The following is a 92,883-nucleotide window of genomic DNA, read 5'->3' as shown; positions in this document are numbered from 1 at the left end:
TTGTTTGACGAATTAACGCTCAATTCAGTCAATATATGTACTGGCAGCTGTTAATTCATCGATACGATGTGCTGTTATTTGTTGATGATCATCATATTTACTGGCAAGTAAAATTCGATTGTGAATTCCCGCAGCTTGCGCAGCTTGCATGTCTGAGGTTTTATCTCCGATAAAAATGCTTTGTTTTAAATCTATCTTATGTTCATCGCTTGCTTTTAATAACAAACCCGGCTCTGGTTTCCGACATTGACATGCTTTTAGGTATTCACCCTTGCCTTTGGTCGGGTGATGAGGGCAGTAATACACATCAGTAATTAAGCACTGTTGTTTTTTAAATTCTTCTTTCATCCAACGGGTAAGCGCATCAAACTCTTGTATTGTATACTTGCCCCGACCAATGCCTGATTGATTAGTAATAATGATCAGTAAATAGCCTTTTGCCATGGCCTGCCGGCAAAGTTCGAAGATGCCAGCAACAAATTCGAAGTTTTCTTTTTGATAAACGTAACCATGATCAACATTGATAATACCATCACGATCTAAAAATAATGCTTTATTCATAATTTAACTTATTATTGTTTTTTGACAGCTTAAATGAAAAAAGCGAGTAGAACTCGCTTTTTCTATCATATCACTGACAAAATTACATACAAAGGCCACCGTCAATTTCAACCACGCGCCCAGTGTAAAATTCATTCTCAAAAATATACTTAACCGTATGGGCTATTTCATCTGCTTCACCTAATCGGCCAACTGGTTTCATTTTCTCTAGACGATCACGCATTTCCGGCTTCATTGCATCCGTCATCGCGGTACGGATAACTCCTGGCGCAATAGCACCAACACGAATGCCATGTCGACCAAGTTCTCGCGCCCATGTTACTGTCATGGCAACTACACCCGCTTTAGAGGCAGCATAATTTGTTTGTCCCATATTACCGCCACGGGCAATTGACGACATATTAATGATGACACCTTTTTTACCTGATTCAATCATATGTACTGCCGCTTCACGACCACATAAAAATACACCTGTTAAATTAACATCAATAACAGATTGAAATTGATCTAATGACATTTTATTGGTGACTTGACCTTCTTTGGCTTTCACGAACATACCATCTCGCAAAATACCAGCATTATTAATCAAACCATCGATACCGTTAAAATCATCATTAATTTGCTTAAATGTCTGTTCTACCTCTGCTTCATTGGTAACATTTGCTAAATAGTATTTAGCAGATGATCCTGCTTGCTCGATTAAGCTAACAGTTTCTTGCAATAATTGTTCATTAAGATCAATCAGTGCTAATTTTGCACCTTCTTTCGCTAAATTAATCGCTATTGCACGACCTAGGCCTTGGCCACCACCGGTTATAACAATTGCTTTATCTGTTAAATTCATGCGTTATCCTATTTTTCTATGGCTCTATGGCCTATTCATAATTTTCTTGTTCACTGAAAAACCACTCAACTTGTGACTCTTCAACCTCATAAATGTTGTTATACTGCCAATTGGGTTTATTGTCTTTATCTACTAACAATGCTCTAACCCCTTCAACAAATTCTCTATGTTGACAAAAACGTACCGATAAATTGAGCTCGTTAGCAAAGCATTGTTCTAATGATAAATCTCGACAACGGTTCAGTTGCTGATAAATAACATGTGCGCTAAGCGGGCTACCTGCTTGTAACTTTTTCTTTGCTTTAATAAACCATGCTTCATCACTTGGAAACGCCATGATAGCGTTAAAGCACTGTTCACAGTCACTACATTGGGCTAATTGTTCAAATAACGGGGTAAATTGCGCAATATTTCCAGTAATAACTTGCTGCTGTCGCTGTTCAATCTCGATTAAAAATTGTGTCAGTAACTGATGATTAGCTTGTTCACTTGCTTGCCAGTCTAGATTAGCTAATTGTTTCACTAACGCTTCAAGTTCGTTGGCATCAACAATATGATCTGCCAGATTAACATCAATTCCATCTTTCCCATTAATAAAAGCCCCCGTTAAACCAAGAAATACTCCAACACCCTGTGGCATTTGATTTAAAAACCAACTTGCTCCTACATCAGGGTATAAACCGATGGATATTTCAGGCATAGACAGGACCGTATTTTCAGTGGCTACCCGATGACTTGCGCCAGCCATCAAGCCAATACCGCCTCCCATGGTATAACCATCTAACAAGGCCACAATAGGCTTACTCGCTTTATGGATCAACAAATCTAATTGATATTCTAAACTAAAAAAGTACTTTGCTTGCGCCTTTTCTACCTGAGCTTCAGTTAATAACCCCTCTGTAGATAGTTCGCCTTGTCGCAATTTAACCAGTTCGTGATAAATACTTACCACATCACCACCAGCACAAAATGCCTTATCGCCTGCTCCAGTGAATATAATGGCAACAACATTAGGATCAGCTAACCAAATAGGCAACTGCTCTAACATTAGCTCAATCATCTCTTTGCTTAACGCGTTTAATGTGTTCGGTGAATTTAAACAGGCCGTGGCTAATTTTTTACCATTAGCTGTTGGCTGTTCAGTAAATATGACTGGAGTACAAGTTAATTCATTCTCATCAGTTAACATTAGTTATCAAGACTCGCATCAATTTCAACCACAGTTCTTCCCGTGACAGTTCCTTCAACATAGGCGTCAAAAGCATTGGGTAATTCAGCAAATGCAATAGTCGTCGGCGCAATTAAATCTAAACGCGTTGGTTTTAAGTCAGTTGCAAGTCGTTGCCAACCTTGAGCACGCACTGACAATGGCATTTCCACCGAATTAATCCCTAATAAGCTAACGCCACGTAATATAAATGGCATCACAGTAGTATCTAGTTTAAAGCCGCCAGCTAAGCCAATAGAAGCAATGTTTCCCCACACGTTGGTAGTACGAGTCAACCAAGCAAGGGTATCGCCGCCAACATTATCAACTGCACCGCCCCACTGCATACTTTCAAGTGGCTTAGTACCCATATCAATATCATGACGGTTCAATAACTTGCTGGCACCTAAAGCTTTTAAGTAATCTTCTTGCTCAGTTTTACCCGTGAATGCAATCACTTCATAACCAATGTTACTGAGCATATTAATTGCAAAACTGCCAACACCGCCGGTGGCACCAGTAACAACAATAGGGCCACGTTCAGGAATTTGTCCATTATCTTCCATACGCTGCACCGCTAATGCCGCAGTATAACCTGCAGTACCGATTGCCATCGCGTCACGTAACGTCATACCTGTTGGAAGCGCAACAACTGAATCCGCTTTAACTCTGGCATATTCAGCATAGCCACCGTCGTATAATTCAGACAATTGTGCTCCGCACACTAATACCTTACCACCGACCTTGAAACGACTATCAGTTGAGCTAACCACAACACCAGACAAATCAATGCCCCCCACTAGCGGATAAGTACGTAATATTCGTCCTTTGCCTGTAGCAGCTAATGCATCTTTATAATTAATGTCAGAATAAGCGACTTTAATCACGACTTCACCGTCAGTAAGATCATCAAGAGATATTTGCTCAAAGTCACTCACAATACGTTTTTTATCGCCATCTTGTACTTGATGAATGCGAAACGCGTTAAAAGTTTTCGGGATATCACTAACTGTACTCATAAGTATTCTCTTAGTTAATTAACGGTAAGTTTTGTCAGCTTATATTGCGACAGCCATAATCGCTAGACGACTTTAGTAGGACAAATACCGCAATACTACAACGCGCACTGCGGCATTATGCTATGCAATCTATGAGTTACATGTTTCGGCGATATTGACCACCAACTTCAAATAACGCACTAACAATTTGTCCTAAGGAACTGACTTTACATGCACTCATCATCTGCTCAAAAACATTCTGATTTTCGAGTGCCGCTTGTTGTAGCGTTTTAATTTCATTACTTGCCTGACTTTCATTCGCTTTATGAAGATTTGCTAGCATCTCAATTTGATAGTTTTTCTCTTCTTCTGTCGCACGAATAACCTCAGATGGGATCACTGTTGGCGAGCCTTTAGAGCTTAAGAAAGTATTTACTCCGATAATAGGGTACTCACCCGTATGTTTCAGGTTTTCATAATACAAACTTTCTTCCTGAATCTTGCTACGTTGATACATGGTTTCCATTGCACCAAGTACACCGCCGCGTTCTGTAATACGATCAAATTCAGTTAAAACAGCCTCTTCAACTAACTCTGTTAACTCTTCAATGATAAATGAGCCTTGAATAGGATTTTCATTTTTCGCTAAACCTAATTCACGGTTAATGATCAATTGGATCGCCATAGCACGACGAACACTATCTTCTGTTGGCGTGGTTATCGCTTCATCGTAAGCATTAGTATGTAGTGAATTACAGTTATCATAAATGGCATACAGAGCTTGTAATGTGGTGCGAATATCATTGAAGTCAATTTCTTGCGCATGCAGTGAGCGACCAGAGGTTTGAATATGATATTTCAACATTTGGGCACGTGCATTCGCCCCGTATTTATTCTTCATTGCTTTAGACCAAATACGACGAGCTACACGGCCAATAACGGCATATTCTGGGTCGATTCCATTTGAGAAGAAGAACGACAAATTAGGTCCAAACTCATTAATGTCCATGCCACGGCTTAAGTAATATTCAACAAAAGTAAAACCGTTAGCTAAGGTCAATGCTAATTGAGTAATTGGGTTCGCACCCGCTTCAGCAATATGATAACCAGAAATAGAAACGGAGTAGAAATTACGTACGCCTTTTTCAATAAAATATTCTTGCACATCGCCCATTAATCTCAGCGCAAACTCTGTTGAGAAAATACAGGTATTTTGCGCCTGATCTTCTTTTAAAATATCAGCCTGAACTGTACCACGGACCAAGGTTAAGGTTTTTGCTTTAATATCAGCATAAACATCAGCAGGTAAGACTTGATCACCTGTCACCCCTAACAACATTAAGCCTAAACCATCATTGCCTTCAGGAAGTTCACCTTGATAACTCGGACGTTCACAACCCTTTTCTTTATAAATTTTAGCTATTTTTGCTTGTACGTCTTTCTCTAAGCCATGTTCAGTAATGTAACGCTCACATTGTTGATCAATCGCAGCATTTAAGAAAAAGCCCAATAAGATAGGCGCCGGACCATTGATAGTCATAGAAACAGAAGTTGCTGGATGAGCTAAGTCAAATCCAGAATACAGCTTCTTAGCATCATCTAGACAACAAATAGACACACCCGCATTACCAATTTTACCGTAAATATCTGGGCGCAGGTGCGGATCATTACCATACAAAGTTACTGAGTCGAATGCTGTTGATAAACGTTTTGCTGGCATACCTTTAGAAACATAATGGAAACGACGGTTAGTACGCTCTGGACCACCTTCACCGGCAAACATCCGCGTAGGATCTTCACCTTCACGTTTGAATGGAAATAAGCCCGCCGTATAAGGAAATTCACCCGGTACGTTTTCTTGTAACGACCATTTTAAAATGTCACCCCAACCTTGATATTTAGGTAAACACACCTTAGGAATATCAAGCTGAGATAAAGACTTAGTGTGTGTCTCAATCGATAATTCTTTGTTACGTACCTGAAACTTAAACAATGGATTTTTATATTTTTCTACCTTTTCACTCCATTGCTCAATAATAAGTTTATTTTTCGGATCTAATTCCAGCTCCACTTGGCTATAAAGGGTTTGTAAATTTTCAGCTAACGCTTTGCCATTTGCTTCACCACTTTCGAGCGCCGTATCAATCGCTTGCTGGATACCATAAAGTTTTTGCGCTACTTTCGCTTGCGCATCAACCCACTCATCATAGCTACGGTTATTTTCTGATATTTCAGATAAATAACGAGTACGTTTGCCAGGAATAACACTCGCTTTATCGGCTTGCGTCCCTTCAATACTAAGTACTTCTGCCACCGTTTGTTTGGTTTTATCATTAAGCTCAGTGATAACAGCGTTATATAACTCGGTCATACCCTTGTCGTTAAACTGCGAAGCAATCGTGCCAAACACGGGGACTTGATCATCACCTGCTTCAAACATGCCACGGTTACGCTTGTATTGTTTTTTCACATCCCGTAATGCATCTTGAGCACCACGTTTGTCAAACTTATTCACCGCAATAATATCAGCAAAATCAAGCATATCGATTTTTTCTAGTTGAGTAGCTGCACCATATTCTGGTGTCATTACATATAAAGAAACATCTGAATGCTCTTCAATCTCAGTATCCGACTGACCAATACCTGAGGTTTCTAAAATGATCAAATCAAAATCAGTCGCTTTTAAGATATCTAAGGTATCATTTACATATACTGAAAGTGCTAAGTTTGACTGACGAGTGGCTAAAGAGCGCATATAAACGCGATCATTATTAACCGCATTCATTCGAATTCTATCACCTAGTAGCGCACCACCTGTTTTACGTTTAGAAGGGTCAACAGAAACAATGGCAATTTTGCTTTCATCTGTCGCCATTAAAAAGCGACGAATTAATTCATCCACTAATGATGATTTACCCGCACCACCTGTACCCGTGATCCCTAATACTGGTGTTTTACTGGTTGAAGCAATTTTACGAATTTTATCTAAATCAGCTTTGTTCTCTTCGGGCGCATTTTCAGCCGCAGAAATTAAACGAGCGATGGCCTGTTTATCATTTTTCTTTAAATTAGCAACATCGTCTTTTTTAACATTGGTGCCTGTTTTGAAATCACAACGCTTAAGCATGTCATCAATCATGCCCTGTAAGCCCATTTCACGACCATCATCCGGTGAATAAATGCGCGTAATGCCGTAATCATGCAACATTTTAATTTCTTCAGGCAAAATAACGCCACCGCCACCGCCAACAATACGGATATGTTCACAACCACGTTCTTTTAATAAGTCATACATGTATTTGAAGTATTCGTTATGACCACCTTGATATGATGTCATGGCAATTGCATTCGCATCTTCTTGAATAGCGGTATTAACCACTTCTTCTACACTGCGGTCATGGCCCAAATGAATCACTTCTGCACCGCTTGATTGTAAAATTCGGCGCATAATATTTATAGCGGCATCATGACCATCAAATAATGATGCGGCGGTAACAATACGGATTTTGTTTTTTAACTGATATCTTTGTGCACTCATTTGTGACTCTCTTCAATTATCTGTTATCAACCCTGCTCACAACTATCGTCCATCACGGCGAAGTTTTCGAATTTTTGTTTACTTTCAATGTAAGTAAATCGCCGTAAGCAAAGTTATTAGTAGTAAATTGTCATTCTTAGTTAAATTAGAACACATAGTACAACAAGATAAAATTGATTTTCTTGCCTCAATAATGGACTATATTGTCATTATCAAGCATTCTTATCTGAATTATTCCATGAATGAAAATAACCAATTAGCCGATGAGCAAGATATCCGCTTAGTTATTCCGTTATTTCTGTTACGTAAATTAAAAGAACATGCCCTTACATCTGGGCTTTACCCAATATCTCTGGGACAGTATTCCCGTAATAATAATTATCAGATTAGCCAACGTTCAAACGAACAATACTGCTTAATTTACTGTCAAGTTGGTCAAGGAAAATTACATTATAAAAACAAGAGCAGAATGGTTCATCGTGGCGATCTTGTGCTTATTCCTCCACATCAACAATTTAATTATCAAGGGCATAATAATAATGGTGTTTATTGGATAAACTTTACGGGCAAACTTGCTGATGATTTCGCCGAGCGTTTATTAATGAAAATGGACGATGGTTTAGCCCATGTCGGTATTCAAAGTAACATTATTGCTGACTTTGATTACCTGCTCGACCTAGGTAGCCGAGGCTATACCGCAACAAACGTTATCCACGCGGTGCATTTATTGCAACAGGCATTAAGCTTTTTAGCTTTACAGCTAAGGGCATCCGCGTTTAATAAAGCCAGTAATTTTGACTTAGAAGCAATAGAAAACTTAATGCGTAATAACCTTCACCAAGAATTGAACCTTGACGTATTAGCCCATTACAGCCAACTATCAAAATTTCATTTTGCCAAGAAGTTTAAAGATCTTACCGATACTTCGCCCATTCAACATTTTATCAATTTGAAGATCCAGCACGCTTGCTTTCAGCTAGATAACAGCGAAGACACCATAAAAAGTATCGCAGAATCAATTGGCTACAATGACCCCTACTACTTTTCACGATTATTTAAAAAAGTTGTTGGTATGTCACCGAAGCAATATCGTGACTCTCGTCATCATCAATAAGGGGATAAAAATATGCTTACTTATCAATCTTAGGCTAAACAAGTAAAGAGCTTACGGCTGATTACTTGTCTAGCCCCAATAAGTTTATTTAAATTTCACCGCCACATACCATGTTTAACTATCATGCTTAAGTAGCCGTTTTTAGCGAACTTTTGTTACTAGATACAACCCTTTGTTTTTTGCATCGGGAACCTCAGAAATCCACAGATAGTTACCGGGCTCAATATCAACACTGAAATATCCAACGCCACCTGCTGGCATTTCTTCAAGTCCACCGATAAACTCAACGGGCGACGGGGTTTCCAGGCCGGTTGGAGACGCCCAGTTCATCCATTCGATAACCGAAGCAGCATTGCTATTGACCTTTGCCAAATGAACGTCGTGCCCGACAAAATTTTCATGAATTTTCTGATCTTCAAAAGTAACTTCTATTATGTGTTTGCCAGCAGTAATTTCACCATCTAACTCAATCCCGCGTGCAGACGATATTGTTAATCTAATGTCGGCTTTGGGAGCAACAGTTGCTACCTCTTCGGTCACAGTAAATGCCCGTTGCATCGGGTGAAACACCCCGTTAGTTTTTACATAACATTCTAGGTAATAATGACCCGGTTCAAGGAAGACCGTTGCGGATGATTGTTTGCCCGATGATAACAAGCCAGGTCCACCAGCTGGCTTAACCTGTTGGAACCAAGCAGGAATCTTACCAAAAGCCTGCATTGCTTGCTCTGATTGTCCTGCAATAATTAAATTCATACCCTCCTGAAATGGCGGTACAACCTCATGCCTCACATCAGCTAATTGTCGTCCTTCGGGTAGCTTTTGAATAAGCGCAAAATGCACCAAGTCAGAATCATTACTAAAGTGAAATTTCGTCCATCCAGCAGGAACTGTTTCAGGAGCGTCAAACATCATCCCTTTAGCAATGATGTTAAATTGATTTTGAGTAGCTGCGGACTTTGTTTTAGGATAAATAGCACATCCGGCCACTATGCAGGCACTTAATAAGATTCCTAAAGATACAACTTTATTAAATTTCATTTTTATTGTCTCCATATTGATAAAAGCGCTTGCTTGAACCAAGTTGCACTACCTAAACCAAGTGCGCTTTTACTATCGATGCACAGCCCGACAACCACAGTGCGCTGGGAACTTATTACAACAGGATCTTTAGTTAAACAACCAGCACGAAGGCTCACGAAAAATCGTTCACCCCAACGCTTATTATTTAAACGTTTTGCTAATCGCCGTCTATCCTTTCTTATTTAGACTATTAGAAATAGTTATTACTCATCCATTATTAATCAACTCATACCAAGGAGATACTAGAAATTTTCACTATAATCCAAGATTAATCTTACTCATTAACCAAAAACGGTAATTGTTTGGTGACTTTTAGCGATAACTTCCCCAGTGTTACTCCATATATAAGCGTCTGAATACCCATAGCCACCTTTAGCATAGCTAGCGTCACATTGATAAGCCAACCAGTCTGTTGGGTTGCATTTAACACCAGGGTTGATGAACTCCAAGTACCAATTCATGGTGCTCAATGGTGCTGGGCTTTTTAATTGTTGTGCAAAAGTTGGAGGCCAAGTATCAATCAAGCACACAATGTGAGCATTGGTAATCACCTGTGGAGCTTCTTTGAATCGCATCCATCCGTGAGTATGAGACTCACTACTACCACTAAACGGGCCACCACCATCACTAAGATATAAATCAAAATTTTGAATAAAGTTAGGGGCACCTTCAAGGTTATCTTGCAAAAACCTTGCTCCTTCAGGTTTTATCATCGTATGGGAAGGAATGTGATCGATTACTATATCGCTTGCTCTTTTCGAACCAAAGCAAGATTGCTGTAAAACGGCTACTTGGCCATTTTGCATGGCTTTTGATAGGACTTGAACGACGTTTTTCCCTTCCCTCAATATACTCACTTCGATTTCAAATGGCTCGTTCGCAAGTAGTGGACCAATAAAGCTGGTGTAAAGAGAATGAAGGTCTTTATCTTTTGACACTTTTTCTTCAGCAGCAGCAAGCAGTAAACATGCAGAAAGCCCTCCAAATACTGTTCTTCCCTGAGTCCACTGTTCAGAAGACTGCATAAGGTCACTTTTTCCATGTAAAGCAACATTGTGTTTTGCTGCTGCAATTAACTCATCAATCGTCATTTTAAATTACCAACATATTTAATTAAAAGCTTAATACCCTTGCCCCTGAAAAGCTATATTTGGCTCTAAAGCCTCGTTTCACTCCCTAAATTATCGGGTTGATAGATATTAAAATACGAAACAATTCACAATAGTCAGGCGCAAGTTTTAGCTAACAACCGCTGATGCTAATCAATGGGAAACAACTGTTGTTGCTCAGCAATAACATTTAATACTTTTACCATTTTTTTATCTAATAACGGTTGTAATAATTTCGGTGTTGTTGCTATTAAGGCAAGCTCATTTTCTGTTATTGCAATAACACAAGTAATATATAACGCAGATGACTCGAATAAAGCAAAAGCATCATCAGAAATTTGATAAAACGTCATAGTTTGCATTTGTTCAGCCGAAGTTTTCCTTTCCGCTAAGCCATCCATACTCTCGACGGAAAGTTCTATGGTAAGAATGTTATCCTCATCCCCGAACCAACCCGCAGTCATGGTACGAAAATTAAATAAGGCTTCTAATTTATTAGCCACTGAAGATAACTTTGTTTCTCGTTGTTGCAACTGTTCAGCAATATCAATCGTTATCGGTAAGGTTGTCGCCATCATAATTATGTGTTTTGTCGGGTGTTATTGTATTACCCACAACATACGTGATTTATTCACTATCTCAAGAATTATTTTTCTCACTTAGCGCTATCACGATATAGTTATTGCCAAGTATCTCAAGCGTTTTGCTTTCACTTGTTAGCCACTGAAATAATTCCCCTTTTGCTAAGGTTAACGACTCATTATTCGCGTTAAGATTAATCGTGATATTTTCTGATACCGCGAAGACTTGCAATAGATCTGTTGTTGATATTTCATAGGTTTGCGAACGAGTGACAGCAGTTACCTTACTCTTAATACTTTGCTGGTTAGTAATAACATTTAAATCAACAATTTTACCATCAATTAATTCGCCATAAGTGATATTAGCCCCGTCAAACTCAGCAATATCTAACGGCTTTAGTAACTGATCACTCGGCAATTTTTCACCATTACTCGCTCGTTGATGATGTAGGTTAATTCCGTTGCCTGAAAGCAAGGTAAGCTGACGGTAATAGCCAGCAAAGTTAGAAAATTCACCATTTTCACTTACCGTTGCCATACTAATGCGCCAATCAAAATCTGTTATTGTGCCGCCAGTGTTAATCGCTAATTCGGTGGTTTCACCTAAGCCATTTTTCCATGGCGTGGTAATAAATTGACTAGCCGTTTTAATCAAATACATCTACTCACCTTCATATAATTTAGATAAAAGAAAACCGCTGAATTTCAGCGGTTTTTCTGATTAGCCAATGTTAAATAGCGTAAATTATAACATCTCTAAGGCGATAGCGGTTGCTTCACCACCACCAATACAAAGTGATGCAACACCTTTTGATAAACCTTTATTTTTCAATGCGTGGATCAGAGTAACCATGATTCGAGCACCACTTGCCCCTAACGGGTGACCTAAGGCACATGCGCCACCATTGATATTTACTTTATCGGCATCAAGCTCTAACGATTTCATACCAAGCATAGTCACCATGGCAAATGCTTCATTGATTTCAAATAAATCAACATCAGCAGTGCTCCAGTTAGCTTTATCTAATACTTTTTTCATTGCACCAACCGGTGCTACGGTAAATTCAGCAGGCTTTTGCGCATGCGTTGCGTGAGCAACCACTTTACAAAGTGGGGTTAAACCACGTTTTTCGGCTTCTGATTGCTTCATCATCACTAATGCCGCTGCACCGTCAGAAATTGAGCTTGAGTTAGCTGCCGTGATGGTTCCATCTTTTTTAAAGGCTGGGCGTAATGAAGGAATTTTATCAGGGCGAGCATTACCTGGTTGTTCATCGGTATCAAACACACTTTCACCACGACGGGTTTTCACGGTAACTGGCGCAATTTCATTATCAAACGCACCTGATTCAATTGCGGCATTAGCGCGAGATAATGAACGGATCGCATACTCATCCATTTCTTCACGAGTAAAACCAGATTCATCAGCAGTACCTTGAGCGAAACAGCCCATTGCTACACCGTCATAGGCGTTTTCTAAACCATCTGTCATCATATGATCTAACACTTGGCCAGCACCCATTTTAATACCAGAGCGACCACTTGGTAATAAATGAGGAGCATTGGTCATACTTTCCATACCACCAGCAATAGCAACATCAATTGAACCAGCAGCTAATGCATCGTGTGCTTGCATAGCGGCTTTCATACCTGAACCACACACTTTGTTAATCGTGGTACAAACCGTTGAAAGGTCAAGTTCGGCTGCAAGTGCGGCTTGACGAGCAGGCGCCTGTTTTAGACCAGCAGGTAAAACACAGCCCATGATCACTTCGTCAACCTGATCATTGGCTAGTTTGGCTTCTTCTAACGCAGCTTTAATTGCTGTTGCCCCAAGGTTTGGCGCACTTACAGCGGATAATCCACCCATAAAACCGCCCATTGGCGTTCTTTTAGCAGATACAATGACAATAGGATCAACAGTAGACATAGCTCTCTCCAACGAAATAACGTTTGTTTGATTTATAATATTTGTAGGTTAGCCATATATTAACGTTTACGCCAACGTAAAGCCAATAGTCATTTAGTACTAGCCAACCATAAAGTGTTCATAGCTGTATTAGAAAATTGCCACTGGTGCTTACCGCGATGCTGCAAGCTCAATCATTTGTTATTGGTGCCATTTTTTGCAATTTTCGTTGTAACGTACGCCGATGCATTGATAATTGCCGCGCCGTGGCTGAAATATTGCCATTATTGTATTTCAACACTTGCTGAATATGCTGCCATTCAACTTGCTCAGCTGACAAAGTAGGCTCATCGAGCTGATCGTGAACTTTCACTGGCTTTTTACCTAGCCCTAATGCCGCTAGCAATGTTTGGCTATCAACAGGTTTACTTAAATAATCATCGGCCCCCAGTTTAATTGCGTCAACCGCACTACTGATACTGGCATAACCCGTTAATAAAATAATTTTGCTGTTGGGTAATAATTGTCGCATTGGTTTGATTAAGTTTAAGCCACTGTCATGATGTAATTTCATATCCAGCAAAATGAAATCAGGTGTATGACGGTGACACGCCAATAAGGCTTCACTGGCATGCTCAACATGCCAGCAGCTTAAATCATGTTTAGCAAGTCTTCGCATCAAAACACTTGCAAAGGCACTATCATCTTCAATGATTAATAACTTCATTAATCTACCTGTTCATTGTTAATCATAGGCAATGTCACGGTCACTAATGCCCCACCATTTTGATGATTTGTTAATGACAGTTTGCCGCCCAATCGTTCTAAGCTCGCGTAGCTGAGAAATACCGCCATTCCTAGCCCCTGCTCGCTATCAACAGGCTTAACCCCTAATTCTGCTAGCTTAGATAAAGTAAAGCCTTTACCAAAATCATGAATAGCAAGTTGCCAGTGATGATTTTCTACTCGCCACATTAATTCAATTTTATTGCTTCGATTCGCCCTTGTAGCTCTGATAGCGTTGTTTAACAAATTTAAAATTGCTGGTAACAATGACGCACCCGCTTTAAGCAACAATGTGTTAGGCGATATTGTTTCTCCATCAGCAGCCTTTATTACCGGCTCAATATCGGGGTAATTCAAACTTAGATGATCAGCAATGTTAGTTAATAATTTATCACAACTGATACTTGATATCGTTTGCTCTTTTATATCAAATGTTTGCTGGCGAAATGTGGCAATACTGTCTCTACAACGGCTCAGTTGTTGCTCCATGTCTTGCAATAGAGCATTTTCGGGGAATTCATCCATTAACTCTTCAGCAAGCAATTGCACCGTAGCAATCGGCGTGGCTAATTGATGAGTTACTTGTGCAGAAGCGACCCCTAACGAAACCACTTGCTCTTGTTTTAATAACTCTTCTTTATATTTGGCTAATGCCCGTTCACGGGTACTGATACTACGCGCCATTTTACCAACCACAATTGCCACCACTAACGCGGAAAATAAAAAGTTAATCCACATACCAATAAAATGGCCTTGCATGTTGCCATGCATCACACTCATTGGCAGCTGCCACAACAATAGGCTATACGATGCGATAGCCCCACAAGCAACAATCAATAATTGCACATGGCTTAACGCCACCGCAGCGATTGCGATAGGAATTAATAACAGTGAAACAAAGGCATTGGTAGCGCCACCACTAAAGTAAAGTAACAGCGATAAAAAGAGAATGTCAGCTAACGCTTGGATAAAAATCGCCCGATTATTTGAATTCACCGCATTACGATAATAGTGATGACAAGCAATAGTAAAAATAATCTCAGCAATAATCACTGACACTAGCGGTGTCCATGGTAACTGATAGTTTAAGACTAAATTGACAAAAATAATCAACGAAACTTGAATGACAATTGCGGCAAAGCGCAGTGCAAAAATCAATTGTAATTGATTAAGTCCTTTCATTAGTAGCGACACGCTGAAAAGCTCCCCCTCTTACGTAAGCTAATGATGATAACGGTAAAGTTCACCTGCTATATTGCTAAATATCAAACTATCTGCAGAAATTCTCTACCTTTGTTAAAAATTATTCTCTGACATGCGGCTTGACACAAAAAAGTTTACGTTTACGTAAACTTCATGCTATCTTTATTAAATGAAAATTATAAGCGAGAACTCTATGAGCAAATCAAGCGCAATAACATACTCTATCGGTGAATTAGCCAAAGAATTTGACATCACCACCAGAAGCATTCGTTTTTACGAAGATCAACAGCTCATTCATCCGACTCGTAAAGGGCAAACACGAATTTATAACCAAAGAGATAAAGTTCGACTAAAGTTAATTCTACGCGGCAAACGTTTAGGCTTTTCTCTAGCTGAAACGGGTCGTTTATTTGAACTTTATGATGCTGATAAATCAAGTGCAACCCAATTAAACACCATTATGGAGTTAATTGCCCAGAAAAAATCAGATTTAAGTCAGCAACTAGAAGACATTAAAGCTGTGTTAATTGAATTAACAGGGCTTGAAGCAAATTGTAAAGAAGCGTTAGCACAAATAGAAAAATAATCACTAACGTTTTTATATAACTCAACTATTAAACACAAGGATCACTCATGATTTCTACATTTTCATCACTTAACTTTAACTTAGGCGAAACCGTTGACATGATCCGCGATCAAGTTAACGCCTTTGCTCGCGATGAAATTGCCCCTCGCGCCGAACAAATCGATTTAGATAATGAATTCCCGATGGACTTATGGCGTAAATTTGGCGATATGGGTTTATTAGGCATGACCGTTGACGAGCAATATGGAGGCTCAGGCTTAGGTTATCTAGAACACATGGTGGCAATGCAAGAAATCTCACGTGCTTCTGCCTCTGTTGGCTTAAGTTATGGTGCAATGTCAAATTTATGTTTAAACCAATTAAACAAAAATGCTAATCATGAGCAAAAATTAAAATATTTACCTAAGTTATGTACGGGTGAGCATATTGGTGCGTTAGCCATGAGTGAGCCAAATGCCGGTTCAGATGTGGTTAGCATGAAGTTACGCGCTGAGAAAAAAGGTGACAAATACATCCTCAACGGCAACAAAATGTGGATCACCAATGGCCCAGACGCTCATGTGTATGTGATTTATGCAAAAACAGACATCTCTGCAGGTTCTAAAGGTATCACAGCATTTATCGTTGAACGTGATTTCCCTGGTTTTTCTCGTCATCAAAAATTAGACAAGCTAGGCATGCGCGGTTCAAACACCTGTGAACTGGTGTTTGAAGATTGTGAAGTACCTGCTGAAAATGTCTTAGGCGAAGAAGGTAAAGGTGTTCGAGTCTTGATGTCAGGTTTAGATTATGAGCGTTTAGTACTCACTGGCGGCCCGTTAGGCATTATGGATGCTTGTATGGATCTTGTGGTGCCTTATATTCATGACCGTAAGCAATTTGGTCAATCAATTGGTGAATTCCAATTGGTACAAGGCAAAATTGCCGATATGTACACTCAAATGAACGCAGCCAAATCTTATGCTTATTTATGTGCTCAAGCAGCCGATCGTGGTGAGACTACGCGTAAAGATGCTGCAGGTGTTATTTTATATGCCGCTGAATTAGCAACAAAAATGGCATTAGATGCCATCCAATTACTTGGTGGTAATGGTTATATTAATGAATTCCCTGCCGGTCGTTTATTACGTGACGCTAAGTTGTATGAAATTGGCGCAGGAACTTCAGAAATCCGTCGTATGCTAATTGGTCGTGAGCTGTTTAACGAATCATAATCCTAGCAATTAATAAAACAGTCAGGTTAAGTGCTTATGCACTTAACCCTTGTGATTAACCGTTCAACTAACAAGGCGAATAAACGTGGCTAAGATAACTTCTAAGATCAACCCTCGTAGCCCAGAATTCACTGAAAACGCGCAAGCAATGCAGCTTCAGGTGGATGATTTAAAAGCAAAACTTGAGCAAATAAAACTTGGTGGTGGTGAAAAAAGCCGAGAACGTCACCTTTCTCGCGGTAAACTACTCCCCAGAGATCGAGTTAATACACTACTTGATTCTGGCGCACCATTTTTAGAGTTTTCACAACTTGCCGCAGATAGTGTATACCCAGATGACGTACCCGCAGCAGGTATTATTACCGGTATTGGGCGAGTGGGCGGCCAAGAATGTGTTATCGTCGCTAACGATGCTACGGTCAAAGGTGGTACTTATTATCCGCTTACCGTAAAAAAACACTTACGCGCTCAAACCATTGCTCAAGAAAACAACCTTCCTTGTATTTATTTAGTTGATTCTGGTGGCGCCAACTTACCTAATCAGGACGATGTATTTCCTGACAAAGAGCATTTTGGTCGTATTTTCTTTAACCAAGCCAATATGTCAGCACAGGCTATCCCTCAAATTGCGGTAGTAATGGGGTCATGTACCGCAGGTGGTGCTTACGTACCCGCGATGGCAGATGAGTCTATTATCGTCAAAGAACAAGGCACCATCTTCTTAGCGGGGCCACCGTTAGTGAAAGCTGCAACGGGAGAAGTGGTCAGTGCGGAAGATTTAGGTGGCGCAGATGTACATTGTCGCACTTCAGGTGTGGCCGATCATTATGCACAAAATGATAACCATGCACTTGAATTAGCTCGTACGATAGTTAGTAACTTAAACCGCGTTAAACCGGTTGAAATGAACATTAAACCAGTACAAGAGCCGGCGTATGATCCTCAAGAAATATACGGCATAATACCAAAAGACGCTCGTCAACCTTTTGATATCCGTGAAGTCATTGCTCGTATCGTTGATGGCAGTGAATTTGACGAATTTAAAGCACTTTACGGCACCACGTTAGTATGCGGCTTTGCCCGTATCTTTGGCTATCCTGTCGGTATTGTTGGCAATAACGGGATTTTATTTGGCGAATCCGCACAAAAAGGCGCTCATTTTATTGAGCTTTGTGCACAACGCAAAATACCACTAGTGTTTTTACAAAACATCACAGGTTTTATGGTTGGTCAGCAATACGAAGCAGGCGGTATCGCCAAACATGGTGCCAAAATGGTTACCGCTGTTGCCACCGCGCAAGTGCCTAAATTTACCATCTTAATTGGTGGTAGTTTTGGTGCGGGTAACTACGGTATGTGTGGCCGAGCTTATGATCCCCGTTTCCTCTTTATGTGGCCTAACGCACGTATCTCAGTAATGGGTGGTGAACAAGCAGCAGGTGTACTGGCCCAAGTAAAACGCGATCAAAAAGAAAAACGTGGCGAAAGCTGGACAGAGCAAGAAGAAGCCAAATTCAAACAACCTATTATTGATACCTACGAACACCAAGGACACCCTTATTATGCTTCAGCCCGTTTATGGGACGATGGTGTGATAGATCCAGCTGATACCCGTCAGGTGTTAGGTTTAGCTATTTCAGCCTCACTCAATAAGCCAATTGCCGACACTAAGTTTGGCTTATTTAGAATGTAGGAGTGACTATGACTGTCGAAAACTCAACAAATAAAGTGCTATGTGATGTCGATCGTTATGGTGTAGCGACCGTCACGCTAAATAATCCAGATAAACACAATGCCTTTGACGATGGTGTTATTGCAGAGTTAACAAAAACTTTTTTTGCATTAGCTGAACGTCAAGATGTGCACATTATGATCTTAGCCTCTACAGGCAAAAGCTTTTCTGCAGGCGCCGATCTTAATTGGATGAAACGCATGGCAAACTATAGCTATGAAGAAAACTTAAGTGACGCCAATGCCCTAGCTCATATGCTAAAAGCGCTCAACTTTATGCCTCAAACAACTATCGCGAAAATACAAGGCGCAGCGTTTGGCGGAGCCGTTGGCTTAGCCAGTTGTTGTGATATTGTTATCGCCAACAAAAAAGCGAGCTTTTGCTTGAGTGAAGTCAAGCTCGGGCTTATTCCAGCCACAATTAGTCCTTATGTGGTTAATGCCATTGGACAAAAAGCCAGTCGTCGCTACTTCCAAACAGCCGAGCGTTTTTTTGCCGATAAAGCACAATCTCTAGGCTTAGTTGATGAAGTTGTTGAGCCAGATGCGCTTGATGAAACCGTTGATGAAATGGTGCGTACCCTACTGGCGAATGGTCCAATTGCGGTTAAGCAAGCCAAACAACTCGCGCTTGATGTTGCCTATCAAGATATTGATGAAGAATTGATTAATATCACCAGTGAGCGTATTGCGTCCATACGTGTTTCTGATGAAGGGCAAGAAGGCTTAAACGCATTCTTTGAAAAACGCACACCCAGTTGGCAACAAAAATCGTAAAAAGGATCCAGCACATCATGACTCAAACACAACGAATGTTTAGTAAAATATTGATCGCTAACCGTGGTGAAATTGCCTGCCGTGTTATCAAAACAGCACGTAGAATGGGGATTTTAACCGTTGCGGTTTATTCCGATGCCGATGAAAACTCATTGCATGTTAATATGGCGGATGAAGCCATTTACCTTGGCCCTTCCCCTTCGAGAGAAAGTTATTTACAGGCAGAGAAAGTGATTGCTGCCGCCAAGAAAACCGGTGCGCAAGCCATTCATCCTGGCTATGGATTTTTATCTGAAAATGCCGAGTTCTGTCGACTTTGTGCAGAAGAAAATATTATTTTTATTGGCCCTCCTGTTGGCGCTATCGAAGCCATGGGATCAAAATCTGCTGCCAAATCAATCATGGAAAAAGCACAGGTCCCATTAGTACCCGGCTATCATGGAGATGACCAATCAGAAGCGGTGATCAAAAAAGCGGCCGATGAGATGGGCTACCCTGTACTACTTAAAGCTACTGCTGGCGGTGGTGGTAAAGGTATGCGTCAAGTGTGGAGTGAAGCAGAGTTTAGCGAAGGTTTTGCTGCAGCTAAACGTGAAGCTAAGTCTTCATTTGGCGACGATACCATGTTGGTTGAAAAATATTTAACCCAACCTCGCCACGTAGAAATTCAGGTATTTTGCGATAATCATGGCAATGCCGTGTACTTATTTGAACGTGATTGCTCTGTCCAACGCCGTCATCAAAAAGTGATTGAAGAAGCTCCTGCATTTAACATGAGCGAAACCTTACGTGCCCAAATGGGTGAATCGGCAATTAAGTCAGCTAAAGCCATTGGCTATCAAGGTGCTGGTACGGTTGAATTTTTACTCGATGTTGATGGTTCATTTTACTTTATGGAAATGAACACCCGCCTACAAGTTGAACATCCAGTGACTGAATTAATTTCAGGCCAAGATCTGGTTGAGTGGCAACTACGTGTTGCCGCTGGTGAAGTGCTGCCTAAATCACAAGAAGAATTGGCTATTAACGGTCATGCATTTGAAGCGCGCATCTATGCTGAGGATGCCAACAATGACTTTTTACCCGCCACAGGTACATTATCTTTTTTACAGCCTCCAGAAGAAAGCGAGCACGTGCGTGTGGATACCGGGGTTAGACAAGGGGATGAAGTTAGCGTGTTTTATGATCCGATGATCGCTAAGTTGATCGTCTGGGATGAAAACCGCGAGAAAGCCCTGCAACGTTTAAGTAAAGCATTAACCGAATATCGTATTAATGGCGTGACAACTAACATAGATTTTCTCTATAACTTAGCTACCTGCCCTGCGTTTATAAATCAAGACATAGACACTGGCTTTATCGAGAAGCATCACGACGAGATATTCCACAATTCAGAGCAAGCACTTGCTGATGAATTACCGATGGCGGCCTTGTATCTTGTTTTATCGCTAGCCAACAAAGCTAAAGCTCACGCAACCACCACCACAGATCCACATTCCCCCTGGAATGCGACTAATGCATGGCGGTTAAACGAAGCGCATATTCATCAGTTAGTGTTATCACATAATGACATTAAATATCCGGTGACAGTTGAACAAAAACGTCAAGGCGCTGGCAGCTATTATTTGATCAATGTTAATCATGAAAAATTTGCTGAACGCACCCTTGATTGCCAAGGCAGAATAGAAGACGGCAAACTGCACGTTAGTATTGATGGCCACCGCAGCCAAGCAACCATTGCTCGTGATGGTGATAACATCAGTTTATATCGTCAAAATGGCGTTTTTAACTTTACCTATATCACACCTGACTGCGGCAATCATGATGATCATGCTCAGCAAGGGGGCCTTAGCGCGCCAATGAATGGCACTATGGTGAGTGTACTAGTCAATGCTGGCGACAAAGTTATTAAAGATCAGCCATTGATGATCATGGAAGCAATGAAAATGGAACACACAATCAAAGCACCAAGTGATGGTGTGGTCACCGCTATTTTTTATCAGACTGGCGATATGGTTGATGGTGGCTGTGAACTTATTGCTTTTGATGCAGACGAATAATGACGAGGATATGTAATAATGCTGCCAAAAAACGTCAAAATTGTTGAAGTAGGACCTCGAGACGGTCTACAAAATGAGAAACAACTGATCAGTGCACAAGACAAAATCACTTTGATCGATAAACTAAGCGATGCAGGTTTGTCTTATATCGAAAGTGGTAGTTTTGTTTCCCCTAAATGGGTACCGCAAATGGCGACTTCTACGGATGTTTTTAATGGGATCAGTCGACACGCCGATGTCACTTATGCCGCATTAACCCCTAACATCAAAGGATATGAAGCAGCTATTGCGGCTAATGCTGATGAAGTTGCTATCTTTGCTGCTGCATCAGAGGGCTTTAGCCAAAAGAACATCAATTGTTCAATTGATGAAAGCATTGAACGCTTTGCGCCGATCATCACGGCTGCTAAACAAGCCAATATAAAAGTTAGAGGCTATGTTTCTTGTGTAGTTGGCTGCCCGTACGATGGTGATATTGCACCGGAAAAAGTAGCGGAAGTCGCTGAAAAGTTATTTGAGATGGGCTGCTATGAAATATCACTTGGTGACACCATAGGTGTGGGAACAGCAGCCAGTGTGCAAAATATGTTACAGGCAGTAATAGCCAGAGTGCCCAAGCAACACCTCGCTGTTCATTTTCATGATACCTATGGTCAGGCGTTAACCAATATTTACACTGCTTTGCAAAATGGCATAGCAATTATCGACAGCGCCGTTGCTGGTTTAGGTGGTTGCCCTTATGCTAAAGGCGCTTCAGGAAATGTCGCCACAGAAGACGTGGTATACCTACTTAACGGTTTATCCATCGAAACAGGCATTGACTTGAACAAGTTATTAGCCGCTGGTTGGTATATCAGTGACATTTTAGGCAAAGCACCAATATCGAAAGTTTCAAATGCGTATCGTGCGCAAAACAATTAATCAATGAATACCTCTAATCAAGGAGTAAATAATGGCCGGATTTGACAAAGTAGTGTCAAGCTACGAAGAAGCCATGGCAGGTCTTGAAGATAACATGACAGTCATCGCAGGTGGTTTTGGCTTGTGTGGCATTCCTGAAAACCTCATTGCTGAAATAAAACGCAAGGGCACAAAAGGATTAACCCTAGTCTCTAACAACTGTGGTGTAGACGATTTTGGCTTAGGGGTATTATTACCGGATCGTCAAATCAAAAAAATTATCGCTTCCTATGTCGGTGAAAATGCCGAATTTGAGCGTCAAATGATGAGCGGTGAATTAGAAGTAGAATTAACCCCTCAAGGCACATTGGCAGAAAAAATGCGCGCTGGCGGCGCGGGGATTCCTGCATTCTATACTGCGACAGGATACGGTACGCCAGTTGCGGAAGGAAAAGAAGAACGCGAATTTGATGGACGCCATTATATTTTAGAACCTGCCATTACCGGTGATTTTGCCATAGTTAAAGCATGGAAAGCCGATAGATATGGTAATTTAGTATTTAGAAAAACAGCTCGCAACTTCAACCCGATGGCAGCGACAGCGGGTAAAATAACAGTCGTGGAAGTAGAAGAAATTGTTGAACCGGGTGAATTAGATCCGGATCAAATCCACACCCCTGGCATTTACGTTAATCGCCTGATCCAAGGTAGCTTCGAAAAACGAATTGAACAACGCACCGTGCGTGAAAAATAAGGAGTGATCAATGGCTTTATCAAGAGAACAACTCGCACAACGTGTAGCACAAGAATTACAAGATGGTTATTACGTTAACTTAGGTATTGGTATCCCTACTTTAGTCGCTAATTATGTACCGAAAGGCATGGAAGTAATGCTGCAATCGGAAAACGGCTTATTGGGTATGGGAGAATTTCCAACCGAAGCAGAGTTAGATGCCGACTTAATTAATGCTGGTAAACAAACCGTTACTATGGCAACAGGTGCTTCTATTTTTGATTCAGCAGAATCATTTGCCATGATACGTGGTGGCCATGTTGATTTGACCGTTTTAGGTGCATTTGAAGTGGATGTTAATGGTAATATCGCTTCTTATATGATCCCAGGTAAACTGATCAAAGGTATGGGTGGAGCCATGGATTTAGTGGCCGGTGCCGATAACATCATCGTCACTATGACCCATGCGTCAAAACATGGCGTTTCCAAGCTTTTATCTAACTGTACCCTTCCCCTGACAGGTAAAGGTTGTATTAAAAAAGTACTTACAGATCTGGCTTTTATTGAAATCAAAGAAGGGAAGTTTCACCTACTTGAACGTGCACCGGGCGTTTCAGTAGAGGAGATAGCTAAGTTAACCGAAGGTGAATTAGTGATCCCCGATAACGTACCTGAGATGCAATTTTAGCATCAACTATGAGAATAAGAGGGAAGCTGTTGCTTCCCTTTTTTGTACATTCGTCAGGTATACAAAAGTCAATCAACAGCTTAAAAAATGTTCTTTCATGTCATAAATAATTGTTTTAATTAATATAAGAATTAATTCCCCGCCCCCCTTTATTGGCAGCTAAATTCCCCTAACTTGCAATTTAACTCAGATTTAGTAATACTAAAGGTGACAAAGAAAAGGCAAGACACGCGAAAACGTGTTACGCAAAACCACCGGTCTAAGGGTTTTACATTGTGTATTATCTATGACAGCGGAGTTACCATGTTATTAGGTACGTCCCGTGGTTTTTTCTTTTATTAACTCATTAATTACAAGGTTATTAAAATGAAAAAATTATTACTAGTTTCTACAATTACAGCTTTAACATTGACGTCTGTAGTATCTGTTCCAAAAGCACAGGCTGCTAACATAGCACAAAGCTTATGTGAGTACGTTGCCGCTGATGATAAGAGACGCATGCGCTCATTTTTAAAGGCAAATAGATTAAAAATTCGTCGAGTTTTTGATGGTATTGAATGTAATGGTAAAAACTTGTTGGTCTTTGCAGCAGCAAGAGGCTCTGTAGACACAGGTACTTTGATGATTTCTAAATTACCGAAGAAAGTTGTGTCAGATAACTTAGCCGATTTGCAAAGTGGATCGCAACCGTTGATAGACGCTGCTAACGAACGCATTAGCAGCTAAAATTATTTTTTAGTAGGCGTTATTTGTAATAGCAAAAACTGTTTTACTAGCTAATAATTCTATGTCATTTAAAAAAGCCAGCTTTGCTGGCTTTTTTCTTTTTTGTCAGTAAGTTAACTATTTAATTATTGGTTTATTAACATAAAGCTATTACAATTAATTTGTTAATTAACAATTACCTTATCGATGTCACACATAAAAAGAATCTATAAAGACAGTAAAAATGCCTTAGTACTTACAGGTGGCGGTGCCCGAGCAGCGTATCAAGTAGGAGTACTGTCAGCGATTGCCAAATTTTCGCCACGCAATCGTCCGATCCCTTTTCCTATTATTTGTGGTACCTCGGCAGGTGCAATCAATACAACCGCACTTGCCTGTTATGCTTCTTGTTTTCAGTTAGGCGTGAAAAAATTAGAATGGGTGTGGAAAAATCTCACCACCAGTAGAATATATCACAGTGATCCGTACCGCGTTTCCAGCCATATTTTAAAGGCAATGATGGCAAGTTTTCAGGCCGACTACGCAAATAAAACACCAAGAAGTTTGCTCAATAATGCCCCATTGCGTTCATTGTTAAACGAAGTAGTTGATTACAAACGTATCGATAATAATATCCGAAAAAACTTTCTTTCTGCTGTCTCTGTTACTACCTCAAGTTATACCAGCGGTGACTCAATTAGCTTCTTTCAATCAGAATCAACAATAAAACCTTGGTTTAGAGCGAAACGCCGGGGTATTCCAAGCTTGATCAATAGTCATCACCTGTTAGCTTCTGCCGCTATTCCGCTTGTTTTTCCTTCAGTAAAAATATTGAATGAGCATTATGGCGACGGCTCAGTACATCAGCTGTCACCACTAAGTCCTGCCATTCATTTAGGTGGGGAGAAACTTTTCGTGATAGGTGTAGAACAACCGAGAGAGCCATTACACCCAAGAGAAAACAACCCACATCCCCCAACAACCGCAACCATTGCTGGTCACTTACTCGACGGGATATTTTCCGATACCCTGCAAAGTGATTTAGAGCGTATGCATCGTGTCAATAATACTTTGTCATTGATCGAGCCTGAACAACAACAGGCACATGAAGGCTTAAAAAAAATTGACTCTTTTGTCATTAATCCGAGCCATGACTTTAATGCAATTGCCGTCGAATATTACCATCAACTGCCGCTAACTATTCGCACATTACTGCGCAGCATGGGTATCGCAAATGATCCTGAATCAAGTATTATCAGCTACCTTTTATTTGATAAACATTACTGTCGCCACCTTATCCAACTAGGATATGATGACGCGTTAGCTCAAGAACAACGTATTCGCGAATATTTAGCACTCAATTAGGCAGGTTAGCCCCCTTCTTGAATATATCGTTCCACTCGCTCAATACGACGTGGTTTACCTCTGATCACTAAGGTATCCTGAGCTTGCAACACAGTAGTAGGCTCTGGCTCTTCGGATTCAATCTCATGACGCTTTAAACTAACAACTTTGACTCGACGCGAAGTTAAATTAAGCGCTTCGATACTACGACCAACAGCATATGAATCATCGGTCAATAACACTGCGTGAGCAAACTCAATGCGATCCATTGCTTCAGGGCTCATATCGGTATGCTCCCCTTGAAAAAAACCATGCAAATGGCTGTAATGATTTTTTCGCTCTTTTTGTACCCGTTTAACAATACGAGAAAAAGGAACGCCTGTGAGTGACAATACCTGCGACACCAGCATTAAGCTCCCTTCTAAGCTCTCTGGTACCACTTGATTAGCACCAACTTCCTGCAGTTTATCCAAGTTATCATCATTTCTTGTTCTGACTAAAATAGGTACATCAGGTGCCAAAGAACGTACTTTTTGGATCACTTCTATGGATTGACTATCTTCGCCGAACGCAATAACAACCAGCTTAGCTTTATACAATTGTGCCGCTTCTAACAATTCTGTTTTACGCGATGAGCCAAATAACACATGTTCACCTGCTTCACGGGCTTTAGTTGTTCGCAATGGGTCTATATCGATGGCAACAAAAGGAATCGATTCTTGTTTTAAAAATCGACTGACTGTTTGGCCGATACGCCCAAAACCACAAATGATCACATGATCTTGCATCTCAGTCTGACTGGGCAAATCAGCTAGATCATGGGTGTCTTTTTCGGGTTCATTACTTAACCAGACGCCCCATTGACGCGCATGTTCCACCATAAATGGTGTGATCGCCATACTTAAGACACCAGCACCGAGTAATAAAGAGGCCTCTTCTAATGGCAACACATTCACCTGCGTTGCTAAAGCAATTAGTACAAAACCAAACTCTCCCATTTGGGCTAACATAATAGCCGATGCCCAGGCATCTTTGGGTTGCTCGCCTGCCCGCACCACTAAGTATTTAATGATCACTATTTTTATTAATAAAAAGCCAACTAATAATGTCAGTACGGTTAGCGGTGATGACACTAAAATGACAACGTCTAATTTCATCCCAACTGTGACAAAAAATAACCCTAATAAAATATCACGATATGGCCTAATATCGGCTTCGAGTTGGTGTTTGTACTGGCTTTCACCAAGCATCATTCCGGCTAAGAAAGCCCCTAATGCCATAGACAAACCAAACCATTGCGTCAGCGCAGCAGCCACTAAAGTCACTAATAAGGTAGTTAATACAAACAATTCATCGGTGCGCACTTGCGCCACAAGATTAAATAAACGAGGTAATAGCCACTTACCCGCAGATAACAATATGCCAACGACAAAGACCCCTTTTACTAACGCATAGATTAACGCTAATAGCATTGAGCTATCGGTTTGCTCAGCAAACATCGGGATAATAATTAATAAAGGAACAACAGCAACATCTTGAAAAAGCAGTACTGCGACGGCAATCTGCCCAGATTTTCGCTTCATTGCGCCACTTTCACTGAGCTGACGGATCACAATCGCGGTGGAAGACAAAGCAAGCACACCACCAATAACCAATGCACTGGCAAAACCTTGCCCTAAAAACATGGCTAACAGCATAAAAACAAGTAACGAAATACCCACTTGTAAGCTGCCAATCGCAACCACTAAATGACGCATTGCCATTAACTTCGGCAATGAAAATTCTAAGCCAAGAGTAAATAACAAAAATACAATACCGAGTTCGGCGAAATGTTCATAATCAACACTTTCATGTGTCAGTGCTAAACCATGCTCTCCCACTAACATACCTGCCACAAGATAAGCTAAAATTGCGGGTAAGTGAATGCGCCTAAATAACCAGACAATTAATACAGCACTGGTGAGTATTGCCAGTATTTCTAAATAGTGTGCCACTAAAAACCTTAATAAAATTAATGAGTAAAATTTACAAGTCTCAATTGAGTATATCGTAAAACACAGTTATTTTTTGACTATTTTTCAACGGCAATTTGTTGCCGACAATTTTATGACTTCATCAGCTAACTACTAACCGCTCACGCCAATAAAACCGCACACTTAAGCTATCTTATTGTTAAAAATACAATTTAAAATATAGGTATAAATATTGCTTAGTTAGGATGTACAATTTTACAGGTGGTGCTATGCAAACATTAAACTTAGTTGAAAATACGGCTATCGACTTTAATGCATTTAAAGTTATCGACACACAAGATCATCAAGAAACGTCTTGTCGATTAGCATTAATGGAACAACTTCAAACAAGTCTTGATGTCAATGTGCTACTTAATATCTTTGCGATGGAAGTAGCAAAGTATGTTGAATTTTCAGGATTATACTTCAAATCCGTTAATATTAGTGCAGCGGTTAGGGGCAGTAAATCTGCTAGAAAAGAACGTCGCTATGAATTAAAAATAAATCACCAATATATTGGCACCTTAACCTACGCGTTAAATTCTCCAATTAGTATCACTAACCATAAAATTATTAAAAAATTACACCAACTCTTGGTATATCCTTTAAATAATGCAATTAAATACCAACAAGCTATGCAACTGGCCATGCAAGATGCATTAACAGGGTTAAGTAACCGTCGCTATTTCGATCAACAAATAAAGCGGGCTATGCATCACGCCAATCGTCAACATACTAAAGTTGGCATAATCGTTTGTGATCTAAACAAGTTTAAAGAAGTGAATGACTGTTATGGGCACAGCGTGGGCGATCAAGTCTTGCTAAAATTTGCCAGAGCACTGGAGACAAGCGTACGAGATTCAGACAGTATTTTTCGATTTGGTGGTGATGAATTTGCCATTCTCGTTGAAGATGCCAGTGAAGACTCATTAAATATCATTGAAGCTCGAATTAACCATGCCGTTGGTCAATGTAGTTTATTAAGTAAATATGGTGTGGGGTTTTCTTTGGGGAAAACTTTTATGAATCGTGCAGATAACGAGCAAAGCTTTTTTGAGCGTGCCGATCAGCTACTGTATAAAAACAAACTACAACATCACAACACACTAAATATTGTCTAATTGCCCTAATGCGGCTTTGCGCTCATCTGGGGTAGCATCAACCAGTAAACGGCAAAACCTCACCGCTTGGGCAAACTTATCCTGCCCCAAGTGTTGCAACACTTTTTGGAAAAAATCTCGATGTAAACTAAAGGCCTTAACATAATGAGAAATAGCCTCATTAATCGTGGGGTAAGTGACACCATCAAAGCTAAACGATAGCGCAGTTTGCCATTGAAGCTCATCAATATTAGCCCCTGCAACCACCAGTGACCAACCTGAAAAGTTAACGCGCTGACGGGCTATTTCATACATCATCCAGCCACTTCGCATAAAGCCTTCAAAATTACCGCCAGCAAATTCACTGTTTTCAAGCTCTTGCTTTGTCCAATGAATGCCAATCGCTAAGTCTTTTTGATAAGTACGTAATAAAGATTGCTTAACCTCATTACGCACCAACCAAATCGATGTTCCTTTTGCTTTTCTGGCAAAGTTATAACACTCATGACAAGTCTTTAATGATAACGCGGGATGCAAACAATCAACAATGACATGATCAGCCCGCGGAAATTCAAAGACCTGTGAAGCAGGTTCACCACAAAACCAACAAAGATGCCGACAATCAAATGGCGTTTCAACTGGTTGATAATGGTAAGCCATTATTTACGTTTAGTTTTTTTACTTTTCGATTTCGCTTTCAATCCTTTTTTCGCTTTTCCTTTTATCGCCTTATTTTGTTGTTGTCTTTCAATGGCAATATTCTTATCACGATTAGCTTGATATCGGTTTTTCTTTTCAGTATCAACCTTAGCTTTCTGGCGCGTAAAAACTTCTTCCCTTTCATCAAACTCATAACCAGGCACTATAATACGTTCAAATTGGCGACCAATTAACTGTTCGATATTACCTAAAAATTTCTCATCTTTTGGGCTCACTAAGGAAATTGCTGTGCCTGATTTACCTGCCCGCCCTGTACGACCAATACGATGCACATAATCTTCGGCAAGAAAAGGTAAATGGAAATTCACCACATATGGCAACTCGTCAATGTCTAAGCCTCGAGCAGCAACATCAGTTGCAACCAATACCCTTACTTGACCATTTGCAAATTGCTCCAGCGCTTTATTTCTCGCGCCTTGCGACTTATCTCCATGACATAATGCAGCTTTAATACCATCAAGCTTCAGCTCTTTGGCAAGTATATTGGCACTCTCTTTAGTACCAGCAAACACCAACACTTGCTGCCAGTTATTAACACCTATGATCTCAGACAGTAATTCTCGCTTACGCGCTTCACTAACCCAATAGACAGCTTGTTTCACTTTGCCTGAAGTCGTATTCTGCTTAGCAACTTCTATCGTTTTTGGGGTGGTTAAAATCTGTTTGGCTAATGCTTTCACTTTATGGGAGAAGGTCGCTGAAAACATTAAAGTTTGATGTTGGTGCTTAATCGACGCAAGTACCCGCTCTACATCGGCTAGAAACCCCATATCCAGCATACGATCAGCTTCATCTAGCACTAAATATTTCACCTGAGATAAATCAACATGGCGCAACACCACATGCTCAAGTAGTCGTCCTGGCGTTGCCACTAAAATATCAACACCTTGTTTGAGCATTTTGGTTTGTCCAGGCATATTAACACCGCCGTAAATCACACCCGAAGTTAACGGTAAAAACTGACTATAAGCTTTCACGTTATCACTCACTTGCATTGCTAATTCACGCGTGGGCGTGAGAATTAACGCTTGCACGTGCTCTGCAGAACCTTTCTTCGCTAATTGATCGATAATAGGCAACGTAAAAGCAGCTGTTTTTCCTGTTCCCGTCTGCGCACTAGCCAACACATCGGCTCCACTGCGGATCAGGGGAATAGCCCGTTGCTGAATAGGCGTTAAATTTTTATAACCACAAGCTTTAACGGCTTTTAATAATTCTGCTGATAAACCAATTGAATCAACACTCACTGCAATACCTAATTTATACCAAGAGTTTAAAGCGCCGATTATACCAGTGTTCTAGCTAAGATGCATAAAGCTGTTATGGTTTAACCTGCGCTAACGAACTTATTGCCAAATTCCTTTAGTTAAATGAAGCTTACTATGTTCAGTTTTATCTGGCTGATAACAAGGTAATTTGTTAGCCGCACACTGCTGATGGTAGTCTTTGGTCACGCTCACCACTACTTTACTTAACAAAAATAACGCAACTACATTCACTATGGTCATCAGGCCTGTCGATAAATCTGCTAAGGCAATCACCTCAGGCAAACTAGCAGCAGAGCCAAAGACTAACATGGCTAAAAAACCAATACGCAAAAACCAATGACCAAGTAAATTATCCATATTGAGATATTTTAGGTTATTGTCTGCATAAGCAAAGTTGGCAACAATTGAAGTAAAAGCAAACAATAAAATAGCAAAAGTGATAAAATCTTGCCCCCAATCACCCACTTGATATGCCAGCGCTTGCTGCGTTAGCTGTATCCCTTGAAATTCGCCTGAAGCACCATCAAACAATAAGATCATAAATGCCGTACACGAACAGATAACAATAGTGTCAAAAAACACCGCTAACATTTGCATATAGCCCTGAGATGCAGGATGGGGTGGATAAGGTACTGCTGCCGCTGCCGCATTCGGAGCACTGCCCATACCGGCTTCATTTGAGTAAAGCCCACGTTTCACTCCTTGGACAATCGCAGCGCCAACTAAGCCACTTCCAGCTTCTTTTAAACCGAGTGCAGAGGCAAATATATCACTGATAATCGCGGGAATTTTATCAAGGTTGCCACCGATAACCCCAAGACAAATAATAAAGTAAGCCAAGCCCATAAATGGCACTGTCAGCTCAGCAAATCGCGCAATATTTTTCATACCGCCAAAAATCACCAATGCCGTCAGTATCGTTATCACTATGCCAGTAGTTAATGGTTCTATGCCATAAGAGCCATGAAAAGCATCGGTAATTGAATTTGCTTGCACCGAACTAAAAACAAAACCATAACCAAAAAATAAACATAATGAAAAAGTGATAGCCAATGCTTTGCTTTGCAAGCCTTTACTCATGTAATAAGCAGGGCCTCCACGGTAATTACCGTTTTGATCTTGTTCTTTGTAAACTTGCCCAAGAGTACTTTCAGCATAAGCAGTAGCCATACCTACTAGAGCAATTAGCCACATCCAGAAAACCGCACCAGCACCTCCTAATGAAATAGCCACCGCAACTCCCATAAGGTTTCCGGTTCCTACTCGTGCAGCTAAAGAAGTACATAATGCTTGAAAAGAAGAAATGCCGTGAGAATTCGCTTTCCTGCTCGACTTTAAAATGCGAAACATGTGAAAAAAATGGATAAATTGCAGTCCTTTCAGGCGAATGGTAAACCAAATACCACAGCCAGTAAGCAGATAAATTAAAATACTGCCCCACAAATAACCATTAATCGTACCAATCCAAAGTTCAATCACTGCATCATTTCCTCTTTTAATTTTAGCGACAGCATAGCAAACTCCCCCTAGAAAAGAAGCACTAATACAAACGCTTAAGGAAACGAAACTATCGTCAATGGTTCAAAATAACCAAGAACAAGGGTTGAAACTAATCGGTTTTACTTTTATTTATGCCATTATTAATGAAATGATTATCAGGTAAAAGTTCATCAACAGTTAACTGGCAAGCGTTGGGCGCAAATGTAATAAACAACCTTTGCCAATGAAGGTAAGTCCGTACGATGGCTCTTGATTATCCTGTTGGTTAAGCTGTTCAACAATGCCCTTTTCGATTAAAAAGTCTAATAATGCCGTAGAGATTTGCTGTTTTTTCATTTTCGCCGTCAGCTCTACTTTTGTCGCCATGCCTTTAAGTGAATAGATCGCTTCCATCAGTTTCGTTTCGCTATCTGAAAATGTTGGTAATGCGCCCATATACTCAGGAAACTGCTTATCCGTATATTTACCTGCAACGCGTTTATATGAAGCTTGCATGGCACTGATATCATCGTCTTTATTGTCGGTCAATTGATAAGAATGAAATACGCCCGCTTCTTTTAATAAGTAATCCACCTTAGCTAAAAAGATTGGTATACCGCACCCTTGTGCTACATGATAAAAGCCTGTTTTCCACTTTTGAGCCTTGCCACGTGTCCCTTCGGGGGTGAATAAAAAGAATACTTTTGCCGATTTATGGCGACTGACAAATTGTTTAATAACATCAACTTGCCCTTGTCCTTTAGAAGAGCGATCTATTGGCATCGCACCAAGCCACATCATTAAACGACCAATGACTGGCTTTTTACACCATGAGTCTTTGATGGAAAAGTAAATTTTAACGTCCTGAATAATGGCAGCCCCTAAGGCATAAACAAAATCCCAATTTGAAGTATGCGGCGCTGCTATAGCAACACCAGCCCCTTTCGGAGTCGTCTTAGTGACTTGCCACCCGGCAATTTTAAACCACAATATGAAAATAGATTTAAGAAAGTATTTCGCAATAATGCCATCAAAAATAGTGGTATCGCGAATAGTTAAAGGGTGCTTAGCCATAATTTTATACAGGTAGGATGAGTTAACAATATTTGGCTAATATAGCACATTTTGCCAAAAAGAAAGCGAGTAATTAACATTACTCGCTTTGGCTTGATCTCTATCAGAAAATGATAACGTTATAACGCTTTATAAATCTTCTCTACCGACTCTTTCGCGTCACCAAATAACATTTGAGTATTATCTTTAAAGAATAGTGGATTTTGCACACCCGCATAGCCTGTATTCATGGAGCGTTTAAATACCACCACTTGCTTAGCATTCCACACTTCGAGCACTGGCATACCCGCAATTGGACTAGTAGGATCTTCTGCCGCCGCGGGATTAACTGTGTCATTAGCCCCTATCACCAAGACGACATCTGTGTCAGCAAAATCCTCATTGATTTCATCCATACCCAGTACAATGTCATAAGGAACTTTAGCTTCAGCAAGTAATACATTCATATGACCCGGTAAGCGCCCTGCTACAGGATGAATAGCAAATCTGACCTTCACACCTTTATTAATTAACTCTTGCGTCATTTCATAGACTGGATACTGCGCTTGCGCCACCGCCATACCGTAACCTGGCGCGATAATAACTGATTTAGCTTCCGCTAAAATTTCCGCGACAACATCCGCTTGAGTTTCAACATGCTCACCATAATCAGTGTCATTGTCCACAACGACATCCGTACCAAAGCCTCCGGCAATGACACTAATAAAGGAGCGGTTCATCGCTTTACACATAATATATGACAAGATAGCACCTGAAGAACCAACTAAAGCGCCGGTGACTATCAATAAATCATTATTGAGCATAAACCCTGCAGCGGCGGCGGCCCAACCAGAATATGAATTAAGCATCGAAACCACCACCGGCATATCAGCGCCGCCAATAGAAGCCACTAGATGCCAACCAAAGACTAAAGCAATGGCTGTCATAATATATAACGCACTATCATAGCCGCCTTGTTGAACAAAGCTCACCATTAAAAGCAAACTAACCACACCCGCAGCAAGGTTCATTTTGTGTCGATGAGGAAGCATCAATGCCGAAGTATTGATAATGCCGCGTAGCTTAGCAAATGCCACCACAGACCCAGTAAAGGTAACCGCTCCAATAAATACCCCTAGAAACACTTCAACAAGATGAATATTAACAGCCATCTGCTGCTCTGCCGTTAATACGATACTAGTACCATGATCCATTTCAAAATAACTATTAAACCCCACCAATACCGCAGCTAAACCTACAAAACTATGCAGGATAGCCACTAGCTCAGGCATCTCTGTCATTTCTACTTTTTTCGCTAAACGCAAACCTATTAATGCCCCTATCACCATAGTAATAATGATCACTGCAATGTTAGATACTCGCGGATCAGCGATAGTTGCAATAAGCGCAATTGCCATACCGACAATACCATACCAGTTACCCGTTTCAGCCGTTTCTTGTTTGCTTAGCCCAGATAAACTAAAAATAAATAATAATGCTGAGATAATATAAGCAGCACTGATCAAACCGTGTGAAAATTCCATGACGTGCCCCTATTTTCTAAACATTTTTAACATACGTTTAGTGACGTAAAAGCCACCAACGATATTGATTGTCGCAATGAGCACCGCAATACCCGCAAGCACTTGAATAAGTAAACTATCTTGCCCAACTTGTAGTAATGCACCAACCACAATAATGCCTGAAATAGCATTGGTGACACTCATTAACGGCGTATGTAGAGAATGACTGACATTCCACACCACGTTATAACCAATGACACAAGCTAAAACGAATACGGTAAAGTGTGAAAGAAAATCTGCGGGCGCCACGCTAGCCACCCAAGCAAACAAGGCAGCCCCTGCCGCCATGAAAATATGCTTTTTACTTTCACTTTTTACGGCTGTGGCCTCTTCTGCTTTTTCAGTTTTCACTTGCGCTGGCTTTTGTGTAACCGGCGCTGCACTCACTTGAATAGGTGGTGGTGGGAAAGTAATTTCACCTTGATGAACAACCGTCATATTACGCTGAACTTGATCCTCAAAATCAATATAAACTTCACCGTCTTTTTCTTTGCATAACAATTTCATCAAATTGACTAAGTTATTGGCGTACAGGCTTGAAGATTGATTAGGTAAACGAGAAACAAGATCGGTATAACCAATCACTTTTACCCCGTTAACATCCACAACCTTACCCGCTTCGGTAAGCTCACAGTTTCCGCCACCGCCAGCGGCTAAATCAACAATGACACTACCGGTTTTCATGGCATTAACCATTTCTTCGGTGATTAATTTCGGTGCAGGTTTGCCCGGGATCATCGCTGTGGTAATAATGATATCAACGTCTTTGGCTTGCTCTAAAAACAGCGCCATCTCAGCATCGATAAAGGCTTGGCTCATTTCTTTTGCATAACCATCACCCGAGCCAGTATCCTCTTCTTCATAATCAAGTTCGAGAAATTCAGCTCCCATACTTTCAATTTGTTCTTTTACTTCAGGACGGGTATCAAAAGCACGAACAATAGCGCCTAAGCTACCTGCTGTACCAATCGCAGCTAAGCCTGCGACACCTGCTCCAATGATCATCACCTTAGCTGGTGGTAAATTACCCGCAGCCGTTATTTGCCCAGTTAAAAAACGGCCAAAAGCATTAGTTGCTTCAATCACGGCACGATAACCGGCAATATTTGCCATTGAACTTAAGGCATCTAATGATTGTGAGCGAGTCATACGTGGCACCATTTCCATCGCCAAGGTATTAATAGACTTACTCTTTAATAATTCAAGCAACTCAGGAGACTGTGCTGGCGCAATAAAACTAATCAGCGTGCTACCATCTTTTAGCTGTTCAGCTTCTGCAAGTGTAGGTGCGTTTACTTTAAAAACAATATCACTGGTTAAACATTTTTTCTTGGTAACAATTTCAGCACCCGCTTCCTGATATTCTTGATCAGTAAAGCTTGATTTAACCCCAGCACCTTTTTGGATTTGCACACTAAAGCCAAGCTTTAGCAATGCCTTGACTGCGTTAGGCGAAGTAGCAACACGGTTTTCTCCCCGTTGAGACTCCTTAGGTATTCCTATAATCATACATCACCTTGTCTTTTTTATTATGTGTACATTGTTTTACCACTTATAGCGCAATAATCAAACAGCAGTTAGCTAAAATAATATGATTTAAATCATAGCAATATGAATATTCATTATAAGTAAAGTAAATACTCAAAAGTCACAGTCATCTCTGCAATTGTGATTAGTTCATAGTTTTCCTATACTTTGATATCGTAAAATACGCTTAAAACACCTTAGCCAAAATAAAGGTGAGGACATGATACAAAAGAGAACCTTCACACCAATCAAACAAAACTTAGTTTACTTGATATGTGGTACTCTCTTGGTTTTGCTCATACCACTGACTGCGATGCAATTTTCCAGTGAAGTAAAATGGAGCCCATGGGATTTTCTTGTAATGGCATTATTATGTGTAACGATGGGCGGTTTATTTATAGTTGCTAGCCACAAGTTTCCAAACAATAAATTATTCTCAGCGTTACTAACCTTGTGTGTATTTATCTATATTTGGGCTGAACTATCTGTTGGTGTTTTTACGTCTATTGGTCATTAATCAATAATTTCATCATTGCAAACACATCATTTTACTCATACTTTTCAATATGATGAATATCAAGCGAGTTTAAACTATACTAGAAGTTAATTAACGAAATAAACATTTTACCACTAGGCTAACCAATGAGTATCCGTTTTCGATTAACTGCATTAATGCTCACCTTATTTATCTCAGCAACATTAAATGTGGCTTTTACCTTTTGGCTTGAACAGTTAGGTGAAGAAAAGCTTAAATGGGTACATCACACCCATAATGTGCTGATGAATGCTAAAAGCTTGCTCAGCCACTTAAAAGATGCGGAAACAGGCCAGCGCGGCTATTTACTTACCGAAGATACTGCGTACCTTCAACCATATCATCAGGGACATATCGCTTCACTTAATACCTTATCCTTACTTAAAAAATTAACTAAAGACAACCCTGAACAACAAGCCGTACTCAGTGAAGTTACCACAAAGATGGACGAAAAGTTTAACGAGTTAGCACACACAATTTCTGCTGTAGAATCAGGTGAAAAAGCGCAGGCTTATCAACTGGTAAACGAGGATCATGGCAAGCAATTAATGGATGATATTCGCGCGTATATGGCAACATTTTCCAGTAAAGAAAACCTGCTTTTAGAACAAAGAAAAGGCAGTTATCGAGAGAACAGAGCTAAAATTACCACACTCATTTATGTGGAGCTGGCTATCTTAATCTGCTTAGCATTTGTTACTTACCTGTTTTTGCAAAACAGCTTATTTACGCCCTTAAAATTACTGGTGAAAAGCGCTGAGAAAGTCGAACATGGACAAAAAGTTGAAGCCGGCGATATCGTTGGCAGAGACGAAATGGGCAATCTGTTATCAGCTTTTTATGAGATGAGTCAAAAAGTCACTGAAAGGGAGCAAATATTAGATCACAAAGCGAACCATGACGGTTTAACAGGGTTACGCAACCGTTTAACTGTTAATCAAGAGCTTAATTATGCCATTTCACAATCTCAACTAGATGGTGATAAAAGCGCAGTCTTATTTATAGATCTGAACTCATTTAAGCCAATTAACGATTCCTTAGGCCATGATTTTGGAGATCTAATTTTAAAAGAGACTGCAACAAAGTTACTCGCTTCTACCCGTTCTAGCGACATTGTTTTTCGTTTAGGAGGGGATGAGTTTTTAGTGATATTGAAAAACATTAACGACATCGCTAATGTCATCGCCATAATTCATAAAATCCAGAATGAATTTGCTCTACCGACGGAAATCAAAGGCAAACAAATGGAAATTTCAATTAGCATTGGCGTATCAATTACCCCTGACGACACCACCACATGTACAGAGTTGATCGAGTATGCTGATCTGGCCATGTATGAAGCGAAAAAGGATCCAACTGTCACTTATAAGCTTTTTAACAATAGTATGTTGTCAGCATCAGACGAACCATTAACTAAAGAGAATAGCCATTAATTCCAAGCCACTTAATATCAATAGATAAAGATCGCTTTGCATCATGTTTTTTAACCGATAAAATCTATGCTCAGCTTGCATTTTCTAATATTAACTAATAATAATCATCCATTAAACAAGCTGTTATAATCAGCGTTGTTTACTTTTACATATCACACATCAAATAAGAAAAATCATGGTAAAAGGAAGTTGCCTGTGTGGCGCTATTGAATATCAAGTCGCACTTATCGAAGATAAAATATTTAACTGTCATTGTCAGTTTTGTCGAAAAGCACACGGTGCCGATTATGTCACTTTGGCATTAGCCGATAATCAATCACTTAACTTAAAAGATGAAGGTAATCATTTAACCGAACATATTAATGCTATCGGTGGCTATCGTGCTTTTTGCGGGAAATGTGGCACACGATTAATGAACTATGCCCCCGACAAAAACTTGTATTTAAGCGTTACCTTATCGACTATCGACAGCCCCATCAATTTACATCCAGCGGCTAACGTCAACACAGAATCAAAAGCAAGCTGGTGTGAACTAAGCGATAACATTCCTAATTTTAAAAGCTTGCCTGATGGTATAATCTAGGGCGTGTTGATCTTTCAAGTTTGTTTTTGCTGCAGTTCGTTGGAAATTTATACAAGGCAGTGCTTTTGATATTTGGTTGTTCCACATGATAAAGCACTAAAGATTTTGTGCTCCTGCAAAATCACCTTACCCCACATCCATGTGGGGCAACATAGTAGAAATGACAACAAACGCTGCCTGATAGGTTCGGTTAAAAGCGTTTTACTCTTTGTTGTGAGGAGATTTGCTTAGATGACTATGCGTCATTGCTCACGCCGCGTTTAAAACGCTTTTATCTCGAACAAAAATTAAACAACAAAGATCAACACGCCCTAGTATTTGTCCTGATCCATTACACTGCAGGTCAAGCCACCAACACCAATAAAAACGCTGGTGTCGGGTTAATGTCGTGTAGAATTCGTGACCGACAAAGGTAAAATACAGCCATACTTGTGATTCTTAAGTACAGAGGTAAATTTAATGATTCTCAAACAACTACGTATTAGTCGTCATCTTTCACAGGAACAACTTGCACAGATGTCTGGCTTAAATGTCAGAACCATTCAGCGCATAGAAAGTGGTAAAAATGCCAGTGTGGAATCATTAAAATGTATTGCCGCTGCCCTTAATGTGGATATAGCAACGTTGAATCAGGAGAAATTTATGATCGATAAAAGCTCAGATAACTGGCAGCACTTACCTTTACTATTAAAGTGTTGGTTTATTTTTAACTTTTTACAAACTCGTCCTAGCCGATCATCTGCCAAGCGCATTGAAATTATCGGCCATGTCAGTGGTTTTAGTTTTTGTTTGCTTGGCTTATTTAATCAAGCAGCATTAGAAGGTGGGTTAATTATGTTATTCATCGCCTACTTGTATCACTGGTTAACATGGCAAGGTGATAAATATGGCATTTGGTATGATGTTAATTAACCCCTAAGTGGCGGTTGGCTATCTGAAAAACAGTGATAGTCAGCCGCACAACAAACTAATCAATATCATCTAACGGCCAACGCACGATATAGTCTTCAAAAAAATCAATATCAACTTCATTATCTTTGACAATTTTTCCTCTCACTGACATACCCGCTTTGTGCATCGCAGATTTTTTACCCTTATGTAATAAAGGATGCCACGACGGTAAACCGCGCCCTTCCTTTAAACGACGATAGGTACAGCTTGGCGGCATAAAAAATACATCATCAAGGTTTTCTTGCGTCAGTTGTACACAATCGGGAACCAATTGCGTTCGCTTTGCATATTGACTGCATTGACAAGTTTTATCATTTAATAAATGACAAGCAATATTTGAGTAGCTCATTTGCTCGCCTTCATTAATGTGATCGGTAGGCATTAATTCCGTTGCTTCCGTGGTATTTTCATCATCAATAAACTTGTGTAGGCAACATTTAGCACAACCATCACACAATGATTCCCATTCACTACGTGTCATCTGTTCTAATGATTTACTTTGCCAAAAAGGTGTTGTCATAGTATTGCCTACTGAATGGGTGGAAACTTAATACGATCAGAAAGATGTCCAACCGAACTGACAAAATAGTATGATAAATTCCAATGCATCAATGACTTATAATTATCATAAGCAAGATACACACGGCCATTTTCATCATCAGGAAACACTAATGCAGCGTTAATATCAACTTTAGGTAACGCCGTACCGTCAGCTCTGCGTACCCCCAAGGCTTGCCACTGTGCCAAAGGCTTTTCTCGCTCAGCCCAAGCTTTTAACCAATTTTTTCGACTACCTGTACGCGGTGGGATCGCTAACGAGTGATCAAAGTTAGCCGGCAACTTAACTTGTCGACCCCAAGTGTACTCATCATTCCAACCCACTTTACGTAAATAGTTTGCCATTGATGCAAAGACATCGGCTTGATTGCCCCAAATATCTTTTTTACCATCGCCATCACCATCTACCGCATAAGCGAGAAAAGACGTTGGCATAAACTGGTTTTGCCCCATCGCACCGGCCCAAGAGCCTTTCATCTCATCAATGCCAATATGGCCTTGTTGTAAAATATCAAATGCAGCCCATAACTGCTTTTTAAAAAACGCTTCTCGGCGCCCTTCATAAGCTAATGTGGTTAACGCTGAGACCACATTATAGTTGCCCATAATTTTGCCAAAATTGGTTTCTAACCCCCACAGGGCAACAATAAAGCGAGGCTGTACTTTATATTGTTCAGCAATTTTGGTCAGTAATGGCAAATATTGTTTGTATTTTTCTCGTGCGCGATCCACTTTCCACTTAGGCACGCGCTTGGGCAGATAAGTATCGAGCGTTTCTACTACTTCAGGCTGGTTACGATCAGATTTTACTGCCCGTTTGTGAAACGTCGCTTTAGCAAAATTTTGTTCAACAAAATCTGCTCGATAGCCCTTTTTCACCGCTTCAGCTTTTAACTTTGCAACATACTGAGCAAAGCCCTGTTCAGATAATTCTTTTTGTCCATCCGCTGCAGTCGCATTAACAGCAATAACGGTGAAAAACACAAACCTGAGTAGGTGATTAAACTTGGCTTGACTGAAAAATAGCATTAATGCTCCTGATCGTTAGATAGCTTTTGCTGCTGCATCTGTGCTTTATGCGTCTTTAATAAATCTTCTTGCGGCGGTGGTAATTGTAAGTAAAAACCTTGTTCATTCAGGTTTTCTTTGACTTTGTTGATATCTGCTAACGCCAATTTATCCTTGTTGGCTAAATTAATAATGGTCACTAAAGACGGTGTACCAAACATTGCCATTAAGGCTTCAGGTACTTCTGAAAAATCATCACGTTTTTTGATAAATAAATACGTTTGCGCTTTTTTCGGGCTGCGATAAACGGCACATAGCATAATGGAGACCTACTACCTTCTGTTGTTTTGAAAATGGGCTAATGTGTTTATAGGCTTAAATATAACATGCGATATAACACAAAATCATGTCTTAGTTCGTTAAAGATTGGAGAAATTGCCTTTGGCAAATGTCAGTAGTTGTTCACCAAACAGCATTGCCCGCCATCCAGATAAAATATCAATAGCATCGGTGGTTAATGGTTCATCATCAAGTTGATAATGCCAAGTTAAAAACTGATTAATTTGCTTTTTAGAAGCTAAATTTTCTGGCTGTTGTTGATGTTTTTTTGCCTGCTGGGCAATAAAGTTTTTTATTTTTTTATAGGTTTGCTTATAGCCAGGATATTCATCTAATCGCTTAATTTTTTCAGGATAATCAGCAGCATCTACTTTAGCCGCTTGTTTTAGCACAGCCAACATTGCTTTGCCTTTATGTCGAATATCTTGCAGCTCAACCCCTTCAATATTTGCCATGGCAGCCGTGCTTTTTGGCGCATGTTGAGCCAGCCCCATCAAGGTATGATCTTTAGCAACAAAGCCTAACGGTAAATCACGCTTTTGCGCTTGCTGATAACGCCACTTTGCTAAATATTTGAGGTTGTTTAATTGCTTGGGTGTTAAACGCCAACTCATTTTCACATTACGATAAAGTTGTTCAGCATTAATTGGAGCAAACTTTTTATCAATCATTGACGCTGTTTCTTGCTCAGCGGCTTTCTGCCAAGGAGTGGCTGCTAACTCTTGCGCTAGTTTAGGAAACAACTCAAACAAATAACTGACATCGGCTCGCGCATAATCAAGCTGACTTTGAGATAAAGGTCGCTTCGTCCAATCTGTACGGGAATCTGATTTATCTAAAGAAATATCAAGATAATGTTTCACCATAGCGGCATAGCCTATCGATAAACCATGTCCAAGGAACGACATCATCACTTGGCTATCAATCAAATTAACGGGCCGGCAATTCCCCTGAGTCAAAAAAACTTCCAAGTCTTCAGAGCAGGCATGTAATACCTTTTGCACTTCAGGGTTGGTTAATAGCTGCCAAAAGGGCGATAGATCATCAATGCTGATGGGATCGATAAGAGCAACAACTTTGCCATCACACACTTGCAACAAACCTAGCTTAGGGTAAAGGGTTCGAGTACGGACAAACTCGGTATCGATTGCTATTATTTTTGCTTGTGCCAATTGTTGACACAAGCGCTGTAGACTGTCGTTATCTGCTATGTATAAATCTTCCAACGGGACCTCTTTTATCCGCTAGGCAAAATGGTGTCACCATTATTTTCTACGTCTTCTTGTCGCCTGTTGATTACGTTGTTGATGCTTTTTCACACTACGGCGAATACGACGACTTTTAGCATTGTCCATCGCTTTTTCATCCACGTTGACTTTACTTTTCGTTTCGAGTGACAGATTGACTAACTTACGATAATAATTCACTTCTTTTAACGGCAACTCTATCCAGCCACCTAAAGGTAGTTGACGTTTTAATTCAATATCACCATAACGCACACGGATCAAACGGCTCACTTGGACTTCCTGAGACTCCCATAGTCGTCTCACTTCACGGTTTCGTCCTTCGGATAACACCACATGGAACCAATGGTTGCGCCCTTCACCGCCACGATAAGTCACCTTTTGAAAACGTGCCATGCCGTCTTCTAATTTGACTCCAGCACGTAAACGTTGCAACATCGCTTCATCCACTTCACCAAAAACACGCACGGCATATTCACGTTCAACTTTTTGCGATGGGTGCATCAGTCGATTGGCTAATTCACCATCAGTGGTAAACAACAACATCCCCGATGTATTGATGTCTAAACGCCCTACTGCAATCCAGCGGCCAGATTCAAGCTTAGGTAAGCGATCAAATACCGTAGGACGACCTTCGGGATCTTTGCGGGTACACATTTCCCCTTCAGGTTTGTTATACATCAAGATACGGCACACATCTTCTTCTTTATTGGTCAAATTCACTGCGTGACCATCAATGCGAATTTGTTCGGTGCCTTCTACTCGATCACCTAAGTACGCCACTTTGCCATCAACACTGACTCGGCCAGCGCTGATCACCGTCTCCATTTCTCGACGAGATCCTTTACCTGCACGGGCAAGTACTTTCTGTAGTTTTTCAGACATAGGTCTTAACTCTCTTACGTCAGTAACATCACAATAATAAGTATTTATTGTTTAGTTTCTGTCTCTTTTGATTGAGTATCACTTTGTTGTGATTCTATTATATCGTGCATCGCATCATTAACGATAGTAGATTCTGTCATTGGCATTAAATCAGGCAGTTGCGCCAGTGATTTTAAGCCAAAATAATCCAAAAATGTTTTGGTTGTGGCATACATTGACGGTTTACCCGGCACTTCTTTATGCCCAACTATCTTTATCCATTCCCGCTCAAGTAACGATTTCATAATATGGCTACTGACACTGACGCCGCGAATATCTTCAATTTCGCCTCGGGTGATCGGTTGTCGATACGCGATCAATGCTAAGGTTTCCAATGTGGCGCGAGAATACTTTTGCGGCTTCTCTTGATTTAACGGTGCAATATCTTCAACTAACTCCATTTTGATCTGAAAACGAAAACCTGAGGCCACCTCTACTAACTCGATACCACGCTCTTGATAAAATGATTGTAATTGACTGATTGCCAATTGAATATCTTTGCTCGACACCTGATAAGCACCAAGTACCTGTTGTTTTAACTGTTTCATTGACAGCGGCTGTGAAGATGAAAAAATAGCCGCTTCAAGCAATTGGCTTAACTGCTCTGCAGTGATCGGCTTAAAAGCAAGCGAAGCGACATTATTCGTTGGCATAAATTGCCCCTTTTAATCGAATATTAATGTGCCCTTCAATGTTATTTTCGATATCGCTTGCTTGCAGACACTCAATAATATTTTCTTTCATCAACTCAAGTATCGCGAGAAAGGTAACCACGACGCCATGACGCCCCTCTTCAACACTAAAAAGTTCGACAAAATTGATAAAGGCATCAGGTGCTAACTGATTGAGGCGACTGATAATGTCACTCATGCGTTCACGGGTCGACAATGATTCTTTCGCGATATGGTGATGCTCATAGGCTTTTACTCGTTGCATCACACCTTGTAACGCATTAACCAAATCATGCAGTTTTACCTCAGCATGTAGTTGTTGGTTGATAACCCCCTCGGGCAATTTAGCGTGCGCCGTAATCAAATCTCGCTCCATCCGTGGTAATTCATCGATATCTAACGCGGCTTGTTTGATCACTTCATATTCTTTTAAACGCCTGATTAGTTCTGCGCGCGGATCTTCTTCATCATCTTCCACTTGCTGCTTAGGCAATAACATTCGCGATTTAATTTCAGCCAATATCGCCGCCATCACTAAATATTCAGCAGCTAATTCCATGTTAATTTCTTTCATCAATTCAACATACTTCATGTACTGCGTGGTAATTGGCGCAATCGGCAACTCAAGAATATCGAATTTTTGTTTTTTGATCAGATAAAGTAATAAATCAAGCGGGCCTTCAAATGATTCTAAAATGATTTCTAAGGCGTCTGGAGGAATAAATAAATCCTGTGGTTTTTCAATCACAGCTTCACCCCGAACAAATGCCAAGGGTAATGCTTGCTGTTGCATTTCTCCAGAAGCTTGGGACAATTGTCTCGCGGTATCAGCCATAGATTCAGTTACTCAAACGGTGTGGCATCACCTTCGCCAACACGTAAAATGTCGACACCGCCTTCAGAAAAATCAATCACTGTGGTTGGCTTTTCACCCAAATTGCCACCATTAATGATCAAGTCAACATGGTGTTCAAGCTGATCACGGATCAGCTCAGGATCATACTCTGCCATATCCTTGCCCGGCATGATCAGTGTCGTAGACATGATTGGCTCATCTACGGCTTCAAGTAATGATTGAGCAATCACATTATCTGGCACACGAATACCTATGGTTCGCTTTTTGGGGTTTTGCAAACGTTTGGGCACTTCTTTACTAGCTTTAAAGATAAAGGTATACGCTCCCGGCGTGTTATTTTTGAGTAAGCGAAAGGCACTATTATCTACGCGGGTGTATTCAGATAACTCAGACAAATCTTTACACACTAAGGTAAAATTGTGATTTTTTTCAATGTCTCTAATACGGCAAATACGTTCCAGCGCTTTTTTATCTCCAATATGACAACCTAAGGCATAGCCAGAATCGGTTGGGTACACGATAACACCACCATTATGAATAATCTCTGCCGCTTGCTTCATTAGCCGGCCTTGCGGGTTATCTGGGTGAACATAAAAAAATTGACTCATATTTATTACTTCCTATAACGAATGATCAATGCCATTGCTGCCATATAGGCGTCACAGTGTCTGGCATCAACAGATTTCTTCCTAAATCACTCCATTTGCTCGGGTAATGAAAATCAGATCCCATCGATGCAAGTAAATCATACTCTAAACAAAAGCTTAGCATTAATTGTCGCTGAGCGTTATTCATTTGTGGTAACACTGCTTCTAAACCATCACCACCAGTGGTCTTAAAATCTACTATCAGTCGGCGTAACCATTTAGTGGTCATGTCATAACGTACCGGATGCGCCATCACTGCGCTTCCCCCCGCCTGATGAATCACTTCCACAGCTTGCTCAACACTACACCACTGAGGTTTAACAAACGCACGCTTGCCTTTGCCAATGTATTTATCAAATGCCGCTTGCAAATTTGCCACCTTACCTTGCTGATACAGCACTTTTGCAAAATGCGCTCGGGTAATAGAACCTTGCTCAGCAAGAGCTTTAGCTTGTTGATATACGTCGGTAAAACCTATTTTCTCCAGTTTTTCCCCCATAGTCGAAGCGCGCAACTCCCTTGCTTGCTGCTGCTGTTCAATCAGCTGTACTAACTGCGGATGATGTTTATCAATGTTCAAGCCGACAATATGGATTTCAAAACCGCGCCAACTGGTTGAGATTTCGATACCATCAATTAAGGTAATAGGAAGATTTTTTTCTAAAATATAACTTCTGGCAATAGATAAACCCGCCACCGTATCATGATCCGTTATCGCTAATACATCAATTTGAAAGTTTAGCGCACGCTCTATCAGCTCTTGCGGTGTTAAGCCGCCATCAGAGCATTTAGTGTGACTATGTAAATCAATCCGCTGAGTTTGACTGTCAATAAAATTTTTGGTTGACATCAAGGACATAATAAGGTCTTCTATAGGCGTATTCGAGCAAACTCATTTTACTTAGGTAAGTTATTAAATGATACAAGTAAAACAAACTATTTCATTAATTTGGTGGTGGCATAACTCTACATAAGTGGGTTGTGATAGTTTGCTGTACAAGTAGAAAATTTCTAAAAGCCCGCTTAGTTTAACTAGCGGGCTTTTTCTTTTTGACAACGATATTTTTAAGAGACAACAATGTTAACAACAAAAGTGAAAAGTTGGTTTATATGGTGGCTTCAGCCAATTTATGCCGGTTGACTTATACATAATTAATGACAAAAGGATTCAATAATGATCATCATATTAAAACCACAAGCGACAGAACAAGACGCAAACGAAATATTAGATAAAATCTCCAGCCTTGGCTTAAAACCGCTTTACATGCCAGGCATTGAACGTACCGTACTTGGTGCTCTTGGTGACGAGCGAGTACTGAGCCAACTCCATCTTGACGCCTACCCTATGGTAGACGAAATAAAACCGGTACTCAGCCCATATAAATTAGTCAGCCGTGAGCTGCAAGCTCATGACTCAATTGTCTCTATCGGTGGCGTGAAAGTCGGTGGTGGCAACTTTACCGTAATAGCAGGTCCATGCTCGGTGGAAAGTGAAGCTCAACTAATGAGCATCAGCAAAATGATTAAATCTTATGGCGTCCCTTTATTACGTGGCGGTGCTTTTAAACCAAGAACCAGCCCATACAGTTTTCAAGGCCTAGGGCTTGAAGGCTTACAACTATTAAAAGCTGCCCGAGAAACATTTCAATTACCCGTTGTTTCAGAAATTATTGACCCTAATGATGCCGACTTAATGCGCGACTATGTTGACTGCTATCAAATCGGCGCCCGTAATATGCAAAACTTCCGCTTACTCGAAGCAGTAGGTAAACAAACCGATAAAGCGGTGTTATTAAAACGCGGTATGAGCGCAACGTTAGAAGAACTATTATTAGCAGCAGAATATATTATCAATGCGGGTAACCCTAATGTGATCTTATGTGAACGTGGTATACGTACCTTCGAAACGGCTACCCGCAATACCTTAGATTTAAATGCGGTGGCGTATTTAAAAGAAAAGTCTCATCTGCCGGTATTTGTTGACCCATCACATGGCACTGGGGTGAAGTCGTTAATTAACCCATTATCACGTGCAGCGGTTGCCGTCGGTGCAGATGGTATTATTGTAGAAACTCATTTAAATCCAAAAGAAGCATTATCTGACGGACATCAAGCTTTAACCGGAGAAGATTTTGCTACACTGATGGCCGATATAAAACCTTTTGTTGCTGCGGCAGGTAAATCCTTATGAGTGGTATTTTTAATCAAGGACACAACACTGATATTGGCAGTGTCAGTACCTTATCAAGCAAAGCGCGTTATCAGGCAGATCCGTTAACCTTATTTAAAAAGCTATGTGGCGATCGCCAAAATAATTTATTGCTCGAATCAGCTGAAATCGATAAAAAGCACCAATTAAAAAGCTTATTACTGATTGATGCAGCGGTAAAAATTGTCTGTCAGGGAGCTCAGGTTACTTTTAGCGCTTTAACCGTCAATGGCGAAGCGGCATTATTGTTTGCTAAGCAAGCATTAGCAGGCGATGCGCAAATACAAGGGGATCATCGTAAATTCACAGCAACTTTTGCCGAAAACATCAACACCTTGGATGAAAAATCACGGTTGTTAGCTACAAATCCATTCCAAGCGCTACGTTTGTTTCAACGGCTGAACAATGATAACCATCATCCTTTTGCGATATTTTTAGGTGGTGCATTTGCCTTTGACATGATCACTATGTCTGAACAACTGCCCGAAGTCACAGACGGTGATAACACTTGTCCGGATTTTGTTTATTACCTCGCAGAAAGTTTAGTGGTCATTGATCATGAAAAGCGTGCCAGTGAAGTAATTGCTAACGTATTTTCTGGTCCAGAGCAGCAAAAGTGTCATTTTGAAATTGCCCGTCGATTATCAGCCATTAAAGCATTAGTAGAAAGTGATATTGCGCCCCCGCAAACTCGCGAATTGGCTCACGTCATACCACCGACAGTGCAAACCGATATCAGTGACCAAACATTTTGCCAAACCGTAGAGACACTGAAAGAGCACATCCGAGCAGGTGATATTTTTCAAGTGGTACCATCTCGTACCTTCTCATTACCCTGTAAAGATACCTTTAATGCTTATTTGGCACTGCGGGAAAGCAACCCTAGCCCTTATATGTTTTACCTACAAGATGAAGACTTTTGCATGTTTGGCGCTTCACCAGAGTCAGCGATAAAGTATCAACAACATAACCGCCAAGTTGAAATTTACCCTATCGCCGGCACTCGCCCTCGCGGCTTTGATCAACAAGGCAAGCTATCTCTTGATTTAGATTGTCGGATCGAGTTGGCGCTGCGACAGGATAAAAAAGAACTTGCTGAACATATTATGCTGGTTGATTTAGCCCGCAATGATGTTGCTCGTGTCAGTCAACCTGGCACACGACACGTCGCCGACTTATTAAAAGTTGATCGTTACTCCCATGTGATGCATTTAGTTTCCCGTGTCTGTGGCACATTATCAGAAGACTTAGACGCCCTACACGCTTACCAAGCTTGTATGAATATGGGCACCTTATCTGGCGCACCAAAAGTCAAAGCCACTGAACTTATTCGTCAATACGAAGGCAAGCGCCGAGGTAGTTATGGCGGCGCTGTCGGTTATTTAACTGGTGAAGGCGATATGGATACTTGTATCGTCATTCGAAGCGCATTTGTCAGACAAGGAACGGCGTATATCCAAGCAGGTGCTGGGGTAGTTTTTGATTCTAATCCTCAAGCAGAAGCTGATGAAACCAGACAAAAAGCCCAAGCGGTGATCAATGCGATTATTAAGGCGGCACAGCTTGAAAATGTCTCATCCACTTGTCATTCGGAGGCCTCAAGATGTCAGTAGCCGTGAAAAACACAAAAATTTTTATGCTCGATAACCTTGATTCATTTACCTACAACTTAGTTGATGAATTTCAATGCCTTGGATATGAGCCGATTATTTACCGTAATACCGTCAGTGCTGATTTTATCCTTGAGCAGATCGAGCAGTGCACCTGCCCAGTATTGATTGTACTCTCTCCTGGCCCTGGTGCTCCTACAAACGCAGGGTGTTTAATGGAATTGATTGCTAAAACCGCAGGTCGTTACCCTATTTTAGGTATTTGCTTGGGTCATCAAGCCTTGATTGAACATTATGGTGGTAGCGTCGGTCGCGCCCCAGAAATCGTCCATGGTAAAGCCTCCAATGTTGAGCACATAGGTATCAATGCGTTTGCTAATATTGAACAACCTTTACCCGTAGCTCGTTACCATTCTTTGGTGGCGCATACTTTACCCGAGAGCCTAACATTAACGGCGAAATATCTCACAGCAGATGAACAGTTACTACCTATGGCTATTGAACACCCAACCGATAAAGTGATTGGCTTTCAATTTCACCCTGAGTCAATACTAACAACATTCGGCAGTACCTTACTGGCACAAAGTATTGAATGGTTAACACAGCAAAGTAACGTCTTAGCGAGCAATGAACAAGGAAATTCAAATGAGTGATATTTTACAACAATTAGTTGAAGAGCAGCCGCTTAGTCAGACACAATCACAACGTTTCTTTAGCGAAGTGATGCAAGGAAAAGTAGCACCTGAGTTACTTGCCTCAGTATTAACGGCATTAAAAATAAAAGGTGAAACTCCTGAAGAAATCGCAGGCGCAGCCATTGCGGTACGTGAATATGCGACACCATTTCCAACGCAAGATCACAAAGTAACCGATTGCGTTGGCACCGGAGGTGATGGTGCAAATACTATTAATATCTCGACCACAGCAGCAATATTAGCGGCGGCATGTGGCATAAAAATGGCTAAACATGGCAACCGAAGCGTCTCAAGTATGTCGGGCTCTGCCGACTTACTCGAAGCATTTGGCGTGAATTTAACCATGTCATCCCAAACTGCCAGTGAATGTTTAGCACAAACTAATTTATGCTTTCTTTATGCGCCCGCTTATCACCCCGGATTTAAATATGCAGGACCTGTGAGAAAAGCCATGGGGATACGTACCCTGTTCAATATTTTAGGGCCGCTGGTCAACCCCGCATCACCAGAGGTGATGTTATTGGGCGTTTATACCCCAAGCTTATTGCCAGTAATGGCAAAAAGTTTGCTATTAACAGGTGTTAAACGCGGCTGGGTCGTTCATGGTAGTGGCTTAGATGAAATAGCCTTGCACGGCGAAACCCAAGTAAGTGAAATCAATAACGGTAATGTCACTAACCGCTTTATCAGCCCAGAAGCGTTTGGCTTATCTCGCTATACACTCGAAGATATCAAAGGGGGCAGTCCACAGGAAAATGCCGATATTATTCATGATATACTATCAGGCAACGGCCTTGATGCGCACAATAGTGCAGTGATCATCAATTGTGCTGCGCTGTTATACCTGCACGACAAGGCAGCTGATTTGAAAACTGCCACCCAAATGGCTCGAGAAGTGTTAGCTTCAGGGCAAGCACTGACCACCCTAGAAAATATGGTGAAAGTGTCTAATGGGCAAACAATAACGGGAGCCGCATAACCATGGCAAATGTGTTAGAAAAAATTGTTGCTGACAAACGTATTGAGGTAGAACGATTAAAAGCCAAGCGACCGCTTGACAGCTTTATTGCTCAACTAACCCCCTCGTTAAAAGATATGTATGCCGCATTAGATCGCAATAATGGCGTTTCGCACGCCGGCTTTATTCTGGAATGTAAAAAAGCCTCGCCATCAAAAGGATTGATCCGATCTGATTTTGATCCACTCGCTATTGCAAAAATTTATAACAAATATGCGGCGGCTATTTCAGTGTTAACCGATGAAAAATATTTTCAAGGACATTATGACTACCTGAAAATAGTGACTGACACAGTAGATTGCCCGGTGCTCAACAAAGATTTTTTTGTCGATACTTACCAAGTGTATCTGGCACGCTTTTATGGTGCTGATGCCATTTTATTGATGCTAAGTGTACTGAGCGATGAAGAATATCAAGCATTAGCCCAAGTGGCTGAGCAATATAACATGGCGATCCTGACAGAAATATCTACCGATGAAGAACGCGATCGTGCGGTAAGATTAGGCGCGAAGCTGATCGGTATCAACAATCGTAATTTACGTGATCTCAGCACTGATATTAACCGAACCTTTGAATTTGCCCCAACCATACCTGATGATCGCATTGTACTTTCTGAATCAGGCATTTATACCAATGAGCAAGTACGACAATTAGCGCCTGCCGTTGATGGTTTTTTAGTCGGCAGCTCTGTGATGGCACAGGCAGATATTGACTTAGCTTGTCGCCGGCTAATCTATGGTAATCATAAAGTTTGCGGCTTAACTTCACCAGAAGATGCTAACCTCGCTCGTCAGGCAGGAGCGCAATTTGGCGGGTTAATCTTTGCTGAAAAATCACCACGCTGTGTGACAAAAGAAACAGCGTTAACGATAGTAGAGCAAGTTCCTTCATTAAAGTATGTTGGTGTCTTTGTCGATCATAAACGCCAAGAAATTGCTGATATTGCACAAACACTTAAGCTTGATGCCGTGCAGTTACATGGCAATGAAGAGCAAGCATACATTGATGCACTCAGTAAACAACTACCATCTCACTGTCAAATTTGGAAAGCACTCGCTGTGGAACATAAAGTGCCGCAATTACCTGCTAACACGAAGCATTTTGTGCTAGACGGCAAACAAGCGGGCAGCGGAAAGCCATTTAATTGGCAGCAGCTTCAACACAGTCAACAAGATTTAGCTTCATGCTTTTTAGCCGGCGGCTTAAACAGTGACAATATAGAACAAGCATTAACCCTTGTTAATGAACACCCTTTATTTGGTTTGGATTTAAACTCAGGCGTAGAGCAAAGTCCAGGCAAAAAAAGCCGTGAAAAACTTGAGCAAGTATTCACGCAAATACGGAATTATTAATCATGACAACAACCACTCACACTAGCTTACCTGCCTATTTTGGCGAATTCGGCGGCATGTATGTTGGGGAATTATTAGTACCTGCCTTAGAGCAATTAGAACAAGCCTACATTGATTCACAAAAAGATGAAGCCTTCTTAAGTGAATTCAATGATTTACTAAAAAATTATGCTGGTCGACCAACACCTTTGACTTTAACCCGTAATTTAACCGATAACCCCTTAGCGAAAATTTACTTAAAACGTGAAGACTTATTACACGGCGGCGCACATAAAACCAATCAGGTATTGGGTCAAGCACTGCTCGCTAAAAAAATGGGTAAAAGTGAGATCATCGCAGAAACGGGCGCCGGACAACATGGCGTCGCCACGGCAATCGCTTGCTCATTGCTAGGCTTAAAATGCCGTGTGTATATGGGCGCTGTAGATTGTGAACGCCAACAGCCTAATGTCTTTCGCATGAAATTAATGGGTGCTGAAGTTATTCCGGTTAGCGCAGGCGCTGGCACATTAAAAGATGCGGTCAATGAAGCATTGCGTGATTGGTCAGCAAACTATGACAATGCACATTATTTATTAGGTACTGCCGCTGGGCCTCATCCGTTCCCAACAATCGTCAGAGATTTTCAAAAGATGATCGGTGAAGAAGCCAAACAACAATTACTTGCTCAAGAAGGTCGCTTGCCCGATTACGTGATCGCCTGTGTCGGTGGTGGCTCAAATGCCATTGGCATGTTTAATGACTTTATTCAAGAAACCGAGGTCAAACTCATCGGCGTTGAAGCTGGCGGTAAAGGTATAGAAACCTCTGAGCACGGCGCGACTCTTGCTGCTGGCACTAAAGGTATGCTCCATGGAAATTATACTTACATCATGCAAGATCAATATGGTCAAATTGAAGAATCTTACTCGGTATCTGCCGGGCTAGATTACCCAGCAGTTGGCCCGCAGCATGCGCATTTAAAAGAAACAGGCCGCGCGCAATATGTGCCCATTAACGATGATGAAGCATTAGAGGCCTTTCAAACCTTAGCGAGCTCCGAAGGGATCATCCCGGCACTTGAGTCCTCTCATGCCCTAGCACAAGCACTAAAAATGGCTAAAGAGGTCAAAGAAGAAACCGTATTTTTAGTCAATTTATCTGGACGTGGTGACAAAGATCTCGCCCACGTTCACACGGTATTACATCCAGAAGAAAATACAGCTAATAAGGAGCAAAGCTAATGACAACAATAACTAGCCCAGGTCAACGTTATCAACAATGTTTTGCTCGATTAGCAAATGAGCAGCAAGGTGCTTTTATTCCATTTGTTACCATTGGCGACCCAAATGCAGAATTATCTTTCAGTATTATCAAAAGCTTAATTGATAATGGCGCGGATGCGTTAGAGCTCGGTATTCCATTTTCTGATCCAAGCGCTGATGGCGTGACTATTCAAAATGCTGGCAAACGAGCATTAGCAGCGGGAATAAATACCGATATCTGTATCGACATTCTTAAAAAGGTTCGTGAATATTCGCCCGAAACTCCCATTGGTTTATTGCTCTACGGTAACTTAGTCTTTGCACGTGGTATTGAAAAGTTTTATCAGGACATGAGTGATGCTGGCGTTGACTCTGTACTGATCGCAGACTTACCAATACGAGAAAGTGAACGCTTTCGCCAAGCCGCGTTAAAAGCGAACATCGCGCCTATTTTTATCGCGCCACCGAATGCCAGTGATGCAACCTTAGCTAAAGTTGCACAATACAGTCAAGGCTATACCTATGTGTTAAGTCGTGCAGGCGTTACAGGTGTTGATGCGCCACAAACGGTCACACCAAGTTCAAGCTTATCGACAGAACGGTTATTGGACGTACTCAAAACCAATCAAGCGGCGCCAGCAGTCATAGGTTTTGGTATTTCAACGCCAAACCAAGTCAAATCGGCATTAAGCACAGGGGCTTCAGGAGCGATTAGTGGCTCAGCCGTGGTGAAAATTATTGAAAATAATTTAGCGAATGAGCAACAAATGCTCGGTTCATTAGGTCAATTTGTGCAACAAATGAAAGCCGCAACTATGCTTAATTAACGCTTGATGAACAGGAACATAAATAAACGGGGCTATTGCTAAGGCCCCGTTTTTACTTTTCATATCTACACTAATTAGCGCTATGATTAGCTTGCTGTTGACTGGCTATTTTCATCTTGTTCACTTTCTTTTTGAGTCACTATTACCACTTTGGCAAATTTAGGATGAATAACAAAATAGACACTGATCGCACATAACAACATACCCATCATACTTTGCACAGTTAATGCCTCATCAAACAGCAACCATGCCTGAATCGCTGTCACAGGCGGTACTAAATAAAAGTAACTTGTCACCTTAGATGCGTCTCCTTGTTCCACCATATACATCAACAGTAAAATCGCCACCACCGATAACATCACAACTAACCAGACAAGGCTTGCAATAAACTCAGGATGCCAGATCACCGGCTGACCGCCATCAAATAATGCCATAGGCACAAATACCAATAAGCTGGCAATATACTGCCAGCAAACAGAAGGTAATAATGGCTGATTTTGACAAAAACGTTTTTGATAAAGTGTGCCTATCGTGATCCCCAATAACGCAACAAAAGTAAAAACTAAAGCGCCTGCTGACACATTATCTAAGCTTAATCCACCAGAAACGACTAATGACAAGCCTATTAAGCCAAATACAAGCGCTAACCATTGGATGATCGATAAGCGAGAATGAAAAATAAAAATGGCTAAGATACTGGTTAGTAGCGGCTGCAAACCGACAATAATCGCGGTTAGTCCCGCTGGAATACCGTAACTAATAGCGCTATAGACACCGCCAAGATAAGCACAGTGGATCAACAACCCTGTTACCATCGCGTGAAAAATTTGCACTTTATTTAACTTGTTTTGCTTAAAAATCAGCAATAACACAATAAAAATAGCAACATTAGCTAAGCTTCTTAAGGTAAGAAAATCGCCAGCAGAGGCATAAAACAAACCTAACTTAGTGCCAATAAAACCGGTACTCCACAAAAGCACAAAGATAAACGGAATAAATTTTTTCAGCATAATGATAGCTATAGATGAAAAGATAGCTTCAGATTAAAGCAATTCTCCACTATCGAATAGCTACAAAATTGCCCTCAGCGATACTATACAGTTTATTTTTGCTGTTGTATTAGCTGCGCGGAGGTAGTTCATCATGCTTAGGTAATTGTTGAGTCTCTTTATACCAACAAGCTTTTGATTGCCAAAATATATTTTGCTGAGGCCTGATCTTAGGGTCTTCATCAAGAGTGCCAGCAGGAATAACGTAAGTTTTACCTTGTTTGGCCAACCAAGGTAGTGAACTACCACATGATTTACAAAAACAAGTGGCAAAATACTTAGTATCTTCAGGTTCATAACGTCCAAGGTATTCTTGGCCACTCAGCCAAGTCAATTTATCGGGTTCAACAAAAATATTGGCAGCATGAGCTGAACCGGTAAACTTGCGACAACGCGAGCAATGGCAATACTGAAAAACCTGAAATGGGGGGTCAATTTGATAAGTAACTTTAGCGCAGAGACAACTACCTTTCATATTAGCTTCCTTTAACGAATACACGATAGGTTACAGTGTAAAAGCTAATCATTAAATTGACGAATCACTGCTTTTTATATTGATGATAAAAAAAACGCGTGCTAATGATTAACACGCGTTTTTAGCTATCGATAAAAAATTACTTAACCTGAGATTTTTGCCCAAGTATCACGCAAGCCAACCGTGCGGTTAAACACTAAATTGTCTTGGCTCGCTTCTTTGTTATCTAAACAAAAATACCCTTGGCGCTCAAACTGAAATGCTTGCTCAGGCTTAGCTTGTGCTAAATAAGGTTCGACTTTAGCGTGTTCAATAGTGACTAATGACTCAGGGTTCATTACTGCATGAAAATCTTCTGCTGCTGCCGGATTTGGCACAGTAAATAAGCGATCATATAAACGTACTGTTGCATTTAAACTTTGCTCTGCACTGACCCAATGGATCACACCTTTAGGCTTAGTACCATCTTCTGGATTTTTGCCTAAGGTATTCTCATCATACTGGCAATAAACCGTTGTGATGTTACCATTTTCATCTTTATCGCATCGAGTAGCCGTCACCACATAAGCGCCGCGTAAACGGACAGCTTTATCTAAAACCAAGCGCTTGTATTTCTTATTGGCTTCTTCTCTGAAATCTTCTGCTTCAATGTATAACTCTTTTGAAAATGGTACGATACGTGTGCCTTGGCTCTCATCACTCGGGTGATTTTTCACAGTCAATTGCTCTACTTGCCCTTCTGGGTAGTTTTCAATCACTAATTTAATCGGGTCGAGTACCGCCATAGCGCGAGGTGCATTGTCATTCAAATCTTCACGAATACAAGCCTCTAACACACTCATTTCAACGGTATTATCCATTTTCGTCACGCCAATACGCTTAGTAAACTCACGTAAAGACGCTGGTGTATAACCACGACGACGAAACGCTGCAATCGTTGGCATACGTGGATCATCCCAGCCATCGACGAGTTTTTCTGTCACCAGTAAATTTAACTTACGCTTACTCATCACGGTATATTCAAGGTTTAAACGTGAAAATTCATATTGTCGTGGGCGCGATTCAATTGAAATATTGTCTATCACCCAATCATATAAACGACGGTTATCCTGAAATTCTAGGGTACATAACGAATGAGTAATGTTCTCGATAGCATCAGAAATACAGTGGGTAAAGTCATACATTGGATAAATGCACCACTTGTCGCCCGTTTGATGATGATGAGCAAACTTCACGCGATAAATCACCGGATCACGCATACACATAAAGCTAGACGCCATATCAATTTTCGCGCGCAGTGCACATTCACCTTCTTTAAACTCACCTTTCTTCATTTTTTCAAATAAAGCTAAGTTTTCTTCCGGCGAGGTATCACGGTACGGACTATTTTTGCCCGGTTGTTTCAAGGTTCCACGATATTCACGAGTTTGTTCAGCATTAAGGAAACAAACATAAGCTAACCCTTTTTCAATTAATTCAACCGCATAGCCATATAAACGGTCGAAATAATCAGAAGAATAGTGAATATCACCCGCCCATTGATAACCAAGCCATTGCACGTCTTCTTTGATCGAATTAACGTAATTGATATCTTCTTTTTCTGGATTAGTATCATCAAAGCGTAGATTACATAAACCGTTGTAATCTTGTGCAATTCCAAAATTTAAGCAAATAGACTTGGCATGACCAATATGCAAATAGCCATTAGGCTCAGGTGGAAAACGCGTCTGCACACTGGTATGTTTACCATTTTCCAGATCGGCATCAATTATTTGGCGTATAAAATTAGTAGGACGGTTTTCAGCTTCCGACATCCACAGAACCTCAAGTAAATATATCTAAATGTAATTGCGCGGCATTATATCAAGTTTTTTCAACGAGAATAGCAACAAAATCGCTTTTTATAGTCAAAACTTAACTTTGCAATAAGCCAAGATGCTTAAATACTTCTGTGTTCGGAAAACCATCGGCCACTAAGTTCTGTTTCAGTTGAAATTCGCGGATAGCTTTACGACTATTAGGTCCCCAAATACCATCAGGCTCTCCAGTATTAAACCCCAGTTCGTTTAGCCTTGCTTGTAACTTTTCTAATTGAGTACGGCTATAGGGTAAAGGCTGAGCATTAGCTAAAGAACGAACCCCTTTAGCGCCGACTAATTTATCCGCAAGGATCCCCACCGACAAGGCGTAATTTTTAGATAAATTCCACTTCATGATCACAGAAAAATTCTGATAAACCAAAAATGCATGGCCTTGATGACCGTTAGGTAACACTAGCTCTGCTTGCGTTTTATATTGGGGTAATGGCTGACCATTGGTTTGCTTCACTCCCATTTGGGCAAATGTTGCTAATGGATAGCGAGTATCGAACTCTATGGCGCTAAAATCAAAATCATCAGGTAATAATACTTCACGTCCCCAACGCTCATTGCCTTGCCACCCTATTTGGTGCAAGTAATTAGCAGCGCTGGTTAACGCGTCGATTTCACTTTGCCATACATCAATTTTACCATCGTTGTCGCCATCAACCGCATATTTTTTTAGTGCGCTTGGCATAAACTGCATATGCCCCATAGCCCCAGCCCACGAGCCTTTTAACTGCTCTTTTGTTACCACATCTTGGTCAATTAAACGAAATAGCGTAAATAATTCTCCAGTAAAGTATTCACTGCGACGTTGATCACACGCTAGCGTCGCTAATGAATTTAATATCGGCATCTTACCTTTATGCTTGCCAAATACAGTTTCTAAGCCCCAGAATGACACTAAGTATTGTGGCGGAATGTGATACTGTTGTTGTAGTTGCGCCAGTAATTTTTTATGAGATTTAAGTAATTGTCTGCCCTTGTTAATGTGATATTGGCTGACCCGTTTTTTTACATATTGCGCAAAACTTTGCGCAAACTCAGGTTGGCGCTTATCTAGCGTTATCACGCGCTGAACCGGTGATAAATCTTGAATAATAGAAAGAATATCTGAAGAAAATTCCTGAGCGACGGCACGCTGTTCAAAACGTTGCTGACATTGACTAAAAGCATCAGTGTCAATATTGGCAAAGGTAAATGGAGAAAAACTTAATACCGAAAAAGCGAAAGTTCGCATCGCTCGTACAACAAATTGAGTCATAAAACCCTATCCTATCTATGATAACTACTTCATGGTTACACTTTTGTTTACCAGATAGCTCCATCATATAATGAGTTATACAGATAACAAGTGCTATGACCAAAATTTGGCGGCTTTCTTATGGCAAAGTTAAGAATGAAATGGTGATTTGGGCTAAAGTAACTTGTTTCTCCTATACATTTGAACATTGTCATTTAACCGATGTGACTACTCCTAAGTAAATAAGTCGCTATTGTCTTTTATCTTGATAGACAACATATTTATTACGCCCTGTCGCTTTCGCTTCATACATTGCGCTGTCAGCAAATGTTAGTAGTTCATCGACATCGTTTCCTTGTTCTGGATATAAGGCAATTCCAATACACGCTGAAATTTTTACCTCGTGGCCTTTTAGCATAAAAGGGGTCGATAATACTTGTCTGATCTTATTAGCGATATATTCAATAACGGTAATATGATCATTTTCAGAAAGGATCACTGCAAATTCATCACCACCTAAACGAGCAACTGTATCTGATTTTCTTACCGATTCTGTTAGGCGTTTGGCCACTTGCTGCAGCAATAGATCACCAAAAGCATGCCCTAAGGTGTCATTCACTTGTTTAAAACCATCGAGATCAATAAAAAACAAAGCAACATTACGTTGATCTCGATGAGCCAGTTCTAACATTTGGGAGAACAGATTCATGAACAGGTTGCGATTTACTAAACCAGTTAAGGCATCAAAATTTGCCTGACGATACATTTCATCATCATTTTTCTTACGTTTGGTAATATCACTAAATAATGCCACATGTGCCTCTAGTTTACCTTCTTCATCCTTGATTTGGGTAATGGATAGCCATTCATAATAGGCTTCCCCACTTTTTTTACGATTACACACTTCCCCTTGCCAACAACCATTTTTTTCTAATTCAGAGAACATAGTTTGATAAAACTCTTTATCATGGTGACCCGAACTTAAAATTTTCGGGTTTTTTCCTATCACTTCCTCTTCACGATACCCCGTAATTTCGCTATAAGCATCATTCACCGCCACAATATAATTATTAGCATCAGTGATCATCACAGCCTCGGTTGCTGTTTGAAACACTGTTGAGGCTAGTCTGAGCTCTTTTTCGTCTTCTTTTCTTTTTGTAATATTCTCTTTTATCGCCACATAACTAGTAATAATGCCCCGCTTATTTCTTAACGGATAGACATGAGCCCGTTCCCAATAGATTTCACCACTGGCTCGGAGGTTATGAAAATCTCCCTCCCAATGCTGTCCTTTAGTAATGGTTTGCCATAAGTCTTTGTAGACATTTTCATTCATTGCTCCTGACTTTAACACTCGAGGGTTTTTGCCGATCACATCTTCGGCTGTGTAGCCAGATTCGCTCAAAAATTTTCGATTAATATAGGTTATATGCCCGACAAGATCGGTAGTCACAATTGATACAGGGCTTTGTTCGACGATTTGTGCCAATTGATATTGCATTTCTTCTAACTGTTTTTTTCGTTGAAGTAAGTACAGCAAAATTCCGGCAATCAAAAGTAGAAAAATAATGCTGAATACCTGTAACAACTGATATTGTCGATTTGTCTTATCTATTTCAGCAACTTTCTTATCGACTAATTGTTCTAAATTAGATTGATAGTGCCATAACTCCTCTTTAAGCTGGCGTTGATTTGAGATATCAACAATGATCGAGAAAAGTAATGACTGCCCCTCAATAACAATAGGATTAGTGTACACTTCTACTGTTTTGACCTCACCACCAGAGGTTTGATGACGAAAGATAAAAAACTCGAGCTGCTCTTTATCTGCTCTTTTGAGCTCTTGTGAAACTTGCTCGGTACTTAACATATTAATATCGCTAATATTAAGCTTTTTAAAATGCGCTTTGGGATATCCATAGAATTGGCTAGCTGCCTGATTAGCCCTGACAATATCGCCGCTATCTGGCGAAATAAGCAACATAACGGCACTGTGATTATCAAAAATAGAAAAGAAATGATTAGCTGGTTGAGCGATCACTTTACTGCACAGCGACAAATAAACAAATATCAGAATTTGAAAAAGCTTGCTCATTAATGATGACCTCCATGCTTGAATGTGCTCAAGTCAAACAATAGCGCACAACACACATTTATATGTTGTTCAACTACCGCTTAATATCATCCCTAGCTTGGCAGCTTGAAAAAACATTACCACTAGCAATAATTGTCACAAATATAGTATAGCTGCTTAGATGAGTATATTATTGATACCAATCAAAAATATTCTTATTAAACATTCATTCCCTCGAAAGCTGAGCTTCTCAACTACAAAGCACTTTTTTTATACCAACGGATCAGTTCTTTTTGATCCGCAGGCGCTTCTAATCCCAGATCCATTAACTCTCGGGCTTGCTCTGCCAATATTTGCTCAGATTTATGCTCTATTTTTTCTAACATTTGATAGAACAAAGTCAGTTCAGCGGTAGAAAATACGCTTTCGAGTTGTTTAGCTCGCTTATCCATTGCACTGTTCAATTGTTGGTAAAGTACTCGCCCTTGCTCTGTTAGCACAAGATTTTTCACATTTTTCTTATGCTGATCGGCTTGTGCACTAATTAATCCTTCTGCTAACAGCTTTTTCACTGCACGACTTACGGTATAAGAATCTAAGCGAGACTGGTATGCAATATCCGCTGATTTAATTGGCATATAAGAACCAATATTGATTAATACTCGCATTTCACGTGGATCTAATGACGATAAATTACGAATTTTCCAATCACGATTGAGTGCTAATAAATTACTCACCACCGCAATACGAAATGGTAAATGTTGAGAAAGATCGAGTGGGTTGTCTAATGTATCCGTCAATTGAAAAGCTTGACTACGTGCTGACTGTTTAATTTTCTTGCCTTTTTAAAGCATTATTTTAATCAAACTTTAGCATTTTTTATTAATAAATAAAGTGTTAGCTGATACATAACAACCAAGATGTTGCATATGCAACATTTTTGGCGTACAGTAAAATTATCTTAGTGACCATAAATTGGAGAATATCATGCCTTTAGTTACCCCGCTTGCTAGCGACGAAAATGTGGAAGTTGCTGAACTTGCAAAGTTTTTTAATGAAACACTTGGTTTTTGCCCCAATAGCGTGCTCACAATGCAACGCCGTCCAGCAATCGCTACAGCTTTTATCAACCTAAACAAAGCCGTGATGGCAAATGAAGGCCGAGTAACAGCTGAACAAAAGCGTTTAATTGGTTATTTAACCAGTGCCAATACTGGCTGTCGTTATTGTGAAGCTCATACTATCCTAGCTGCTGAACGTTATGGTGGTAGTGCTGAACGCTTAGCTGAAATATGGTCATTTCGCACCAGTGATTTATATAGCACAGCAGAAAAAGCTGCCTTTGAGTTTGCCCTAGCAGCGTCAAGTGTGCCCAATGCGGTCGATAGTGAAATTGCAGATGCACTACACCAATACTGGGATGAGGGTGAAATTGTAGAAATATTAGGTGTTATCTCTTTATTTGGCTTTTTAAATCGTTGGAATGACTCAATGGGCACCACCATGGAAGATGGTGCAGTAGATGCGGGAGAAAGATTACTCTCGCAATCAAGTTGGACCCGCGGCAAACACACATAAACATTATCGAATGCGCGATAGACAATGGTGAAGTCTCAATTACGCCGCGATTACATACCTAAGGCACTGCTTCACCGTTTCTCGCTTCAAATAGTCGATACCAGTCTTCTCTTGAATAAGCTAACGATAATGCAACCTTTGCCGCTTTAATGCGCTCAGGGTTGGTCGAACCCACAATAGGCGAGATACCAACAGGATGACGCAGTAACCAGGCTAATACCACTTGCCATGGTTGGCATTGATATTTTTCAGCTTGCTTATTCAATTCATTTTCAATGCGCTGCTCATCTTCAATGCTGAAGGTATTTCCCCACGCAGAATAGGCGACACCGCCAAGAGGACACCAAGCAATTGGCATTATATTATGTTGCTGGCATTGATCTAAGACACCATTGTGAAAAGCATCTACATTATGGATATTGATTTCCACTTGATTCGCCACTAATGGCATCGACATTTTATCACGTAATAAATTCACCTGAGAAGCGGTAAAATTACTGACACCAAATGCTTTAACTTTGCCGCTGGCTTTTAAAATAGCAAACGTTTCTGCTACTTCATCAGCATCCATTAAGTAATCAGGTCGATGAAGTAAAAACATGTCTAGTTGTTCTATGCCTAAGCGCTGTAATGAGCCCTCAACACTTTCCAGCAGATACTTTTGACTAAAATCATAATGAGTGGGGGCATAATCACCACTATTAGCTCTGGGGCGGATCCCGGCTTTTGAAGTGATGATCATTTGTTCACGCAATTGTGGTGATTCTTTTAATAACTCACCAAATAACAACTCACTTTCACCCTTGCCGTAAATATCAGCATGGTCAAAATGATTATACCCTGCCTCAATGGCAGCCCGCACCGCCAGTTTTCCTTTGTTACGGTCAGCTTCACTATTATCCCCAGTAATACGCATACAGCCATAAATTAACCGTGAACTGTCTAATGTAAATTGTGAATTTGATATGTATTCCATAATCGAGCCATCTCAATAAATTTTCTCTCAATATAACAAGTCTTTGACAACTAAGCATAGTTGTTCTCTATAATGGTTAGAAATATCGATAGAAGTTGTTAACGTGCAAAATAATATTTTTTCAATCATTCCTGCTATTCGTCCCCCCTTTTTATTTCTAGCGCCAATTTGCGTCTGTTATGGTGCAGCAATTGCGGCTTTCGAAGGGCAAGCAGTTAATGCTGATACACTCACCCTCGCACTTATCGGTGCTGTTTTAGCACTTATTTCAGTGAATTGTTTTAATGAATATCAAGATTATCAAAGTGGTTTAGACAGCAACACGAAACGCACCCCTTTTAGTGGTGGCAGTGGTTTATTGGTTAAACACCCCGCATTAGCACAACGCGTTAATCGCCTTGCTTATTTATCTCTATCACTGACTTTTTGCATTGGGCTATACTTTGCCTATCAAATTGGCCTTATCATTATTCCAGTCGGTTTACTTGGTATTGCTATTATCTACTTCTATACCTCACACCTTAACCAGTCGCCTTTTGCTTGCCTTATTGCTCCAGGATTAGGATTAGGCGTGTTAATTCCATTTGGTAGCTACTTTGTCTTAACCCATAATGTTATGACACAGCATATTATTTTGTTAATCATCCCCTTTTTACTGATCAATAATTTACTATTACTTAATCAATACCCTGACATTGAAGCAGATAAACAAGCTGGCAGACGCCACTTCCCGATTCAATTTGGTGTCAACATCAGTAACTGGGTTTACGCTGGTTTTTCATTGTTAGCGATTGTTTTTCTGTTGATAGCAGTTTTGCTATTGGGATTACCTAAGCTGTTGTTAGTCGCTATTGTACCAATGTCATTGTCAGCAATATCGCTCTACGGCATGACTAAGCTCAAAAACAATATTGCAACACAGCCGCATTATCTGGCATTCAATGCTATTGCCGCTAACCTAACCCCCATCATTATTAGCGTTATTTTATTTCACTATTCACCTCTATAAAACTGGAGATCAGCCTGCTATATTAGCGGGCATTGTTAATTTGCTTAGTTAATAAGGTTTTGTGTGCAACACTTTATTTGGAATGTCGATCCAGTTTTACTATCCATTGGTCCAATTTCTATTCACTGGTACGGCGCTTTGTTCGCCAGCGCAATTTTTGCGGGTTTATATTTGATGAAATGGATATTTCAACAAGAAAAACAAAATGTTGAATCCTTAGATAATTTATTAATCTACGTAGTAATTGGTGTGATAGTTGGTGCTAGACTCGGCCACTGTTTATTTTATGATCCCCAATATTATCTGGCCAATCCACTGAAAATTTTCGCCATCTGGGAAGGTGGGCTAGCCAGCCATGGTGGCGGTTTAGGTGCGATTATAGGCACTTACCTCTATTGCAGAAAAAATCCATTTAGCTTTATTTGGTTACTTGACCGTTTAGCCATTGCCACCGCGCTATTCGGCATTTTTGTTAGAAGTGCAAACTTTGTCAATGCCGAAATATTAGGTAAGCAAACCGATGTACCTTGGGGCATTGTTTTTGCTCGCATTGATAATATTGTTCGCCACCCTGCGCAATTATATGAAGCTGTGGCCTATGCATTCATTTTTATCGTGCTCACGATCATTTACCGCACCACCAAAGCAAAAAATCATCAAGGTATGCTGCTTGGCATATTCTTAGTGATGACATTTAGCGCACGGTTTATCATTGAATTTTTCAAACAACAACAAGCGGCTTATCAAATACAAGCCTCACTTAATACCGGACAAATGCTCAGTATTCCCTTTTTCTTAATAGGTGTAACGCTGATTGTGTGGTCATTGAAATCAGTCAAAACTGAGACTAGGTAATACCATTAATGGCAAAAAAATATTACGTAATATGGAAAGGTGCGCAAACCGGCATCTTTGATAACTGGCCCCAAGTTCAGCAATTAACAGCTGGCCGAGCAGATGCACAATATATGGGATTTCCCAGTCAAGCAGAAGCACAAGCAGCGTTTACACAGACATACACTAAAGCCTTAATGAAGCGTTCATTAACGAAAGGAAATAGTAATACGGATAAAAAAAGCAGTGTAAGTAGTCAAAAATCTCGCCAAGTGAGCAATCATGCCGATATAAATATTTATAGTGATGGCGCATGTTCACCTAACCCAGGTAAATCAGGTACAGGGATTGCTGTCTACCAGAAAGAGCAATTATCTGAGCTTTGGTACGGCTTATATCACCCTAATGGCACCAATAATACCGCTGAGCTTAATGGCTTGCTTGAAGCTTTAAAATTAGGCCAACTATACATCAATCAAGGAAAACAGGTTCAGGTACTGTCAGACTCTAAATACTCTATCGATTGTATTACTAAGTGGGCAGCAGGCTGGCAAAAAAAAGGCTGGAAGAAAGCCGATGGTCAAGCGATTAAAAACCCTGAGTTAGTCCAAGCTTGTTATCAACTCTACTTAGCCTTAAAAGCTAAACTGATCATCACGCATGTTAAAGGACATGCCGATATTGAAGGTAATGAACTCGCTGATCGCATGGCGGTGTATGCCCGTATGCAGCAAGAAACTGGTTTTGTGCAATATAAAGAAAAAATCGATATTGCCAACATACTAGCCATGCCATCGGGTTAATAAATGCAAATATAAAGCACACTCATCAGGTGTGCTTTATAAAGCTTACTATTATTAGGAAAGCGTCGACTTCAATTGTTCACTTAATGACTCAAACTTCTGCTCTATTTGATGAGCATTATTAAGTAACGTGTTGATTTTTGTTTTATTTTTAATAAAAATTTCTTTTAGGTACTCTTCCTGTTCCTCATTTAAGTCTAAGTAGGAAAATGCCATATCCATTTCTTCGCTCATATATTCGAATAAACCACTGACTTTCACATCATGTGATTTAAGATCAGCTAAAATCTCACTAAGTGATTGATGGGTTAAATTAAGTGCTTTGACAACACTATGTTGCTTTTGCTGCTCCAATATCAATTCTGTAGCCAAAGATTGCATTCTAGCTTCAACACCATTGAGTAATGACGCTAAGTGATCACGGTATCGACCTGCTTTATCTTCATCATCGGGCATTCGGCGAACCAAAATAGAAGCTTGATCAAAATTAAATAAACAGCGGTTGCCAAAGCTATATATTCGACCAAGCCCCTCAGCTTGAGCCATCAATCTCTCTTCTATTTCATTCACTTTACCAGAGGTGCTTTGTGTTATATCTTCATTTTTCGTGCGTATTTGTAAAACGGCGTTCAGTTCAAAATTTTGTAATGTTGTTAATGTATGCTCACACAAACTTTCGTATGACTTTTGATGTTGTAAATTATTTAAGAAGTTATTTAGTTCACCTATCTCACCACTATTGGTCATGGAGGTCATAGCAATTTGCATGGCATTTTGTGTTTGCTCATATTGGCTAGCAAGCTGCTGTCGATACTCTATCGCTTGTTTGATTTTTACCTGCAATTCAGGGAGTTCGATAGGCTTGACAATATAGTCATCAGCGCCAGCTTCATAGCCTTTCATTTTTTCATCCACACTGTCCATAGCACTTAGAAAAAATATCACTGAATCTTGAAACTGCGGTTGTTCTCTAATTCTTTCACATAACTCAAAGCCATCCATGCCTCCGGGCATTCTTACATCAAGTAAAAAAGTACATGAAATATCATGCCTCATACTTGCTAAACATGCTTCACCACTATCAAAACTCAAGGTCGAGTAATCATTTTTTAAAAACCGTTCAAGCAACTTCCTGTTGGCAGCTTCGTCATCAACAATAACAATATAATGTTCATTTAACACAACACACTCCCATTAATTACTGGTACTAGCAATTATTTAGTAGCAACTTCACCTAAAGTATTCAGTAGAAACTTCTTACCTTACTAATGACTATAGTCAGCTCTGGATAAGTTGCTATTAGTTTTTAGAAAATCCATTATTTAGCTATTGGCAAATCTATCCAAAACTTAGTTCCTACTTCTGGCGTAGAATTAAAATCAATCTGTCCCCCCATACCTTCAACAATTTGTTTAGTCAAAGCTAACCCGAGCCCTGTACCTTCTATCGACGAATTATCAAATGAAAGGCGTTCAAAGCGTTCAAAAATAACTTGTTTATCTGTTTGTAAAATTCCTACGCCCGTATCAGCGACACTAATACGTAGGTAATCGTTATCAATAAGTTCTGTCGTGACTGTTACGCTCCCATCATTACAATTATATTTTATAGCATTTGACAAGATATTTAGCAGCGCCTGTTTGCCACGTAGAGGATCGATTATGATACTAGGCAAACCAGCAGTACTTTGATCACTGATAGTAATATTTTTACCTAAAGCCAAACCATTCGCCCACTGGATACACTCTGTTAACCAATGGTTAGTGTCTATAGCTTTCAAAGCAAAAGTCATTTTGCCCGACTCAATCTGCGCTAAATCTAATATTTCATTAATCAATGAAAGTAAATGACGTGAAGCCGTTAATATTTGCTTAACATTGTCATTTTGTTCTTCTGTTAACCCTTGTTCATCCTGTGATAATAGCTGCGCAAAGCCTAAAATAGCGTTAAGGGGGGTACGTAATTCATGGCTCATTGACGATAAGAATTGAGATTTAGCTTGATTAGCTTGTTCTGCAGATTCAGCTAACTGCCTAAGTCGGCTTTCTCGTTGTTTATCTTTGGTTAAATCTCTAATAATGGCGCAATAACTGAGCTCTTTATCCACTTTAATTTCATTAACACCTATCGATATTGGAAATTCACTGCCATCTTTTTTTACCGCGACTAATTCGTTACTTTTAATAATGCTCTTAGAAAAGGGAATATCGAGTTCACCGGCAAGAAACTCTGTTACTTGAGATTTTCCATAGCCTGAAAGTAAACATGCGACATTTTGGCCAATCACTTCACTCGCTTGATAATTAAAAAAATATCCAGCTGCATTATTAAACTTTTGAATAATGCCTTTTTCATTGACCACTATGATCCCTTCAGCAGCGTTCTGAAAGATGGTTTTTAAAAATAGCTCACTCTTACTCAGCTGCTTTTGCACAACCTTTTGCTGTTGTTGATGATTAATAATGGCTTGAGTAAACTCATTAATCACCTGCATTAACTCTTCAATTTCAGTTGGTATCGCCCCTTCATAGACTATCGGATGATAGTCAAAAACATCACGTTGCTTAAACGATTTAATTGCCTGCTGTATGGCGGTAATAGGATTGATAAGTTTGCATCGAAAATACCAAACTACGCTGCCTGCAAAGCATAGTAATAACAATATGGCAAAGGTTCCCGATTTTAAGATCGAGATCAATACATTATCGATAGTGTCAAATAGCTCATTGCTGTTCTTTACTTGACGCCCACTTAAGTAGTTTTCAAGCTCTTTCAAAGCCTCTATCGCGTCTAAATTATATAAGTCCATATTAGTTAATTGGCGCTGTTGTAAACGCTCCATTTCCATTAACTTCGCAAAATAATCATCAACAAAAGAGACTAATTTATTAATAGTGACTTGTTCCCTTCGCTCCATCGGTAGCTGCTGGTACTGAGAAAGCTTATCTGAAACCGATTTTAATTGTGCTTTTGCATCGTCTAGAAATTCTTTATCACCTGAAAGTAAATAGTTTTTAAAATGATGAATAGCACCACCATAACCTATCAATTCTCGAATTTGACTAACTAAACTCGTCTTCTGATAAATACTTTGATGTTGTATCGCCCAATTTTCTCCTACTTTGTTGGCATAATATGTTGCTTGCCAAAAAACAAAGCTACTAACAACAATTGCTAATATAAAACCAATTAAGGTAAACCAAGCAAAAGTAGTAATTTTCAGTAATCTATTCATACGATACCTTATTTCATTGCAGAACAAATATTAGCCACACTGACTAGATGACATTAGGTTTATCTCACTAAGAGATCAAACATCTTGCAAATTAATTCCCAGCCAGCACGTTTTTGTAAAGTGAGATCCACAATAATGCTTGCTAAGTGAAATCCCCAGATTAGAATAGTGGATAAGCCATATAGCTCGAAGCAATATCGCCTAAACGACAGTTAAAAAGATGTATTGCTATGGTATTAAGAAAATTATCTTGTTTACTGATTATCGCTGTATTTTTCGTTAGTCAGTCAAAGGCTGGGCATGTTCAGCCACTAAAACTTAACTTTGCCTCAATTGCCAAGTTAGGCGAGCAAGAAGTTGCCAGCATCGTACTGCCACAAATCTATCAGCAAATACAACAACCTATTTCAATTACTCCATTACCAGCTAACCGTGCCCAGCATGAGGCCAACCGTGGCATAAAAGATGGCGAAATTTTGCGTATCTATAGCTATGGCGAAGAAACGCCAAATGTTATCCGTGTACCGACGCCTTATTACTATTTTACCACGGCAGCATTTTCCCGAAAAAACACCTCCATTACAATTAATAGGCCAGCAGATTTGGCGCATTATCGTATTGGGGTTGTCAGGGGGGTGAAGCATACTGAAAATGCAACCAAAAAGCTTAGCAATGTCTCTCTCAGTAATAGCACTAGAGAATTATTTCATCAATTATCCATAGGCAATATAGATATTGCTTTAACAAGTTTTCAAGATGGGCAATTTCTGATCAAGCAACTCGGTAATGACAAATTTAAAGTGGTGCACCCAGCCTTAGTGTATGAGTCTCTTTTTCATTACCTCAATAAGAAACATGAAAAATTAGTAACACCAATTAATCAAGTTATTAAACGCCTTAAAGCAACAGGTGAGCTAGAGAAAATGCTCATACAAGCGCAACAACAGGTGTATCGATAACAATGGCCGAACAAAAGATATTTATAATTGGTTTACCACGCACCGGCACGACCAGTGTCTGTAGTAAATTTTTAGCATTAGGATATCGGGTTGCTCATACTGCTTATACGCAACAGACTTTCGAGCATGCACAAGTGATTGCGGACACTCCTGTTTTTAATGACTTTAAGACATTAGACAACTACTACCCTGATAGCAAATTTATCTATTTAACCAGAGACATCAATGCGTGGTTGCCCTCTATCAAACAATTATTACAACGCATGTATGCTAATGTTATCCGTCACGATGGTGGTTTTAACCCAATCATCAAACGTTGCTATCAACAAACATTCGCTCCTTTTACTGAGCAAAATATCAATAATGACGATTTCTTAATTCGTTGCTATCAAAAGCACCAACAACAAGTAACACAATACTTTGCCGATAAACCCGCGCAATTATTTACCTTTTCTGTGACGCAAACTGAAAGCTTTCAACAATTACACGACTTTTTACAGCTACCAACACCGATCACCTCATTTAACCGGTTAAATATTGGCGGTAAGATCACGGCTTGGAAAGAGTTATCTCACCCGAATAAAATCGCCTCAACCCGCAACGGCAAAACAACTACGCTAGATTATCTACAAGCATTATCATCACAAGATTGTGTAAATTAAAATAAGTATAAAGCGGAATTAACACCTTCTCTCGCTAAGCGTTTCTCTACCATCAAAAAAAATGTAATTTATTATGAAAAATTACTTAACACCTTTCAAAATTCGTGTAGATTAATAATTAAGCACTTCATAGCGAGGAAATTAAGTGAAGCCAACTGATACCAGCAACTATCAACATTTCCTAAAAGTGGTAGATTGCCAATATGCTTGCCCTGCTCATACCCCTGTTCCTGAATATATTCGTTTAATTGCCGAAAAACGCTACACCGAAGCCTATATGATTAATTGGCAGTCTAATGTTTTCCCCGGTGTATTAGGCCGTGTGTGTGATCGTCCTTGTGAACCGGCGTGCCGCCGCACACGTGTTGAAGAAAAACCTGTCGCAATTTGTCGATTAAAACGTGTCGCCGCTGATTATAAAGAAGATATTCATCCCTTTATTCCTCAAACACCGACACAAAAAAATGGTAAACGTATCGCCCTCATTGGCGCAGGACCAGCATCGCTTACTGTTGCTCGAGATCTCCTCCCTTTGGGCTATGACATTGTGCTATTTGAGAAAGATGCCAAAGCCGGCGGCATGATGCGCAGTCAAATCCCCGCATTTCGCTTACCCGAAACAGTGCTCGATGAAGAGTTAGATTACATACTCGACATGGGCGTGGAAGCTCACTTTAATGAAGAAATATCAAGTCTGAAAAATCTGCTTAAAGCCAACTTCGATGCTATTTTTGTTGGTACTGGCGCACCACAGGGACGATGGTTAGAAATAACGGGCCATGATAAAACCTCGGGGCAAGTCGATACCGGCATTAACTGGTTATCGAATGTCACCTTTGGACATATCACCGAGGCAGCCAAACGTGTCGTCGTACTCGGTGGCGGTAATACGGCCATGGACTGTTGCCGCACCGCTAAACGTCTTGGTGCACAAGAAGTCACCGTGCTCGTACGTTCGAGTTTTGAGGACATGAAAGCTTCTCCTTGGGAAAAAGATGACGCCCTTGCCGAAGGCATTGAAATAAAACCAAATTACACACCACTTGAGTACGTAATTGAAGATGATAAATTGATCGGCGTTTTGTTTGCTCAAGTCGCCTCAGAATATGACAAGTTTGGTAAACGTACCCTAAAAGAAACAGGTGAGACTTTGATGGTTCCCTGTGATCAAGTGTTAGTCGCAGTTGGTCAAGATACCGCATTCCCATGGATAGAACGAGATATTGGTTTACGCTTTAATAAATGGGGACAGCCTGCTCTAAAGAAAGCCACACTGCAATCGACCTTAGATAAGGTATTTTTTGGGGGAGACGCCGCCTTTGGGCCAGAAAATATCATTTCAGCGGTAGCAAACGGTCACCAAGCCGCTATTTCTATCGATTTATTCTGCCAAGGTAAAAGCCCTGAGCATGAACGTCCTGAAACAGGCTTTAATTTGATCAGCCAAAAAATGGGGATTCATGAGTGGAGTTATCAAAGCCAAATTAATCATGAAAAGCGTAACAATGTCCCCCACGTAGATTGGCAACAAGCCGTTAAAGAGCTTAACACTGAAGTTGAACTGGGCTTTGATGAAAAACTTGCATTGGAAGAAGCCCACCGCTGCTTAAACTGCGATGTTCACACTATCTTCAATGAAAGTACCTGTATCGAATGCTCAGCCTGTGAAGATGTTTGTCCAATGGATTGTATTAACTTTGTTGAGCTCGACAGCTCAGCAAAACAAAACGAGCAGCAGCAATTACAGGATCAACTCAGAGTGAAAGAGTTTAATCCTGAGCAAGAGATGTTGATATCTGACAGCTTAAAAACGGGTCATATTATGGTTAAAGATGAAGATGTTTGCTTGCACTGTGGTTTATGCGCTGAACGCTGCCCAACAGGTGCTTGGGATATGAAAAAATTGGTCATTGATAATATTGGAGCAACCATCAAATGAGCAAATCTGCGGTTTCTACAACAAAAAAACAACTGATCAATAACTTTGTGGTTCGCTTTGCCAACACCAATGGTACTGGCTCAGCAAGTGCCAACAATATGTTCGCTAAAGCCATTCTTCGTATGGGCATCCCAGTGAGTGCAAAGAATATCTTTCCGTCAAATATTCAAGGCATGCCAACATGGTATGAAGTGCGGATCAGTGAGCACAACTATTTAGCAAGGCGGGGCGGCAAATCAGAACTGGTAGTCGCCATGAACGCCCAAAGCCTAGTAGATGACATTGACAGCGTTAAATCAGGGGGCTTTTTGCTATATGATTCAAGCAAGCAACTCCCCGAGCAATTACTCAGAGATGATATTGAATACCTCGGCATCCCCATTTCAGCTATTTGCCAAAAAGAATATCAAGATCCAAGACAACGACAATTATTTAAAAATGTCATCTATGTTGGCGCACTTGCCGCATTGTTAAACATTGAATTTGACGTATTAAAAGCCCTCGTTGGCGATCAATTTAAGGGCAAAGAGAAACTGATCACTCCAAATATCTATGCCCTTGAACTTGGCTATCAATTTGCCAACCATCACTTTAGTTGCCCTCTACCTATTAAAGTAGAGCGCAGAGATCTGATCAACGATCGTATTATGGTCGATGGCAATACGGCAACCGGGTTAGGCGCGGTCTACGGTGGCGCCACTGTGGCGGGTTGGTATCCCATCACACCTTCTACTTCTGTAGTAGAAAAGTTTGCAAACTATTGTCAGCGCTTAAGAATAGACCCCGCATCAGGTAAAAGGAACTTTGCCTTAGTACAAGCTGAAGATGAGCTGGCGGCAATAGGTATTGCAATTGGTGGTGGCTGGAATGGTGCACGTGCCTTTACCGCTACAAGCGGACCGGGAATCTCCTTAATGAGTGAATTTTTAGGGTTAGCCTATTTCGCTGAAATTCCCATGGTACTAATAGATGTACAACGTGCTGGCCCTTCCACCGGCATGCCTACGCGTACGCAACAATCGGATATTTTATCTTGTGCCTACGCCTCTCATGGCGACACCAAGCAAGTACTATTATTTCCCCAGTCCCCTAAAGAGTGTTTTGATTTAACCGCCGAGGCATTTGAACTCGCCGATCAATTGCAAACTCCAGTGATTGTAATGAGCGATCTCGATTTAGGCATGAATGATCATTTAACCGAGCCATTTAGCTGGGATGACAATAAACAATATAATTTAGGCAAAGTCCTAACTGCCGAGCAATTAGATAGTATTGAAACATATGGCCGTTACCTTGATACCGATGGTGATGGTATCTGTTATCGCACCTTACCTGGTACGCACCCTGAAAAAGGGGCATTTTTTACGCGGGGAACCTCACGCAATGAATATGCAGGTTATACGGAAAAATCCGACGACTATGTCGCTAACATGCAACGACTAGAGAAAAAGTTTGCTACCGCCGGTAATTTAGTGCCGAAACCTGAAATTCAACAAGGTAAGCAATTAGCAAAACTGGGTTTGATCTATTTTGGTACCAGTAGCCATGCCATCAGCGAAGTACTTGAACAACTAAAAGAGCATGGCTTAACGGCAGATACCTTGCGCATTAAAGCCTTCCCCTTTCAAGCAGCCATCAGTCAATTTATCGAGCAGCATCAAGAAGTCTATGTCATTGAGCAAAACAGAGACGGCCAAATGCGCTCTTTGTTGATCAATGAGTTATCCATCGCTCCCGACAATCTCAACTCAATTGCAAATTATGATGGATTGCCGCTCACCAGTGACTTTGTGGTTTCAGGCATCTTGGCAAGTTTATCGAATGCGTTATCAAAACAGCATGTCAGTTAAGGAAATATTATGAGCTTTGAAAAATCAATCTTTCATCACCCTAGACTGGCTGTTAATGACTTAGGGCTAAATTATCGTGATTATGAAGGTAGCCTATCAACTTTATGCGCAGGATGTGGGCATGACGCCATCTCTTCTGCAGTGATCCAAGCATGCTATGAGCTTTCACTACCACCGCACAAAATAGCAAAAATGTCAGGTATTGGCTGCTCATCAAAATCCCCAACTTACTTTCTCAATAAAGCGCATGGTTTTAATTCTGTGCACGGGCGAATGCCATCAGTAGTGACAGGCGCAAACCTGGCCAACAGAGACTTAACCTATATCGGTATGTCAGGTGATGGCGATAGCGCATCAATAGGCATGGGACAATTTGCTCATGTTGTAAGACGCCAACTGAATATGCTTTATATGGTAGCCAATAATGGAGTCTATGGCTTAACCAAAGGACAATTAGCAGCAACGGCGGATCAGGGCGTCACCAACAAAGCAGGAGAGTTAAGTTTATTTGCCGATATTGACTTGTGCGTAACGGCACTGCAATTGGGCGCAAGTTTTGTTGCCCGAAGTTTTTCTGGCGATAAAAAACAATTAGTGCCGTTGATCAAAGCCGCGCTGAGTCATCAAGGCTTTGCCTTTATTGATATTATTTCTCCTTGCGTCACTTTCAATAATCACACAAGCTCTACACGTTCATACGATTATGTTCATGAACATATCACAACGGGGGCCGTCGCTGATTTTGTGCCGGTAAAAAAAGAAATCACTTGTGGTGTTGGTGATGGCAAAAATGAAGATATTTGTTTGCATGATGGTTCAATAATGCGAATTCACAAACTGGATGCTGATTATCAAACTACCGATGCGATGAAAGCAATTAGTGATATAGAACAGCACAAACAAAAAGGCGAAATTTTAACGGGCTTATTTTATCTTGACCCAACCTCAAGCAATTTTCATGATATTAATAACACTAACGACACTCCATTGAATCAGTTGAGTCAAGATGCCCTCTGCCCCGGCTCTAGGGTGTTATCAGGGATCAATGATAGTTTTAGATAGCTTGTAGGTCGCCTATAAGTGTATAACGCGCATCCTATACATAAAAGCCATTCGTTATAAACGAATGGCTTTTGGTTTAATCCTTGATATTAAATGAATAATAAAATTATCGCTTAATATAAGTTAGCCGACGAGCAGCAGCAAAAATGCCTATCAGTAATACCCATAGCATGCTACCTCCGCCTTTTCGTGACGGTTTATCTATTACGACCGGTGTACTGGCTTTAACCGTAACGGATACAACAGCCTGACTTTCTCCTTCATCACTATCACTAATGGTATAACTCAACGTATCAGTACCCTCAAACCCTGAAGCTGGAGTATAGTGCAAACTACCATCTGCATTGATAGTAACACTACCATGTTCAGCACTTGCTTGTGTCACCGTTAAAGAATCTCCATCAGCATCACTGTCATTACTTAATACATTGATATCGATACTGGTTTCATTATCGGTTTCAGCACTATCATCAACCGCTACTGGCGCATTATTTAACACAACGTTAATAACAACCCGCCCAATTGCAGAGCCGCCCTGACCATCACTGATACCATAAGTTATATTGGCTACACCATAATGTTCAATTTCAGTAGTAAATAACAGTTGGTTATTTTCAATACTGACCGAGCCAATATCCACATTTGCGCTGGTGATAGTTAAAGTATCACCATCAGCATCTAAATCGTTCGCCAAAACATCTATGTACATAGTATGGTTACGTTTAACATCGATAGTATCATCAACCGCCTCAGGATGAGTATTTCCTGTTACAGCAACCGCAATACCACCTGGATCATCTATCGACTTATTAACGACACCGTCAGCATCGTTAGCACCACCATCTTCAATGGTTAGTTGCACACACCAATGACCTTCTGTTAAACCTTCAATATAAGCAACATCCCCCGGTGGCGGGCAGAAGCCCTCACTGCCAGGTGCTGATGCAACGTTGTTATTATCATCAATAACAAAGTCCTGCCAGCCAGTTGGCATCAATTTACGATAAATCGCATCAGCAGGGATTGGTGCAAACTGAGCAACCACAATGCTAACTGATTGTCCTGCTATCGGAAGTTCCTCAACATTAAAGTCAAATAAGCCATTACTATATTCATAGCTTTCATCTCTATTGACTCCTTGCCCTTCGTTGCCATGATTAACAATATCATCTTCACTCACTTCAGATTTCGAACTATTAGCACGGAAAGCCACTTCACCAAGGGTTAAAACTAACCCTGGCTCAGTTTCCATCAAAAAGTTTGTATCATCAGCCTGACGTTCCTGAACAACATTTCGAGCTAAATTCGCTGAATCAAGGAAATCAGGAATACCATCGTCATCGTTATCACCAGTACCTTCATCCTTGTCGCTAATACCATCGTTATCTGAATCATCTTGCTCATTTAACTCAGGTAATACTTCATCAATTCGCAGTTTTAAGCGGTCTTGACCAACTTTATCGCCATCACTTACCGCTATATGTAATTTATAAAAACCAGGAGATAATGCAGATGGATCAAGAGTAAAAGTCGTATCATCATCATCAGTATCAACTAAAGCACTGTCTGAATTTGACCAATCATAACTATGGCTGTCATTCTGGTTTGGATCTTTTACAGTCGTTGATACCGTCACCAGCCCACCATCTTGGCTAACAATACGAGTTGCTCCATCACCTTGCGTAGCAGTAAGTGACACATCCGGTGCAACATTATCCTCAAAAATGGCTATCTGGCTCGAAGCTTTAGTACCAATTATCGCATTTGTTGGCTCTTCCAAGGTAATTACGATAGTTTCTTGTCCTTCACCTGCACCATCATCAACGATATTAACAGTAATATTTGCTGTTAATTGGCCAGATTCCAAGGTGACGCTACCATCGACCAAGTCATGATCAGAACCATCAATATCTGCCGTACCACTAATGGTATAAGGTACAATAACTGGATATTCGACTGCTGGACCATTCAGAATAATATTAAAATTAACGGTAGATCCTTCTGCGGTATTTTGGTTTTTACTTAAACCAACCAAAGGGATCACATTAACAACTTGCGTATCTGTAACTTCATTGCCATCACTGTCTACCGCTGACCAAGTTACAATATGTGAACCAGGACTGAAAAAACTATTTGAATCTACCGCCACAGCAAGATCGCCATCTTCAACGTCTGTTGCTATTGCTGTTTTCATGTCAACCTCGGTAAACAGACCTGTTGCATTCACCGTAACATCAGCAGAAGCGGTAATTTCAGGTTTGCTACCAACGATCGGTGTGCCCGAAATAGGAATGATGGCATTTGAAATAATCGACTCACTTGTCCCCTGACCATCAGTATAGCTAGCTACTACAGTAACTGACTGTTCAACATCATCTTCAGTAAGCGTATAACTATCAACGTTCGCACCAGCAATAGCTTCACCATTTCGTTGCCACTGATAATTGATGTCACCTAAACCATCTTCATCGCTAAGCGTATGAGATGCCGTTACGATTTCACCAGAAGTAGCAACACCGCTGATAACTACTTCACCAGTAGGTAAATCATTGACGTTTGCAACAATCTCTGTGGTAGCTGAAACTACAGATTCTGATTGGCCATATCCATCGGTATAGCTTGCTTGAACAGATAATGTTGCACCAACATCAGCTTGAATTAACTTATAGCTACTAGTATTTTCACCCTCAACCTCTTCTCCATTTCGTAACCATTGAAAACTAATCTCACCCAAACCATCTTTATCCTCAAGAGCGCTGGCATCAGCGGTTAAGATTTGATCCTCTTCAGCAACTCCAGAAATTAACACTTCTCCCGTTGGCAAATCATTAACATTTAAAACTTTAGCTGTAGGGGCTGAAGAGACACTTTCATTAAAACCATCCCCATCGATATAACTCACAGTAACGCTAATAGTTTTGTCAATATCACTCGTTTTAATCTGATAGCTGACACTATTATCACCAACATTTGATCCTTCGCTTTGCCATTGATAACTAAAGGTGCCTAATCCATTACTATCAGCTAATGATGATGTATCAGCAGTTAATGTACTACCCTCTTTTACATCTCCACTAATAACTACCTCTCCTGTTGGAGTATTATTAACCACAGGAGGTGAATTTTGTGTCACTGTGGGGACATCTACAGCTCCTGAAGCATTACCCGCTGTATCATAGGCAACAACAACAAAATCATTAGATCCAAGCGCAAGAGGTGCGTTCAGACTCCAACTACCCGCAGCAACGGTTCCACTTGCCAGAGGCGCATTGCTATCATCCGCTGTACCATTATTATCAGCATCTTTAAAGATCTTAACATTAACGCCATCTTCACCATGGGTACCGCTAATACTCATACTTGTAGACGTCACCGAAGCAGGAGCAGCTGGTGTTGTTACGACAGGACTTACAGGTGCTGTCGTATCAATAACAATCGCTTTGGCATCACCTAGGCTCCCAGCTGCAGCAGGTGCGACCAAGGTTAATGTCGCACTATTGCCATTCGCGTCTTTAATTGTACCGCTATTTAAGGTTAACGACCCTGTTGCAACATAATCTAAATCAGCGCTGGTATCTCCGGCCTGTACCGTATAATCAAAAACCAAGGTATTACTGGCAGAGCCTGAAACATAAGTAGCTGCTCTGTCAGTTGCACCAGTTTCTAATAGAAGACTCGGCGTACCGCCAGTTGTATTTACCGTAACAGTATCATCAAAAGTCACTGTGACATTAATAACATCTCCCGCTTTATAGCTGCCATCAGCTGTACTAGCAGAAACTCCTGTCACAACAGGAGAAACAGATTCAACTAAAACACCGCCAAGCGCACCGATGCTATTTAAAGTGCTATTGATATTATTCGTAGCACCGTCTTGAATAGTGCCGCCATTAGTTTCTAACGCCGATAAACCAATCCCATCAGCATCATTTAATCCTGCTTCAACGACATAACGAAATACTAACGCCTGAGAACCCGTACCAGATACATAACTGGCATATTTAGTCACGCCACCAATATCGAGTACTAAACGCGGTGTACCACCACCTGTATTAACGGTAACAATTTCATCGGTATTAACAGTAAAATCAAGGTTTTGTCCAGTAGCATAAGTACCGTTAGCTGGTACTGAGACACTGCTAATCGTTGGTGCCGTAGTGTCATCGTCATCCTGAACAGTAATGGTTTGCTGCTGAGTACCACTTTCTGATGCACCACCACCGGAAACCGATGAAATATCAATGATGATGGTTTCATCCCCCTCTTCCGTCACATCGTCTGTACCAGTAATACCCGTTGCAGCATTAGCTGTGATGCTTCCACCATTAACAGTAATGCTAGCACTTGGCGTCGCATAATCCGTACCTGAAGTCGCGGTACCTGTATATGCCAGGTTAACAGTGACATTCTCATAAGTAGCATGACTCAAATTAGCGGTTATTGTTGAAGTACCACCATTTTCGGCCACCGTATTACTACCTACGGCTAGAGTTACTGTAGGAGCAGCCTCTGCATCTGTAATATTGATGGTTTGTTGATTAGTAACCCCTTCATTACCTACCGATAAACTATTGATATCGACAATAACGGTTTCGTCACTAGCTGCATCATAAAGCGTATCGGCAACGCTAGTAACATTTGCCGTTCCCGTACTACTACCACTGGAAACTGTTATGGTATTCGACTTAGTATAATCGGTAGTGACTGTAGCTGTGCCAGAATATGCTAAGCCAACACTGACATCAACTGGCCATAAATTATTGAGGCTGCCAGATAAAGTAGCAGTTAACACACTAACACCACCATCTTCTGCAATGGTGTTAGTATCAGCAGTTAAATTTACCGTTGGAATATTAGCATAAATCGCATCACTGGCCTGACTGATTGCAGTGGTAAACGCGCCAGAGGCGTTGCCTGTACTATCTGTCAGAGTAAAGTTCACAGCAACATCACTGCCAGCTGCAACATCAGTGCCGCCATCAGTAATGGTAAAAGTTGCGGTATAAGTCGTGTCGTTAGTTTTAGTTAAACTGCCCAAGGTATAGCCATCGATAGAACCGCTAATACCACCACTACCAGTTGTGTAATCATCAGTATCAGCACTAACCGTTATTGTTGCAGTTACAACATCTCCCACTTTATGAGCACTATTTGCGATGCTAACAGAAGAAATAGTAGGGGCAACATCATCAGCCACGGTTACGGTGAAGGCTTTTTGGAAGGTTGCTCCAGCACCGTCATCTGTTTGCAAACAGACCTTATAACTACCCGCATTGGTTGCGCCAACGGTTTCTAAAATATTGGTATTAATTTGGAAAGTGGCATTATCAGCGTCATTACCGACGCCACAGGAGCCACTACCAGATGCGCCATTAGCAACTAAACTATAAGTGAATGCACCACTATCAACATCCGTCGACGTTAACGTACCTATATCTGCACCCACGCCCGTAGCACTTTGGTTGATACTACTGGCTGAAAGCGTAATATCTGTTGGAGCATCATTCACGGCAGTGATATCAAGGTTTACCGTTCCCAGTAATGGGTTGACCGTACTATCATTTGCATTGATGGTCATAGTTGCCGCATCATTCCCATTGACATTGCTAGCACCGGTATACTGAATATTACTGGCAGTATCAAGGTAAGTGTTGATGTCCGCAGGTGAACCCGCAAGCGTTATAGTGGTAGCATTGACTAAGGTTTCAGTTACGCCTGCACCAACACCAGCGCCATCTGCAGGTGTTGAAAATGTTCCTGTACTTGCAGCGAGCGTTACCGTTAAGCTGGCATTGTCTACATCTGCAAATGTCACCGCTGATAAATCTACATTACTGGCGGTATCTTCCGTCACCGTTACATCAGTTGGAATACCTGTCGCCGTCGGGGCATCATTCACCGCTGAAACCGTGATAGTTATATCACTGTTAGCAGAAGTTCCGCCATCACCATCATTGACGGTCAAGCGAACATTACGCGCCCCAGTGGTAGGGTTATCAGTATCGGTGTCTTGAAAAGTAACAGCCTGCACCAGCGTTTGTGTATTAGTTGGTGTTGCGTTGACATTAAAATTCACCACCAAGTCGTTACCAGCAGCAATGTTATTACCAAGGGTACCTATTACCGTGCCACCAACCGAGACATTTGAACCGGCAGTAGTACCGGCCAATGCGACAGTACCCGATGTATCCAGACTTAACACATCTTCTGCGGCATCTTCACCTGAGGTGATGGTTACCGTCATATTGCCGGTATTAAAATCACCACCATCGGCATCACTAACCGTGGCAGCAGTGCCCTGATCGATTAAAGTGGCAGCATCCCCCTCGGTAAAGGTAAAACTATCTCCATTTAAGTTAGCAATTACTGGTGCAGCATTGGGCGCCAGTTTATTGTCAACCTTAAAATTTTTAAGCCTTAAGGTATCGAATAAATGTTTAGAAGATGTGCCACTGCTACAACCACTCACATTTACTTTAAAATGAGTAATTTGTTGACCCGTTAGATTCGTTAATGTCACCGCCCCTTGAGCACCTGCAGATGATAAATCAAACGTATCAGACGCTGTGCCTCCCCCAACAAGGTAACCCGTTACATTTGCTGTCGAACAAACCCCTGTTCTAATGGCATAGAAATAGACATATGTTAATGAGAAGGATGCCGTATTAGTCCCATCAGCGGCAAATTTTAAATAGCCTGAGGTAGATGTAGATAAATAATCCACATAAAAACCACTGTTTATATAGATACTATCATAGGCATAAACATCTTGAGAACCACTAAAAACAAGGTCTCCATCAGATGATGTATGATTTGCTAGAGCCACGCTACAACTGCTGCTACAAAAGTCAGTAGGCGCATAGGTTGTTACCGCTAAAACATCCGAAAAATCATTAAGTGCATTGGGCGAAAAAGGTATTTTTGCATCTATTTTCCCCGTCGCAATCTCCAGCTCCCAATCACCTTTTAACGAACCTTGTCCGGTTAGATCGTTGGACGCCATAAGATCCAAGTTCGTTTGTTCTGAAATATAGGTTAGCAAGTGCTCGCCGTTTTCAGATTCTGCTAAATTACAACCATAAAGCAATACATCGGCATCATCAGCCATGCTTTTTTCCAATTGAACTAACGAGGAGTTATTGGAGCGTAAAAGGTCTTCATCGACTTGCTCAGTTCCCAGTTGTAACACACCGTCACTGGCATGTGACACCAAATGCAGCGCCGTTAAATCATGATAATCAGCCAAAATGGCATTGAGTTGCTCAAGCCCTGGCTTGGTTTTATCAATAAAACGGACTTCTACATTAGGATTGATATCGCGTATTAAGGTTGCGTAATCATCAACAGCAGTATCGACAATTACCAGCTCTTTAACTGCGGTTGAGCGAGTCAGCTGCAAATTTTCAATCACTGGCACATCAATCACTGCAGCTGCTTTATGTTGTTTAAGTGCTAACGGCTGATTAACTGGTGCTACTGCGTACATATCAGCAGCACTTAACGACGATGAAGCGCCTTGCTTTAACGCCAACTGCGATGAGGCACTTACCAAAGGCGTGGCACTATCAATTGTGGTGAACTGTTCTTTAGTGGTTTGTCGATAATAAGCGCCAACCGAAGGAGCAAAAGCAGATACTCCTAAAGGCATTATGACGGCCATTATTTGATTGAGTTTCGATTGTTTCACAACGAGTCCTCTTTAACTAGCGTTAACTATTGGATTTTTTAGGTGAAATGATACTGGCAGACGTCCCTGTGGTATCTTGCCAAAACGCCATTTCACTGTATTTTTCATATAAATCAGGCGGTAAAATACTGCGCCGTGGTGTGAATGCCACTTTCTTTTTCACCGTATGTAAGCCTTTAGCCCCTAATTGGGCATCAAACTCACCTTCTTGATATTCAACGTTATCAAAATCATGAGCCATAAATGACTGGTCAATAAACTGATAAATAAGTTGCATGCACTGCTCAGGCTGACTCACTAATAAATCATAATCAACTAACAACAGCTGCTCTGAAAACTCACCGTAATACGCCTCTTTCAACGCTGTCCAGGCACTGCCTACCACACCTTGCGCACTCATCATAGCTTCGCAGCGAGAATAAACGGTTTGACGCATTTGCGAACTATACATACGGCTGTATTCAAACGGATTTTTACGATAAATACGCTCAAAACTGTCCATAATCCAAGCAGGATTACGAACACAACAAATCATTTTAAAATTGTGGTCAAAAAGCTCAACCAACTGATGCATACGGGCAGACCAGATGCGATTGGTATCAAAAATAACATGCTTGTCTTGGTGTTCACTGTAGTAAGCAGAGAATATCGCCTGGCACATTTGCTTACGCTTAGCATCATCAAAAAACGAGTGAAATTCGCTGCCTGCCGCCATTTGCTCAAGCGTGCCATTCATTAGCCCAGCTACAGGGCTAGACATAGCCGAATGGAATAAATCATTTTGTCGAAGAATGCCTGCTAACAGCGTAGAGCCAGAGCGGGGAAGTCCAGAGATAAAGTGATACTGACTCATTAAATAGTCAACCTCAATAAATGATATAAAAGAATTACCTTTTAAGGCTCTTATTTGATATTAATGGTATACATTGTAGCTGAATAAACTACCGACTGATGTTATTTTTTTGTAAATAAATCAATATATTTACGTGAATTTTCCTTAATTTACATAAATATAGACGAAATGATGCCTTTATGTTTTCGTTATAGCTTACATTTATTTCGACAAAAACCAATAAAGCAGTTATCAAACGATTACCTTATTTTGACCCAACCTCAAGCAATTTTCATGATATTAATAACACTAACGACACTCCATTGAATCAGTTGAGTCAAGATGCCCTCTGCCCCGGCTCTAGGGTATTATCTGGCATTAACGATAGTTTTAGATAAGGAATTAAAACATCTATCTATACCTAGCTTTTAACAACTTTCTCCATGTTCAATATGATAAGGGATTGTGGCTGAATTGGTTGCCCGTTCAATAAAAAGCTCAGCCGCTTTAATCCCCTTCTCTGCACTGTTTTGATGTACGGTCGTCAACGTTGGCGTCGCACGTAATGCTTCACCTATACCATCAAAGCCCACCACCCTAATATCATCAGGGATCTTCAACCCTAAAGCATTTATTTCTTTCATTGCTGCTAATGCAATAACATCACTCATACATAGTAAAACATTAGGTCTAGGCATTGAGTGTAGAGCTTCTCTCACAGCAATCTGAGCAAAGTGATGACTACTTTGCGGGATATTCCACACGCGATCATTTCTTAAATTAACCCCAAACTGCTCAATAGCTTTTTGATAACCATGTAATCGCTGGTGAGAAATAGAACTTTGAGCATGTATTTGTGGTAAATCATATACTCGGCAGGTTAAATCTGAATCAAGTAAACGTAAACCAAGAATAGCCACATCATCCTCAGGCGATTTAATCGCCAAGGAGGCAATTTCAAATGCGGCTTGCTCATTATTAATACCAACAGATGCTTTTCTATCTATATCAAAATCAGCAGTTACCACTTTCTTGGGGGTATTTTTTAACTGTTCTATCAAGGCTGAATTTCGAGGAGAACCATAACAAATAAATCCATCAACAAAGTCAGCAACCGCATTAATATTATCTGAAACACCAGAAAACAATAATAAATTGACTTTACTCTTTTCAAGGACAGAAGAAACTCCTTTAACAAAGTCACTAGCTACGGGATCAGTGATCATATACTCAACACTATCAGGCAAGACCAATGCAACGATATTAAATAAACCTTTTCGTAATGATTGTGCCGCTTTATTAGGCCCTGAATAGCCTAATTTTTGACAAGACGCTAAAATCTCATCTCGTTTCTTAGCTGACAGCTGATCTGGTCGATTAAAGGCATTGGAAACTGTCGCATTCGACACACCTAATTCTTTTGCTACACTCTTGAGCGTCCACACTTTTTTTTCTGTCATGTTTACCTATTATTATGGTTTTAAAACTAACGATTAAGCATTTAATAGCTCAGCTAAGTTAATGATCCTTGAACTACCATTTTCTATAATCGTTATTTGCGCATCACGATTAGCTAAATTTACCATTAACTCTGCACTCTGTTCACTAGTTTTCCAGCTAATTGTTAAATTAGTAGTTTGACAATTTACCAAAAATTCACCATCGAATGCCTGACAACTATTACGTAATTTAATCAACTCAAACATAGCTTTCACAAAAGGCTTATGGCTCACTTGTGCCACATGCTCCTGATTAAGATAGGGTCGATTTATATCTCTCCCCACATTTGTGCTTGACAACAACGCCATATCATTTCCTTCAGCGAGTAAGCCAGCATAATAAACTTGAGGTGTGCCTGGTGAAAAAAACTGAATAGCTCTGGCAAGTAAATAATCAAAATCATTTTTACCAAGTGCATCATAGTATGTGCAATTTACTTGGTATAAATCAACATTACTTGCTGCGGCACCAGTTGCTTTTTGACTTTCCCCTTTACTATTAATATGGATTTGCTCAACTAAACTATCAATTTCACTATCATTAAGTAAGCCGGGTTTACCATCCATAGGACCTACATCAATAATACCGATACCATCATGAGTATCTAACACAGTGATACAATTCTTGGGTGATATCGAAAGCCACTTAACCAGAGCAGTAAAATCTTGACTGAAAATACTATGTAAAATTAGCGGAGGAAGCGCGAAATCATAGACTTGATCAACCCGCTTGGCTATGGCAATTTGCGTCTGATAGTATGAATGGATCTCGACGAGTGTCTCAATACCTAACTTATTTGCTTGTTGAGAGAGTTCATCGATAAATTCAAAGGTTTCATCTAACATAAAACAACTTGAACCCGCCTTTTTAATTGCATAACCAGCGGCATCTAAGCGAATCATTTTAATATTATTGTCAGCAAAAGTTTGTAAAATACGAGATAAATATTCTTGACCAAGGTTTGACTTAACATCTATATCGATCTGATTATCCGTAAAAGTAGTCCAAAACTCCGCTGTCTCATTATTTGGCAATGAGAACTCAGTAAAACAACTCCCTGGTCTTGGACGATAAATTTTCTTTTGCTGTTCATCAGTTAAACCGTCAGGAAACACTTTATCTTTGGTCAAAAATAAATCCCAATATGGTGACTGCTTACCTTTAGTTAAGACATCTTTAAATTCTTTTGACTGCGCCGAAATATGATTCACAATAAGGTCAGCCATTAATTCATGACCTTCACCTAACACTTTAATGTCTTGCCAATCCCCTAACCGACTATCAACAACAGTATGATCAATAGGATCAAACCCCGCATCGCTACCATCAATCGGATAATAAAAAGGCAATAGATGCACCCCAGAAAATAAGCCTGCAAGCTGCTCTTTTAATATGCTGTTTAACCCTTGGATATCTGTACCCGATAAACGGTCAACATAAGTAATTAGCTGAACATTATTCTTCATAAATTTACCATTTAAGTTTAAGTTGTATCTTAATCGATTAAGATATATATTTATACACAATACAACTTTAATCAAGAATAATTTTATTTTTCTGAAAATGAGCACGAAACATTGGAAGGTCTAAAATTATTTATAAGGTAAACTTCTTTTCATTATGTCTGTTGGCAAACAGCAAACATCGCATAAAAGAAGTTTAATAACAGGTGAGAGAAATGAATCAAACAAGCAACTTAGCACTGAATAAATCACTGGTAGAGTCATCCTCTGTAACAAGAATTAAACTACTAACTTATATGATGTTTTTTGTTTTTGCTATGACATCTGATGCCGTTGGTGTGATTATTCCTGAACTCATAAAAACCTACCAATTAAGTTTAACTCAAGCGAGTGCTTTTCATTATATTCCTATGGCGTTTATCGCTATTAGCGGTTTATTGCTCGGCTATCTAGCTGATAAATGGGGAAGAAAAGCCACGATCATAGTTGGTTTATCTACTTTTGCTCTCGCATGTTTTTTGTTCTCTATCGGCAGCTCTTTTCTCTACTTTTTAACACTGCTTGCACTTATAGGAATAGCCATAGGCTTGTTCAAAACAGGTGCTCTAGCACTTATCGGTGATATTTCATCCTCAAATAAAGAGCATACATCCACCATGAATAAAGTTGAAGGCTTCTTTGGTATAGGAGCTATGGCTGGCCCTGCGATAGTGAGCTATTTACTTGTCAGTGGTGTGTCATGGAAATACTTATATATAAGTGCGGGGTTACTTTGTGTCCTGTTATGCATAATTGCTATGCGAACCAAGTATCCAGTCACTAAACAACACAATGAAGGACACATTAGTTTAAGGAATTCACTTAAAGTAATGAAAGATCCCTACGCTGTTGGCTTTTCAGTCGCGATTGCTTTGTATGTGGCTACAGAAGTTGCTATTTATGTTTGGATGCCCACTTTATTAGCAGAGTATGAAGGTTCGTTAACATGGTTAGCCACATATTCATTGACGATTTTCTTTGCACTACGTGCTGGAGGAAGGTTTTTAGGTGTTTGGATGCTTAAACATTTTAGCTGGCAAAGTGTCATGCTGTGGTTCTCATTCGCTGTATTTCTATGTTATTTAGCAACAGCCATCATGGGGATTGACATTGCAGTGATACTCCTACCTCTTTCAGGATTATTTATGTCTATGATTTACCCTACTCTTAATTCTAAAGGGATCAGTTGCTTTCCTCTAGAAAAGCACGGCGCAGTAGCTGGTGTTATTCTATTTTTTACTGCCGTATCGGCTGCGATTTCACCTTTACTAATGGGCGTTGTCAGTGACTTTTTTGGACATGTCTCTTATGGCTTTTATCTAGCCACATTTTTCTCTGCTATGCTAGCTTTAGCCGCCATATACAACGTAATAGCGGATCCAACCAAAGCTAAAAACAACAATTAAATCCTATTGTTTTTCAATAAATTAACTTAAAAAAACAGGAATATTAAAAAAAACACTTGCAATTAATTTGTATTTTAACAAATAATTATCTTAATCGATTAAGATAATTACAATACATATCTTAAGTTATAAAAACAGGCTATAAAGAAATACGGGGTGAATACAATGAAAGTTACAACATACAAAAAATTCCTATTAAGTTCGCTAGCATTAGCAGTTTGTTCTAATCTACATGCTGCAGAAACAATCACGGATAACACAGAGAAAGAAAAAAAGGGGATCGACTTTGAACGCATTCTCGTCACAGGGGTAGTTGGAAAAGGCACCACAGTAATGGCATCAAGCGTATCTGTTAGTAGTATGTCTAACGAGCAGATGGAAGTCACAACGCCAAGAACTAGTGCCGAAGCATTTAGATCAATACCTGGCGTTCGTTCTGAATCATCAGGCGGTGAAGGTAATGCCAATATAGCCGTACGTGGATTGCCTGTAGCCGCTGGAGGCGCAAAGTTCTTACAACTACAAGAAGATGGTTTACCACTATTACAATTTGGCGATATTGCCTTTGGTAATGCCGACATATTTCTTCGCGTCGATAGCACTATGTCATCAATTGAATCGATCCGAGGTGGTTCTGCATCGACCCTAGCAACAAATGCTCCAGGCGGTATTATTAACATCATCAGTAAAACAGGTGAATCAGAAAGTGGTAGCGTGTCGACGACACTAGGCTTAGATTTTGATCACACTCGTACTGACTTTGAATTCGGCTCAGAAATAAACAGTAGTATGTATTTTCATATTGGTGGTTTTTACCGCCAAGGTGAAGGTCCTAGAGACACTGGCTATAGTGGTAATAACGGTGGACAAATTAAAGCCAATATAACTAAAGAGTTTAATCAAGGCTATGTCCGTCTTTATTACAAACATTTAGATGATAAAACTGTGGCATATCTTCCTATGCCTATGAAATCGAATGGCTCATCAATATCTGGCTTCGATGCTTTATCGGATACCCCTCACTCAGCCTACTTTACATCATTGTTAACTACAGATGGTAATGGCAATTTACGACGCTCAGATATGCGTGATGGTATGAATCCTACCGTTGAGTCTATCGGCCTAGAAGCCGTATTTGATTTAAGTAATAACTGGTCTATTGAAAATAGATTCAGAACGTCAAAAACCAAGGGAAGCTTCACTTCTCCGTTTCCAGAAAGTATTCAAGACAGTCAATCGCTTGCCAATAGTATTGCCGGAACGGGTGCTACCTTAACTTATGCCAATGGTCCTCAGCAAGGTCAAGCATATACAGGCGCTCACTTAATGCGTATTCATACCTTTGATGTTGAAATGAGCGACTTAGACTTTATGGTAAATGATATAAAGTTAACCAAGTCATTTGAAGACACAGATATAACCTTTGGTTACTACAAATCATTACAAAATATCGAACAATCTTGGTTATGGAATTCATATTTATCCGAAGTTAAAGGTAATAATGCGGCATTGATTAATGTCGATGCAAGTGATGGTACTCGCTTCTCTGATAATGGTTTAATTGCCTACGGCGTACCAGCTTGGGGTAATTGTTGTACTAGAAACTATGATTTGCAATATGATGTAAGTGCACCCTATGTATCTATTAATTCGACTTTCGATAAATTATCAATCGATGCGAGTGTACGTCATGATAGCGGCAATGCTACAGGCAGCTATGCAGGTGCGGTACAGTCACAAATTGATATGAATAGAGACGGCGTCATTTCTGTCCCAGAAATGAGTGTTTCATCAGTTAATAACGCCTCCCAGGCTATTGTAGATTACGACTGGAGCTATACTTCGTACTCAATAGGTGCAAATTACACTTTAAATAATGATTTAGCTGTTTTTGTTCGAGCCAGTCATGGCGGTACAGCAAATGCGGATCGATTGGCCTTTGGCAAAATTGCAGCCGATGGTTCTGTCGCTAAGCAAGATGCGGTTGATGAAGTCGATCAATATGAATTAGGTGTTAAGTACCGTAATGATAACTTATCTGTATTTGCGACAGGGTTCTTTGCAGAAACAGAAGAGCAGAACTTTGAAGCAACTAGCCAAAAATTCTTTGACCGAGTCTACGAGTCAAAAGGAATTGAATTAGAAAGTGTGTACTACATTGGTGATTTCGATGTTCGCGCCAACTTTACTTGGACAGATGCTGAAATTACTAAAGACGGTTTAAATCCTGCGTCAGTAGGAAACACTCCTAGAAGGCAGGCTGATTTTGTTTATTCATTAATCTCACGATATAACTTTGAAAAAGGCTCCATGGGTATCAGTTTAATCGGTACCACAGACGCTTATGCACAAGATGGTGGCGATCAAAGCGCCGCGGATATTCTTAAATTTGATGGTTACACACAAGTTAATGCTTTTGCTCAATATTATTTGTCAGATAGCTTAAGTGTTGCACTTAATGTCAATAACTTGTTTGACACTACAGGTATAACAGAAGCTGAAGAAGGTAATATCCCTGTCAGTGATATCATCAGAGCAAGAACAATCAACGGTAGAACCAGTAGTATTACCCTTAAATACGAATTTTAAATTTTAATACTTATCAAATTAAAAAGCCCATACTCTATGGGCTTTCATAAAGGTAACACAATGCAATCATTACTTAGTTTCGGCGAAGTTTTAGTCGATTTTTTACCCGACGATACCAACAGTTGTTATGTACCACTTGCCGGTGGAGCGCCAGCTAACGTCGCCGTAGCCTTTGCTAAACTCGGAGGTTCAGCTTACTTTGCTGGAGGCATAAGTGAAGATAATTTTGGAACTATGCTCATGGAGCAGCTCACACTTGAAGGGGTTGATACTCCTACATAAAACAAGTTAAAAACTCAAATACAGCGGTGGTTTTGGTTAGTTTAGATCCTCAAGGTGAACGATCCTTTAACTTTTATCGCCATAATACTGCTGATACTCAATACGGTCGTCCCCAAATTGATGAAATAAACTGGCAAAATATTGCAGTATTTCATTTTTGCTCGAATACACTAACCAGTGAATCTATGCATCAAGATACCCTTTATGCTATCGAGGATGCCAAAATGAATGATGCCATCATCAGTTTTGACGTTAATTTACGGCAACAACTTTGGCATGATCTCACCTTATTACCTAGCAGAGTTGAAGCCTGTCTCAGCACAAGTGATATTGTTAAATTAAGTAAAGATGAAGCGGA

The 92,883-nt window shown here is 40.4% G+C and carries 75 protein-coding genes, 1 pseudogene and 1 riboswitch (1 of these 77 only partly in view); of the genes and pseudogenes, 35 read left to right on the top strand and 41 right to left on the bottom strand.

The features are described 5' to 3' along the window. Positions 1-24: 24 nt before the first annotated feature. From gmhB to IV514_RS05865, 5 genes are all read right to left on the bottom strand, one after another. Positions 25-561 carry a D-glycero-beta-D-manno-heptose 1,7-bisphosphate 7-phosphatase gene (gene gmhB, locus IV514_RS05885; RefSeq protein ID WP_206483965.1) on the bottom strand — a complete coding sequence of 179 codons (537 nt, stop codon included), beginning with the start codon at positions 559-561 and terminating at the stop codon, positions 25-27. 82 nt (positions 562-643) lie between these two features. After that, complete coding sequence (locus tag IV514_RS05880; protein ID WP_206483964.1) at positions 644-1,405, bottom strand: SDR family oxidoreductase; 762 nt, start codon at positions 1,403-1,405, stop codon at positions 644-646. A gap of 31 nt (positions 1,406-1,436) precedes the next feature. Next, positions 1,437-2,594, bottom strand: a complete 1,158-nt coding sequence (locus IV514_RS05875; RefSeq protein ID WP_206483963.1) for an enoyl-CoA hydratase/isomerase family protein — start codon at positions 2,592-2,594, stop codon at positions 1,437-1,439. Continuing rightward, positions 2,594-3,631, bottom strand: coding sequence for an oxidoreductase (locus IV514_RS05870; RefSeq protein WP_206483962.1), 1,038 nt, complete (start codon positions 3,629-3,631; stop codon positions 2,594-2,596). The genes IV514_RS05875 and IV514_RS05870 overlap by 1 nt, the downstream gene beginning before the upstream one ends. 136 nt (positions 3,632-3,767) lie before the next feature. Continuing rightward, complete coding sequence (locus IV514_RS05865; RefSeq protein ID WP_206483961.1) at positions 3,768-7,148, bottom strand: methylmalonyl-CoA mutase family protein; 3,381 nt, start codon at positions 7,146-7,148, stop codon at positions 3,768-3,770. 127 nt (positions 7,149-7,275) lie between these two features. Between IV514_RS05865 and IV514_RS05860 the strand changes: the two genes are divergently transcribed. After that, positions 7,276-8,262, top strand: coding sequence for an AraC family transcriptional regulator (locus IV514_RS05860; RefSeq protein WP_206483960.1), 987 nt, complete (start codon positions 7,276-7,278; stop codon positions 8,260-8,262). Between the two features lie 141 nt (positions 8,263-8,403). On the opposite strand, the gene IV514_RS05855 is transcribed toward IV514_RS05860, so the two are convergent. From IV514_RS05855 to IV514_RS05825, 7 genes are all read right to left on the bottom strand, one after another. After that, on the bottom strand, positions 8,404-9,303 hold the full coding sequence (locus IV514_RS05855) for a hypothetical protein (RefSeq protein ID WP_206483959.1): 900 nt from the start codon (positions 9,301-9,303) through the stop codon (positions 8,404-8,406). A 323-nt stretch (positions 9,304-9,626) separates the two neighbouring features. Continuing rightward, positions 9,627-10,436: a thioesterase family protein gene (locus IV514_RS05850; protein ID WP_206483958.1), complete on the bottom strand. Its 810-nt coding sequence runs from the start codon at positions 10,434-10,436 to the stop codon at positions 9,627-9,629. Between the two features lie 167 nt (positions 10,437-10,603). Continuing rightward, complete coding sequence (locus IV514_RS05845) at positions 10,604-11,032, bottom strand: hypothetical protein (RefSeq protein ID WP_206483957.1); 429 nt, start codon at positions 11,030-11,032, stop codon at positions 10,604-10,606. Positions 11,033-11,093: 61 nt separating this feature from the next. Next, the gene (locus tag IV514_RS05840; protein WP_206483956.1) at positions 11,094-11,696 is read right to left on the bottom strand and encodes a HutD family protein; all 603 of its coding nucleotides are present in this window, start codon (positions 11,694-11,696) and stop codon (positions 11,094-11,096) included. Between the two features lie 84 nt (positions 11,697-11,780). Continuing rightward, positions 11,781-12,965: an acetyl-CoA C-acyltransferase gene (locus IV514_RS05835; protein ID WP_206483955.1), complete on the bottom strand. Its 1,185-nt coding sequence runs from the start codon at positions 12,963-12,965 to the stop codon at positions 11,781-11,783. 169 nt (positions 12,966-13,134) lie between these two features. Then, positions 13,135-13,671 carry a response regulator gene (locus IV514_RS05830; RefSeq protein WP_206483954.1) on the bottom strand — a complete coding sequence of 179 codons (537 nt, stop codon included), beginning with the start codon at positions 13,669-13,671 and terminating at the stop codon, positions 13,135-13,137. After that, entirely contained in the window at positions 13,671-14,912 is a 1,242-nt protein-coding gene (locus tag IV514_RS05825) for a HAMP domain-containing sensor histidine kinase (protein WP_206483953.1), read from the bottom strand. The genes IV514_RS05830 and IV514_RS05825 overlap by 1 nt, the downstream gene beginning before the upstream one ends. A gap of 190 nt (positions 14,913-15,102) precedes the next feature. Here IV514_RS05825 and IV514_RS05820 point away from each other — a divergent pair, with 190 nt between their 5' ends. The 10 genes from IV514_RS05820 (at position 15,103) to IV514_RS05775 (ending at position 25,692) form a co-directional block, all read left to right on the top strand. Beyond that, positions 15,103-15,519 carry a MerR family DNA-binding transcriptional regulator gene (locus tag IV514_RS05820; protein WP_206483952.1) on the top strand — a complete coding sequence of 139 codons (417 nt, stop codon included), beginning with the start codon at positions 15,103-15,105 and terminating at the stop codon, positions 15,517-15,519. 47 nt (positions 15,520-15,566) lie between these two features. Next, complete coding sequence (locus tag IV514_RS05815) at positions 15,567-16,733, top strand: isovaleryl-CoA dehydrogenase (protein WP_206483951.1); 1,167 nt, start codon at positions 15,567-15,569, stop codon at positions 16,731-16,733. A gap of 85 nt (positions 16,734-16,818) precedes the next feature. After that, entirely contained in the window at positions 16,819-18,426 is a 1,608-nt protein-coding gene (locus IV514_RS05810; RefSeq protein WP_206483950.1) for a carboxyl transferase domain-containing protein, read from the top strand. An 8-nt stretch (positions 18,427-18,434) separates the two neighbouring features. Continuing rightward, positions 18,435-19,241, top strand: a complete 807-nt coding sequence (locus IV514_RS05805; protein ID WP_206483949.1) for an enoyl-CoA hydratase/isomerase family protein — start codon at positions 18,435-18,437, stop codon at positions 19,239-19,241. A gap of 35 nt (positions 19,242-19,276) precedes the next feature. Next, positions 19,277-21,301 (top strand): acetyl/propionyl/methylcrotonyl-CoA carboxylase subunit alpha, encoded by a 2,025-nt coding sequence (locus IV514_RS05800; RefSeq protein WP_206484041.1) that lies wholly within the window; start codon positions 19,277-19,279, stop codon positions 21,299-21,301. An 18-nt stretch (positions 21,302-21,319) separates the two neighbouring features. After that, complete coding sequence (locus tag IV514_RS05795; RefSeq protein ID WP_241242180.1) at positions 21,320-22,222, top strand: hydroxymethylglutaryl-CoA lyase; 903 nt, start codon at positions 21,320-21,322, stop codon at positions 22,220-22,222. A 31-nt stretch (positions 22,223-22,253) separates the two neighbouring features. Further along, positions 22,254-22,955, top strand: coding sequence for a CoA transferase subunit A (locus IV514_RS05790; RefSeq protein WP_206483948.1), 702 nt, complete (start codon positions 22,254-22,256; stop codon positions 22,953-22,955). A gap of 10 nt (positions 22,956-22,965) precedes the next feature. Further along, positions 22,966-23,622, top strand: a complete 657-nt coding sequence (locus IV514_RS05785; protein WP_206483947.1) for a 3-oxoacid CoA-transferase subunit B — start codon at positions 22,966-22,968, stop codon at positions 23,620-23,622. Positions 23,623-23,832: 210 nt separating this feature from the next. After that, a riboswitch (cyclic di-GMP riboswitch) is annotated at positions 23,833-23,928 on the top strand. A gap of 60 nt (positions 23,929-23,988) precedes the next feature. Then, positions 23,989-24,348: a DUF3718 domain-containing protein gene (locus IV514_RS05780; protein ID WP_241242179.1), complete on the top strand. Its 360-nt coding sequence runs from the start codon at positions 23,989-23,991 to the stop codon at positions 24,346-24,348. Positions 24,349-24,534: 186 nt separating this feature from the next. Next, a complete protein-coding gene (locus IV514_RS05775; RefSeq protein WP_206483946.1) occupies positions 24,535-25,692 on the top strand; it encodes a patatin-like phospholipase family protein in 1,158 nt (385 codons plus the stop codon). Between the two features lie 5 nt (positions 25,693-25,697). On the opposite strand, the gene IV514_RS05770 is transcribed toward IV514_RS05775, so the two are convergent. After that, the gene (locus IV514_RS05770) at positions 25,698-27,665 is read right to left on the bottom strand and encodes a monovalent cation:proton antiporter family protein (RefSeq protein WP_206483945.1); all 1,968 of its coding nucleotides are present in this window, start codon (positions 27,663-27,665) and stop codon (positions 25,698-25,700) included. Positions 27,666-27,913: 248 nt separating this feature from the next. Here IV514_RS05770 and IV514_RS05765 point away from each other — a divergent pair, with 248 nt between their 5' ends. Beyond that, entirely contained in the window at positions 27,914-28,804 is an 891-nt protein-coding gene (locus tag IV514_RS05765; protein ID WP_206483944.1) for a GGDEF domain-containing protein, read from the top strand. Here IV514_RS05765 and IV514_RS05760 read toward each other — a convergent pair. From IV514_RS05760 to IV514_RS05735, 6 genes are all read right to left on the bottom strand, one after another. Continuing rightward, a complete protein-coding gene (locus IV514_RS05760) occupies positions 28,790-29,443 on the bottom strand; it encodes a hypothetical protein (protein ID WP_206483943.1) in 654 nt (217 codons plus the stop codon). The two genes, IV514_RS05765 and IV514_RS05760, sit on opposite strands and share 15 nt — an antisense overlap. Then, the gene (locus IV514_RS05755; RefSeq protein ID WP_206483942.1) at positions 29,443-30,750 is read right to left on the bottom strand and encodes a DEAD/DEAH box helicase; all 1,308 of its coding nucleotides are present in this window, start codon (positions 30,748-30,750) and stop codon (positions 29,443-29,445) included. Before IV514_RS05755 ends, IV514_RS05760 begins: the two co-directional genes overlap by 1 nt. A gap of 99 nt (positions 30,751-30,849) precedes the next feature. Beyond that, positions 30,850-32,250 carry an alanine/glycine:cation symporter family protein gene (locus IV514_RS05750; RefSeq protein WP_346776898.1) on the bottom strand — a complete coding sequence of 467 codons (1,401 nt, stop codon included), beginning with the start codon at positions 32,248-32,250 and terminating at the stop codon, positions 30,850-30,852. A gap of 198 nt (positions 32,251-32,448) precedes the next feature. Continuing rightward, positions 32,449-33,324 carry a 1-acyl-sn-glycerol-3-phosphate acyltransferase gene (locus IV514_RS05745; protein ID WP_206483941.1) on the bottom strand — a complete coding sequence of 292 codons (876 nt, stop codon included), beginning with the start codon at positions 33,322-33,324 and terminating at the stop codon, positions 32,449-32,451. 119 nt (positions 33,325-33,443) lie between these two features. Continuing rightward, positions 33,444-34,847, bottom strand: coding sequence for a Re/Si-specific NAD(P)(+) transhydrogenase subunit beta (gene pntB / locus IV514_RS05740; RefSeq protein ID WP_206483940.1), 1,404 nt, complete (start codon positions 34,845-34,847; stop codon positions 33,444-33,446). Between the two features lie 9 nt (positions 34,848-34,856). Then, on the bottom strand, positions 34,857-36,395 hold the full coding sequence (locus IV514_RS05735) for a Re/Si-specific NAD(P)(+) transhydrogenase subunit alpha (RefSeq protein WP_206483939.1): 1,539 nt from the start codon (positions 36,393-36,395) through the stop codon (positions 34,857-34,859). Between the two features lie 238 nt (positions 36,396-36,633). Here IV514_RS05735 and IV514_RS05730 point away from each other — a divergent pair, with 238 nt between their 5' ends. From IV514_RS05730 to IV514_RS05715, 4 genes are all read left to right on the top strand, one after another. Further along, positions 36,634-36,930: a hypothetical protein gene (locus IV514_RS05730; protein WP_206483938.1), complete on the top strand. Its 297-nt coding sequence runs from the start codon at positions 36,634-36,636 to the stop codon at positions 36,928-36,930. 125 nt (positions 36,931-37,055) lie between these two features. After that, positions 37,056-38,381 (top strand): diguanylate cyclase, encoded by a 1,326-nt coding sequence (locus tag IV514_RS05725; protein WP_206483937.1) that lies wholly within the window; start codon positions 37,056-37,058, stop codon positions 38,379-38,381. Between the two features lie 175 nt (positions 38,382-38,556). Next, entirely contained in the window at positions 38,557-38,964 is a 408-nt protein-coding gene (locus IV514_RS05720; RefSeq protein WP_206483936.1) for a GFA family protein, read from the top strand. Between the two features lie 459 nt (positions 38,965-39,423). Beyond that, a complete protein-coding gene (locus IV514_RS05715) occupies positions 39,424-39,876 on the top strand; it encodes a helix-turn-helix domain-containing protein (protein ID WP_206483935.1) in 453 nt (150 codons plus the stop codon). Between the two features lie 55 nt (positions 39,877-39,931). On the opposite strand, the gene IV514_RS05710 is transcribed toward IV514_RS05715, so the two are convergent. The 9 genes from IV514_RS05710 to IV514_RS05670 form a co-directional block, all read right to left on the bottom strand. Continuing rightward, complete coding sequence (locus IV514_RS05710) at positions 39,932-40,435, bottom strand: YcgN family cysteine cluster protein (RefSeq protein ID WP_206483934.1); 504 nt, start codon at positions 40,433-40,435, stop codon at positions 39,932-39,934. An 8-nt stretch (positions 40,436-40,443) separates the two neighbouring features. Continuing rightward, positions 40,444-41,502: a lytic murein transglycosylase gene (locus IV514_RS05705; RefSeq protein WP_206483933.1), complete on the bottom strand. Its 1,059-nt coding sequence runs from the start codon at positions 41,500-41,502 to the stop codon at positions 40,444-40,446. Next, positions 41,502-41,801 carry a YcgL domain-containing protein gene (locus tag IV514_RS05700; RefSeq protein ID WP_206483932.1) on the bottom strand — a complete coding sequence of 100 codons (300 nt, stop codon included), beginning with the start codon at positions 41,799-41,801 and terminating at the stop codon, positions 41,502-41,504. The genes IV514_RS05705 and IV514_RS05700 overlap by 1 nt, the downstream gene beginning before the upstream one ends. 99 nt (positions 41,802-41,900) lie before the next feature. Continuing rightward, positions 41,901-43,046, bottom strand: a complete 1,146-nt coding sequence (gene rnd / locus IV514_RS05695) for a ribonuclease D (RefSeq protein ID WP_206483931.1) — start codon at positions 43,044-43,046, stop codon at positions 41,901-41,903. A 39-nt stretch (positions 43,047-43,085) separates the two neighbouring features. Then, complete coding sequence (gene rluB / locus IV514_RS05690) at positions 43,086-43,949, bottom strand: 23S rRNA pseudouridine(2605) synthase RluB (protein WP_206483930.1); 864 nt, start codon at positions 43,947-43,949, stop codon at positions 43,086-43,088. Positions 43,950-43,993: 44 nt separating this feature from the next. After that, positions 43,994-44,641: an SMC-Scp complex subunit ScpB gene (scpB, locus tag IV514_RS05685; RefSeq protein ID WP_206483929.1), complete on the bottom strand. Its 648-nt coding sequence runs from the start codon at positions 44,639-44,641 to the stop codon at positions 43,994-43,996. Continuing rightward, positions 44,628-45,494 (bottom strand): segregation/condensation protein A, encoded by an 867-nt coding sequence (locus IV514_RS05680; protein ID WP_206483928.1) that lies wholly within the window; start codon positions 45,492-45,494, stop codon positions 44,628-44,630. The genes scpB and IV514_RS05680 overlap by 14 nt, the downstream gene beginning before the upstream one ends. 8 nt (positions 45,495-45,502) lie before the next feature. Continuing rightward, a complete protein-coding gene (locus IV514_RS05675; protein ID WP_206483927.1) occupies positions 45,503-46,123 on the bottom strand; it encodes an L-threonylcarbamoyladenylate synthase in 621 nt (206 codons plus the stop codon). Positions 46,124-46,148: 25 nt separating this feature from the next. Beyond that, positions 46,149-47,021: a PHP domain-containing protein gene (locus tag IV514_RS05670; protein WP_241242178.1), complete on the bottom strand. Its 873-nt coding sequence runs from the start codon at positions 47,019-47,021 to the stop codon at positions 46,149-46,151. Between the two features lie 315 nt (positions 47,022-47,336). Here IV514_RS05670 and aroF point away from each other — a divergent pair, with 315 nt between their 5' ends. The 7 genes from aroF to trpA are packed head-to-tail and all read left to right on the top strand — an operon-like array spanning position 47,337 to position 55,117. Then, positions 47,337-48,353: a 3-deoxy-7-phosphoheptulonate synthase gene (gene aroF / locus IV514_RS05665; protein ID WP_206483926.1), complete on the top strand. Its 1,017-nt coding sequence runs from the start codon at positions 47,337-47,339 to the stop codon at positions 48,351-48,353. Next, on the top strand, positions 48,350-49,984 hold the full coding sequence (locus tag IV514_RS05660) for an anthranilate synthase component 1 (RefSeq protein ID WP_206483925.1): 1,635 nt from the start codon (positions 48,350-48,352) through the stop codon (positions 49,982-49,984). Before aroF ends, IV514_RS05660 begins: the two co-directional genes overlap by 4 nt. Beyond that, positions 49,975-50,634, top strand: coding sequence for an aminodeoxychorismate/anthranilate synthase component II (locus IV514_RS05655; protein WP_206483924.1), 660 nt, complete (start codon positions 49,975-49,977; stop codon positions 50,632-50,634). Before IV514_RS05660 ends, IV514_RS05655 begins: the two co-directional genes overlap by 10 nt. Continuing rightward, positions 50,627-51,655, top strand: coding sequence for an anthranilate phosphoribosyltransferase (trpD, locus tag IV514_RS05650; protein WP_206483923.1), 1,029 nt, complete (start codon positions 50,627-50,629; stop codon positions 51,653-51,655). Before IV514_RS05655 ends, trpD begins: the two co-directional genes overlap by 8 nt. 2 nt (positions 51,656-51,657) lie before the next feature. Next, the gene (trpCF, locus tag IV514_RS05645) at positions 51,658-53,046 is read left to right on the top strand and encodes a bifunctional indole-3-glycerol-phosphate synthase TrpC/phosphoribosylanthranilate isomerase TrpF (protein ID WP_206483922.1); all 1,389 of its coding nucleotides are present in this window, start codon (positions 51,658-51,660) and stop codon (positions 53,044-53,046) included. Positions 53,047-53,048: 2 nt separating this feature from the next. Next, positions 53,049-54,269 (top strand): tryptophan synthase subunit beta, encoded by a 1,221-nt coding sequence (trpB, locus tag IV514_RS05640; protein WP_206483921.1) that lies wholly within the window; start codon positions 53,049-53,051, stop codon positions 54,267-54,269. Beyond that, positions 54,269-55,117, top strand: coding sequence for a tryptophan synthase subunit alpha (gene trpA, locus IV514_RS05635; protein WP_206483920.1), 849 nt, complete (start codon positions 54,269-54,271; stop codon positions 55,115-55,117). Before trpB ends, trpA begins: the two co-directional genes overlap by 1 nt. An 86-nt stretch (positions 55,118-55,203) precedes the next feature. Here trpA and IV514_RS05630 read toward each other — a convergent pair whose 3' ends face one another. The 6 genes from IV514_RS05630 to IV514_RS05605 all read right to left on the bottom strand — a co-directional run bounded on the left by IV514_RS05630 (position 55,204) and on the right by IV514_RS05605 (position 62,620). After that, on the bottom strand, positions 55,204-56,127 hold the full coding sequence (locus IV514_RS05630; RefSeq protein WP_206483919.1) for a DMT family transporter: 924 nt from the start codon (positions 56,125-56,127) through the stop codon (positions 55,204-55,206). 109 nt (positions 56,128-56,236) lie between these two features. Further along, positions 56,237-56,641 (bottom strand): GFA family protein, encoded by a 405-nt coding sequence (locus tag IV514_RS05625; protein WP_206483918.1) that lies wholly within the window; start codon positions 56,639-56,641, stop codon positions 56,237-56,239. A gap of 143 nt (positions 56,642-56,784) precedes the next feature. Beyond that, positions 56,785-58,455 (bottom strand): glutamine--tRNA ligase, encoded by a 1,671-nt coding sequence (gene glnS, locus IV514_RS05620; protein ID WP_206483917.1) that lies wholly within the window; start codon positions 58,453-58,455, stop codon positions 56,785-56,787. Positions 58,456-58,555: 100 nt separating this feature from the next. Beyond that, positions 58,556-59,767: a lytic murein transglycosylase gene (locus IV514_RS05615; RefSeq protein ID WP_206483916.1), complete on the bottom strand. Its 1,212-nt coding sequence runs from the start codon at positions 59,765-59,767 to the stop codon at positions 58,556-58,558. 229 nt (positions 59,768-59,996) lie between these two features. Further along, positions 59,997-61,841 (bottom strand): PAS domain S-box protein, encoded by a 1,845-nt coding sequence (locus IV514_RS05610; RefSeq protein ID WP_206483915.1) that lies wholly within the window; start codon positions 61,839-61,841, stop codon positions 59,997-59,999. 233 nt (positions 61,842-62,074) lie between these two features. Continuing rightward, complete coding sequence (locus tag IV514_RS05605; RefSeq protein ID WP_206483914.1) at positions 62,075-62,620, bottom strand: MarR family transcriptional regulator; 546 nt, start codon at positions 62,618-62,620, stop codon at positions 62,075-62,077. 187 nt (positions 62,621-62,807) lie between these two features. On the opposite strand from IV514_RS05605, the gene IV514_RS05600 reads away from it, so the two are divergent. After that, a complete protein-coding gene (locus IV514_RS05600; protein ID WP_206483913.1) occupies positions 62,808-63,398 on the top strand; it encodes a carboxymuconolactone decarboxylase family protein in 591 nt (196 codons plus the stop codon). A 58-nt stretch (positions 63,399-63,456) separates the two neighbouring features. Here the strand turns inward: IV514_RS05600 and IV514_RS05595 are convergent, their stop codons facing one another. Beyond that, positions 63,457-64,374: an aldo/keto reductase gene (locus IV514_RS05595; RefSeq protein WP_206483912.1), complete on the bottom strand. Its 918-nt coding sequence runs from the start codon at positions 64,372-64,374 to the stop codon at positions 63,457-63,459. Between the two features lie 103 nt (positions 64,375-64,477). Between IV514_RS05595 and IV514_RS05590 the strand changes: the two genes are divergently transcribed. From IV514_RS05590 to IV514_RS05580, 3 genes are all read left to right on the top strand, one after another. Further along, on the top strand, positions 64,478-65,383 hold the full coding sequence (locus IV514_RS05590; RefSeq protein ID WP_206483911.1) for a prenyltransferase: 906 nt from the start codon (positions 64,478-64,480) through the stop codon (positions 65,381-65,383). Positions 65,384-65,446: 63 nt separating this feature from the next. Then, positions 65,447-66,238 (top strand): prolipoprotein diacylglyceryl transferase, encoded by a 792-nt coding sequence (gene lgt, locus IV514_RS05585; RefSeq protein ID WP_206483910.1) that lies wholly within the window; start codon positions 65,447-65,449, stop codon positions 66,236-66,238. A gap of 8 nt (positions 66,239-66,246) precedes the next feature. Then, positions 66,247-67,020 (top strand): ribonuclease H family protein, encoded by a 774-nt coding sequence (locus tag IV514_RS05580; RefSeq protein ID WP_206483909.1) that lies wholly within the window; start codon positions 66,247-66,249, stop codon positions 67,018-67,020. 54 nt (positions 67,021-67,074) lie between these two features. On the opposite strand, the gene IV514_RS05575 is transcribed toward IV514_RS05580, so the two are convergent. Both IV514_RS05575 and IV514_RS05570 read right to left on the bottom strand, forming a co-directional pair. Further along, positions 67,075-68,202, bottom strand: coding sequence for a response regulator (locus IV514_RS05575; protein WP_206483908.1), 1,128 nt, complete (start codon positions 68,200-68,202; stop codon positions 67,075-67,077). A gap of 136 nt (positions 68,203-68,338) precedes the next feature. Continuing rightward, positions 68,339-70,255 (bottom strand): ATP-binding protein, encoded by a 1,917-nt coding sequence (locus tag IV514_RS05570; protein WP_206483907.1) that lies wholly within the window; start codon positions 70,253-70,255, stop codon positions 68,339-68,341. 230 nt (positions 70,256-70,485) lie between these two features. On the opposite strand from IV514_RS05570, the gene IV514_RS05565 reads away from it, so the two are divergent. The 5 genes from IV514_RS05565 to IV514_RS05545 all read left to right on the top strand — a co-directional run bounded on the left by IV514_RS05565 (position 70,486) and on the right by IV514_RS05545 (position 76,727). Further along, positions 70,486-71,214: a transporter substrate-binding domain-containing protein gene (locus IV514_RS05565; protein ID WP_206483906.1), complete on the top strand. Its 729-nt coding sequence runs from the start codon at positions 70,486-70,488 to the stop codon at positions 71,212-71,214. Between the two features lie 2 nt (positions 71,215-71,216). Then, positions 71,217-71,876, top strand: a complete 660-nt coding sequence (locus tag IV514_RS05560) for a sulfotransferase family protein (RefSeq protein WP_206483905.1) — start codon at positions 71,217-71,219, stop codon at positions 71,874-71,876. A gap of 145 nt (positions 71,877-72,021) precedes the next feature. After that, a complete protein-coding gene (locus IV514_RS17680) occupies positions 72,022-73,815 on the top strand; it encodes an FAD-dependent oxidoreductase (protein WP_206483904.1) in 1,794 nt (597 codons plus the stop codon). Next, positions 73,812-75,665, top strand: a complete 1,854-nt coding sequence (locus IV514_RS05550) for a 2-oxoacid:acceptor oxidoreductase subunit alpha (protein ID WP_206483903.1) — start codon at positions 73,812-73,814, stop codon at positions 75,663-75,665. The genes IV514_RS17680 and IV514_RS05550 overlap by 4 nt, the downstream gene beginning before the upstream one ends. A gap of 9 nt (positions 75,666-75,674) precedes the next feature. After that, complete coding sequence (locus IV514_RS05545) at positions 75,675-76,727, top strand: 2-oxoacid:ferredoxin oxidoreductase subunit beta (protein ID WP_206483902.1); 1,053 nt, start codon at positions 75,675-75,677, stop codon at positions 76,725-76,727. A 106-nt stretch (positions 76,728-76,833) separates the two neighbouring features. Here IV514_RS05545 and IV514_RS05540 read toward each other — a convergent pair whose 3' ends face one another. The 4 genes from IV514_RS05540 to gtfA all read right to left on the bottom strand — a co-directional run bounded on the left by IV514_RS05540 (position 76,834) and on the right by gtfA (position 88,212). Beyond that, complete coding sequence (locus tag IV514_RS05540) at positions 76,834-84,414, bottom strand: DUF4347 domain-containing protein (protein WP_206483901.1); 7,581 nt, start codon at positions 84,412-84,414, stop codon at positions 76,834-76,836. A 22-nt stretch (positions 84,415-84,436) separates the two neighbouring features. Continuing rightward, positions 84,437-85,267 (bottom strand): sulfotransferase domain-containing protein, encoded by an 831-nt coding sequence (locus IV514_RS05535; RefSeq protein WP_206483900.1) that lies wholly within the window; start codon positions 85,265-85,267, stop codon positions 84,437-84,439. A 407-nt stretch (positions 85,268-85,674) separates the two neighbouring features. Then, positions 85,675-86,706: a LacI family DNA-binding transcriptional regulator gene (locus tag IV514_RS05530; RefSeq protein WP_206483899.1), complete on the bottom strand. Its 1,032-nt coding sequence runs from the start codon at positions 86,704-86,706 to the stop codon at positions 85,675-85,677. A gap of 33 nt (positions 86,707-86,739) precedes the next feature. Continuing rightward, positions 86,740-88,212 (bottom strand): sucrose phosphorylase, encoded by a 1,473-nt coding sequence (gene gtfA, locus IV514_RS05525; protein WP_206483898.1) that lies wholly within the window; start codon positions 88,210-88,212, stop codon positions 86,740-86,742. Between the two features lie 212 nt (positions 88,213-88,424). On the opposite strand from gtfA, the gene IV514_RS05520 reads away from it, so the two are divergent. The 3 genes and pseudogenes from IV514_RS05520 to IV514_RS05510 form a co-directional block, all read left to right on the top strand. After that, positions 88,425-89,654: an MFS transporter gene (locus IV514_RS05520; RefSeq protein WP_206483897.1), complete on the top strand. Its 1,230-nt coding sequence runs from the start codon at positions 88,425-88,427 to the stop codon at positions 89,652-89,654. Between the two features lie 165 nt (positions 89,655-89,819). Then, on the top strand, positions 89,820-92,243 hold the full coding sequence (locus tag IV514_RS05515) for a TonB-dependent receptor (protein WP_206483896.1): 2,424 nt from the start codon (positions 89,820-89,822) through the stop codon (positions 92,241-92,243). Between the two features lie 36 nt (positions 92,244-92,279). Continuing rightward, positions 92,280-92,883: pseudogene (locus IV514_RS05510) on the top strand (carbohydrate kinase); it runs 367 nt beyond the window's last position.

The sequence above is a fragment of the Thalassotalea sp. G2M2-11 genome, from assembly GCF_017168195.1.
Lineage (GTDB): Bacteria > Pseudomonadota > Gammaproteobacteria > Enterobacterales > Alteromonadaceae > Thalassotalea_E.
This window is presented reverse-complemented; position numbering and strand designations above follow the sequence as displayed.

Excerpts from the sequence above, each read along its gene's own strand:
- rluB (WP_206483930.1), bottom strand. The coding sequence starts at position 43,949 with ATGTCTGAAAAACTACAGAAAGTACTTGCCCGTGCAGGTAAAGGATCT.
- IV514_RS05865 (WP_206483961.1), bottom strand. The coding sequence starts at position 7,148 with ATGAGTGCACAAAGATATCAGTTAAAAAACAAAATCCGTATTGTTACC.
- IV514_RS05815 (WP_206483951.1), top strand. The coding sequence starts at position 15,567 with ATGATTTCTACATTTTCATCACTTAACTTTAACTTAGGCGAAACCGTT.
- pntB (WP_206483940.1), bottom strand. The coding sequence starts at position 34,847 with ATGGAATTTTCACACGGTTTGATCAGTGCTGCTTATATTATCTCAGCA.
- IV514_RS05580 (WP_206483909.1), top strand. The coding sequence starts at position 66,247 with ATGGCAAAAAAATATTACGTAATATGGAAAGGTGCGCAAACCGGCATC.
- IV514_RS05840 (WP_206483956.1), bottom strand. The coding sequence starts at position 11,696 with ATGTATTTGATTAAAACGGCTAGTCAATTTATTACCACGCCATGGAAA.
- IV514_RS05565 (WP_206483906.1), top strand. The coding sequence starts at position 70,486 with ATGGTATTAAGAAAATTATCTTGTTTACTGATTATCGCTGTATTTTTC.
- IV514_RS05870 (WP_206483962.1), bottom strand. The coding sequence starts at position 3,631 with ATGAGTACAGTTAGTGATATCCCGAAAACTTTTAACGCGTTTCGCATT.
- IV514_RS05570 (WP_206483907.1), bottom strand. The coding sequence starts at position 70,255 with ATGAATAGATTACTGAAAATTACTACTTTTGCTTGGTTTACCTTAATT.
- IV514_RS05675 (WP_206483927.1), bottom strand. The coding sequence starts at position 46,123 with ATGAGTCAATTTTTTTATGTTCACCCAGATAACCCGCAAGGCCGGCTA.
- IV514_RS05830 (WP_206483954.1), bottom strand. The coding sequence starts at position 13,671 with ATGAAGTTATTAATCATTGAAGATGATAGTGCCTTTGCAAGTGTTTTG.
- trpCF (WP_206483922.1), top strand. The coding sequence starts at position 51,658 with ATGGCAAATGTGTTAGAAAAAATTGTTGCTGACAAACGTATTGAGGTA.
- IV514_RS05765 (WP_206483944.1), top strand. The coding sequence starts at position 27,914 with ATGCAAACATTAAACTTAGTTGAAAATACGGCTATCGACTTTAATGCA.
- IV514_RS05855 (WP_206483959.1), bottom strand. The coding sequence starts at position 9,303 with ATGAAATTTAATAAAGTTGTATCTTTAGGAATCTTATTAAGTGCCTGC.
- IV514_RS05550 (WP_206483903.1), top strand. The coding sequence starts at position 73,812 with ATGAGCAAATCTGCGGTTTCTACAACAAAAAAACAACTGATCAATAAC.
- IV514_RS05625 (WP_206483918.1), bottom strand. The coding sequence starts at position 56,641 with ATGAAAGGTAGTTGTCTCTGCGCTAAAGTTACTTATCAAATTGACCCC.
- IV514_RS05520 (WP_206483897.1), top strand. The coding sequence starts at position 88,425 with ATGAATCAAACAAGCAACTTAGCACTGAATAAATCACTGGTAGAGTCA.
- IV514_RS05535 (WP_206483900.1), bottom strand. The coding sequence starts at position 85,267 with ATGAGTCAGTATCACTTTATCTCTGGACTTCCCCGCTCTGGCTCTACG.
- scpB (WP_206483929.1), bottom strand. The coding sequence starts at position 44,641 with ATGCCAACGAATAATGTCGCTTCGCTTGCTTTTAAGCCGATCACTGCA.
- IV514_RS05775 (WP_206483946.1), top strand. The coding sequence starts at position 24,535 with ATGTCACACATAAAAAGAATCTATAAAGACAGTAAAAATGCCTTAGTA.
- gtfA (WP_206483898.1), bottom strand. The coding sequence starts at position 88,212 with ATGAAGAATAATGTTCAGCTAATTACTTATGTTGACCGTTTATCGGGT.
- IV514_RS05615 (WP_206483916.1), bottom strand. The coding sequence starts at position 59,767 with ATGACTCAATTTGTTGTACGAGCGATGCGAACTTTCGCTTTTTCGGTA.
- IV514_RS05705 (WP_206483933.1), bottom strand. The coding sequence starts at position 41,502 with ATGCTATTTTTCAGTCAAGCCAAGTTTAATCACCTACTCAGGTTTGTG.
- IV514_RS05610 (WP_206483915.1), bottom strand. The coding sequence starts at position 61,841 with ATGAGCAAGCTTTTTCAAATTCTGATATTTGTTTATTTGTCGCTGTGC.
- IV514_RS05735 (WP_206483939.1), bottom strand. The coding sequence starts at position 36,395 with ATGATTATAGGAATACCTAAGGAGTCTCAACGGGGAGAAAACCGTGTT.
- IV514_RS05710 (WP_206483934.1), bottom strand. The coding sequence starts at position 40,435 with ATGACAACACCTTTTTGGCAAAGTAAATCATTAGAACAGATGACACGT.
- IV514_RS05715 (WP_206483935.1), top strand. The coding sequence starts at position 39,424 with ATGATTCTCAAACAACTACGTATTAGTCGTCATCTTTCACAGGAACAA.
- IV514_RS05795 (WP_241242180.1), top strand. The coding sequence starts at position 21,320 with ATGCTGCCAAAAAACGTCAAAATTGTTGAAGTAGGACCTCGAGACGGT.
- IV514_RS05515 (WP_206483896.1), top strand. The coding sequence starts at position 89,820 with ATGAAAGTTACAACATACAAAAAATTCCTATTAAGTTCGCTAGCATTA.
- IV514_RS05760 (WP_206483943.1), bottom strand. The coding sequence starts at position 29,443 with ATGGCTTACCATTATCAACCAGTTGAAACGCCATTTGATTGTCGGCAT.
- IV514_RS05655 (WP_206483924.1), top strand. The coding sequence starts at position 49,975 with ATGTCAGTAGCCGTGAAAAACACAAAAATTTTTATGCTCGATAACCTT.
- IV514_RS05875 (WP_206483963.1), bottom strand. The coding sequence starts at position 2,594 with ATGTTAACTGATGAGAATGAATTAACTTGTACTCCAGTCATATTTACT.
- IV514_RS05680 (WP_206483928.1), bottom strand. The coding sequence starts at position 45,494 with ATGGCTGATACCGCGAGACAATTGTCCCAAGCTTCTGGAGAAATGCAA.
- IV514_RS05825 (WP_206483953.1), bottom strand. The coding sequence starts at position 14,912 with ATGAAAGGACTTAATCAATTACAATTGATTTTTGCACTGCGCTTTGCC.
- IV514_RS05600 (WP_206483913.1), top strand. The coding sequence starts at position 62,808 with ATGCCTTTAGTTACCCCGCTTGCTAGCGACGAAAATGTGGAAGTTGCT.
- IV514_RS05720 (WP_206483936.1), top strand. The coding sequence starts at position 38,557 with ATGGTAAAAGGAAGTTGCCTGTGTGGCGCTATTGAATATCAAGTCGCA.
- aroF (WP_206483926.1), top strand. The coding sequence starts at position 47,337 with ATGATCATCATATTAAAACCACAAGCGACAGAACAAGACGCAAACGAA.
- IV514_RS05660 (WP_206483925.1), top strand. The coding sequence starts at position 48,350 with ATGAGTGGTATTTTTAATCAAGGACACAACACTGATATTGGCAGTGTC.
- IV514_RS05725 (WP_206483937.1), top strand. The coding sequence starts at position 37,056 with ATGAGTATCCGTTTTCGATTAACTGCATTAATGCTCACCTTATTTATC.
- IV514_RS05880 (WP_206483964.1), bottom strand. The coding sequence starts at position 1,405 with ATGAATTTAACAGATAAAGCAATTGTTATAACCGGTGGTGGCCAAGGC.
- IV514_RS05595 (WP_206483912.1), bottom strand. The coding sequence starts at position 64,374 with ATGGAATACATATCAAATTCACAATTTACATTAGACAGTTCACGGTTA.
- IV514_RS05700 (WP_206483932.1), bottom strand. The coding sequence starts at position 41,801 with ATGCTATGTGCCGTTTATCGCAGCCCGAAAAAAGCGCAAACGTATTTA.
- IV514_RS05805 (WP_206483949.1), top strand. The coding sequence starts at position 18,435 with ATGACTGTCGAAAACTCAACAAATAAAGTGCTATGTGATGTCGATCGT.
- IV514_RS05835 (WP_206483955.1), bottom strand. The coding sequence starts at position 12,965 with ATGTCTACTGTTGATCCTATTGTCATTGTATCTGCTAAAAGAACGCCA.
- IV514_RS05745 (WP_206483941.1), bottom strand. The coding sequence starts at position 33,324 with ATGGCTAAGCACCCTTTAACTATTCGCGATACCACTATTTTTGATGGC.
- IV514_RS05800 (WP_206484041.1), top strand. The coding sequence starts at position 19,277 with ATGTTTAGTAAAATATTGATCGCTAACCGTGGTGAAATTGCCTGCCGT.
- IV514_RS05845 (WP_206483957.1), bottom strand. The coding sequence starts at position 11,032 with ATGATGGCGACAACCTTACCGATAACGATTGATATTGCTGAACAGTTG.
- IV514_RS05560 (WP_206483905.1), top strand. The coding sequence starts at position 71,217 with ATGGCCGAACAAAAGATATTTATAATTGGTTTACCACGCACCGGCACG.
- IV514_RS05730 (WP_206483938.1), top strand. The coding sequence starts at position 36,634 with ATGATACAAAAGAGAACCTTCACACCAATCAAACAAAACTTAGTTTAC.
- IV514_RS05785 (WP_206483947.1), top strand. The coding sequence starts at position 22,966 with ATGGCTTTATCAAGAGAACAACTCGCACAACGTGTAGCACAAGAATTA.
- trpD (WP_206483923.1), top strand. The coding sequence starts at position 50,627 with ATGAGTGATATTTTACAACAATTAGTTGAAGAGCAGCCGCTTAGTCAG.
- IV514_RS05670 (WP_241242178.1), bottom strand. The coding sequence starts at position 47,021 with ATGTCCTTGATGTCAACCAAAAATTTTATTGACAGTCAAACTCAGCGG.
- trpB (WP_206483921.1), top strand. The coding sequence starts at position 53,049 with ATGACAACAACCACTCACACTAGCTTACCTGCCTATTTTGGCGAATTC.
- IV514_RS05850 (WP_206483958.1), bottom strand. The coding sequence starts at position 10,436 with ATGACGATTGATGAGTTAATTGCAGCAGCAAAACACAATGTTGCTTTA.
- trpA (WP_206483920.1), top strand. The coding sequence starts at position 54,269 with ATGACAACAATAACTAGCCCAGGTCAACGTTATCAACAATGTTTTGCT.
- gmhB (WP_206483965.1), bottom strand. The coding sequence starts at position 561 with ATGAATAAAGCATTATTTTTAGATCGTGATGGTATTATCAATGTTGAT.
- IV514_RS05530 (WP_206483899.1), bottom strand. The coding sequence starts at position 86,706 with ATGACAGAAAAAAAAGTGTGGACGCTCAAGAGTGTAGCAAAAGAATTA.
- IV514_RS05545 (WP_206483902.1), top strand. The coding sequence starts at position 75,675 with ATGAGCTTTGAAAAATCAATCTTTCATCACCCTAGACTGGCTGTTAAT.
- IV514_RS05780 (WP_241242179.1), top strand. The coding sequence starts at position 23,989 with ATGAAAAAATTATTACTAGTTTCTACAATTACAGCTTTAACATTGACG.
- glnS (WP_206483917.1), bottom strand. The coding sequence starts at position 58,455 with ATGTCGGAAGCTGAAAACCGTCCTACTAATTTTATACGCCAAATAATT.
- IV514_RS05820 (WP_206483952.1), top strand. The coding sequence starts at position 15,103 with ATGAAAATTATAAGCGAGAACTCTATGAGCAAATCAAGCGCAATAACA.
- IV514_RS05630 (WP_206483919.1), bottom strand. The coding sequence starts at position 56,127 with ATGCTGAAAAAATTTATTCCGTTTATCTTTGTGCTTTTGTGGAGTACC.
- IV514_RS05790 (WP_206483948.1), top strand. The coding sequence starts at position 22,254 with ATGGCCGGATTTGACAAAGTAGTGTCAAGCTACGAAGAAGCCATGGCA.